Genomic DNA, 115,343 nt, shown 5'->3' on the forward strand with positions numbered 1-115,343 from the left:
TCAACTTTAAAGATGTTTTAATTGCTGATGATGCACCATGGGACCCTGTTTCGTTGATCGCGCGATTTAAAAATCCTACCGTGGTAATAATCGCTCAAATATTTATGATCATTGCGACCTTAAGTACTAATATTGCCGCAAATGTCATAGCGCCTTCAAATGCATTTTCCAATCTATGGCCTAAAAAGATTAGTTTTAGAACAGGTGGGATCATAACAGGCATCATAGGCATCCTAATTATGCCTTGGTGGTTACTAAATCAAATTTCAGGGTTCTTAATATTTGTGAGTGGCCTCCTAGGGCCTGTTTTAGGAATTATGATTGCAGATTACTTTTTTATCCGTAATAAGAATATGCAACTAGCAGAACTCTATAAAGAGGAAGGTATTTATTCTTATAGAAAAACTGGTTTTAATAAAGCTGCAATGACTGCATTGTTTGTAGGTGTTTTTTCAGCTTTAATTGGTTATTGGGTACCAGCATTAAATTTCTTATATTCATTGTCGTGGTTTACAGGATTCATAATATCCTTTGTTTTGTATTTACTCTTAATGAAGAAAGCATAATATGTCTATACTTATAAAAAATGGTCATGTTGTTACGGCCTCAGAAAATTATAACGCTGACGTCTATATTGAAGGCGAAAAGATCATTGCTATTGGTCAAAATCTTACTTATAAAGCCAATAAGGTTATAGATGCTACAGATAAATTAGTATTTCCTGGTGGAATAGATCCTCATGTGCATCTAGATATGCCTTTTATGGGAACCTACTCAAGTGATGATTATGAAACAGGCACACGTGCTGCACTGCATGGAGGAACGACCATGGTTATTGATTTTATTTTGCAAACCCAAGGTGATACATTATACAATGCCTTAAAGACCTGGCAAAAAAAATCAGAAGGAAAAGCCATAGGTGATTATTCCTATCATATGGCTGTAACAGATTTTAATAATGATGTAGCTAAGGAAGTAGTACAGATGATTGAAAAAGAAGGTATTATTTCCTTTAAAACTTTTATGGCCTATAAAGGAGCTTTAATGATTGATGATGGACAAATGGTGCAGCTAATGAAAGTGGTTAAAAAACATGGCGGACTAGTTACCGTTCATGCCACAAATGGTGATATGATAGATTCATTAATTGCTAAAAATAGAGCTCTTGGTAACTTATCTCCACTATATCATTACCTATCGCAACCCGAAGTTACTGAAGCTGAAGCATCTGCTAGATTTACGGATATGTTACACTATACCGATTGCCCGGGATACATCGTGCACATGACTTGCGAAGGTGCTTTAAATGCAGTTCGAACAGCTACCAAGCGTAATCAAAAGGTCTTTGTAGAAACCTGTACTCAATATTTAATGTTGGATACTTCTTTATATGAAAAAGACTTTGAGGGTGCTAAATGGGTAATGAGCCCACCTCTACGTGAAAAGAAAGATCAAGAAGCACTTTGGTCGGGTATCAATCAAGGATTGGTACAAGTTGTCGGTACCGATCATTGTCCTTTTATGTGGGAGCAAAAAAAGATGGGTAAAGATGACTTTTCCAAGATTCCTAATGGGCATCCTGCTATTGAACATCGAATGGAATTGTTATATTCAGAAGGAGTTCATAAGGGAAAAATATCATTGACAAAGTATGTTGAAGTAGCTTGTACCAATGCTGCCAAAATATTTGGTATGTATCCAAGGAAAGGAACTATAGCCATTGGAAGCGATGCCGATATTGTAATTTTTGATCCTAAAAAAGAACATACCATTTCTGTGGAAACCCATCATATGAATTGTGACTATTCAGCTTATGAAGGACAACATGTAGTTGGTAAAACAGAAACTGTAATCCTCAGGGGAGAAGTTGCCGTAGAAAACGATAAGTGTTTATTAAAAGCAGGTCATGGGCAATTTATTTCAAGAGGAAAAACTTCAAAGACAGTTATCTAATTTAGAATTATGAATTTAGAGTTAAAAAAGAATTCGGTTAAATCTAAAAGCATTATTGCTGATAAGTCTTATCAATTTGCTCTATTCATTATTTCAATTTATAAAGAACTAAAAGCTCAAAATGAATTTCTTCTTTCAAAGCAAATTCTTAGCTCAGGAACTTCTATTGGGGCCAATGTAAACGAAGCTATTTCAGCAGAATCTAAGAAAGATTTTGTTCATAAATTAGGAATTTCCTTAAAGGAAGCTAGAGAAACCAAATATTGGTTGAACTTATTGAAAGATAGCGATTACATTAATCAAGAAGTGTTTAATAAATCAAATAAAGATTGTGAAGAATTGATAAAAATTTTAAGCAGTATTATTCTTACGACTAAACAACGTTACCTAAACAATTCTTAATTCAAGACTATTAACTCATAACTCAACAACATGCCAAGAAAAGTAAAATCAGGATTGATACAAATGAGCTTGCCTATGACAGAAGGTGAGGGAACCATCCAAGAAATTATGGATGCCATGTATAATAAGCATATTCCTTATATAGAAAATGCGGGTAAGCAAGGTGTTCAAATTTTATGTTTACAAGAGATTTTCAACACACCTTATTTCTGTCCTGGTCAAGATAGAAAGTGGTATGCTTCTGCAGAAGCTGTGCCTGGGCCAACTATAGAAAAAATGCAAGCCTATGCCAAAAAATATGATATGGTAATTGTTGTTCCTATCTATGAAAAAGAACAACCTGGTGTTTTGTACAATACTGCTGCTGTAATTGATGCTGATGGTAAATACTTGGGAAAGTATCGTAAAAATCATATTCCTCACACCACTGGTTTTTGGGAAAAATTCTTCTTTAAACCGGGAAACCTTGGGTATCCTGTTTTTCAAACTAAATATGCCAAGGTAGGTGTGTATATCTGTTATGACCGACATTTCCCTGATGGTGCAAGGGCATTGGGTTTAAATGGGGCTGAGATTGTGTATAATCCGTCTGCAACAGTAGCCGGATTGAGTGAATACCTCTGGAAATTAGAGCAACCCGCGCATGCCGCTGCCAACGGCTATTTTATGGGCTGTATCAATCGTGTAGGTGAAGAAAAACCATGGGATCTAGGTAAGTTTTATGGGCAATCATATTTTGTAGACCCCAGAGGGCAAATATTTGCAGAAGCATCACGCGAGGATGATGAATTATTAATTGCTGAATTTGACCTTGACCTTATAGAAGAAGTACGTTCTACATGGCAATTTTTTAGAGATAGAAGGCCTGAGACTTATGGAAAGTTGACGGAGTTATAAATTATTAATTGTGAGTTATGAATTATATCGATCGAAAAACTTTAAACTCATAGCTCTACACTCATAATTCTTATAAATGGCTGAATATAAAAGACCAACTACACAAGAGGAGTTTGACAAAAATTTCAAGCAGAAAAAACCTTTAATGAATGATACCGAAGCGTATTATGAAAGTTCCAGATGTCTATTTTGTTATGATGCTCCTTGCATACAAGCATGCCCAACACATATAGATATTCCATTATTTATTAAACAAATACACACAGATAATATTACTGGAGCTGCCAAAACAATTTTTGATGCCAACTGGCTTGGTAATGCCTGCGGAGTAGTATGCCCCACAGGTGTTTTATGTGAAGGTGCCTGTGTATATAATCATCAAGATGTACCCCCCATTCAAATTGGTCGCTTACAAAATTATGCCACTAATAAAACTATTGATGCCAACAAAAACCTCTTTAAAGTTGGAGCATCAAATGGAAAAAAAATAGCTGTTATAGGGGCGGGTCCGGCTGGAATTGCTTGTGCTTGCGAAGCCAGAACATTAGGATTTGAAGTCGATATTTTTGAAGCTAAAGAAAAGCCTTCTGGACTAACAGTCTATGGTATTGCTCCTTACAAAATAACCAATGAAGAAGTTTTAAAAGAAATTGACTATTTACAAGAGCAACTCCAGTTTAATATTCATTATGAATCGCCTATTTCCTCTAAAGAGCGGTTAGTACAATTAGAAAATGAGTACGATGCCATTTTTTTGGGAGTTGGATTAGGAAAAACTCGAGAATTAAAATTAAAGGGGGAAGATAAACAAGGGGTTGTAGGAGCTGTAGAATTTATTGAAGAACTGCGAATGAAGCATCATCGTATTTCTATACCAGATAAAGTAGTTGTGATCGGTGGTGGGAATACCGCTATGGATGCTGCTTCAGAATCTGCCCGTATGGGTGCCAGAAAAACGGTATTAGTATATCGTAATACGAAAGAAAGAATGGGTGCTTATGGTTTTGAATATGACCTAGCCATTAGCTCTGGTGTAGACAGTATTTTTAATGCAACACCCATTGAAATTATAGGCAACAATCAAGTAGAAGGTGTAAAGTTTCTAAAAACAGAGTCTGTAGATGGTGAGCTAAAAACCATAGAAGGTAGTGAATTCATCATAGCCTGTGATCTGGTTATTAAAGCAACTGGCCAAGCTAAACAAGGAATGTTTTATGAGCTTATTGAAAATCTAAATATTGACTCAAAAACAAGAATTGAAGTGAATGAGTACTTTCAAACATCGAATGCAAAATACTTCGCCGGCGGAGACGCCATTAATGGAGGTGCAGAAGTTGTAAATGCAGCGTATGATGGTAAAATGGCAGCCCAAGGAATGTATAAATTCTTAATTAAGAATTAAAAATGTAGAGCTATGAGTTAAATTAATTCAAAAAATCACTCATAATTCATAATTAAAAACTCATAATTAGAATAAAATGATAGACTTATCTATAAATTTTGCAGGAATAAAAGCTCCTAATCCATTTTGGCTGGCATCCGCACCACCAACGAATTCAGGCTATCAAATTATGAAAGCTTTTGATGCAGGTTGGGGTGGTGCCGTATGGAAAACATTAGGTGTTCCTGTGGTTAATGTGTCCAGCCGCTATGGTTCTGTAAACTACCGTAATACACGTATGATGGGTTTTAACAATATAGAATTGATTACAGATCGCCCATTAGAAGATAATCTTCGAGAAATTGAGGAGGTCAAAAAGTATTTTCCTGACCATGCAATTATTGCATCGTTGATGGTAGAAAGTAAAGCTGAATGGCAACAGATCATAAAAGATGTAGAAAATGCAGGAGCTGACGGTATCGAATTAAACTTTGGATGCCCTCATGGTATGTGTGAGCGCGGTATGGGTTCCGCAGTTGGTCAAGAGCCAGAGGTTTTAGAGACTATTGTTAGTTGGGTAATGGAAGCAGCCAATATTCCCGTAATTACTAAATTAACCCCCAATATTTCTGAAATCACCGACCCTGGTTTGGCCGCCTTAAGAGGTGGCACCGATGCCATTTCACTCATCAATACCATAAAAAGTATCGTTGGTATTGATTTAGAAACTTACGCACCTCTACCTATAGTTGATGGAAAGGGTACCAATGGTGGCTATTGTGGCCCGGCAGTAAAACCCATTGCCATGCACATGATTCGCGAATTGGCCCAGCATCCTCAAATTTCTAATACTCCTATTTCGGGCATAGGCGGTGTAGAAACCTGGCGAGATGTAGTTGAATTCATTTTATTAGGAGCCACTTCGGTACAAGTATGTACTGCCGTTATGCACTACGGTTTCGGAATCGTCCGTGAAATGGAAGCAGGCCTACGTCAGTTTATGGAGGAAAAAGGCTATACATCTATTTATGATTTCGCTGGTAAAGCGCTACCTAATGTGACCGAATGGAAACATCTTAATTTAAAGCATAAAGTAGTTGCTGAAATTAATCAAGATAAATGTGTAGGTTGTGAATTGTGCTATATTGCTTGTGATGATGGTGCACATCAAGCCATAGCCTTATCTGGCAATCCTGAAAAAAGAATACCAAGTATCATTGAAGAAAATTGCGTAGGTTGTAATTTATGTTCTTTGGTTTGCCCGGTTGAAGATTGTATTACCATGGTTAAAAAGGATGATGGAACCGAACATGTAACTTGGGATGAGCGTACTCAAAATGATGATATTCCTGTAACGTTTAATGATGACAGAGCGGGTGGTAAGCATCATTATGTTCCAAAACCAACAGATGCATTAAAATAAAATTAACTACCCTCTTATAAAGTCATCATCCTGAAAACTAGGGTTAGGATACAAATAAAAACCTTGCCCTACTTTTTTACCAAGTTTACCTTGGTCAACATATTGCTTTAATAAACCAGCAAAACGTTTACTTTTTTCATCCTTTTGATTGTTTGTAATATGCCATGCGGTGTCTAAGCCTACTTCATCTAAAATACCAAAAGGACCCATGGGCATTTTGAAATTGCCCATCCATGAACGATCTACATCTTCAATACTTGCCACATCATAAGTAACCAAAGCACCCGCCGCTCCAATTAGAGCCATCAACATGGCATTAAAAATGTATCCAGGTGATTCCCGTTTAATAATTACAGGGGTTTGTTGAATGCTTTTTCCAAATTCTTCCAAAAGCGAAATGATCCATTCTTCTGTTTGAGGGTTAGGCATAATGTCCACTACATTGGCATAAAAAACATCATGAAAATGTAAGGCGCAAAATAGATTTGGCCTTCCTGTTTCCTGGGCAAAAAACGATGGAATTAAATAGGAGGTGTTTGTAGTAAAAACAGTATCTGATGCACATAATTCTCCAAACTGAGCCCAAACCTTTTTCTTGAGCTCTAAATCTTCTGTTACAGATTCGCTTACCAGATCAGCATCTTTGGCAGCCATCACTGCATCTGTTGTAAACTTCTGATTTAGTAAAGCTCTATTCGCTGCATCCTGAGTAATCTTTTCCGCTTTTACTAATCCTTTAAGAATTTCGCCCTGAATCCTTTTGGCTTGCTCAAAAGCTTCTTCCTTGATATCATAAATAACAACCTTATAATCATTCAAAGCACAAGCTAAGCCTATTCTAAGTCCTAATGTGCCGCTTCCTAAAATCAGAATGTTTTGAATGTCTTTAAGTGTTTTCATATTCTTGTTCTGTATTGTCATTCCGCACTTGATGCGGAATCCAGATATATTGAAAATGGATTCATGCCTACGCAGGAATGACAACTATTAATAAAAGTTGTTTATACGATTAAACTTCACTGCATTCATAGCATTACCACCACAAGCTTTAACTAAATGAATGAGCATACCAAAACGCTCATCTTTAGTATACCCTTTTTTGTAGCGTGCATAGATCTGCTGAGCAATTACTCCCAATTTGAAACTTCCAAAAACATAATAGAATAGCACATCTTCAATTTCAATACCTGTTAATTCTGCATATTTTTCTACTACACCCTGACGTGTTAAATTGCCCTCCAACCAAGTAAGGTTATATGCTTGTAAAGCAGGATGATCTTTTGCTTCTACCCAATATGCCAGAGACGTACCTAGATCCATTAAAGGATCGCCTACAGTTGCCATTTCCCAATCCAACACAGCTTTGATTGTTAATGAATTTTGATCTAAAACCAGATTATCATACTTATAATCATTATGAATGAATGCCGTTTGACTTTGACTAGGTATATTGCTTTGCATCCATTCAGCAGCCATATTCATGAACTTGATCTCATCTGTTTCTGCTTTGAAGTAGCGCTTGATCCAACCTTCAACCTGACGCTGAACGTAGCCTTCTGGCTTTCCTAAAGAAATTAAATTTGAATCTTCTAATTCAAGGCTATGTAATTTCGCTAAATTTTCAATGGTTTGATTTGATAATTGGTTAAAATGCTCTTTGCCAAATTCTAATCCTTTCGGGATTTTGTTTCTAAGGATAACCCCTTTAACGCGTTCCATAATATAAAACGATGACCCAATAATCGATTCGTCATCACAGTACACTAAAGGTTTTGGAATTTTATCATATACGGGCTCTAGCAAACTTAATACCTTATACTCCCTACCCATATCATGCGCCGACTTGATATTGGCACCAAAAGGAGGTTTGCGAAGTACAAATTCATCAGTATCATTAGAAAGCAAATAGGTAAGGTTTGAAAACCCACCTGGAAACTGCTTAACTTCTTTAACCTCAGAAAATCCATCTATTTCACCCCTCAGGAAGTTATTCAATTTTTGAATATTTAATTCCTCTCCTTTTCGAACCTTAACGGCACTATCAATAGGTTTAGCCATGAATTATTTAGTGTTTAGCCCGTAGTTTTTTAGAATTTGTCTTGCCAAGGTAGATTTATGCACCTCATCTGGACCATCATAAATTCTTGCTCCACGTTCATGGCGATACCAAAACGAAAGAATGGTGTCATCTGTAATTCCTAAGGCCCCATGTACTTGAATGGCCTTATCCAAGACATTCATCAACACATTAGCAACATAAAATTTTATAGTAGATATTTCTAATCTAGCAGCTTTTGTACCTACCTCATCAATTTTTTGTGCCGTATGTAAGACCATATATCTTGAAGCATTAATCTCTGCACGGCATTCCGCAATCCAGTTCTGAATGGTTTGTTTCTTGCCTAACATAGTACCGTTTCCTAAATCTCTAGTGGCTGCTCTTGAACACATTAAATCAAAGGCACGTTCACAAATACCTATCCATCGCATACAATGATGTATTCTTCCTGGTCCTAAACGTTGTTGCGCCAATAAAAATCCGTCACCTTCATTACCAATCAAATTTTCAGTGGATACTCTACAATCTTTATACTCTAATTCCGCATGACTAAAATAAGTATCATTGGCTTCTCCCATGATAGAAATATTTCGCTTTAAGCGAAACCCCTTCGTATCTGTCGGCACTACGATCATACTTGCCCGTTGATACCTATTTTCCGCATTAGGGTTGGTATTCGCCATTACAATAGCAAAAGATGCTCCATCTGCAGAAGTAGTAAACCATTTTGTGCCATTAATGATATACTGATCTCCTTTTTTGACCGCTGTTGTACCCATATTTACAGGGTTCGATCCAGCAAACTCAGGTTCCGTCATTGAGAAACAACTTCTGATTTCACCCTTAAGTAATGGTTCTAAGTATGTTTTTTTAATGTGCTCAGAAGCATACCCAAGCATCAATTCTTGATTACCGATATCGGGTGCATTACAATTAAAACAGTAATGCCCATATGGCGATTGCCCCAATAATTCACTAATTTGACCAAACTCAACCAAGTTAAAACCGAGCCCACCATGATGCTCTGATAAATGTGGATTCCAAAGTCCTCTTTCTTTTACCAAGGTTCTTACTTTAGCTAACTCTGGCTCAACCTTACTAAAAGGTAATTGTAAATATTCCTTTTCTAAAGGAAACAAATTCTCTTCTAAAATGGTTTTTACTTTTGGTAGAAATTTTTCAAGTTTTTCAGAAGAAAATATGTTCATAAGTTGATGATCAATGGTTATAAAGCAAATATAACGAAAACATGATGTACATTTTCTGAAGTTATGTTACTGCTAGTTTTCTGATCATTGTTGCTAATACTTTAGGGAAGAATCGTTTGACATATACAGATAGTTTTTCTAGAAATCCACCTATTACAACCTCTTGCTTTTTGTGCTTGATTGCTTTGAGCATCTTTTTAGCAAAGTAAACTGGAGGCAAGCCTGCCTCCGTTTTTTTATCCATACTTTTTTGTGGAGACCCATCTGAAGTTAAAGCATTCATTGAAATTTCAGTTTTTACATAACCGGGACAAATTAGGGTAACTTGAATGTTGTCTTTATAGATTTCGGCTCGAAGACTATCAAAAAATCCATGTAATGCATGTTTAGATGCCGCATATGAAGATCTAAGTGGCGTACCTAACTTACCTACAACTGAAGTTACAACAACAAGATGTCCTTGCTTTCTGGCAGTAAAATAGGGCAGTAAAGCCTTGGACAATGCTACTGTACCAAAATAATTTGTTTTGAAAATTCGTTCGTCAATCATCATTCCGGTATCTATAGCTAATGATCTCTGGCTAATGCCTCCGTTATTAATAAGTATATCAACATTCCCAAAAAGGGAAAGTGCTTCCTGAACAAGTTTGTCTAAGCTCTGATAATTATTAAGATCTATTTGTAACACCTTTACCTTATCTGGATGCTTGCACAGCATACGCACTTGTTCTAATTTCTCGGTATTTCTTGAAGATATGATGACCTTAGCACCTTGTTCAGACAATTCAAGAGCGGTAGCCTTTCCAATACCTGATGATGCACCTGTTAACCAAACTACCTTATCTTGAAAGCTCATAAAAATCTGTTTTTAACAAATGTACAGCAATAGATTTAAAACAGTATTTTTGGTTCAGTTTTTGCAAATCCCCTACTATGATCAAGAGAATATTATTTGTTTGTCTATTTTTTTCTTACGTAAGCTTTGCGCAGCATACTGTAAAAGGCACTATGCAACCTATACAAGATTATGAATGGGTGGTCCTCTATCAACTAGTGGGATCACAGCAAAATTATATTGCAAATACTTCTATTGAAAATGGTCAGTTTTCATTGGCCATTCCTGAAGGAAAGGAACCAGGTATGTATCGTTTGGCGTACGATATTAAAAATCAATTGTATCTAGATTTTATTTATGACAATGAGGATGTTGAGGTAACCTTTCATCCAAAGTATCCAGATCAATTGGTAAAATATGAGCAGTCAGAAAACAATATACTTTATCAGGATTATTTAAGAAAAACCATGACGTCTCAACGTCAACTTGATTCTTTGCAACTCGATTATTTTAATCCAGAAAAAAACGGACTCATAGCTATGCTTTATCAAAAAAAGTATGACGATATCAAGACCTATCAAACTTATTATGAACGATTGTCACAGGGTAAATTGGCATCTGAATTTATTAAAGCCAGTGCCAGATACAATCCTGAGAAACCGATAAAAGATCCTCTGGATTATCTTAATACTACGAAAGAGCACTTTTTTAATCAGATTGACTTCAACAATAAAACATTATTGAACTCAACATTTATTCATGACAGGGTTAATGATTACATATTTTACCTAAATACATCAGATGATTCTGAGAAGTTGATTGAGCTCAGAAAAAATGCAATTACAGATGTCATTACTAAAATTGGGGATAATCATCTGCTTTCAAAAGATATTCAGGAGGGCTTGTTATATGCATTTGGTAAGCAGGAAAATATAGGACTTACCAATTACGTACTTGAAAGTTATAATAAACTTCCCAAAGAATTACAAGACACTAATTTTGTTAATGATATTAAAGGACAATTAAGAACATCTATTGGCAATAAAGCACCTAATATAATTTGGGAGAACAACGATCTCTATAAGTTAACAGGCAGTGACAACTATATCCTTGTCTTTTGGAGTTCTACCTGCTCACATTGCTTAGAAGAGATGCCAGAGTTGTATGCCTATTTGAAGGATAATTCGAAGATAAAAGTTGTGGCATTAGGTTTAGAAGAAGCAATAAGTAAAACAGGATGGGAACAAGAAATCGCTAAATACTCGAATTTTACTCATGTTTACGGAGCTAATAAATGGCAAAATGAGTATGTACAATTATATGGAGTTAGTGCTACACCAAGCTTTTTTATTTTGGACAGTAACAAGAAAATTATTGCGAAGCCCGAGGATGTAAATGAGTTAAAAGCTTTTTTAGACAATTAAAAATCTAGGCCATTTTTTTCTTAGTTATGGACCGCCATTCTTGATACTCGCCTAATATTTTTAGCTGACTAACTCTATTTTCAAGTTTTAATAAGGCTTTACAATATTCATGGTAGTCATCAAAAGTAAAGTCGATAAAAAATCCATAATTCCATGGTTCATCTTTTAATGGCAATGACTGTATTTTAGACAAATTTAATTTGTGGTTGGCACACTCAGCTAAGATATCTGCTAAATTACCTGTTTCATTATGTGTGACAAATTTTAGCGAAGCCTTGTTGTTTAGGTGGTCATGGTCTCCAAACTGGCGTTTATTGGTTAAAATAAAAAAGCGTGTCATATTAAGCTCATCATCTTGAACAGATTCTTGGAGAATATTAAGTTCATATATTTCCGCTGCTTTAATACTTGCCAATGCAGCTACGTTCTTTAATTTTTTTTCACTAATCTCCTTAGCTACTGAAGCAGTATCTTTTTCTTCAATAATTCTAAGTTGTGGGTGGTGCCTAAAAAAGCTTTTGCAGTGTTGAATGGCAATTGGATGTGACCAGACTTCTTGAATATCTTCTACTTTTTGGCCTTTTAGTGCCATAAAATTATGTACCATGGGTAAATAAAACTCGCCACTGATATTAAGATCATATTTGTCAATTAATGCGTAGTTAGAAAGTATCGCTCCAGTGCTAGAATTTTCAATAGCTATAACAGCGGCATCAGCCATTTGTTCACGAAACGAAGTTGGTACCTCCTTAAAGGACATACACTCTATTAAATCTATAGTATTACCAAAATATGAGGTGGCAACCTCATGGTGAAAGGAACCTTGAATTCCTTGAATAGCAATTGTCATGTTAGGTACAAAAGGAGTTTAGTCAGTATTATTCTTGTTTAGCACTTGTATAACGATAACAAAATAGATTTATTCTATTAAAAAATGTTAAAGTTTAAAAGTGATAAAAAGCATCCTCAATATGCTCTAGACTAAAAACATTTTTTTCCTTTACAATGGCAATGATATCAAAACGAACCTCTACATCTAAATCTTTAGAAGTTATATATTCATCAATTGCAGAAACAAGCAATTTGATTTTTTTGGGTTTTACAAAATCCTGCGGATTTCCAAAGTCTACAGAAGAGCGTGTTTTCACCTCAACCACGGCTAAAATATTCCCTTTTTGGGCAATAATATCTACTTCCGCTTTTTGATAACGCCAGTTCTTATCTAGTATAGTATAACCCTTTTTTTGAAGATGTTCTAATGCTAATTGCTCTCCTTTTTTACCTAATTCATTATGTTGGGCCATTAAAAAAGGTGGTTAACTTTTGAAAGAACTCAAGTTTACGTTCAAATTATTTTGAGAGTTTTTAGACTGACTTTTAGGTGTCTTTTTTTGTTCTGTTTTAGGCGTATTGGCTGCCATTTTTGTTTTCTTTTTCTTATAACCTTCACCAAATTTAATGCTAGCTTTTTTGCCTTTTACCTTTAAAGAAATCTCCCTTCCCATAATCAGCGTTCTATTGTCAGTAATATGACCCGCTGGAAAATTAAATGCCACCGGAAAATCATAATCGGCTACGGCATCTAATACAATTTGCTCTATAGCCTTACCAAATTCTGTATCATTTTCACGTACATTAGTAATACCTCCTACTATTAAACCGTAGCAATTTTCAAAATAACCATTACGTTTTAAATTTTGAAGCATCCTATCAATATGATAAGCATATTCACCCAAATCTTCAATAAATAAGATCTTACCATCCGTCTTTATAGATGATTTTGAACCAAGTAAACTATATAAAATAGATAAATTTCCACCCACAAGCTGACCTTTGGCTTCACCATCTTTATTAAAACCTGATTTGTAGGTTTTGTACTCCAATTTTTCACCAAAGAGCGCTTTCTTCAATGATTTTATGGCCTTTTTTTGCTCATCATTTTCAGGATTCAGTGTAGATGGCATCATGGCATGGATAGACTCCTTACCCATATTGTGAATCTCATTATGTAATACTGTAATATCAGAAAAACCTATGATCCATTTTGGGTTTTTTCTGAAATGAGAAAAACTCAGTTTATCAACCATTCTAACGGTACCGTAGCCACCACGTGCGCACCAAATGGCCTTTACACTCTTATCATCTAAAGCTTCCTGAAAATCTAAAGCGCGTTGCGCATCAGTTCCCGCAAAATGATTATTCTTTTTAAATAAACTTTTACCAATCTTTACATGTAAATCCCAACTCTCTAAAAGTTTAACGGCATTGTTCAATATGTCTTTATCCTTAACAATCCCAGCCGGGGCCACAATCATTACGGTATCTCCTTTCTTTAGATAAGAGGCATGCATAAGGGGTGAATTAATATAGTTAGCTCTTTTCTTTTGAGAAAAGCCTAACATTGATATTGTCACAAAAATAACAATGAATACAGATATTTTTACGTTTGGCCGTGTCATTGTTGATCATTTTATAAAAATAATAGTTCTCTAATAACGCTTTTTTCCTTTAAAAAGTATTGTATCACATAGTATAAGCACATTTCAGGGTCTTTTTCTTACTTTTGCGCTTACAAATTTTCACGATGAATTCTCCTAAAAGATACACAATAACTGCTGCATTACCATACACTAATGGACCTATTCATATTGGGCATTTGGCAGGAGTTTATGTGCCAGCTGATATTTATGCTCGTTATTTAAGATTGACCGGAAAAGATGTGATTTACATCTGTGGAAGTGATGAGCATGGTGTAGCTATACCAATGCGCGCCAAAAAGGAAGGCGTATCACCAAAAGAGATCATTGATAAATACCACACCATTATAAAGAAATCATTTAAAGAGTTTGGAATTTCATTTGATAATTACTCGCGTACATCCGCAAAGGTTCATCATGAAACTGCTGCTGAGTTTTTTGAAAAAATGTATGAAAATGGTCAATTTATTGAAGAGGTAACAGAACAACTATATGATGCTGAAGCTGATCAGTTTTTAGCTGATCGTTTTGTTGTGGGTACCTGCCCTAATTGCGGGTTTGAAGAAAGTTATGGCGATCAGTGTGAAAATTGTGGCACTAGCCATAATGCAACTGACTTGATCAATCCCAAATCGGCTATTACGGGAAATGTCCCAACTTTAAAACAAACAAAGCACTGGTTCTTACCCTTAGATCAGTATGAAGGTTTTTTAAAAGAATGGATACTAAAAGAGCACAAAAATGACTGGAAACCTAATGTATATGGTCAATGTAAGTCTTGGATAGATGATGGATTAAAACCAAGAGCGGTAACCCGTGATCTTGATTGGGGAATTCCCGTTCCAGTGGAAGGTGGTGAAGGTAAAGTCTTATATGTATGGTTTGATGCTCCTATAGGCTACATATCTTCTACCAAAGAATGGGCAGAACGTGAAGGTAAAGATTGGGAGCCTTATTGGAAAGATAAAGACACAAAACTTCTTCATTTTATTGGTAAGGATAATATTGTATTTCACTGTATTATCTTCCCTAGTATGCTCAAAGCAGACGGCAGTTATGTCTTACCAAACAATGTGCCTGCGAATGAGTTTTTGAATCTTGAAGGGAATAAACTATCCACTTCAAAAAATTGGGCCGTTTGGTTACATGAGTATTTAGAAGAATTTCCAGATAAGCAAGACGTATTAAGATATGTTTTGACGGCCAATGCACCTGAAACTAAAGATAATGATTTTACATGGAAGGACTTTCAAGCTAGAAATAACAATGAGTTAGTAGCCATTTTTGGAAATTTTATCAATCGAGTTGTGGTGTTAACTAATAAATATTATGGTGGGGAAGTACCACCTGCTGGTACATATTCTAAAGTGGATGAAGAGACATTAAGTCAGCTAAGAAAATATCCTGAAACCATAGCTACTTCTCTTGAACGTTATCGCTTTAGAGAAGCTTTGAATGAGTTGATGAATCTGGCCCGTTTAGGTAATAAATATCTTGCTGACGAAGAACCATGGAAAATTATTAAAGAAGATGAGGATCGTGTAAAAACAATCATGAATGTGGCTTTGCAAATAGCCACAGGGTTAGCAATTTTATGTGAGCCCTTTTTACCTTTTACATCTCAAAAACTAAAATCTATTCTCAATGTCACCCTGAGCGGAGTCGAAGGGTCTCTTTCTTGGAATGCCGTTTCAGAAAATAAGTCGTTAATTAGTGCTGGTCATCAAATTGGAAAAGCTGAATTGTTATTTTCAAAAATAGAGGATGCTGACATTCAAAAACAACTTGACAAATTAGAAGCATCAAAAAAAGCAAATGAACAGGCCAATGCATCGGTTGAGCCTCAAAAAGACACTATTGAATTTGATGATTTTACGAAGTTAGATATTCGTATAGGTACAATTTTAGAAGCCCAAAAAGTTCCTAAAACCAAAAAACTACTACAATTAAAAGTAGACGTGGGTATTGATATTCGCACTATTGTTTCCGGTATTGCAGAATCTTTTTCTCCAGATGAGATTATCGGACAACAGGTGACGGTATTATGCAACTTAGCACCAAGAAAAATTAGAGGAGTTGAGAGTCAAGGTATGATCTTAATGACAGATACTTTGGATGGAAAGTTAGCCTTTGTTGAGCCAGAAAGAGAAGTTGCCAATGGGCAACCAATTAGCTAAGTATGATTTCTTTCATTTCCAACAATACTTCTATATCTCAAAAATCAATTCAAAACACTATTGAATTGTTACATCAAGATTGCACCATCCCATTTATTGCGCGATACAGAAAAGAAAAAACGGGTAATCTAGATGAAGTACAAATAGGTGAAATTGTAAAACTCAAGGAGCAATTTGAGGCCTTAGAAAAAAGAAAAGATGCTATTCTAAAGTCACTTGAAGAACAAGATATTTTAACCAGTGAGTTAAAGCAAAAAGTAAACCTTTGCAAAAACCTTACTGATCTTGAAGACCTGTATTTACCCTATAAAAAAAAGCGAAAAACAAAAGCTGAAACCGCTAGAAATAATGGCTTGGAGCCTCTGGCAAAAATTATCATGGCTCAAAACGCGTATGACATTGAGCCTATTGCCTATAAATATGTAAAGGGTAGTATTTCATCCGTTGAAGAAGCGATGCAAGGCACTCGTTATATTATTGCAGAATGGATTAATGAACGAACGGATATTCGAAATAATATTCGATATCAGTTAGAGCGTTTTGCAAACATTTCCACTAAAGTAGTAAAAACAAAATCAGAAGATGAAAAGGCCGCAAAGTTTAAAGACTATTTTGACTGGAATGAGGATTTGTCTAGAATTCCTTCGCATAGATTACTAGCTATTCTAAGAGCTGAAAATGAAGGGTATATTAGAGTTAAAATAGAAATTGATCATGAACTTGCATTGCAAAAAATTGAGGATAGAATCATCCGCTCTAACAATGCATGTGCCCATCAAATTAAGGTTGCTATTTTAGATGCCTACAAAAGGTTGCTATTTCCTGCATTATCAAACGAAGCTTTGATGAATGCTAAAGAAAAAGCTGATGACTCTGCCATCAAAGTTTTTGCTAAAAATTTAAAACAGTTATTACTTGGTGCTCCATTAGGCGAAAAACGTATCCTAGCCATTGATCCTGGGTTTAGAACAGGTTGTAAAGTGGTCTGTTTAGATGCTCAAGGTAATCTGTTGCACAATGAAACCATTTATCCACATCCGCCACAAAACGATCAAAAAGGAGCGATTAAAAAAATTAGCTCTTTAGCTGATGCCTATAAGATTGAGGCGATTGCAATTGGAAACGGAACAGCTTCTAGAGAAACAGAAAAATTGATCAGAAGAATTCAATTTAAAAACAATTTAGAGGTTTTTGTGGTTAGCGAAGCCGGTGCTTCTATCTATTCTGCTTCTAAAATTGCTCGTGAAGAATTTCCAAATTATGATGTAACTGTTCGTGGAGCAGTTTCTATTGGTAGACGTTTAGCCGATCCTTTGGCAGAGCTAGTTAAAATTGATGCTAAATCTATAGGAGTTGGTCAATATCAACACGATGTAGATCAAACCAAACTAAAGAAATCATTAGATACTGTTGTTGAGAATTGCGTAAACACAATTGGAGTAAATATTAATACCGCCAGTCAATCTTTACTCAGTTATGTTTCTGGTATTGGTACCAAATTGGCCGAAAATATTGTTAATTACCGGACTGAAAATGGTGCTTTTTCTTCAAGAAAAGAAATTCAAAAAGTTCCCAGATTAGGGGGTAAAGCCTTTGAACAGTCAGCGGGATTTTTGCGTATAAAAAATGCTAAAAACCCATTGGACGACTCAGCAGTTCATCCTGAAAGCTACTCAATTGTTACTAAAATGGCGAAAGATGTCAACATGGAAGTTTTAGATTTAATTGGTAATAAAGCCATCTTACAAAAAATAAAACCTAGTGATTACGTTACAGACACTTTTGGGTTACCCACATTAACAGATATATTAAAAGAGCTGGAAAAACCTGGTTTAGACCCAAGAGAAAAAGCCAAAGTTTTTACATTTGATCAGAACATTAAAAACATTCATGATCTTAAAGAGGGACAACTACTACCAGGCATTGTAAATAATATTACAAATTTTGGTTGTTTTGTTGATATTGGTATTAAAGAAAGTGGTTTGATACATGTTTCTAACCTTAGTAATACTTTTGTAAAAGACGTTACAGAACATGTAACCCTACATCAACAAGTGATTGTAAAAGTACTTCAAATAGACATTACTCGAAAGCGAATTCAGCTAAAGCTTCATAAATAAAAAACAGAAGAATATAAGGAAAAGATAAAATCTTACTTGGTAATGCCTATGGCATTGGAAGTATTTCTACAACTTTTCCATAAACATTTTTAGTCCATCCGTTAATTCTACCATGATTGTTACCAATCAATAAGCCTCTTTTAAGATTCTTACCCTTTACAAGTTGGGTAAAGCAGTTTCCACGAACCTTACAAAAAACAATATCTCCTATTTCGCAATCTTCCCAACTAATGGGTTCAAGCTTAACTGGTTGTTTCGATCTTAAAATTGGCAACATAGAATTACCCGGTTCTTTTGAAATAATGGTCTTACCATTTTTCAATTTTTGAATTTTCCAATTCATAATTAAAGTTTTATAAGTTATGTAGCACACTATTGAACTACATATCCCATAAAATCAATAAGAACCTTTTCAATGAACTAGTGCAAAGATGCAATTATTTTTTTAAGTATTGAGAATTCTATACTTATGTCATGATATGTACATGCAAAACAAAAAAGTCTCCAATGCCGAACTGTACGGGAGGAGACTTTTATTTAGAACATTAGTCTATATACTAATGGTTGATTTTGGTTCAAAAGTACAACAGAAATCTATAGTAAATCTAAAGAAATCAAGCTTTTATAAAAAATTATTGTCTTTAGAAATTCTTTAGATTTTTAAATCACCTTGCATTTAAATATTTATTGATATGAAGAAAATTCTAATAGCCATTTTAGGAATAACGCTACTTTCTTGTGGTACTTCAAAAATGGTACAACAATCAAAAAAGGTCATTAAGGGTGAATGGGTTTTAACCAACATTTCCTATGGTGAATCTGGTGCATTCAATGTTAAACTACTGAAGGATGCCTCAAAAGAATGCTTTGAAGGTAGCTCTTGGCAGTTTATCCCGAATAATAATTCAGGAACCTATGTTATCAATGACAATGGGTGTAATACAGGTACTCGTAATTTTATTTTTACTATTGAAGATGTTGATGGGTCAACAGGATATCAAGGGTTTATACTAAAACCTGTAAATGCTAAGAAGAAATCAAAAACCAATGAAGGGTTTCGCTTACAATTAATCCAACTTTCTGATACAACTATGCAATGGCAACAAACCGTTTCTGTTGATGGAAAACCTTTTAAGATCACTATGAATTTTTCTAAAAAATAAAGACCATGAATACATATATTAAAAAGACATTCAGTTTAATATTAGCCTTATTAATTATGGTAAGCTTAATTAATTGTAAGGCTATTCAAAATGCCAACAATTCTCAAAAAGGCGCAGTGATAGGCGCTGCTGGTGGCGCGGTCATTGGAGCCATTTTAGGTAATAATATTGGTAAAGGTGGCAATGGAGAATTGGGTGCTGTCATTGGAGGTGTTGTAGGTGGGGCTACAGGTGCAATCATTGGAAGAAAAATGGATAAACAGGCACAAAAAATAGAAAATGAAGTTCCAGGTGCTGAAGTAGAACGTATAGATGAAGCCATTGTAGTGACTTTTGATGAAAATAAAGGTGGTGGTATTTATTTTGATACCAATAAATACAATATAAATACTGCATCACGACAAACATTAAATAAGCTGGCAGGTGTTTTTAAGGAATATCCTGATACAAAGATCTTAGTTGTAGGGCATACTGATAGTACCGGTGATGATACCTATAATATGACATTATCTAAGAACAGGGCCAATTCGGTAAATAGTTACTTTAGAAATACGAATGGTATTAGTAGTAACCGTTTAAATGTTAATTGGTTTGGAGAAAGCAAGCCTATGGCTGATAACAGTACTGCTTCTGGTAGAGCAAAAAACAGACGTGTAAATATTGTTATTCTAGCAAATGACAAAATGAAAGCAGAAGCTAAAAAAGAAGCTGGTAGTTAAAGTTGATTTAAAAAGGGGATATTGAAGAGCAGCCATTGGTTGCTCTTTCTTTTTTTAAAGAGTTTTTATTTGCTAATTTCACATGATGATCCCAGAACATATACAAAATAGAAAAGGCGCAAGAAGTTTAAAAGATTTAGATCCCGAAGTAATCGAGTATTTAAATACTGGAGAAATCCAGACAGCTAACTTAATGGAATGGCTAGCAACAGATCAATTAATTCTATTAAAACATGTTTTGAAAGATTTCAAAAAAGATGATTGGTATGATGACTTTGAAGCTCCGGTTTTAGCTCAAAAAAAAAGATCCGCAAATAATGATGTAAAGGTCATTGGGCAAACTTTTGGCATATTAACTAAAGAAAAATTAATTTACGATCAGTTAAAAAAACATACATCAGATGTGGTGCGTAGTTGGGCATGCTGGGCAGAAAGTTTACATCATGATAATACTATTTCACTCATAAATACAATGAAAATTTATGCTGCTGATGCTCATTTTGGAGTTAGAGAAGTTGTAATATTCGCCAGCAAAGAACGTATGAGTGAAGATTTAAATACTTCTGTAAGATTATTAACTGAATGGACCAAAAGTAGTGATGAAAATATTCGTCGTTTTGCTGTTGAAGCACTACGACCCGTTGGTGTATGGGTAAAAAAGATTGCCAAATTTCAAGAAAATCCTGAAAAGGGATTGCAATTGATTGAACCTCTGAAATCTGATCCTTCAAAGTATGTTCGTGACTCAGTTGGTAACTGGCTCAATGACGCCAGTAAATCTCAACCTGATTGGGTTATCTCTATATGCAAAAAATGGGAGAAAGTATCTCCCACTAAAGAAACAGCGTATATTATTAAAAAAGCCTTGAGAACAATCAACAAGAAAAAATAATCTTAAGCTGAATTTCTACTGGCATTGATGTTTCCAAATAAAGATCTGGTAACTATCTTTTCATAGATTTCAAGTTCTTTCTTATCAATATTTTCTTCTTTATTTAGCTCTTGTATTTTCTTCAATGCGTACTGCTGTATTGTTAGTAAAGGTAATACAATGGACTCTCTCATATCGATAGATGCCTTTCCTGCTGGCTCTTCTTCCATGAGTTTTTTATAACCTGTTAGTTTTAAAACTAAGCGTTTGCTCAACACAAACTCATCATAAACAAGCTTCCAAAAATATCCAAACTCCTCATCTTCAGACATATATTTAGTTAAGTCAAAAAATGACTTTGCCATGGCCATCATACTATTTCCAATTAATGTTCTAAAAAAACTGGAGTTTTTGTAAAGCTGCTTTACCTTTCTAAATTCTCCTTTATCTTCATAGTATTTTAAAGCCGTTCCCACACCAAAAAATCCTGGAACATTCTGCTTTAATTGACTCCAACTTCCTACGAAAGGAATGGCACGCAGGTCAGAAAATACCAATTCTGATGAACTACCTCGCTTGGATGGGCGACTACCAATGTTGGTTTTAGCATAATACTTTAAAGTACTCATACGCTCTAAATATGGCAAAAATTTAGAGTGGCTTTTAAAGTCTGTATACGCTTCATAACTAATTTTTGCCAGTTTATTCATTGTACCTTTATCGGCTCTTGAAAGTTTAGTATTATTAGCATTCAAGCGGTTTAAAATACCCGAACTAATCAATTGTTCCATATTATACTGTGAAGATTCCGGTGTGCCAAAATTAGAACTAATGGTTTGCCCTTGTATAGTCAATTGCACTTCTTTATCTTCTATTGTTGGCCCTAATGAAGCATAAAAATTATGTGTTTTACCTCCTCCTCTTGCCGGAGGACCACCACGACCATCAAAAAATACAACTGCTATCTTATACTTGCGCGATACTTTTGTCAAGGCCTCTTTTGCTTTAAATATAGCCCAATTGGCCATTAAATACCCGCCGTCTTTAGTACCATCACTAAAACCTAACATGATGGTCTGTTTATTACCTCTTTGTTCAAGATGCTTTCTATATTGAGAAGTTTTATACAAGGTTTCCATAACCTCTGGTGCATTCTCTAAATCAGGAACGGTTTCAAATAAGGGTACAATATCTACCGTTAAATTATCTTGAAATGCAGTCAACTTTAACATAGCATATAGTTGCATGACATTTACAGCAGTCTGGTTATTACTAATAATGTAACGGTTGCATGCTAATTCTCCATTGGTCTCCTGAATACTTTTTAAGGCTTGCATAGTTTTTAAGGTACGTACGGTAAACTCATCCTTAAACCAATCAATATTTAGCTCACCTTTGACCTTTGCTAAGGTTTTTACCTGCTGTTTAGGAGTCTGTTCATTAAAATTTTTGGGTAATATTTCAGGAGCCTTTTTATGCACTACCTTTACTACATCTTGAAAAACCTCATTATGCTTTCTACTGTCCTGACGGATATCTAAACTAGCAAAATGAAAACCGAATAATCTCGTTTTATTAATTAGTGAGGTAACTTTATTTACATAGAGTGATTGGTGCTCTTCAACTAAAAGTTTCCTAATGGTCTCTAGCTCCTCTATCATTTCTTCTAAAGTTATTTGATACTTACTACTCTTATCTAATAATGTATTTAATCGATGATTTAAATCTACAACGCGTTCTCTAATACCTTTAAAAGTTAAGCGCCTTCTTAGGTATTTAATATCTTTAATATATTTTTTGATAATTGACTCTTTGAGTTTCTTGGCAACATTTAGTGTAATTTCTGGAGTCACAAACGGATTTCCGTCGCGATCACCTCCTGGCCAAAATCCAATATTAATAATAGAATTATTAATTGTTTTATTATCATAAATGTTTTGCTGTACGTAGTCATAAATGCTACCAAAAGAGTGATAAAAAACATTTTTAAGATACCATATTAAATTAACAGCTTCATCGTAAGGTGAGGGTTTTTTCTTCTTAAAAAAAGGTGTTTTACCAAGCTGAGCTAGTAAATCATTAATCTTCAATAGGTCATCATTTTTGATGGCTTCGGTAAGATCTGTAATAATACCTAATACTGCACCTGGGTAAAACTGTGTTGGATGGGCTGTCAATACAATGCGAACCTTAAACTCATTTAAATACTTGATAAGGTCTGGCAATTTATTCTCGGAAACCGCATTTTCTTTTAAATGTCTTAAAGTACCAATACCATCCATATTATTAACTATAGGAAAGGCCGCATCTTCAATAGCATCAAATAATACCACTTGTCTCTCTATATATTTAATAAAACGAAACAGCAAATTTATTTGACTCTCAGGCGAACGTCTTGCTTGATACTTTTTGAAAAAGGATTTTACAATTGCTGAAGCGTCTTCACCATTTTCATAACCTTTTTTACAGGTTTCATGAAAAAGAGGTAATAATACTCCTGTTTTAGTAACAGCATAAAATGGCAATGTCATAAAAATACCATTATAAATCTGGTACTTGGCCATGACATTTTGGTTAAATCTTGTAAGCTTGGGTTGTGTAGACATAAATTAAGCCTTTTCTTAATTTGTAAAATTAAGAAAGCTCCTTCAAAACCTTTGATTCATAATGTAGTTTCATGAATTTTTCCCAATATGATAAAAACATGGCAAAAAATTGTGGTTTTATTAAATCAGTACTAGTTATACGGTTGCTTTTTATCAACTTTTGATCTTATAGACATCAAATCGCTTTGAAATCACATCTTTTTTCAGGGATTTTGATGTATAATAAAAAGAAAAGAGCACCTTTTAGGTGCTCAAAACTTTCTCTCTTGCACAGCGCAATTTGCTATACATTGAATTCTTAAAACGTTATTATAGTTAAAATAGTATACTTTATTTTTTACCAAGCATTAGTAATTCATTGCAAACAACTTCAGTTATGTATTTTTTATCGCCATTTTTATCTTCATAGCTTCTAGAGGTTAATTTACCTTCTATAGCTATTTCATTACCTTTAACTAGATACTTTTCAATAATTTCTGCTGTTTTGTTCCATGCAACTACATTATGCCATTGTGTATCAGTTACTTTTTCACCTTTTGCATTACGATATGAGTCATTTGTTGCAACAGAGAATTTTGCCAATTTCTTACCAGAATCTAAGGTGATGATCTCGGGGTTGTTTCCTAAATTTCCAATCAACTGTACTTTGTTTCTTAGTGTGTTCATAATTTTAATGTTTAACAGTTAAGTTTATCCTGAATTTGATTCAGGGCCTATCAGATATCATTCGTTCAATCCAACTGGGCAAATATCTACTAGCAACAAAATTAATATCGGTTGTTAAACGTTTACTTTCGATTGTAAATGAATGTAAACGAATAATTTATATATTTACAGGGAATTATTCTTAATGTATATGGATAGAAAATGCTTAGAATGTGGAGAGAAAGTAGTGGGACGAATTGATAAAAAATTCTGCTCAGATTACTGTCGTAATTCGTATAATAATAAGGTCAATAAAGAAAGTAAAAACCTAATTAGAAACATTAATAACCGCTTGCGTAAAAACTATAAAGTACTATCAGAATTGAATACTACAGGTAAAACAAAAGTCACTCGAAACAGACTCTATGATCGCGGATTTGACTTTCGGCTATTCACTTCAATTTACACCACAAAAAAAGGTCATACCTATTATTATGTGTATGACCAAGGATATCTTGCATTAGAAAATGAGTATTATCTACTCATTAAAAGAGACTAACCTATTTGCGCCAATTGTCTCCTCGCTGCTCCATAGCAGCAATTAAAATATCTTTTTGACTTATCTGTCCAACCAATTTGCCATTTTCAACAATTGGAAAACGTCTTCTTTTTGATTTTAAAAATTTTTCTGCTGCTTCAAAAACATCCAAATCACCACTAATCGTTTCTACATCTTTGGCCATATGTCTTGCAACTGTGCTTTCATTATCTATTGGCATATTATAATAACGACTTTCAGAAATTTGCTTGATACAATCTCCCTCAGAAATAATACCTAACAATTCATTTCGTTCATTCACAACAGGCGCTCCTGAAATTCTATTACTGATTAACGCCTGCATCACCTCAGCTACTGGCTGATCTGGTCTAAACGTAATCAGCTTTTTTGTCATATAATCAGAAACCTTCGCTGGTTGAAATTCATCTTTCTTGGGTTGGCTTCTTTTACCCATAAAACTTTTTATTGCCATAACAGTAGAGTTTTTATCCTTTAAATATAGTCATAATTTTTTATAAGTTTTATATCGCTTTATTATTATAACATCAAGAATGGCAAAATCATTCAAAAATAAGTATAGAAACTTTATATTTGATTTTCCTTAAAAAAAGCTAATCATGAATACAATAGACGACTTTAATTTTGAAAATAAGAAAGCCTTAATGCGTGTTGATTTTAATGTACCGTTAGATGAAAATTTTAATGTTACAGACACTACACGAATCACCTCGGCAAAACCTACCATTTTAAAAGTACTTGAAGATGGTGGTAGTTGTATATTAATGTCGCATTTAGGAAGACCAAAAGGAGTAAGTCCTGAATTTTCATTGAGTCATATTGTTGATACCGTAAGTAATATTATTGGTGTACAGGTAAAATTTGTAGATGATTGCGTAGGGGCTACAGTGGAAGAAGAAGCTGCTAATTTAGAAGCTGGTGAGGTATTGCTATTAGAAAATTTGCGTTTTCACAACGAAGAAAAAGCAGGTGATGTCAATTTCGCGGAACAACTTTCAAAGCTAGGAGATATCTATGTAAATGATGCTTTTGGAACGGCGCATCGTGCTCACGCCTCCACAACAATTGTAGCTCAGTTTTTTGACGGAAAAAAATGCTTTGGATATTTACTGGCAAAAGAAATTGAAAGTATTAATAAAGTTTTTAGTGATAGCAAAAAACCTGTAACCGCTGTTTTAGGAGGTGCCAAAGTATCATCTAAAATCACCGTTATTGAAAATATTCTTGATAAAATTGATCATCTGATTATTGGTGGTGGTATGAGCTTTACCTTTATTAAAGCTCAAGGCGGGAGTATTGGTGATTCTATTTGCGAAGACGATAAACAAGAACTGGCTTTGGAAATTTTGAAACAGGCTAAACAAAAGGGTGTCAAAGTACATCTACCTGTTGATGTGATAGCCGCTGATGCCTTTGACAATGATGCAAACACCCAGGTGATTGATATTAAAAATATCCCCGACGGATGGCAAGGATTGGATGCCGGGCCAAAATCAAATGTTGGCTTCTCTTATGTAATTGCACAGTCAAAAACTATTTTATGGAATGGCCCTGTTGGTGTATTTGAACTCCCTTCTTTTTCAAAAGGAACCATAGAATTAGGGAACGCCATTTCAGATGCTACTGCTGATGGTGCTTTTTCATTAGTTGGTGGTGGTGATTCTGTAGCTGCCGTTAAGCAATTCAGATTTCAAGATAAAGTAAGTTATGTATCTACCGGTGGCGGTGCCATGTTAGAAATGTTAGAGGGTAAAACCCTTCCGGGGATTGAAGCTATATTGAAGTAATATTTCTTGAAATATAGAAAAGGAAATATTAACGACCTAGAACAATGCAAAGAACTTGGTTTATTGGCTTACTCCGAATATTCTTCTATTCTTGACGATGAAAATTGGAAAAAGTTAGATCAAATTCTTAATGATAGTAAAAATGTAGAAAGCCTTATTACCATAGGTACTGCTTTTGTTTGTGAAATTGACACTAAAATTGTAGGTGTAATTTATTTTTTTTCAAATGGAAATCCCACAGATTTATATACAAGCAATGTTTGTTATATTCGTTCATTAGCAGTTAACCCAAAATTTAGAGGATTAGGTATTGGAAAAAAATTAACGGAGTTGTGTATTAAACTTGCTATAAAAACAGATGAAAAAATTATTGCGCTACATACATCTGAATTCATGCCTGTAGCCAGAATTATGTATGAAAAAATGGGGTTTAAAAAGCAAAAGGAAGTACAAAGACTTGGAAAAAAATATTGGATTTTTACTAAAAATTTAAACTAAATGAAATATACAAACTTACCAACTACAGATATAAAAGTTAGTAAAATATGCCTTGGTACCATGACCTGGGGCAATCAGAATACAGAAGCTGATGGCCATGCGCAAATGGATTATGCATTAGACCAAGGCGTTAACTTTTTTGACACGGCTGAATTATATTCTGTACCAGCTACACCAGAAACTTATGGTGCTACTGAAGAAATTATTGGCTCATGGTTTAAGAAAACAGGAAATCGTGATAAGGTAATTTTGGCTAGTAAAATTGCAGGAGGAGGTGATTATACAAAACACATTCGTTCAGGCCGCTTAAGCAGAGCAAATATTACTGCAGCTTTAGAAGGTAGTTTACAACGTCTGCAAACTGATTATATAGATTTATATCAATTGCATTGGCCTGATCGTGGTGTCAATTGTTTTGGAGTACGTGATTATCCATATCAGACTTCCACTAAAGATGCAGAAAATCACCTTGAGATTTTAGAGACATTGCAAGATTTCATAAAGCAGGGTAAAATTAGGCATGTTGGCCTCTCTAATGAAACGCCTTGGGGAACTATGCAATATTTACAAACCGCAAAAGAACATAATTTGCCAAGAATGGTGACCATTCAAAATTCGTATTCTTTAATTCATCGTTCTTATGAATATGGAATGTCTGAAGTTTCTTTGAGAGAAGATATAGGTCTATTAGCCTACTCGCCTTTAGCGCAAGGTGTGCTTTCAGGTAAATATTTAAATGGAGGACAACCTGAAGGTGCTCGGGGAACATTGTTCCCAAGGTTTATTGCTCGCTATAGAAATGAGAGTTCAGATACTGCGGTTAGTAAATATTTACAAATAGCACAAAAACATAATATTACATTATCGCAATTATCCTTAGCCTATATCAATCAATTGCCTTTTGTGACCAGTAATATTATAGGAGCTACTAAAATGGATCAGTTAAAGGAAAATATAAATAGTATTAACGTTGAATTATCTAAGGATGTTTTAGCAGAAATTGAAGCTGTACATTCATTAATACCAAATCCTGCACCCTAATTTAGAACCAAAACAACAAGATCATTGTCATTCTGAATGAGTAAAACGAAATAAAGAATCTTTTTTAACATGTATGAGGTTCTTCGTTCTACTCAGAACGACAAAAATTCACTTTTTAGAGTATTTTATTTCTTTAAACTTTTAATACCCCAACTTTTCTCTGACTCTCGACAAAACCTCATTAGCTACTTTTCGGGCTTTTTCTGCACCTATAACTAAAGCTTCATCAATTTCATTTAGGTTATTCATGTAGTGAAGGTACAATTCACGTTCTTTGGCGAACTTTTCAATCAGTAATTCAAAGAATGCTTGTTTAGCGTGACCATAACCGTAATTACCACCCAAGTAATTGGCTCGCATTTCAGCAACCTGCTCTTCATTAGCCACCAATTTATACAAAGCAAATAAATTACAGGTATCTGGATTCTTAGGTGCTTCTAGTGGGGTACTATCCGTTTGAATCTTCATGATCTGTTTCCGCAACTTTTTATCATCTAAGAATAAATTGATGTCATTATTTCGCGATTTACTCATTTTTTCACCATCTATACCAGGTACCAACATTGTGTTTTCTCTAACTTTAGCCTGAGGTGGAACTAAAATAGTACCCACTTGATGGTTAATTCTATTAGCCACGTCTCGAGACATTTCTAGATGTTGTAACTGATCTTTACCTACAGGTACGAATTCAGCATCGTACAATAAGATATCAGCCGCCATTAACATTGGATAGGTAAACAATCCTGCATTTACATCTTCTAATCGGTCAGCTTTGTCCTTAAAACTATGCGCTAAGGTCAATCGTTGATATGGGAAAAAGCAACTTAAATACCAAGACAATTCCGTTACTTCAGGAATATCACTTTGGCGATAAAAGACAGTTTTTTCAATATCTAAACCAAATGCCAACCAAGTGGCTGCAGTACTGTACGTGTTTTCCTTTATTGTTTTGCCATCTTTAATTTGGGTAAGTGTATGCATATCAGCAATAAACAGAAACGATTCGTTAGAAGGATCGTTTGCCATTTCAATTGCCGGTATAATTGCTCCTAATAAATTCCCTAAATGCGGTGTTCCAGTACTTTGTACACCTGTAAGTATTCGTGCCATAACAAAATTTTCGTCATTCCGATCCCAATAACTATTGAGAGAAGGAATCTTTTGATCAGATTGCCGCTCCGCCTTTGGCGGATCGCAATGACGTTTTCGGTCGCAAAAATAGGGATTGTTATTTGAATATTATTATTGTTACTTTTGATCGCTGTGGAGTTTTTCAAAAACATTTTTAGAATTTTTTGGCGTGCCTGGTTCTATGGGTGGGTATTTTTTTCCATTCTTTTCGTACTGCCTTTATTGATTTTTGTGATTTATGATGAAAAATACTACAAGACCTTTTTTAAAATAGCCATTGCTTGGGGAAAGACTATCGTTTTTGTAATGGGTTTTAAGCCAGTGGTTCAATATAAACAGGAAATCTTACCAGATAAGAGTTATATGTTTATTGCTAACCATGCATCACTTATTGATGTAATGCTCATGCTATCGGTTATGAAAAATCCGGCAGTATTTGTTGGAAAAAAAGAAGTTGAGAAAATTCCTGTTTTTGGTTATGTAGCCAAAAAAACCAGTATTTTGGTGGATAGAGGTAATGCAGAAAGTAGAAAAGAGGTATACATAAGTGCTCAGGAAAAATTAAAATTGGGCCTGAGTATTGCCATTTTTCCAGAGGGGTTGGTACCCGAAGAAAGTGTGACTTTGGCTCCTTTTAAAAATGGCGCTTTCAGAATGGCCATTGAACATCAAATTCCGATTGTTCCTATGACATTTTACGATGTGAAAAAGCGATTTTCATGGACATTCTTTAGTGGTTGGCCTGGAAAATTACGTGTAAAAGTTCATCCTTTTATAAAAACTGAAGGATTAACTTTAGATGATATGGAACCTCTCAAGAAAAAGGCATATAATTTAATATATAATGAGTTGATCAATGACCTAGAGAAAGAATCATGCAAGACAAGCACCTAACATACTATACAAAGACAGAAGAAAATCTAAACGTTATTACGCATGCGCTAGGTTTGATTTTGAGTATAGCTGCCTTAGTTTTATTGATAGTGCATGCCAGTACCTACGGTACTGCAAGGCATATAGTTAGTTTTACCATTTTTGGTGTGAGTCTCATACTTATGTATTCAGCTTCTACATTCTACCACTATGTGCAAAACCCAAAATACCGTAAAAAACTTAATATTCTAGATCATGCAGCTATTTATGTATTGATTGCTGGAACCTATACACCGTTTACTTTAGTCACATTAAAAGGTTGGCTAGGGTGGACCATCTTCGGTATCACTTGGGGCATAGCATTAATCGGTATCTTCTTTAAGCTCTTTTATACAGGAAGATTCGATAAAATCTCAACCATTGCATATGTTGCCATGGGTTGGATTATCATTTTTGCCATTAAACCTTTAATAGAAAATCTTCCTTTGAATGGACTTTATTGGTTAATGGCAGGAGGTATCTTTTACACCGTTGGAGCCATTTTGTATAGCATTGAAAAAATAAAGTACAATCATGCTATTTTTCATGTCTTTGTCTTACTAGGTAGCTTTTCACATTTTATGGCCGTGTATTTTTATATATTAAAACACTAAACCGACTCCTTTTGATGCAATAATCGTGTTAATTTTATAGAAAGATCTAACAAAATAATCTTAGCATTTCCATTTCTTTCTATGTGATAAATGGCATCGTTTAATTCATTGCTTATTTCTAAAATATTGCCGCTATGCACAAATGGTGCAAACTTTTCTAAATTAAAATTTGCGGTTGTTGGTTCTAGAAATACCAACTGATCAGCTTGATAATTTTTTAACATGGACTGTCTGAAAAATTGAAGACAATACTGTAAAAAATTCTTTTGAACTTCACGCCCTGTTCTAGCTATTGTATCGCTCCAACCTACAAGATCATTTATAACAGAGGCATTGCCTTTAGCCCTAAATGCAGTTCTCACCCAAGTAATAAACCATTGTTCAAACTGCTCTTCATTATTTTCATTATGCGCAAGTTGTAGAGCCTTATTCCAATTACCATCAGCCTGATGTGCTATCTTAATAGCATCATTTTCGATAACATGTTGTAATTTCAACAACCCACTTTTGATCTCATTTTCACTTAGCGGAAATAATTTTACTACCTGGCATCGTGATTGAATGGTTTCTAGAATTTGATCCTCATTTTCAGTAATTAAAAGTAGTATCGTTTTTTCGGGTGGCTCTTCAATAAGTTTCAATAGTTTATTGGATGCAGCGATATTCATTTTTTCAGCCATCCAAATCAGCATGACCTTGAAGTTTCCTTCATAAGCTTTTAAAGATAGTTTCTTAACAATGTTTTCAGCTTCATCAACACCAATTTGACCTTGTTTATTTTCTATACCTAGCTGTTGATACCAATCAAACAAATCCCCATAAGGATTATTAGCAATAAAATCACGCCATTCACTAAGAAACAGATCACTAATAGGATGCTTTTTTACATTGGCATTGGCTGCCACCGGAAATACAAAATGCATATCAGGGTGCGTGAGTTTTTCAAATTTTAAATTACACGCCTGATTGCCTGTAATATTCTCACCATCTGAATTCTCACATAAAATATACTGAGCATATGCTATAGCTAAAGGTAAAGCCCCACTACCTTTAGGTGCAACAAACAATTGTGCATGCGGTATCCTTTGATTTTCAACCGAAATTACTAATTGCTTCTTGGCTCTTCCTTGTCCAATGATATCTGTAAACAGCATGCCACAAATATACAGTGCTTAATTCTTTATTAGAGGAAAAGTTTTAGAACTATTTGCTGCTTTAGAAGTGATTTTTAAAAAATAAACACCTTTAGCCATTAAATTTGGAGTAATCTCAGAAGACAGATAATCTTGACTAAAAATCTCTTGACCCAAATTATTATAAATGGAAATTTTAAAGTCATGTTCATTTAGATAAACTCCAGAAATTTTAAATGAACCAGAAAAAGGATTTGGACTAATAACTAAGTTTTCTATTTGTTCTTCCTCAACACCAAGTGAAGTAATAACCTGAAAAGTTTTGCTTTCGGTTTGACCTTGATATGAAACTTCAAAACGCCAAGTCCCTAAATCTGACAAATTATCAAACCACCAATACCAATATGATGATGAATAGGTATCTGTAAAATTCAATGTCCAATCAGTAAATAATGTTCCATTGGGTCTGTATAGTTTATAGGAAGCTGTTGTTCCTGATAACTGATCTCTAAAATAAGAGGCTACATACACTCTTTGAGTTGGTAAAAATTGATCTGCAAGATTTAACGTTTCTGTTTGAGGGCAATTATCAAACTTAAAGTCAGGATCATCATTATGCGTGAGCAATGCATTAATATAAGGTTTATAATATGATTTTTGATCTGCCCACCATGTAGTTGAATTCTTGTTATTACAAGACCCTACATAGGGATCAATTAAACTACCGCTACTGTCATATACTTCAAAATGTAAATGTGGGCCTGTTGAATTACCCGAACTACCTATAACACCAAGGTATTCACCTGCTGACACTGTTGATCCTATACCTTTTGAAGTAACACTTCCATTTTTTAAATGCCCATACCAAGCAATACTTCCATCAGAATGTCTTATGTACACCGCATTCCAAATATTACTATTAAAATCACAACTCCTATCAAAATTACCATCAAATTTATTAATTATAACTCCAGGAGCTGCAGCTACTACCTCAGCCATGTCATTATCCATTTGATACCAAGAAAAAGGCCAGGTATAAATATCCGTACCTTGATGGTTATACCCAGATTGAGTATCATAAGTTCTACTACCGCAATTGTAATCTAATAAGAGGTCTGGTGAATTAGTATTGTGATCTACATAAAACGATATTCCCCAGACATCAAAAAAATCAGTACTAGAAGACTTTTGCACTGGCCAATCGAATTGTTGTATTATGCTACTTTTAACCTTAGGTATTTTACCTTTACTTACAAGCATTGCAATATTATTGTTCAATTGTTTATGAATACTTTTCCTTTGCTCTTCAGTAATACAAGGCAGATTATCCGAATTGAATTTAAATTCACCTCCATTAAAATTAAGATTATTTTGAGCAGAAATCAAACAACCTGAAATCAATAAAAGAAATGAAAAAAGATTTCTCAAAACAGAAGAAAGTTTAGATAGCTTATCAAATATAAGGAATTTTGAGCTTCACCTTAAATTGATAAAATGGTTTAGCAATAATAATTATCTTTACAGGTTGAAACGATTTATGAATTTAAAACCGAGTCTAAACTTGGTTTCAAAATAAAACATATATGAGCTGTAATAGTTGCTCAACAGATGCGAATGACATCCCTAAAGGCTGTAAAAGTAATGGTAGTTGTGGTACGGGGAGTTGTGATAAGTTAACTGTTTTTGATTGGCTTTCTAACATGACCTTGCCATCTGGTCAATCAAAGTTTGACATTATGGAAGTGCGCTTTAAAAATGGGCGAAAACACTTCTATAAAAACACCAAGAATCTTCCTGTTCATCTTGGTGATCTAGTAGCTGTAGAGACATCACCAGGACATGATATTGGCACTGTTTCTCTTACAGGTGAATTGGTAAAAGTACAGATGCGGAAGAAAGGTGTTGCACAGAAAGATGAGATCAAACAAATTTATCGAAAGGCTTCTCAAAGAGATATAGATGTCTGGAAAACTTCTCGCGAAAAAGAACAAGAAGTACAGCGTAAGTCGCGACTTATTATTAATCGCCTTGGTCTAAAAATGAAATTATCTGATGTTGAATTTCAAGGTGATGGTAACAAAGCCACATTTTATTATACAGCAGATGACCGTGTTGATTTTAGGCAATTGATAAAAGAATTAGCTTCTACTTTTAGAATTCGTATTGAAATGAAACAAGTAGGCTTACGCCAAGAAGCAGCCAGACTTGGGGGTGTAGGATCCTGCGGTCGTGAACTTTGTTGCTCAACATGGTTAACTGATTTCAGGTCTGTTAATACTTCATCAGCCAGGTACCAACAATTATCATTGAATCCTCAAAAGCTTGCAGGGCAATGTGGTAAATTAAAATGTTGTTTAAACTACGAGTTAGATTCCTATATGGATGCTTTAAAAGATTTCCCGGATTCAGATATATGGCTGCATACCGAAAAAGGCATTGGTGTTTTTCAGAAAATGGACATTTTTAAAGGGTTGATGTGGTATGCTTATAAAGATAGTCCCGTTCAATGGCATCAATTAAATGTAGAACAGGTAAATGAAATTGTATCTTTAAATAAACAGAAAAAGAAAGTTGCAAGTCTTGAAGAGTTTGCATTTGAACAAGATCAATCAAAAAAGAAAGATTTGATTTTTAGTGACGTAGTTGGTCAAGACAGTCTAACACGGTTTGATAAAAAGACGAAAAGAAAAAAAAGAAATAGAAATAAACGAAAAAAACCTCGTAAGAATGCGTAACATTCTAGTGTTAATCTTGTCTTTTTTTGCGGTTGCATGTTCAAATAATGCTGTGTTTGATCAGTACAAAACTATTGAAAACGGTAAATGGCATAAAGACAGTATTGTAAGTTTTCAATTTAGTCATGCAGATACATTGTCTCGTAATAATTTGTACATTAATTTACGTAACAATAATGACTATCAATACAGCAACTTATTTTTAATTGTAGATATTAATTTTCCTAACAATACGAGTGTTAAAGATACGTTGGAATATGAAATGACTAACCAAGAGGGAAAATTTTTAGGATCAGGACTGACTGATTTAAAAGAGAATAAACTAGAATATAAAACCAACGTTATTTTTCCAATATCAGGTGATTACAATATCAATATACAACAAGCCATGCGTAAAAGTGGTGCTGTAGATGGTATTGAACAGTTAAAAGGAATAACTGATGTAGGTTTTAGCATAGAAAAAATGACCAATAATGACTAAAAAAACAGAAGAACAAAAAACTACTTTTAAAACATACACCAAATGGATATGGCGCCTTTTTTTTGGAGGGGTTTTAGCTTTTTGCCTAATGTTTCTACTAGCATCTTTCGGAGTTTTTGGTAAACTGCCTTCGTTTGAAGAATTAGAGAACCCTAAAAGCAATCTAGCAACAGAAGTAATTTCAAGTGATGGGAAAACCATTGGCACCTATGCTGTTGAAAATAGAACTCCTGTTGGATATAAAGAATTACCAAAAAATTTAGTAGATGCACTTATTGCCACTGAGGATATTAGATTCCAGAAACATTCTGGCATAGATTTTAAGGGGACTGCACGCGCAATTATCAACATGGGTAAAGATGGTGGTGCAAGTACCATAACCCAACAATTAGCCAAGATGTTGTTTACCGAAAGACCTTCCGCAAGTATTATTCAAAGAGTACTCCAAAAAGCCAAAGAATGGGTAATCGCCACTAAATTAGAACGGCAATATACTAAGGAGGAAATCATTGCAATGTATTTTAATAAGTACGACTTCTTAAATCAAGCTGTAGGTATTCGTTCCGCTTCAAGAATTTATTTTAGCAAAGAGCCTAAAGACCTCAATCAGGAAGAGTCAGCGGTATTGGTAGGTATGTTGAAGAATTCTTCACTCTATAATCCATTACGGAGAAAAGAAATGGTTAAAAATAGACGCGATGTTGTTTTGGCACAAATGGCCAAATATGAGTTTATAAGTCAAAAAGAAAAAGATTCGCTTCAAAGCTTACCGTTGACTTTGGATTATTCACCTGAAGATACCAGTTTTGGGATGGCCACCTACTTTAGAGAATATTTACGAGGGTTCCTAAAAGATTGGGTTAAGGAGAATCCAAAACCTAATGGAGAGGAATACGATATCTATAGAGATGGACTAAAAATTTATGTTACTATAGATTCACGTATGCAGAAATATGCAGAAGAGGCTATGGAAGAACATATGTCAAACCTGCAACGCGTGTTCTTTAAAAGTCAGAAAAACAATAATACAGCTCCTTTTTATGATCTCGATAAAAAAGATGTAGAACGAATTATGAATGGCACCATGAAACGATCGAATCGTTGGAAGCGCATGAAAAAACAAGGTAAGTCTGATAAAGAAATTCGTGCTTCTTTTGATGAGAAAACTGAAATGCGAATTTTTTCCTGGAAAGGTGAAATAGACACAATTATGACTCCTCGTGATTCTATCTTATATTACAAACACTTTTTACGATCAGGTATCATGTCTACCGAAACGCAAACCGGTCATGTAAAAGCTTGGGTAGGAGGTATTAATCATAAACATTTTCAGTATGACCAGGTAAAGCAAGGATCTCGTCAGGTAGGCTCAACATTTAAGCCTTTTGTGTATGCTACAGCTATTAATCAATTACGTCTATCTCCATGTCATGAATTAAATAATACACCCTATACCATTCCTGAAGGTAAGTATGGACTTCCTGAGTCTTGGACCCCAGGAAATTCTGATGAGAAATATGGCGGTACCAAAACCTTAAAAAATGCATTGGCTAATTCTACCAATGTTATTACTGCTCAACTTATTGATATGGCTACTCCTAAAAACGTAGTGCGTTTGGCTAAGAAATTAGGAGTTGTTAATGAGGTTCCCGAAGTACCTTCAATTGCATTAGGTAGTGTTGACCTTACGCTCTATGAAATGGTTGGAGCTTACAACACCTTTGCTAATAAAGGTATGTATGTAGAACCTATTATGGTATTACGAATAGAAGATAAAAATGGTACGCCTTTAAGCGAATTTTCACCAAAGACTAACGAGGTTTTAAATGAAGAAGCCGCTTATACAGTAATTAATTTGTTAGAGGGTGTAACTCAAGCTGGTTCTGGTATTAGATTGCGTACCTCTTGGGCTAAATATCCTGATAGTATTGTATCTGGTTATCCTTATAAATTTGAAAATCCAATTGCTGGAAAAACAGGCACAACACAAAATCAGTCAGACGGTTGGTTTATGGGGTTAGTACCAGATTTAACAACAGGTGTTTGGGTAGGTGCTGAAGATAGAGCGGCTCATTTTCCTGATTTAGCACGAGGGCAGGGAGCCTCTATGGCATTACCTATTTGGGCATTGTACATGAAAAAATGTTATGCTGATAAAGAATTAAATATTAGTGAAGGTGCTTTTGAAAAACCATCAGATCTTTCTATTGAGCTAGATTGTAATAAATACAAGAATCCTGAAAATGGTGAAGATACTTCAGATGAAGTAGAAGAAGTGCCAGAATTTTAAACTTGAAGTTATGATCAATAAAGTTGTAAAAAATACTGAACAAGCTTTGCAAGGTGTACAATCTGGTATGACGTTTATGTTGGGAGGGTTTGGCTTATGTGGTATTCCTGAAAATAGCATTGCAGAATTAGTGCGATTAGGAATCAATAACCTAACTTGTATTTCAAATAATGCCGGCATTGATAATTTTGGTCTTGGATTGTTGCTTCAACAGCGGCAAATAAAAAAAATGATCTCATCGTATGTTGGCGAAAATGATGAATTTGAACGGCAAATGCTAAGTGGTGAGCTTGAGGTAGATCTTATCCCTCAAGGTACGTTAGCCGAACGTTGTAGAGCGACTGGTGCTGGTATTCCAGCTTTTTATACACCTGCTGGCTATGGTACTGAAGTGGCAGAAGGTAAAGAAACGCGCGAGTTTAATGGTAAAATGTACGTGCTAGAACACGCTTTTAAACCTGACTTTGCTTTTGTAAAAGCATGGAAAGGTGACACAGCAGGTAATTTAATCTATAAAGGAACTGCAAGAAATTTTAACCCTATGATGGCGATGGCTGGCAAAATTACGGTGGCAGAAGTAGAAGAGTTGGTTCCTGCAGGTAAATTAGACCCCAATCAAATTCATACACCAGGAATTTTTGTGCAGCGTATTTTTCAAGGTCAACATTATGAAAAACGCATAGAAAACAGAACCATCACTCCAAAAAATTAACAGCATGAGTCTAGACAAGGTTGGAATAGCAAAAAGAATCGCTCAAGAATTACAAAATGGCTGGTATGTAAATTTAGGTATTGGTATCCCTACATTGGTGGCTAATTATGTGCCAAAAGGAATTCAAGTTGAATTTCAAAGTGAGAATGGTTTGCTAGGAATGGGGCCTTTTCCTTATGAAGAAGAAGTTGATGCTGACCTTATTAACGCTGGTAAGCAAACAGTAACTGTTTTAGATGGTGGTTCTATTTTCAATTCAGCAACTAGTTTTGCTATGATTCGTGGCCAGCATGTACAATTGACTGTTTTAGGTGCTATGGAAGTGGCACAAAATGGAGACATTGCCAACTGGAAAATTCCTGGAAGAATGGTTAAAGGTATGGGAGGAGCAATGGATTTAGTTGCTTCCGCAGAAAATATCATTGTCGCTATGATGCACACTAACAAACGAGGAGAATCGAAACTGCTTAAAAAATGTTCGTTGCCATTAACTGGTGTTGGATGTGTAACAAGAATTGTAACAAATTTAGCCGTTTTAGAAGTAAAAGAGAATGCTTTTCACTTGCTAGAAAGAGCTCCTGGAGTTTCAGTTGAAGAGATAAAAAATGCTACCGAAGGAACACTTATTGTTGAAGATGAAATTCCTGAAATGACTATTTAAATGAACATAATTTCTTACAACGTTAACGGAATTCGAGCAGCTTTAAAAAAAGGATTTATAGATTGGTTAAAAGCAACAAATCCAGATCTGATCTGTATTCAGGAAACCAAAGCGCACAAAGAACAATTAGACTTAAGCGTTTTTGAAAATGCCGGGTACGAGCATCACTATTGGTTTTCAGCTCAAAAAAAGGGATATAGTAGTGTGGCCATCTTGTCAAAGATAAAACCAAATCATGTAGAATATGGAACGGGTATAGAATCAATGGATTTTGAAGGTAGAAATCTTAGATTAGATTTCGATAATGTATCAGTTATGAGCTTGTACTTGCCTTCAGGTACGAACGATGCCAGATTGAATTTTAAGCTCAATTATATGGCTGAATTTCAAGAATACATCAATCAATTAAAGCAAGAGATTCCCAATCTTATTATTTGTGGCGATTATAATATTTGTCATGAAGAAATTGATATTCACAACCCAAAAATGAAAGGCGTTTCAGGTTTTTTACCTGTAGAGCGAGAGTGGATTGGCAAGTTTATTGATAGTGGATTTATAGACACGTTTAGATATTTTGTAAAAGATCCTCATCATTACACTTGGTGGAGTTATCGGGCAAATGCCAGAGCAAATAACAAAGGCTGGCGCATTGACTATTGTATGGCAACGGAATCATTGAAAAATCGATTAAAAAGAGCATATATTTTACCAGAAGCCAAACATTCAGACCACTGCCCAATTGGTGTTGAAATAAGCCCATCCTAAATCCTTCCCAAAGGGAAGGACTTTAAATTGTTAGTAGTATAAAACTATTTATACTTATTGTCATTCCTGTATAGGCAGGAATATAGAAATAAATCATTTTATCATGAAAAAAATTCTTTCTATTGTAGTACTTACCAGCCTACTAACTTCCTGTGTTTCAAAAAAAATATATACTGAACTCGAGGATAAATACAATCGTTTACGAGATAATAACTCTGAGTTATTTGGTGAAAATCAAGACCTTATTGATACCAAAAAAGAATTAGAGGCAAGTAGGATTCAGCTACAATCTGAAGTTGACAAACTGAACTCCGACAAAGAAAAGCTAAATGATGAAGTCGTTCGTTTAGAAGATCGAAAAACAAAGCTCGAAAAAGAATATGATGAGCTATCCCAGATGAGTAGTCAGCAACTTTCTGAAAAAGAAAAACAAAATAGAGAACTCCTATTGCAACTTCAAGAAAAAGAAGCGCAGTTAGCTAAGGAGGGTGCAAGACTTAGTGAATTACAAGGTGATTTAGATGCACGTTCTAAGCGTGTTGATGAATTAGAAGGCCTAATAGCCGCCAAGGAAGCAAAAATGCAACGATTAAAAGAAGCTGTTTCATCAGCATTAAGTGCATTTGAAGGAAAAGGACTTACCGTAGAACGTAAAAACGGTAAAGTATATGTTTCTATGGAAAATAAATTATTGTTTAGTTCTGGCAGTTGGGCTGTAGGCAGTCAGGGGCGCTCAGCAGTAGTTAATTTGGCCAGCGTATTAAAACAAAATTCTGATATTGATGTTTTGATAGAAGGACATACTGATAATGTACCTTATGGCGGAAAAGGTGCTGTTCAAGATAATTGGGATTTGTCTACCAAACGAGCTACTGCTGTTGCACGTATTTTAACAGCTAATAATGTTTCACCTGAACAGATTACCGCTGCAGGACGCAGCAAATTTTTACCGGTTGCAAGCAATAATTCTGTTTCCGGTAAAGCCAAAAACAGACGCATTGAAATTATACTCGCCCCTAATTTAGATGCTATTAATGATTTGTTGAATGAGTAGTTTCTAAGAAGTTTTATTCGCCAGTTGTCCACACGCAGCATCAATATCTTTACCTCTGCTTCTGCGTACATTCACAACTATTCCGTTATTTTCTAGTGTTTTGATATACATATCAATCGCTTCTGGTGATGCTTGCTGAAACTCACCATCATCTATAGCATTATACTCAATCAGATTTACCTTACACAGTACTTTTTTGCAATAGCTTACCAAGGCATCAACATCTTTTTGGGTATCATTAATGCCCTTCCAAACCACATATTCAAAAGTGATTATTTTCTTTGTTTTCAAATACCAATATTGTAAGGACTCTAAAAGCTCCGCTAGATTACTCTTTTCGTTGATCGGCATCATTTTAGATCGCACTTCATCTATAGCTGAGTGTAAAGAAACCGCTAGATTAAATTTAACGTCATCATCCGCCATTTTCTTGATCATTTTCGGAATACCCACGGTGGAAAGCGTGATACGCTTTGGCGACATTCCTAAACCTTCATCAGATGTAATCTTGTCAATAGATTCTAATACGTTTTTATAATTTAAGAGCGGTTCACCCATACCCATAAAAACAATATTTGACAATTTGTGATTGTGGTAAAATCTACTTTGTTTATCAATAGCTACAACTTGATCATAGATCTCATCAGGATTCAGATTACGCATCCGCTTTAAGCGAGCTGTTGCACAAAAATTACAATCTAAGCTACACCCTACTTGGCTTGATACACAGGCAGTTGTTCTGGTCTCAGTTGGTATCAAAACAGATTCAACAATCAATCCATCATGTAGTTTAATGGCATTTTTTATAGTGCCATCATTTGAACGTTGCATTTGATTAACTTCTATATGATTGATCACAAAATGTTCTTCTAGCATAGCACGAGTTTCCTTAGAGATATTGGTCATATCATCAAAAGAATGTGTTGCCTTATTCCATAACCACTCATATACTTGATTCCCGCGAAAGGCCTTATCACCGTTTTTTACAAAAAAATCACGGAGCTCATTTTTTGTCAATGCACGTATGTCTTTCTTTTTTATCATTTTTAGCAAAAATAAAAATTCCCGCCTCCCGATAGTCATTAGGAGCAGGAATTTAATCTCTTATATTAATAAGCAATTACTTGTTTAATATAATTTTCTTTACCAATCTTCTCTGCGTATCAATCTCTGTAAATCTTATGAAGTAAACATTTGAAGGAAGATCCGAAAGATTAACTGATTCATTGTTAACAGCACCTGTTTTCAATCTTTGACCTAACGTATTAAAAATTTCGTAACTCATATCTGTTACTAATCCTGTATTTTTAACTTGAACAATACCATCTGTAGGGTTTGGAAATACAGAAATATTAGCCTCTAAAATTTCGTCATTATTTGACAAGGTGTTTTCGATAGTATTTATTGTTGTAGGGTTCCCTCCAACAGGGTCAAGCCAATGACTTAATTGAGTGGCATTTGTTCCTCCTCCATTCCAAGCGGTAGAAAACCTTCCATAAAAATCAGACTGGTTGTTATCATTTGTACCATTACAAAGAGCAGAGCCTCCAAACAATTGACCAATAATCCTTCCGTCTTGATTAAATAATGCTGATCCTGATGAACCGCCCTCAGTGACACCTATCTCCCATCCATTACCTGCAGCTGTAACGTGCCAAGTCTGCGATGTTTGATTACCAATTGTAATAGTAGCTTGTGTTATTCCTGAATCATCTCTGCAGACCTTCATAATATCTCCATCTGGATGATGAATACCTACAACAAAATCAGGTATATTAGTGGTTCTATCCCACCCTGCAAAGGTCACATCCCAATCCTCTGGAATAGAATTATTAATCTCAACTAACATCATATCACCTAAAGCATTTCTTGCCCTTAAAGTTGTGCCACTAATAGTTTGATTCTCCGTAGCATCGCTACTGTTCATCTCACCCCCACAGATAGGGTTCGGACTTATCCAATTAAAGCGTAATGCATAGGTAGCAGGATCGGTTCCATCAAAACAATGATTTGCTGATAAAAAATAAGGTGTTTTATCTTGTGACGTATTATTAACCAAAGTTCCTGTGCATATAAAAGCTCTACTAGCATTCGTAGGATCAGGCATTAGCATAAATGCAACAGCTTTCTTCAAAAGATTTTTTTGAGCTTCAAAATCATTTCCAATAGGACAGTCAACATCATGATTACAATCACCAGAGCTATTTAATGCTTTTTGCACATTAGGAAGATATCCTTTTTGATATTTATGCCCTATTCTGTATCCATGTATAATTGAAGATAAATTTAATTTTCCTTGCCCTCTAACCTCTTTTGGCTCATAATATTCTACCCACAATTTATCTCCCATTACAAACCATGTTCCAAGTACTTCTTTCTTATTGTTTTGGGTATGGGTATATGCTCCAAGTAAGTCTGTTCTACTATCGTTATATAAATATATTTTTCCTCCTATTGGTAGATAGAATTTATCAAAAATAACACTTAAGTGTACTGCATCTTTTGAACTAAATAAAATACGCCAAATCCGATCTCCATTGGGTAGCTCAGTCCAAATACCACTATTATTTAAACCATAATCTACATCATGCACAACTCCCACTTGTAAACGTTTAGATTGAAATTCCTTTTCTCTTTTAACATCTTCATTTCTAATTTCCTGAATATTAATATTAGGTAATGAGATTGCTTCAAGAAATGATTTCTGTCCTAATAAATCCCAACTAACGGGTTTTCCTTCATTTGTTACCTGTCCAAATGAAAATATATAGAGAAAAGAGAAAAATATGAGTAATTTTTTCTTCATTGAAAAAAGCTTTAATGACGTAAAGATAAATCTTTTAAAACAAAAAAGCATTTATCGACTTCCAGACAAATGCTTTTTAACATATTATTTTAATATCTTACCAACTACAAAATCAACATAGCATCACCATATGAATAGAAGTTATATTTTTCCTTAATAGCTTCTGCATAAGCCTCCTTTAAAAAGTCATGTCCTGCAAAAGCAGCAGTCATCATCATTAAGGTAGATTGCGGGGTATGAAAGTTGGTGATCATAGCATTTGCTATACCAAAGTCATACGGTGGAAAAATGAACTTATGAGTCCATCCTTTAAAAGGATTTAAACGATTATCCGAAGACATAGAACTTTCCATAGTTCTCATTACAGTAGTACCCACAGCACAAACCCGCTTCTTATTATCTAAAGCATTATTTACGGCTTTGGCAGCGTTTTCAGGTATGTGAATTTCTTCCGAATCCATTTTGTGCTTTGATAAGTCTTCAACTTCTACAGGTTGAAACGTACCTAAACCAACATGCAAGGTAACTTCTGCTAAATCTACTCCTTTAATCTCTAAACGCTTCAATAAATGTTTAGAAAAATGCAACCCAGCGGTAGGTGCTGCTACTGCTCCTTCATGTTTGGCGTAAATGGTCTGGTAACGTTCTGCGTCTGATGGTTCTACCTCTCTTTTTATATATTTAGGAAGAGGTGTTTCGCCTAGCTCCTTTAATTTCTTTCTAAAATCTTCGTAGCTACCGTCAAAAAGAAAGCGAAGTGTGCGTCCTCTAGAAGTTGTATTATCTATTACTTCAGCAACTAAATCGTCATTTTCTCCAAAAAACAATTTATTTCCGATTCTAATTTTTCGAGCTGGATCAACCAAAACATCCCACAAGCGACTCTCCTTGTTCAATTCACGTAATAAGAAAACTTCAATTCGCGCACCTGTTTTTTCTTTATTACCATACAATCTTGCTGGAAAAACTTTGGTATTATTAAACACCATGATATCTCCTTCGTCAAAATAATTTATTAAATCCTTAAATTGTTTGTGCTCAATTGTCTGATCTTTTCTGTTCAACACCATTAAGCGAGCTTCATCTCTCTGTTCAGAAGGATATTCTGCTAGCAAGTCATTTGGTAAGTCAAACTTAAAATGTGATAATTTCATGTGTGGATATTTATTCTTCTTAAAATGAGCGCAAATATACTATTTCAATACAGGCGTTGTCAAGTGTTTTATCTATATATTTTCATTTTATGCACAGTTTTATAAATTTGGGTTCAAAAGGTAATATGTATCTTTGCCAAAATTTAAAATTTAATGACTTCAAAAGTCACTCCCTATAAAGATTCTGATCTAAGTAAAAAGGAACAAGTTGAGCAGATGTTTGATAAAGTTTCTTCAAATTATGACTTTTTGAATCGTATCCTAACTTTTGGAATTGACCTACGATGGCGAAAGAAAATTGTCAATATTATTGCCAAAGAAAAACCGAAACAAATTCTTGATATTGCCACAGGAACTGGGGATTTTGCCATTATGATGGCTAAACTGAATCCGGAGAAAATTATTGGTTTAGATCTTTCTCAAGGTATGCTAGATATTGGAGTTAAGAAAATTCAGCAGAAAGGGTTACAGCAAAAAATAGAAATGGTACAAGGTGATTCAGAAAATTTACCTTTTGACAATGACTCTTTTGATGCCATTACTGTAGGTTTTGGTGTTAGAAATTTTGAAAATTTAGATAAAGGATTGAGTGAAATTAATAGAGTTTTAAAGCCAAATGGTATTTTAGCTATTTTAGAAACGTCGCAGCCTGAAAAGTTTCCAATGAAACAATTGTATAAAATATATTCAAAATACATAATACCAACTATTGGAAAATTATTCTCAAAAGACAAGAAGGCGTACTCATATTTACCAGAATCAGCTGCCTATTTTCCATTTGGTGAAAATTTCAACAATATTTTACTAAAAAATGGGTTTAATACTGCAACTAACAAACCTCTGACTTTTGGTGTAGCTTCTATGTATATAGCTAAAAAATAATTTATGAAAAAAATCATCAGTTTAGGGTTATTACTATCTCTTTCTTTTCATCTTTTTGCACAAAAAGATAGAATTATTCATCTTGAAAATTTTGACAAAAAAAAATTGCATTTTGGGTATTATCTTGGTCTTAATAAAAAAGGGTTTAAGATAAGGTATAATGATGAAGATCCTCTTGTTACTTCAACAGTTGAAGATTATATAATAGTAGATGAGTCAATAGGTTTTAATATAGGTTTAGTTATTGATTACAAGCTGCATGAAAATATTAATTTGCGCTTTGAACCCGGTTTATCAAGCAATACTAAAGAGCTTACTTTCAGTGATAGAGTGGTTGCAGACAATATTAGAGAGGTGCCTGGTACTTACTTAAGACTTCCACTTTTATTAAAACTAAGTACTAATAGGTTAGATAATGTAAGGCCTTATATAATTGGTGGTTTTTCATACGATTATAATTTTTCTAGTAATGAAAATAATGCGGATGATAATTTAAGTGGTGAATTTAGAATGAAAACAAGTAACTTTATGTATGAAGTAGGGCTTGGTGTTGATATTTATCTTTACTGGTTTAAATTTTCTCCATCTATTAGAGGTATATTTGCTATCAACAATGAAATAGTTCCAGATGATATAGCTGGAAGTCCTTATACTGGACCCATAGATTATTTTGGTACCCGTGGGGTTTTCATCAATTTTACTTTTGAATAATTTAGAATCTTTTAAATTCACTCAATAAAATAGCAGTAGCAGTGGCGGCATTTAAACTCTCTGTGACCTGAATTTCACCGAATCTAGGAATGGTGATTCTATGTGACATAAGATTTATAACTTCTTTTGAAATACCGTGTGACTCGCTACCTATAACAAGAATTGCCTCTTTCGGAAACTTTTGCTCATAAACCGACAAACCATCAAGTAGAGCCCCATAAATAGGTAATGAAGCGTTTTTAAAGTATTGCTCGAGATCAGCATATGAAATTGCCACTCTTGCTAAAGATCCCATTGTTGATTGAACTACTTTAGCATTATAACAATCTACGGTTTCATTAGAACAAATTAATTGTTCAACACCAAACCAATCGCATAAGCGGATAATTGTCCCCAAATTTCCCGGATCTTTTATATTATCAAGTGCAACTATTAGTCCTTTGTTTATAGGTTCTCTTTGTTCAGGAATTTTAAATAATCCAATTACTTTATTTGGTGATTTAAGATTGCTAATTTTCATTAATTCATTCTCTGATATAATTTGGCAATTACAATTCCCTATTTTGGGATTGAAGTCCTCAGTACAAAACAATTGTTGGCAAATAAAATTTGAAACTAAAAGTTCATTTACAACTTTGATACCCTCAGCAACAAAGAGGCCATGCATATTTCGGTACTTTTTTTGCTGTAGACTACTTATTAATTTTATTTGACCTTTGCTTAGCATTCAAATAGTATTACTTTTGAAATAAAGTGAAATCTTTTGCGAATAATTACTTTTGTCTAATTTTTTGGTGTTAAAGACTGCCGTATTGCCACAATCAATCACGAAAATACTATTATTTACCCTAATAATTATATTGATATTTTCATGTGATATTACAAAAAGGGTAGCTGATGGCGAACATCTACTGGAAAAAAATACCATTGTAGTTAATGACAAAAAAACTTCAAACCCTGAATTATATACGTATTTAAGTCAAAAACCTAATCAAAAGGTTTTGGGGTTTCCATTCTCTTTACACCTGTACAATCTTGGTAATCCGGATACTTTAGGCATTGCTTGGCCAAAAAATAAACCAAAATTTAATGATTGGTTGGTCAAAAAACTATCACAGAAACAAGTAGATGCACTTGCTAGAACTTCTAAAGGGCTCAATAAATGGTTTTTAAAAAATGGAAACTCCCCTGTTATTTCTGATTCCTTAAAAATTAAAAAGTCGGCTAAAAACCTTGAAAACTATTACTTCAACAATGGTTTTTGGGATGCTCAGGTAAATTATAAAGAGCAAAAGAAGGAAAATAAACGTATTGAAGTTGAATATAATGTGATTACTCAAGATCCTTATTTTCTTGATACTATTTTTACAGATATAAAATCGCCTATATTAGATTCTATTTATAGACTACAAAGTAGTAGTTCTTTTGTAAAGGCCGAAGATCAGTTTAAAGTAGAAAATTTTGAAAAGGAAGAGGAACGCCTTGTCAGTTTATTTCGAAACTCTGGTATCTATCACTTCGGAAAAGGTATTATTGAATATGACATTGATACCACTAATATGGAATCTCACAAACAAAATGTCTTACTCAAAATTCCCGATAGAGTTGTTGATAATGATAGCATTTATACTGAGCCTTTTAAAATTCAAAAAGTTAAAAAAATCAATGTCTTTACCGACTTCTCTTTTAATACTAAAGATGAACCACAAAAAGATTCTACCTCTTACAATGGGATTAATTTTTATTCCATAGATAAACTAGAATACAATCCAAAATACCTTTCAAATGCTATTATCATTCAGCCAGATAGTATTTATAGAGAATCTGAAAGAGATTTTACACGACAATATTTACGAGAACTACAAAACTTTAGGCCTGCAGTTGATATTAAATATATTGAAAACGAAGATGAGTCTCTAACAGCTAATATTTATCTCACTCCGCTAAAAAAGTACTCTTTAGGGTGGGATGCTGAATTCACCACTTCCAATATAAAGCCTTTTGGTATTTTAGGGAAAGTCTCTTTTTTAAACAGAAATGTCTTTAAGGGTGCAGAAATCTTAGAACTCTCATTGCAAGGTTCATTTTTAAACACCACCTTAGATGCAAATAATAACTCTGACTTCTTTAATGCTTGGGAAATAGGAGGGGGAGCTTCTTTAAAAATACCAAGAATACTGTTCCCAATAAAAATGGACAGAGTTATTCCTAAATATATGACACCTAAAACAAATATAAGTTTGAGTTTAGGTATACAGAATAATATAGGATTAGATAGACAAAATATAACAGGAGGAATAGATTATTCCTGGAAAAGTAATCCAAAAACCAATCATAAGTTTGAACTCCTAAACCTTCAATATATACGGAATACAAATGTTGATAATTATTTTAATGTTTATAGGTCTGAAGCAAATAGATTAAATGACATTTCATCTGGTGAAGGGTTTAATAATATTCTACCAATAGAATCGAATCAAGAAACTGTTATAATTAATAATATAGAAAGAATTGTGCCTAGAAATTATTTAGATTATGTAAATAGAATCACATCTCCTGACAATCCTTTTTCAATTTCAAACCCAGAAGAATTTCAAATCGTTGATAATGTTAGGCAACAACGTGATATCCTAGTAGAGGATGTCCTAGTACCTGTAATTTCATACACATATAATTATAATAATAGAGAAAACTTTAAAGACAATAGTTTCTCTACTTTTACTGGAAGAATTATATCATCAGGGTCACTTACTACTGCCTTTATTAGAAATACGAATGAAGACAATAAAAAAGAATTATTTGGTCTACCTGTTGCTCAGTACTTAAAAACAGAATTTGAGTATAAAAAATACTGGAGCATCAATACAAATTCCTCTCTAGTATTCAGAAATTTTATTGGCTTCGCTATACCCTATGGTAATTCAGATGATATTCCTTTTAGTAGGAGTTATCGTGCCGGTGGCTCCAATGATATAAGAGCATGGCGAACGTTTGATCTTGGCTTGGGTTCAGATTTGAGTACCCTAGAATTTAATGTGGGTAGCCTAAAACTTACCACAAATCTTGAATATCGTTTTAAGTTAATAAATAGTCTTAATGGCGCCTTATTTATTGATGCAGGTAACATCTGGGATATTACGAACTCACCTTTATTCTCTTCTGAAGCTAAGTTTAATGACTTGAGCTCCTTAAAAGGTATAGCGGTAGGTTCTGGGTTTGGAACCAGATATGATTTTGGCTTTTTAATATTACGATTAGATGCAGGTTTTAAAACTTATGAACCCTATCTTGAAGGTAGTAGATGGTTTCAGAATTATAATTTTAAAAATTATCAGCTTAACATAGGTATAAATTACCCTTTTTAAGAGTTCCGGTTCTTTTAATTTACTATATCGATTTCGTTTTTAGGTTTGTCTTTAAGAACATATCTATCCAAAAATGATTACTTTTATATTTCCATTTTTAACTTTTAAAAACACCATTAATGAGTCACAATATCAAACCTGGAGTTGCTACCGGACGCGAAGTTCAAGCAATTTTTGACCTAGCTAAGGAAAAAGCATTTGCATTACCTGCAGTAAACGTGGTAGGATCAAATAGTATAAACGGAGTTCTTGAAACTGCTCGTGATTTAAACGCACCTGTTATTGTTCAATTTTCAAATGGCGGTGCCCAGTTTAATGCCGGCAAAGGACTTTCTAATGAAAATCAAAAAGCCGCTATTGCTGGATCTATAGCAGGTGCCAAACACGTACAATTATTATCACAAGCTTATGGCGTTCCTATCATTTTACATACTGATCATTGTGCGAAAAAATTACTCCCTTGGATAGATGGGTTATTAGATGCCAGTGAGCAACATTTTAAAGAAACAGGAAAGTCACTTTATAGTTCGCACATGATAGATTTATCTGAGGAACCTTTGGAAGAAAATATTGAGATCTGTAAGCGCTATCTGGAACGTATGAGCAAAATGGGAATGACTTTAGAGATAGAATTAGGCATTACAGGAGGTGAAGAAGATGGCGTTGACAATACGGATGTTGATGATTCAAAATTATATACGCAACCTGAAGAAGTAGCTTATGCTTATGAAGAATTAAGTAAAGTAAGTGATCAATTTACTGTGGCTGCTGCTTTTGGAAATGTGCATGGAGTTTACAAACCTGGTAATGTAAAACTAACTCCAAAGATTCTAAAAAATTCGCAGGAATACGTTTCTAATAAATATGGAGTTCCTCATAATCATATTGATTTTGTTTTCCATGGTGGATCTGGTTCTACGGTTGAAGAAATTCGTGAAGCAATAGGCTATGGTGTTATTAAAATGAACATTGATACTGATATGCAGTATGCCTTTATGAGTGGTATTAGAGATTATATGAAGGATAAGACTGGGTATTTACAAACTCAAATAGGTAATCCTGATGGAGATGATCAACCAAATAAAAAATACTACGACCCTAGAAAATGGTTGCGTGAAGGAGAAATAACATTTAGAGAACGTTTAAAGAAAGCATTTGAAGATTTAAATAATATTAATACGCTGTAGTTCTGCTATTGTTATTACTTGAAAAGCTGGTGTTTTTTTTACTAACTTGCTTGCCCAAATAACTAAAATCTTATGTCAGCCTGGTTTAGACGAAAAGATAAGGGGATACAAACCCCAACTGAAGAAAAAAAAGATGTACCCAAAGGCTTATGGTACAAAACGCCTAGTGGTAAAATTGTAGATACAGAAGAACTTAAAGAGAACTTCTATGTAAGCCCTGAAGATGGATATCATGTTAGAATTGGCAGCAATGAATATTTTGAAATATTGTTTGATGACAATAAATATGAGGAGCTAGATGCTGATATCACTTCAAAAGACCCTTTGAAATTTGTAGATACGAAGAAGTATCCTGATAGAATTAAAGAAGCCCAACAAAAAACCAAACTTAAAGACGCCGTGCGCACCGCCATAGGAAAATCTTTAGGGAAAGACCTAGTTGTAGCTGCCATGGATTTTAACTTTATTGGTGGTTCAATGGGAAGTGTGGTTGGTGAAAAAATCGCCCGTGCTGCTGATTATGCGCTAAAAAAGAAAATTCCCTTTATGATCATTTCAAAGTCAGGGGGGGCACGTATGATGGAGGCTGCTTTGTCATTAATGCAATTAGCAAAAACATCTGCTAAATTAGCACAACTCTCAGAAGCCAAAGTTCCATATATTTCTTTATGTACTGACCCTACTACAGGGGGGACAACAGCTTCTTTTGCTATGTTAGGTGATATCAATATCAGTGAACCTGGTGCCTTGATCGGTTTTGCAGGACCTAGGGTGGTAAGAGACACAACAGGTAAGGAACTACCAGAAGGCTTTCAGCGCGCTGAATTTGTGTTAGAACATGGATTTCTAGATAAAATTATTGAACGAAAAGATCTCAAAAAACAAGTAAATATGTATATTGATCTTGTTCAAAATAATCCTTTAAGAGCATAATAAAAAAAGCCTTGATTTCTCAAGGCTTTTTTTATTATGCTCTATTTTATTAAGGTACTCTCACCAATCTTGGGTGGTACTTACTTAAGTGTATTTCTCTGACTGTATCTCCTATTGTTAGCGTTGCTAAATCATCACATTCTCCATCTCCGTAATCTAGAATGCCCGTGATTTCATTTTTAGAAACTTCTGCTGTTCCGCTCACAATAAATCTACATGCTAACTCTCTTCGTAATGGTTCTATAATAGTACCTGAATATGTTGTACCTGCTCTATTCATAAAAGTCCAGTTACCAGTTATTAAAAATACATTATCTCCCCATACTCCTGATCCATAACCCTCAATCCATTCTCTAACTCTAGTACCTGCTGAAGTAGCATATGTTTCATCAGGCCAAGTTAACTTTAAATCTGCTGTTAGCGTAGCTTGAGGGTTTCCATTTTCATTTAAACGCTCTCTTAGCACTGACCCAGTACCTTCTAAATGTTTGTTATTGTAATAAAAATCTTCAAAAGAATAAGAAATTGTTCTTGTTGCTGCTTGAGGATCCTTTTCATATTCCATGATTATTTTCCCACTTGCGACATCCCCATTTCTAAGTTCACATCCTTCTCCAAAATCAATAGTAACTGTTTTCATATTCTGAACTAAAACTATTGTTATGGTTACACAGTCAGGTAAATATCTATTTGAACCAAAGCTCTTTGCTGCATTTGGGTACTCCTCATTATAGTACACATCTTCAACTATAGACCCAACCCCATCAGAAACATAATCTATTTCTGATGATGTTTCTAAACTTTTTACATCAACTGCTTCTGAAGAAGTTCCCGTGTCAATAGTGTCGTCCTGACAACTAGTTAGCATTAAACCAAGAAATGCTATCACCAATAAACCGAATTTGAATTGTTTTTTCATTGTATCTATTTTTTAATTTTGATTCTAAGACATCCTAAATCAAAAAAGGTTTAAAACTTCATTTTAGAAATGAGATTATATACAGTTTGTAATTCACACCAAAGTATTGTCAATCAAAATAATAGTTCTATATTTGCGCCTTGAATCCGAAAATAGGATTCTGTACATAAAAATCATTTAAATAATATTGGCATGTATTTAACAACAGAAAAGAAAGAAGAGATTTTCAGTAAGTACGGAAAATCAGAAAAAGACACTGGTTCTACAGAAGGGCAAATAGCACTATTTACTTTTAGAATCAATCACTTAACAGGGCACTTAAAAAACAATCGTAAAGATTTTAATACGGAGAGGTCTCTAGTAAAGTTAGTAGGTAAGCGTAGAAGTTTACTAGATTATCTTAAGAGAAAAGATATTGAAAAATATCGTGCTCTGATTAAAGAACTAAACATTAGAAAGTAAAAAAGTGAGGCTCCGTGCCTCATTTTTTGTTTTTATAACTCTTGTAAGAGTATAAATTACATCACATAAAGAAGCTAATTAAAGTTTTTCATTGGTCACACAACAACTACCACACAACACAACCAATGTTTAATTAGAATAAAAAAAATATGATTCCAAAAGCTTTTAGAGAGGTTATTTCCCTCTCAGATGGAAGAGAAATTTCCATCGAAACAGGAAAATTAGCCAAACAAGCGCATGGTAGCGTTGTAGTGCAATCAGGAAAATGTATGTTATTATGTACAGTTGTTTCCAATTACAAACAAGCAGATGTTGATTTTTTACCACTAACGGTAGATTACCGAGAAAAATTTGCTGCGGCTGGGCGTTATCCGGGAGGTTTCTTTAAAAGAGAAGCCAGACCAAGTGATGGAGAGGTACTAACCATGCGTTTAGTAGACAGGGTACTTCGTCCATTATTTCCTAAAGACTATCATGCTGAAACGCAGGTGATGATTCAGTTAATGTCTCATGATGAAGATGTAATGCCAGATGCAATGGCAGGTTTAGCTGCTTCTGCTGCTATTCAATTGTCAGATTTTCCATTTGAATGTCCAATTTCTGAAGCTAGAGTTGGTCGTGTTAATGGAGAGTTCATTATCAACCCAACAAGAGCTCAATTGCTAGAATCTGATATAGACATGATGATTGGTGCTTCTGCTGATTCTGTGATGATGGTTGAAGGTGAAATGGATGAGATTTCTGAAGAGGAAATGACAGAAGCTATCAAATTTGCTCATGAAGCCATTAAAGAACAATGTGCTGCTCAAGTAAGATTAGCTGAAGCTGTAGGTAAAAAAGAAGTTCGCGAATACGAACCAGAAAGAGAAGATGAAGAGCTTGCAAAGAAAATTTATGATATGGCATATGATAAAGTATATGCCGTTGCTAAAGCGGGATCAGCTAAGCATGAAAGAAGTACAGCGTTTTCTGAAATAAAAGAAGAAATTAAAGCTACTTTTTCTGAAGAAGAATTAGAAGATGTTGGAGACTTAATCTCTAAGTATTATTACAAAGCTGAAAAAGCCGCTGTTCGTGACTTAACACTTAATGAAGGTTTACGTTTAGATGGTCGCAAAACTGATGAGATCAGACCAATATGGTGTGAAGTAGACTATTTACCCTCTACACATGGTTCGTCTATCTTTACTCGTGGTGAAACGCAAGCTTTAGCTACAGTAACTTTAGGAACATCTAGAGAAGCAAACCAAATTGATATGCCGTCTTTTGAAGGCGAAGAGCGTTTCTATTTACATTATAACTTCCCGCCTTTTTCAACGGGTGAAGCTAGACCAATTCGTGGAACATCTCGTCGTGAAGTTGGGCATGGTAATTTAGCACAACGTGCATTAAAAGGTATGGTTCCTGAAGATTGTCCTTATACTGTAAGGGTAGTTTCTGAAGTATTAGAATCTAATGGTTCGTCATCAATGGCAACAGTGTGTTCTGGTACTATGGCCTTAATGGACGCTGGTGTTCAATTAAAAAAGCCAGTTTCTGGAATTGCTATGGGATTAATTTCTGATGCTGATTCTGGAAAATATGCCGTATTATCTGATATTTTAGGTGATGAAGATCATTTAGGTGATATGGATTTTAAAGTTACAGGTACTGCTGATGGTATTACTGCATGTCAGATGGATATTAAAGTAAAAGGGTTATCATATGAGATTTTAGTGAATGCATTAAAACAAGCTCGTGATGGTCGTTTACATATATTAGAGAAATTGACTGATACTATTGCTACTCCAAATGCAGATGTTAAAGGTCATGCTCCAAAAATGGTTACACGTAGAATTCCTAATGAATTTATTGGTGCTTTAATTGGACCCGGTGGAAAAGTAATTCAAGAATTACAAAAGGAAACCAATACAACTATTGTTATTAATGAAGATCCTGTTACTGAAGAAGGAATTGTTGAAATTTTAGGTGTAGGTTCTGAGGGGATAGATGCCGTGCAAGCAAAAATAGATTCACTATTATTTAAGCCAGAAAGAGGAAGTGTTTATGAGGTAAAAGTCATAAAAGTGTTAGATTTTGGTGCTGTGGTAGAATATGTTGATGCCCCAGGAAATGAAGTTTTACTACATGTTAGCGAATTAGCTTGGGAACGCACTAACAATGTAACAGATGTTGTTAATTTAGGTGATGTACTAGATGTGAAATATTTTGGTATAGACCCTAAAACACGAAAAGAGAAAGTTTCTCGTAAAGCAATTTTGCCTAAACCTGAAGGTTGGCAACCAAGACCTCCAAGAGATAATAATCGTAGTGGTCGTGATAATCGTAATAGAGACAATCGTCGTGACGATAGGAAGCCAAAAGAAGAAAAACAAGATTAGTTTATTTAGTAAAAAAGTAAAAATCGAATAAATCAAAAGCCCTCCAAGATGGAGGGCTTTTTTTATTGATAAATGCAATCTATATAATAAACCCCTTTATTTATAGAAAACCTGACTGATTTATCAATACCAGGAGCTCTGTCAAACTCCCGTATATGTATACTCTTGCTATATAAACTTCAATTCTATTCCCAAATAAACAAACTTCTCAACAAGAATATTTTACTTATCATACACCTGTATAATTTTATCGTTTACTTCTTTTATAGGGTAGATAAATTTTCCATCTTCATTTTTTAATACCAAATAAATATTGTCAATGGCATCAATAACTCCTACAACATCTTCAATCTTTATCTTCTGCCCCACTTCTAAATTTTTTCTTGAATAAAACCCAAATAATAATCGTTGTACAATCTCTCTTGAACCTAATCCAAAAGCAACTGTAAATGCTAATAAAAAGGCTCCAAAAATGATGGTAAGATTATTGGTGATAATTTGTGTATCTATCTCAGCATGGTTTAACGCTGTAATGCCTATTATAATAGTAATTGCATAAAAAACGATATTCCCAATAACATTTCCACCTGTTAGATCTAACGCTTTAAATGTAGCACTGATTCCATTCTTTACAATATTGGCCAGTAAAACTCCTATTAAGAAAATAGCAATAGCCGAAATCAGTTTTGGTAAGTAAGCGATTACGGCGCTCACTCCATCAGATACTATTTGTAAATTTAATATCTCTGCTGCGGAAATGATCAAAAACAAAATGATGATCCATTTTACAGTTTTCACCGCAATATCAGTAACACTAAAATCAACATTTCTAAAAAGGTCAACCTCTTTAAACTTATCACCCAATTTATCGGCATTAGCGGCCTTAAGTGCCTTTTTTAAGATTGCTGATACAATTTTTATCACCAACCATCCTATAATAATGAGTACTACTACTGCAAATATTTTTGGCATGGCAGCAACAATACTTTGCCAGATATCTTTAAAAAATGAAAAGTCTAATTGATCCATTTTAATTTTGAGATTTATGAGTTGTTAGTTTTGTTGTCTTTAATATGTAGGAGATTCTCAATAGCCTCTGGATATTTCACCATCATCAAATCAGCAGCGTCAATAGCAAATTTTATGAACGATATATCGCTCATTACTTTACCTTTTAACTTCTGTGGAAGTTCCTCCTGATGTAATATGTCTTTAAAAGGATTTTCCATTGATTATAACTTATTATACACTTCTAATACTCTTTCCTTCGCTCTTTTGAGCCTCATCTTTACTGCGCTTTCACCAATCCCTAAAGCATCTTTAATTTCTTTAACCGACAATTCATCCTGATATTTCATCAAAAGAATTATGTTGTCTTTAACATCAATAATAGATAGTGCCTTTTTTAGTTTATTTGACTTTAGCTGTAGTATTTCATGATCTGAAATCTCATCAACAACCGAAGCATTTTTTTCAACAATCAAATCATCTACCTGTTCTTTGTTTTTGTATGTATTTCTTTGAATAAAGTTCACACAAAAATTATAGGTAAATGAATACAACCATGTTGAAAATTTAGATTTTCCTTGAAATGATTTTAGTTTAACAAACAATTTAATAAAAATGTCATGTGTCAAATCTTCAGCTTCAACTTTATCTTTTGCAAAACCTAAACATTTATTGTAAACCTTTGGCGCATATCTATCGTATAGCTCAGCAAACAGCAAGCTATCTTTAGTTTTCACTATTTCATTAATCAACTCTTCATCAGTGAGTTGACCAAGGTCGACAGATGGTTTCAATGTAATTTTTAAAGGTTTTCTATTGTTTTGACACAATAAATTCTAGAAAGTCACTTTATATAAAAATATTTTTTTGTAACATTTTTTGAATATCTATCGTATATATAATTACATGACAAAAAATAAGGTTTAAATAAACGTGAATATATGAGACAACTTAAAATTACTAAACAAGTTACTAACAGAGAGACCGCTTCGTTAGATAAGTATTTGCAAGAAATAGGTAAAGTAGACCTTATCACGGCCGATCAAGAAGTTGAATTAGCTCAACGTATCAAGGCAGGTGATCAGGTTGCTTTAGAAAAACTAACAAAAGCAAACTTAAGATTCGTAGTTTCTGTGGCTAAGCAATATCAAAACCAGGGATTAACATTACCTGATTTGATTAATGAAGGTAACTTGGGGTTAATTAAAGCGGCAAAGCGTTTTGATGAAACCCGTGGTTTTAAATTTATATCGTATGCAGTTTGGTGGATTCGCCAGTCTATCTTACAAGCATTAGCTGAGCAATCACGTATTGTTCGTTTACCCTTGAATAAGATTGGATCTATTAATAAGATCAATAAAACCTTTGCTCGTTTAGAGCAGGAAAATGAAAGACCTCCTTCAGCAGAAGAGATTGCTAAGGAATTAGATATGACCGTAAATGACGTAAAAGAGTCTATGAAGAACTCTGGTCGTCATGTGTCTATGGACGCTCCTTTAATTGAAGGTGAAGATTCTAACCTTTACGATGTATTGCGTTCTGGTGAATCACCAAATCCTGATAAGAAATTATTACACGAATCACTAAAGGTTGAAATTGAACGTGCTCTAGAAACCTTAACACCTAGAGAAGCAGACGTGGTTATGTTATATTTTGGCTTAGGAGATCAACATCCTATGACATTAGAAGAAATTGGCGAAACTTTTGATTTAACACGTGAGCGTGTACGTCAAATCAAGGAAAAAGCCATTAGAAGATTAAAGCATACATCAAGAAGTAAAATTTTACGAACATATTTAGGCTAATACCTAAAGGTTTTATAATTTTATCATATGAGTAGTCAGAGAACTATTCGTTTTTTGATTAATGAATTGAAAACGCCCCTACTAGGGCGTTTTCTTTTTAAGCCATTGGCTCTATTGTTTTAGTATATTTGCGCAACATAATAACACATATTTTATAATGTCACACTTAGTTGCTCCCTCAATACTTGCTGCAGATTTTGCTAACCTTCAACGTGATGTTGAAATGGTTAATAATAGTGAAGCTGATTGGTTTCATATTGATATAATGGATGGTGTTTTTGTGCCAAATATTTCTTTTGGAATGCCCGTAATTTCGGCCATTAAAAAGTATGCTCAAAAACCTATGGATGTGCATTTAATGATTGTTGACCCAGACAGGTATATTCAAGATTTCAAAAAAGTAGGAGCAGATATTTTGACAGTACATCATGAGGCTTGTACTCATTTACATAGAACTGTTCAAGCAATTAAAGCAGAAGGCATGCAAGCAGGTGTGGCCTTAAATCCGCATACACCTATTGCAGTTTTAGAAGATATTATTCGTGACATAGATATGGTGTGCTTGATGGGTGTAAATCCTGGATTTGGAGGGCAGTCTTTTATTGAAAACACCTACAAGAAAATTATTCAATTAAGAGATTTGATTGATAAATCAGGCTCTTCTGCTAAAATTGAAATTGATGGTGGTGTAAATGCTAACAATGCGGATAAATTACTTACGGCTGGAGCTGATGTGTTGGTTGCCGGAAGTTTTGTGTTTAAGAGTGAAAATCCGACAAGGACAATAGCCGATCTCAAAGCTATTTAATGAGAATTTTACTTTTTTTTCCCCTTTTGCTTATATCCTGTTCTAATTCAACAAGTGAATGTGATAAGCATTCTAAACCTTACTTTTATGTTGAAGGAAAATTGAAAGGTGAAAATATTACTATCAGAAAAGTATTTGACGAAATTAAAACAAAAGAAAATAATATCTCACCTGAAAATGGTTTCATTACATTAAGACTTCATCTAGATGAAAAAAATACTATTTGTAAAAAAGAGGTTTTTCAGATAGATGAAAACTATCAACCTACTCAATTTAATAATGGAGTATTAGTTGAAAAAATTAAGGACTTATCAGAAAATTTAAAGGATTGGGAACGTGAGTTAGACTACAACATGTTTTATCTGATTCGATTTAAAATAGAAGACGGGAAAATTGAAGAAGTTTTTTAAAATATTTGGAATTATCATTTCAATCTTGCTTTCATTAATTCTTTGTCTTTATATGTATTCAATTTATAATAATCAAAAGAGGAAGAAAGAATTCGAAAACTTAAAAGAGCGTGTTGAAAATTTCACCTCTATAAATAGTAATGACTATTATACTTATTCCATTGATATTAATAAATCAGGAGATTTCAATAGAGGATTTAAATACCTAAACAAAGCTATAGAACTAGAACCTGATCTTCATCTTGGGTATAGAGGTTGGATACGATTGAGAAAATTAAGAGATTACGATAAAGCATTAGAAGATTTTAATAAACTTGATGCTCTTACTCCCAATTTTATGGACGCTCCGTGGGGGGAGGATATCAATTTTTTGAGGGGAGAATGCTACTTCGGTAAAAAAAACTATGAAAAAGCCATTCGCTTTTTTGATGAATCCATAAAAAATTTGGGGGAAGATTTAGTTGATGTACAGACTTATGTTTATCTTGGAATTTGTTATTCCAAATTAGATCAACAACAAAAGGCGATAGAAGTTTTAAGGAAAGGTCTGACCCAATCGCAATATACTTGCGAAGCTCATTTTAACCTAGCTGATATATATTTCAAATTAGATAGTATTAACTTAGCTAAAGAACATATTGTTTTTTCTGAAAGATACTTCGACTATAAGCGTGAAGATTTTTACAATGAATTCCTAAATGAAATATATATTCAGGAAATAACTGAATTAAAAGAAAAGATTAACCAAGAATTCTAATAACCTTCCTCAAGCAATACCTATGTGTTCAAATTAAAATGTCCCCTTGAGGGGACGGAAAACACCGCTTTCAGGGGTGTTCAACTATTTTGTATTTTCAATAACTCATCAACTTTATCTTGAATAACCAATAACACACTAAACATATTATTTAAAATATCTTCATTAGAAACTCTTATGAATATTATTCCATATTCTTCGAGTTTTCCTTGTCTATTAGCATCATAAAAATAACTAAAATCATGACTTTTACCGTCAATTTCAATTACTAGTCCTATTTCGTGGCAATAAAAATCAACAATATAGTCCAGCATTGGTACCTGTCGATGAAATTGGACTCCTAAGGCCCTTTGCTTAATTCTCTGCCAAAGTAAAACTTCTGGCAGCGCACTATTTTTTCTTAGCTGACGAGCTAATAGTTTTAATTTTGGGTTATATGGAATTATTTTGTTTTTCATCTTACACCCCTATAGTCCCCTCAAGGGGACAATTTCAAAGTTTTATATCCTTCAAATTCAACTGCAAGGTTGTTCTCCCATTCCAAACATTTTCCTCAACAGTAAATACACAATCAAAGGGTTGTTTGTTTTTTATCTTCTCACAGTAATGCCCCATATTAAATCCTATCGCATCAAAAGCAAGCTTTCCATCTGTAATTTTCAATTTTAAATGGCTTTCATCTGAACCCACGGGTCTGCAATAACCAGTATCCGACACATTTTTGATGGCAAAAACAGGCTTCATGTTTTTCGGACCAAAAGGAGCTAATTGTTTTAAAATTCTATAAAACTTTGGTGTAATTTCGGCTAAATCCATTTCAGCATCAATTTTAACTTCAGGAGTTCTTAACTCATCTGGTAAGGTTTGTTTCACCACTTGTTCAAACTTCATTTTGAAAACTTCATAATTTTCTGGTAATAGTGTTAATCCGGCAGCATATTTGTGACCACCAAATTGCTCTATGGTATCAGAACAGGCTTCCAAGGCATTGTACACATCAAAACCTGAAACTGAACGTGCAGAAGCTGCTAATTTTTCTCCATTCTTTGTAAAAACTAACGTAGGCCTATAATATCGTTCTATCAATCGAGAAGCTATAATACCAATCACTCCTTTATGCCAATCTTCCTGATATACTACCGTGGTGTAGTGGTTTTGTTCATTATTCTCTTCTATTTGCAATAAAGCTTCTTTGGTAATTTGTTCATCCAAACTTTTTCTATGCGTATTGTACTGTTCAATTTCGGCGGCAAAACCCAAAGCCATATCTAAATCATCTGATGTCAGTAGCTGCACTGCATGATTACCATGTTTTATGCGTCCAGCAGCATTGATGCGCGGCGCAATAATAAACACCACATCTGTAATGGTTAGTGAGTCCTTCTTTAGTTGGTCGATAATAGCTTTAATTCCCAATCTGGGATTGGTATTAATCTGTTCCAATCCAAAGTAGGTCAGAATCCTGTTTTCTCCTGTTATAGGAACAATATCTGCAGCTATGGCAGTAGCCACCAAATCTAAATATTCTAGTAAATCATCTATTGTTTGTCCTTTTCTGGATGCCAGTGCTTGCACCAGCTTAAAACCCACTCCGCAACCACATAATTCATCATAAGGGTAGTCGCAATCATTTCGCTTAGGGTCTAACACAGCTATCGCTTCTGGTAGTTGATCACCGGGACGATGATGATCACAAATGATAAAATCAATGCCTTTATCTTTTGCATATCTCACTTTATCAATGGCCTTCACTCCACAATCCAAAGCAATGATCAACGAAAAACCGTTGTCTTCTGCAAAATCTATCCCTTGATAGGACACCCCATATCCCTCAGCATACCTGTCTGGGATATATGTTGCTACATTTTGATATTCTTCTTTTAAATACGATGATACTAAGGATACAGCTGTGGTTCCATCTACATCATAATCACCAAAAACCAAAATATTCTCTTCCTTTTCAATAGCGCGCTCAATACGCTCAACAGCATTTTGCATATCTTTCATCATAAAAGGATCATGCAAATCAGTCAATGATGGACGGAAGAATGTTTTAGCTTCATCAAAGGTTTCAATACCTCTTTGAACCAATAAAGAAGCTAAGGTCGTATCAATGGATAGTGCTTGTGAAAGTTTATTGATTTTTTCTTGAGGTGGTTGTTCTTTGAGTGTCCATCGCATAGCAAGTCAGTCTTTGGCTACACAAAGCTAACCAAAATCATTTGATGGTTTAATTGGTGGTATCTTTCTTTTTCTTTTTAAAAATACCTTGTAAGAGGTCTTTTGCCGTCTCCTTAACTTGATCTTCGGGTTTCGTGGTGACCGAGTCAGACTTCACACTATCTTTTGATCTGTTGAGCAACTTGTCTAAAGCCGAATTCACTTCTTCTTTACCTTTATTCAACAATTTATCCTTTTCATTATTGGCAATTTGCTTGCCCAAGCTACTAATAGCTGCTTTCAAATCTGTAGATATACTAGGGCTCTTAAATGCGCCTTTTAGTATTGCAGTAATGGGTACTTTAATCGTATTTTGCTCATCAGTACTTAATTGTGCTATTAGTTGCTCGGCTTCTTTGCCTAGATATTTTGCAGGCACATTAAAAATAGCATCGTAGTCCATAGAAAGGTCAAAACCATGACTTCCCGCTACAGCAATTTCTATATCCTCATATTTCAAAGTAAATGGTTTTATGGCTACCTTTCCATCTTTAAATGTTAATGCCGTTTTTATGCCATTTAAGTTTAATTTTTGAGCATCAAAAAAACTAAGATTGGCTCCTAGCTTCTGAAGTAATGGAGACCTCTTAGCGTTTAAAGTTGATGATAATAACTGAGCAATCATATCTCCGCTTACAGAAGAAAGAACGGGAGTGAAATCATTCGATAGATCCCCAGAAAGAGCTATTTCTGTATTGATTTTTCCTTTTAATGTATTGGCAATAGGCGCCAATGATTGAAATAACTCCAATGAAGAAAATGATTGCGCTATGTCAAAATTATTGACATCTAAATTCATTTGAAATTGAGGTATTTCGGTTTTTGATGAGACCGCACCTTCAAAACCGAGCTTACCACCAAAAATTTCTGACTTCATGTTCTTTAACTCGGCTTGTTGATCTTTGATCAACAATGTACCTGAAACATTTTTCATGGTAATATTATCATACTGAACATTTCCTGCAGTAGCATTGATCGTACAATCCAAAAATGATGGAATTTCCAGTTTCTCTTCAATGTTCGACTCCGTATTTTTTTCATTATCACTCTCCGAGGTCATAAAATCATTCACAACAAAATTGGAAGATTGTAGATCAAAATTTCCTTTAATATTTTCTTTATTAAATAAGAAACCTAATAAATTTTGGATACTACCATTTGCTTTCAAATCAGTTTTCCCAATCAATGCATCAAAATTCGATATCGTTACTGTTTGTGGATTAAAGGTCAATTGAGTGTTGTTTATTGTAAACTGATTTTTAAATCCTCCAGAAGCATATTCAAAACTTGAAATTGTAGCTGATCCTGATGTTTTGGTATTCTCATAACGTTTCTTTTCAATGGAGTTCATATCAAAAGCTGATGTAATATCTGCTTTTACTATTCCTTTTAAGTTTTTTACATTTTCTGCTGGATAAATTTGTTCAAGTTTACTTAAGTCTATGGTTCCTTTTACATTTCCATTTACCTGAATGTTATCCGTAATGTTCTTGATCAATGCGTTTGCATTGAATTCTTCATTATCTATCTTAAAATTCAATTGTTCAATACTGATGTATGAATCCTTTGTCAGACCTGTTTCATTCACAATACGCGTATTGATATGAATATTCTGTAAAGCCTTGGGTAAGTCAGGATACTTAAAAGAAGCATTATCTGAATTTATATTAATGTTGAATTTAGGAATATGTGTATTATCAATAATTCCATTTAATCGCCCATTCAAGTCAAAATTTCCAGTTGTAGTTACATTTTCAATGCTTTTGGAATATTGTTGCGGGATTATGGCCAGAAAATTCTTAAAATCTGAACTCGGTGTATTAAATTTAATATCCAGTTCTTGGTTATTTTCATTCACTTTTACAAACCCATCAAAAACCAATGGTAATTCATTCACCTTGGCTTGATTTTCAAGGAAACTATAGGTACTGTCCTTAAAATCCAATTGTATATCAGCATCCAGTGTCAATGTATGATCTTTCAAGTAGGCAATACTATCATACATGAGCGTAGCAACCGCATTCGATTTGGTTTTAAGCACCGACTGATCTGCTGAAAAATTTCCTTCTCCTGAATGATTTAAATTTTTAACTAAAAAGGATAATTTACTGGAAGCATCTTCATAAGAAATGCTAGAATTTGAAATGAAATAGCTTTTTAAATCAAAAGAAAAGGGTTCTGATGAATTTGAAGGCTCCTGTTGGTCTTTTTGCTTTGCAATATTGTAATTAGCATTGCCTTCGGCATCAATCTTTATTCGTAAATCAGCATTATCAACAATAAAACTAGTTATATCAATGGGTGTTGATGTATCATTAAAAAGATTTTTAAAAGGCATGCTAAGTTTAACATTTCCAGCTTTGATCAAGGTATCACCTTGAAAAGAGTCTTTGTTTGCAATATAAAATTCATCCAGTTTTAAAGATATATTCGGAAAGTTCCGCAACAAACTAAGATCTGCTTCTTGAAAATCAAGAGTAGCATTGATATTATCATTAGCAGTCTTCTTTACCAATTCTATGACCTTACCCTCAAAAATCATAGGTGCAATCAAAATCACTAGTAAAAAAACTCCTAATACAATTCCAAGAATTTTCAATCCTTTTTTCATCTTCTTTATTCTTTTAATCTAAAAGTAATCTTGCTTTCTAAAGTAAAGTTAAAGCTGAATATTGTTATTTGTACGCCAGTCAAATTTACTGATTCAGAACCTCAAAAAGTTGTACTTTTGCGTTAAATTTTTACTAATGAATATTGCTTCCATTCCGCATATAAAATATATTGATTCAGGTAATTTTTTCCTCCTGGCAGGGCCCTGTGCCATTGAAGGTGAAGATATGGCTATGCGTATTGCTGAACGTGTTATTTCTATTACTGACACTTTGAAAATTCCTTATGTATTTAAAGGAAGTTTTAAAAAAGCAAATCGTTCACGTGTAGATAGTTTTACTGGAATTGGCGATGAAAAAGCTTTAAAGATACTAAAGAAAGTACGAGATACTTTTCAAGTACCAACCGTTACTGATATTCATGAAGTTTCTGATGCGGCAAAAGCTGCCGAATATGTAGATGTATTGCAGATTCCTGCTTTTTTGGTTCGCCAAACTAACTTAGTTGTAGCAGCTGCCAAAACAGGAAAGGTGGTAAACTTAAAAAAAGGGCAGTTTATGAGTGCAGAAAGTATGCAACATGCTGTTAAAAAAGTAATGGATTCTGGTAATGAGAAAGTCATGATCACTGATAGAGGTACTATGTTTGGCTATCAAGATATGATTGTAGATTTTCGTGGTATCCCAACAATGAAGCAATATGCAACTACGGTATTAGATGTTACACATTCGCTTCAACAACCTAATCAAACTTCTGGTGTTACTGGTGGACGTCCTGATATGATAGAAACTATAGCTCGTGCCGGAATTGTAACTGGTGCTGATGGTTTATTTATAGAAACACATTTTGACCCTGCCAATGCAAAAAGTGATGGTGCTAATATGCTACATCTTGACCATCTTGAAAAATTGCTGTCTAATCTAGTTGCCATTAGAAAAGTTGTTAATACACTTTAATTTTTGGTACTATTTGTGCTGGTTAAAATGACATGAAGAAACTACTCACTTTCATTTTTATAGGATTTTTTCACCTAGGACTCTTTTCTCAAAACTTTGAAGTAGTTGATGAAAAGGTAAAACAATATCCTAAAAAAATCACTTCTGCGGAAGCGCTGGCAAATCAGATACAAGAGGATTTTGATGACGATAAAGAAAAAGTACGCGCTATTTATACCTGGCTTACCCATAATATTGCATATGATATGCCTCGCTATCTAAGTGGAGATACTAAGATCAATTTTAGTTATACAGATCAGGAAGACTACCGTCGTAAACTAGCTGCAGTAAACGAGCATTCTGTAAACAGCACTCTAGAAACCAATAAAGCAGTTTGCGAAGGCTATTCAAGAACCTTTAAAAAAGTTTCGGAATTGCTGGGTATTCCATGTTTATTTATAGGTGGTTATTCTAAAGCAGGGGTCTCTGATATTGGCACGAGTCCGCAGCAGGAAGATCATGCATGGAATGCCGTACGCATTGACGGAAAATGGCACTTAATAGACGTTACCTGGGGTTCTGGCTATAATCAAGGCAAGCAATGGAAGCAGCGCTTTGATGATTATTTTTTCTTTACCAATCCTGAAGAATTTGCTTTAACACATTTACCCGCTGAAGCCGGATTTACGTTTACCAATAAAAATATTTCCAAAAGAGATTTTTTTGATAGCCCTGTAATTAATAAGCCTTTTTTTAAGCACAAATTACAACTAATTTCACCCAGTAAGGGTATTATTTCATCCACGCCAGATACTACAATAGATTTCAAATTGAAAAATGTTTCGGAAGGATTGACTTTTCACTATGCTTATTTAGGCACCCAATACCCTAACGAAATTATTCCAAACTGTGTTGAGGGTAGCTGTACTTTTACTATCCCTGCGCCCGCCGTAAAGAATACAACATTATTTATTATTGTAAATAAAGAAACTGCTTTACAGTTTAAAGTAAACTTACAGTAGGTTACTATTTCCAAAAACCTTTATGATTTACTTTACTGGCTTCTTGAAGTACCAATTGAAAAATTGTATCATCAACTTCCTTCAGAGTTTTATAGCGAAAAGATTTAACAACCTTTCTACCATCTGATACCAAAAAGTCGTTATATTTAGTTAAATGAGCCGACGCCCAAAAACCAACCTCAACGAATCCTTTTTTCTTTGGTACATTAAAATAACAAAACGGATTTCCTTCTAGATAATAATAAGGTACTCTCCATTTATATTTTAATTCAATTTCTGGTAACGTGGCTTCAACCAAAACTTGTAAATGCAACAAAATAGACTTATAAGGTTCTTGCTGGTCTAAAATATATGTTTCTGCAGGATTCACTCTATCAAAAATAAAAAATACTTGTTAGCTAATTAATTTTTAATAACTTTGTATTTCAAAGTACTTTTATCATGAATGAAAAAGATTATTTAAAAGACATTTCCGAAATTAAAGATTTAATGAATAAATCTTCGCGTTTTATCTCTTTAAGCGGTCTTTCAGGGATTTTGGCGGGAATTTATGCGTTGCTTGGCGCAGCAATTGCTTATTGGTTGGTAGAAAATTCAGGCAGAGAATATCTCATCTTAGACGGAAAAGTTTTTAGATTCGTCATGCTAGATCTTTTTATCATTGCTGCCCTTAGTATTTTGACTGCCATCTTTTTAACTACAAGAAAAGCTAAGAAGAATAATGAGAAAATATGGGATGCTTCCTCTAAAAGATTAATATTTAATTTCTTAATTCCGCTGATTACAGGTGGTATTTATATCCTCATTATTTTAGGACAACAGAAATATGGTCAAACAGCAGCTCTAATGCTAATATTTTACGGATTGGCATTGGTAAATGCATCAAAATATAGCTTGGGTGATATTCGATATTTAGGCTATATTGAAATCGTATTAGGTCTGATTTGTGCACTATTGCCCGGCTATGGTTTTTGGCTATGGGTGCTAGGTTTTGGTGTACTTCATATAGTATATGGTATTATCATGTACTATAAATATGATAGAAAGTAAATGGGTTTAATTGACAACATCAATAAGGTCTTTGATCATAGAATAAGGTTAGGCATCATGTCAATACTTATGGTGAACGAGTACGCCGAATTCAATCGGTTAAAAGAATTGTTAGACGTTACTGATGGCAATTTAGCAAGTCATATAAAGGCCTTAGAAAAAGTTGAATATATACTGATTGAAAAACAATTTATCGGTAAAAAACCTAACACAAGATATATGGTAACTAAACTAGGAAAAAAGGAATTTCAAAAGCACATCAACGCTCTTGAAAAATTAATTAAAAACTAAATTTTTTTATTTATTTACTTTGAAAAACAAAGTACTTTAAAATTATAAACATGGAAACGAATCAAAAACAAAACACAAACAAATTCGGAAACTGGATAAAAACTTCTATTACCGCTAGACTTATTATGGTTGGTATTCTTACGTTACTTTTACTTATACCCCTATCTCTTATAGAAAGTTTAATACAAGAACGCTCCTTTAGACAAAAAGAAGTTGTAAATGAAATAAATGACAAATGGGGAAATGAAGTGCTTATTTATGGGCCAATTTTACAAATACCATATATTACCTATCAAGAAAAAACAGTAACAAATGCAGATACTCAAAAGGTATTAAAAGAAACTATTGAGCAAACCAATTATGCCTATTTTTTTCCTGAAACCCTACAAATAAACTCAGAAGTAAATCCTGAAAAAAAGAGTTATGGCATCTATGAAACCGCAGTTTATCAGAGTGAGATGGATATTTTGGGTAATTTTATAAAACCCGATTTTAGTGAATTAGAAATAAAGGAAAATCAAATAAAATGGGAAAAAGCAAAACTAATCTTAAAAACTTCTAACCTAAAAGGGGTAAATGAAGAAGTATCTATAAACTTTATAGATGACACCTACTCTTTTACATCAAGATATGGCGGTGCCAAAAGTCAAAGGTTAGATGAAGTAGTGTTGCATAAATTAGAGAGTAAATTTTTGAATAAAAAAGATATTTCTAAAGAAGAAAACTTGAATTTTAATTTAACACTCAATATAAATGGAAGCAAGCAAATCCGATTTATTCCTATTGGAAAAGAAACAAAAGCTGAGATGACGTCTAATTGGAAAACAGCCAACTTCTTTGGTGAGTTCTTACCTTTTAATAATGATAAAATTACCAAAGATGGGTTTCATGCCAAATGGAAAGTACTCGATATAAATAGACCTTTTGCTCAGCAACATTATAGCTATTTGCCTGACTTAAAAGAATTTGCCTTTGGCGTTAATTTTATGATTCCCGTAGATCAATACTTAAAGAGCGAACGTTCTGCCAAATATGGTATCCTAGTTATATCGCTTACGTTTTTGATCTTCTTTTTGATTCAGACCATGAGCAAAATTAATATTCACCCTTTTCAATATTTAATGATTGGATTGGCTTTAACAATGTTCTATACTTTATTAGTTTCTATTTCAGAACATAGTAATTTTCTACGGGCCTATTTAGTTGCCAGTATTTCAGTAATTGTTCTTATAACATTGTACTCAAAATCAATTTTAAAAACACTAAAGTTTACCTCTTTTATTGGTATTTCTCTAATAGTCTTGTACTCGTTTATCTACACAATTATTCAGTTAGAAAGTTATGCATTACTTGTAGGAAGTGTTGGGTTGTTTTTAATATTGGCTTCAGTCATGTATTTCTCAAGAAAAATTGACTGGAGTAATTAAACTTGATTATGAAAAATCATTTATCAAACAAAATCTTACTCAAAATGAAAGAGAAGAAATTAATTAAAATATTGGTATTATTCTCATTATACTGTCTTATGCTATTGAGCTTCAGAATTTGGTTAACTTATTCAACCAAATACATATTTCTAATTTGGAATCTTTTTTTAGCTTATATACCATTTTTTATTAGTCTATTTCTGAGGCAAAGTAAGTTGAATAAATGGCTAATAAGTATTTTACTATTGACATGGTTGTTTTTTCTACCGAATGCACCTTACATTATTACCGATATTTTTCATTTAAAAGGTGCGTCTTCAATGCCACAATGGTTTGATTTGCTGCTGGTATTTTCTTTTGCTAGCAATGGTATCTTTCTCTTTTACAGTTCTCTTTTAAGTATTCATCATTTGTTATTGAAACACTTTTCAAAAGTTACTAGTGATTTTATAATGACTATTTTTATTTTTTTAACGGGTTTTGGAATTTACTTAGGGCGTTTTCTCCGATGGAACAGTTGGGATATAGTAGCACATCCCAAACATTTAACAATGGATATCATAGATAGGTTTATAAATCCCATGGGGCATCCTAAAACATGGGGTTTTACCATTGGGTTTAGCGTCTTACTTTTGCTAGGGTTTGAGTTTGTAAAGGTTCTATTTTCCGGAAGTAATGAAAAAGAATATATAATAGATGAATTTTAACTATAAGAGCTTTTTAATTTTTTGTGCTCTTTTTATTTTGGAGGTCATAATAGCAAAGTTTGTTACGCAGCCTTTTGTAAGGTATTGGTTTGGTGATTTTCTAATTGTAATCATGATCTATTATTTCTTAAAAAGTTTTATCAAAACAAAGAGCTTATATTTAGCTATTGCAGTACTCTTTTTTTCACTTACAATTGAGTTCTTACAATTAACCCATCTTTTAGATATACTAAATTTAAGACATCATAAAATTGCGAATCTAATTTTTGGAAACACTTTCAGTATTTCTGATCTTCTGGCCTATGCATTAGGTATTACAGCAGTGCTACTTGTTGAGAAAAAGTAGATAAACAAAAAAGCAACATGATTTTTCATGTTGCTTTTTAATCATTTGAAGTGTTGGCAATCAACCAGGCATTTCATAAAAAAATTGCTCATGACAAATCTTGCCATTATTATCAACTTCATAAACACACACCTCACTCATTTGTTGACGCCCTCTGTCTTTAAAGGTAACATCCATATCCATGGTACAAGAAAAATGATTTCCTGCCACTATAGGTTCTGATACCTCTGCGTTATGAAATTCTTGAACATTTTCCATCCATTGTTCACTTTTTGCAAAAACTTCTTTGATTCCGGAAGTAACTTCATTTGGCCATCCCGGCATTTCTCTGCTAACAATGTTATCTGCATAAAGTTCTTCCATTGCTTGTCCAAAATTTCCTTGACGGCACATTTGTACTAGTTTGTTTGCAACTTGTTGTGTAGACATAGTATTTAGTTTAAGGTTATTAGTTTTCTAAAATTACTAAAAATGTATACCAAAAAAGAAATTGCTCTTGAAATTAACAAAAAATTAATTCGTTGTTCTAAGTTTTCGCACAAGCTCTTCAAGCCCATTTAACTTTAACTCGTATACCAAACCTAACATCATGCCGATTTTTCCTTTCGGAAATCCTTTTCTGTGATACCAAACAATGTAATGTTCAGGAAGATCAATTAAGAGTCTGCCTTTATATTTTCCATAAGGCATTTTGGTATTGGCAAGTGCCAGTAGAAATTCTCTATCCTGCTCCATTATTCCTTACCGTCAACATAATCTTGTAGATAACTATAACGCTCTGTCAATTTACCATTCTTAGTCATTCTGGCGCGTTCTAAAATGCCATCTTTATCACCATTGAAAAAAGCCGGAATGACATAACGTCCAAACTGTTCTCCAAAACCCTCCGACGCATCTCGTGGCAGCTCACAGGGTAAATTATCAACTGCCATCACTGCAATAGTATCTTCATTTTTAAAATCAGCTTCCTTTTCAGACAAGGGGTCATAACCATATATAGGATCAGCTATTGTTGAGGATCGAATTGTTGAAGCCACAGGTCCATCAATATCACAACTAATATCAGCAACTACTTTAATGTTAAAATAAGGTGATTTAGCATCCTCTCTAGTAAACAAATAGGGAGCTCCGTCTCCATAAAAGTGTCCGGCAATATAAAGACTAGAGATTCTTGCAAAGCGCATAAAATCACTTTTGTATTCTGTTGGATTGTTAAAAAAATCAAACATATCAATGACAGTGCCATCCTTGCGCTTGTTATAATCTAGCACATCTAACTGCACATAAACAGGTTCATTAAATACTTGATTGAGATAATCGTCAACAGTAACTTCCTGAATATTCATTCCATCTAACATTTCCTTTGCGCCATTACTTACTCGCCCTTTACCTGTTAAAACAATTTTTATATTAGGAAGTTCAATTTTATTTAATTCAGCAATCAGCTCTTGTTGATCTTTCAGCGTTTCCGCTTTTGGCAACGTATAGAGATCAAACTTCAGGCCATACGTTCTAAATCCGTTATAGGCTCCAACAATACCTGCATAACGACCAAATGCAACCAATCTCACACCATTTTCTTTAGTAATAACCTCGTGATCGTAGAGTTCAATATTTTTAGCTAATATGGCTTGTAATAACTTTCGGTTGTACGGTTGCTTTTTGATAGTATGGCTAAAGAAAAAATATTTTTTGCTTGGCACCAACGATTCAATAGGCACTTCTTTTACCCCGAGCATAACATCACAATCAGATACATTTTCTGTCACTTCTAAGCCTAATTTGATATAATCATCATCTGCAAAAGCACGAATAGCTGATGACTCAACTTTAATCGTTAGATCGTTGTATTTTTCGCTTAATTTTTTAGCTGCTCCGGGTGTAAAAACGACACGACGATCTGGCGGATTTTTACGTTCTCTGATAAGGGCGATTTTCATTTAAAAGGTCTTTATATGACGAAAATGACTTCAAAATGGCATTTTATGCCAAATGGTATGAAATTTGCCGCAAGGTATTATGAATAATAGGATTTAGCAAGCGGGTATTATAGAAAAAAAATATACATTTGCCATCCTGCTCTTTGAAAATTTGGGGACGACTGGTTTTGACAGCAAGATCAATTGAACTGTAAGCATGTCGAGCAATGAAATAGTACTCGTAAAAGTCAATTTCAAACAATTAAACGGCGAGAATAACTACGCTTTAGCTGCTTAATAATCTGAATTATAGTAGGATTCAAGCCCCGGCACACAAGGTGTGCAAGCTAAATGTCTCTTGAAAGCCCTGGTTTATGGCGTTCAGCATAGAGGCATCGTAAAAGTAAACCTAGAATTACTAATGCTTCGATGGTAATTCGAAACTTAAGAAGTTAAGTTAAAAGTGGGCGGTTTTCGGTCAGCTTTTAATCGAAAAATAAACGATAACTAAACATGTAGAAAGCGCTTTGGTTGCTTGTTTGGACGAGGGTTCGAGTCCCTCCGTCTCCACTTTTATTCAATTAAATACTTGCTTACCTCTTATTTAATTGTACCTTTGTTTTATAGCAAGAATTCTATTCTTGAAAAATCATAAAGTATTCAGTTTTAATTTTTAGTATCCGTTTCATCTACCAGATACTCCTTATCCAAAAAGATTCTTACTGTTTTTAAAATTTTATAGTCTTTCATATTTACATGAAGTTGTATGCGCTTTTTGTAAAGGAATATTGCTCGCAGTAATTAAATAAAACTTGAACTTAAATAATACTATATGATTAAAATTACAGTAAAAGAAGGCGAAAATATTGATAGAGCTTTGAAGCGTTATAAACGAAAGTTTAGAAATATAAAAGTCTTACAAGAATTAAGAGAACGTAAACAGTTTACCAAAAAATCGGTTAAAAAAAGAGAACTCCTAAAAAAAGCACAATATAAGGAGCAATATATGCGTGATAAAGAGCAATAGAACTGTTTTATCTCACTGTACTTTGAATCATTATCTTTCCTAAAAAATCTCTATATTGCATCGCTGACGGCATTTCAAGCTATTTTCAGCAATAATTTATGGCAAAAAAGATACTAAAAGACATTTTAGATGATGCTTTAGACAGTTCTGTGGAACAGATTTCTGCTCAGGATGCTACCTTTTTGTATGCAGAGTCGCCTACTAGCACTATGCATATTGGGTCATTAACTATTATTGAAGGTTCGCTGAATTTTAAGGATTTTAAAGCGATTTTGGCTTCTAAGCTGCATTTAATGCCTAAGTTTAGAAAGCGCCTCTTAAATGTTCCTTTAAATCTTGATTATCCATATTGGGTAGATGACCCCAATTTTGATATTGATCTTCATCTTGATCGTATAAAACTACCTGACCCTGCCAACTGGAAAACACTTCGTGAAACTACTGCTTCTATATTTAGTACCTCTTTAGATTTAAGACGTCCATTGTGGTCGGTTAGCTTTATAGAGGGTTTAGATGAAATTTCACAAATACCAAAAGGGTCTGTTGCAATTGTCACCAAGATACACCATGTCATGGTTGATGGTGCTTCTGGTGTAGGTATTATGGGTTTATTGTTTGATAAAGAAAAAGAGGATAGAAGAAAATCTATACCTCCTCCAAAACCATTTGAGCCTGATCCGCTACCAGATGATTTGAGTTTGTTGTTAAAAAGCTCCTCAAAATTTATTAAAGATCCGTTAAAAGCTCCTAAGGCGTTAAGCGAAACGGCTTTTGCATTAATCAAAGGTAATGCTGCAAAAAAATTAAAGGGAAAAAAAGCATTTAATAAACGTTCTTTTAAAGTACCCCGAAGTATTTTTAATAAAAATGTATCTCCCAGAAGGACTTGGGGAACTGCCATACTTTCTTTTGAAAGAATAAATACCTTACGGAAAATTATGGGGGTAAGTATCAATGACCTCATTCTTGCCATGTGTGCAGGTGGGGTAAGAAGATACTTGCTTGAAATTGAAAAATTGCCATCACAATCACTGGTTGCTAACGTACCTATTTCCATTCGCTCTGAAGGGCAGAAAAAAATGGGAAACAAGATTTCTAATATGCTCATCCCTATTGCTACACATATTAGTGATCCCATTAAACGATTGGAGTATATTCAAGAACATACCGAAATTGGTAAAAGCCGTCATAAAACTGTTGGCGCTAAAAGCTTGATGCAGATGGCAGAAAGTGTACCCTTTGGGCTTGCTAACTTAGCTGTACAACTATACGGTAGATATGACATTAAAGAACTGATGCGTCCACCGTTTAATTTGACCATCACCAATGTTCCAGGACCTCCTGGCATGCTCTATTTGCGTGGACATAATGTAGTAACAACTTTTGGCTTAACCCCTGTTTTAGATGGATTTGGCCTTATCATAGCTGCCTTTAGCTATAATGGGCAGGTCACTATAACAACTACTTCTGATGCTAATACTATGCCAGATGCTGATAAATTTTCTCGCTATATTAGAGAGTCTGCTAATGAACTGGAAGCTCTTATTTTAAAAAGAAGAAGTAAAAAAGCTACACCCGAGAAACCTGAATTTAAAAGTGCCTCCTTTTTCAATACATTAAGAAAGTATTTAAAGGAAAATCAAAAATTTACCAAGAAGTATAAAGGTTTGTACAAATTTCATATTATTCAGGACAATAATGAGGGATTTTGGCAGTTAGATTTAACAACTAAAGAAGGCTCTGTAAGAAAAGTTAAGAGCTCTAAAGCCAAAATTTCATTACAGATTTCTGATAACAATCTCTATAATTTATACAAAGGCAATTTGCTTTTACATGAATTGAAAATTCAAGAGAGGTTAAAACTTCAAGGCACTGAAAAGCAGAAAACGATGTTTTTGGAATTGATCTCCGCGTTTTTAGCCAATTAACGAATGAATTATACTACAAATACCTACAAGACCGCTGATGGTGAATCCATTTTTTACTATAAATGGAAAGCCAATTCTTCTATCTCTTTTAAAGGCACCGTTCAAATAGCTCACGGTGTAGGAGAACATGCTGGGCGTTACCAATCTATTGCAGAATTATTACAACTAGAAGGCTATGAAGTCTATGCCAATGATCATAGAGTACACGGTCAATCTGTAAAATCTGATGAACTTAGAGGTTTTTATGATGGACAAAACTATTTTAATGATGCTGTAGAAGATATGCGTGAGTTGTCATTGCTCATAAAAAAAGAGCATCCAAACTATAAGATTATCTTATTTGGGCATAGCATGGGCTCTTTACTCAGTAGAAAATATGTCACCAAATACGGTGATGATCTTCAAGCGCTCATACTTTCTGGTACTGCAAGTTTTATGAAAGGACTAGGCAATTTTGGGTTGGCAAGCACGAAAATTGTGAGCACCTTTAGAGGAAGGTCAAAACGAAATGATATGCTTAAGAATTTGTTCTTTTCTGAGTTTAATAAAAAATTTAAACCCAATCGCACTAAAGTTGACTGGATCAGCAGCGATGAAAGTCAAGTAGATCTTTTTGAAGCAGATCCTTACAGAATTGAGGATTTTTCTTTGAGCATTATCATGGATATTTTAAAAGGAAGTAAAGAAATTAATCGCCAAGAAACTTTTAACGCAACCCCAAAAAACCTTCCTATTTTTATTTTTTCAGGAGATAAAGATCCTGTGGGTGAAATGGGCAAGGGCTTTAAACGCGTTGTAAAACAATATCAAAAGGCGGGTATTGAAGACCTCACAGCTAAATTATATGAAGGCGGTAGGCATGAGATGCTTAATGAAACTAATAAATCAGAAGTAGAACAAGAAATTATACAATGGCTCAACCAGCGTGTTGTAGTCTTACATTAATTGAATGGAAAACAATAAAACCCTATACAAGTCATTTACACGTTTGGCCATTCACTCAGCCATGAAAACCGGAGTGGAGCTTGAAGATGCAAGAGAGTTTATTTATACCAGTTTTAAGCATCACCCTTATGCTAAACAGATCAAAAAAAATGCTTCAAAGGTTGACTATGATAAATATCAAGATTTAGAGCCTTTATTAGCAGATAGCGTGGTTGTCTGCGAAGATTTTGGACCAGATCGAGACTATCTTACCCTTGTACTTATTTTAGAAAAAGTTACCTCAGAAAAAATGCGTACTCGTAAGGTGAAGGATGATAAAGTGAAAATTGTTGAGTTTGTAGTGAAGCGTTTTAGAAACGAAATTGAACGTATTAATAAAAAAATTGATGCTCCGCCTGCATATAACACCATTCTTGAAACCAGAGCTTTGTTAGAATGGTCATCCATTTTTTACCTCTATCCGTTTATACCAAAACGTAAAAAAGGAGAAGGTAAACCAGTACTACTCATGCCTCCATATCTAGGTAATGATTTTTCAACACGCTTTGTAAGAAAGTATTTGAAGTCGCTTGGTTTTAAAAGTTACAAATGGGATTTAGGTGTTAATATGATCAACTCAAAGTACCTCCCAAAATTAGCAGAGCGCTTAGACGAAATTTATGAAAAACACCAAGAAAAAGTAAGTCTTGTTGGCTGGAGTGGCGGAGGTATGTTGGCTAAGATTATCGCGAATAGACATCCAGAAAAAGTAGCGCAACTTATTACAATTGGCTCACCTGTTTGGGGTGTGAATAATATGAACACACCCTTACTTAGAATGTTGGAGTTTTTACGAGGAAAAACATTACGTGATCGCAATGAGAAATTCCTAAAGGAATTAGAACAAATTCCTGAGGTTCCTATTACCTGTATTTACACAAAAACAGATGGTTTATTACCTTGGAAGCATTGTATGGAAGCTGAAACTCTACGTGCTGATATCAAAAATATAGAGGTATTTGGTAGCCATATAGGTATGGGTGCCAATGCTTCCATTCTCTTAACAGTAGCTCATGCTCTAGGTGAGAATTTACATCTTGAACCTTTTGAAAGTAAGTTTGCCCTTAAGATTGAAAACCTGTTTTTCCCACAATTCTGGAAACGTGATAGGTCAGATATTATTAGAGATATCCTTTTTTAATTGTAACTTCATGGTCTGATGGAACAGGTGATTAATCATACAAAATTTCAAGAGCAGCTTAAAAAAATAGCCAAAGAACAGAAAAGAGAACTTGAAAGTGTTCAAAAAGAGGCTGCCGGATATATAAAAGAGCTCTACTCACATCAACACCCGCTGGCCAATATGGTGGCAGGAAAGGGGTTTCAATATATGATATCAAAAGCATATAGTGATAAAATTGATATTGACCCAACAGACATTAAGGGTCTGATGAAGCTGATGCGACGAAACTCTGTGGCTTTTATCCTCACTCATAAAACCTACTTAGATACCGTTGTTTTAATAAATACTTTGGCTCGCTACGGAATGCCAATACCTCATGCCTTTGCAGGGATCAATCTGGCCATGCCAGGGGTTAAACAATTAGGTAAGAATTCAGGATTGATTTTTTTACGAAGAAGCTTTAAAGAAAATGTTATTTATAAAACCTCTTTAAGACATTATATTTCAACGCTTATTGATAATGGAGATCATTTAACATGGAATATAGAAGGTACTAGATCACGAACAGGCAAAATAGTATATCCGCAGATGGGTATTCTAAAATACATCATGGAAGCCGAACAAGAGAGTTCCAGAAATATTAAGTACGTGCCTGTTTCTATTGTATATGATCTTATTCCTGATGTGAAGGAGATGACTGAAGAAGGAAAAGGAAAAGAGAAAAAAAGAGAAAATCTTGAAACCTTTGTCAATTACATAAAAAAATTGGGGCATCAATATGGTAGAGCTTCTATTCGTTTTGGTGCTCCGGTAGATTCAAGTGTGCATGGCAATGCCATCATTCCAGACATGGAAGAAGATAGTTATGCAAACAAAAATACCTTACCTCGGTTTGCCTTTGAGTTGATTCATAAAGCGAACAGAATTACTCCTGTTACAACCGTTTCATTGGTATGTAATGTACTTCTCAATAATTTTGCTTTAACCCGCAAAGAAATTGAGTTCAATGTATTGAAGTTGATGAACTACATTGGTCAACGTAAGGAGGATGTGCTTATTGACAGAGGTAATAATATTAATGTAACAGTTCAAAATGCATTAAATCTCTTATTAAGTGCGCGCATAATTCAAAAAAGCAAGGCAGGCTCTATTATGCAGTATAGCCTAGCTCCTACAGAGTATCTTTCCGCTACTTACTATGCAAATATGGCCTCTGGACATTTATACCATAGAGCATTTATAGAAATGGCTTTAGTCAAAATTAAGAATGAAAATTCTGAGCATAGAATTGTCCATTTCTGGGAGGAGATCATGCGCTTAAGAGATTTATTTAAATTTGAATTTTTCTATACCAATAAACCTCAATTTAGCAGTGAAATTGAAGCTGAATTGGCTTTATTTGATGAAAATTGGCGCGCTATTTTAGCAGATCCTGAAGGTGATGTTTCAGCACTTTTGGCAAAGCAGGAACTATTTGTATCTAAGGCTTTATTACTCATTTATATTGAAGCGAATAAAGTAGTTTGTCACACCTTAAAAAGTTGGGATTTAGAAGACGAGTTTATAGATAAAGAATTTATAGAGCTTTGCCTCTTCAAAGGCAAAGAGTTACACTGGCAAACACGCATTAGTCGTCTAGATAGTGTTTCTAAACCTTTTTTGGTAAGTGCCTTACGCTTTGCGAAAAACCAAGGATTAACTCCTATAGAAAGGAAAGTCAACTATAAGAAAATTAACCTACTTATAGAACTATTAAATGATCTTACTTCTAGGTTGAATTTCTTACAGCAATTTGAGACCACTTTTGATAGAAAGAAATATATTAAACAGCATGATAAAGCTCCTAAAATAGTTCCTGGCACAGAAGACATTCATGATGTTTCAAAACAAGAAGAAGGACCTCATATTGCTGCTTTCTTTGACCTTGATAGAACTTTGATTAATGACTTTTCTGCCAAAAAGTTCTTACAATCACGCTTGTTAAGTGGTAAAACTACTGCTAAAGAATTGCTTTCTCAATTAGCTACAGTATTGGTGTATGCATCTGGCAATAGAGATTTTGAAATTCTTACTAAAGTGTCAGCACTAGGTGTCAAGGGAGTTAAAGAGACCGAATTCAAAGAGTTAGGTAAAGAAGTTTATGAACGATTTTTAGCCAATACAATTTATCCTGAATCAAGAGAACTGATTCAATCACATCTAGAAAAAGGGCATCAGGTTGTTATTATTTCAGCAGCTACATCATATCAAATTAAACCTATTGCTGACGAACTTGGAATTAAGGACTTTTACTGTACAGAAATGGAGGTAAAACGTGGGCGTTTTACCGGTACCATACAAGAAATGTGTTGGGGAGAGGGTAAAGCAGTTGCTGCTAGGAAATTTTCAAAAAAGAACGCTGTAGACCTTTCAAAAAGTTACTTTTATACAGACAGTTTTGATGATTATCCTTTGCTCGAAATAGTGGGTAATCCAAGAGCTACAAATCCTGATAACCGATTATCACAGGTGGCTTTTGAAAATGACTGGCCTATCTTACGTTTTGATCATACTGAAGATAAGCCTTTTATAAATGGCTTTAGAACTTTCATGGCAGCTGCTAGTGTATATCCAGCAGCTTTAAAAGGCTTTGCTACAGGTGCAATGACATTATCAAGACAAGAAGCGGCCAATGCTACCTTTAGTACTTTGGGTGATATGGGTACTAAGTTGGCAGGACTCGATATCGCCATACGAGGAAAACGAAATCTAATAGATTTTAGGCCTGCTGTATTTTGTTTTAACCATCAAAGTACCGCAGACTTCTTTATTATGATGAAGTTACTGCGCAAAGATTTTACGGGTATTGCCAAAAAAGAACTTGAATACTCACCTATAGGTCCTATTTTTAAAGCTTTAGGAGCTATTTATATAGATAGATCAAATAAGGCGAAAGCTATTGAAGCTATGAAGCCGGCAGTTGAAGCTCTTAAAAATGGTATCTCCATAGCTATAGCCCCTGAAGGCACTAGAAGCAGGAGTAAAAAATTAGGCCCATTTAAAAAAGGTGCTTTCCACTTAGCTTTAAAAGCAGGGGTGCCAATTATTCCAGTAGTGATCAAGAATGCATATTTAGCTATGCCAAAGGGTAGTAACTTTTTTAAACCAACACACATTGAAGTCGTGGTTTTAGATCCTGTGGATACCTCTGAATGGAAGGTTAGAAAAATTGATCAATATGTTGAAGAGGTACGCGATTTATTTTTAAAGGAATTAGAACATTAATATAATTACAAATGAAACTTAAGGTTGGAATACTAGGAGGTGGCTCTTGGGGAACTACAGTAGCGTCTATTGTTGCAAAAAATGCTGAAGCTATCATGTGGGCTAGAAACCCTCAAACCGTAAAAGAAATTAATGAATCTCATACCAATAGCAAATACTTACCAAATGCCCTTTTAACCAAATCATTAAAGGCTTCTAATTCTATTGAAGAGACGGTAAAAGATGCCGATTTAGTAGTGATGGGTATTCCATCACAAAGTTTTAGAAAAGTTTTGCAGGAGGCAAAACCGCATATACGAGCCTGGGTTCCTATTGTAAACCTTGCCAAAGGGCTGGAAATGGGTACTAAAAAACGCATGACTGAAATTATCGAAGAGGAATTACCAGGGCATCCGGCAGGTGTTTTAACAGGGCCTAATTTGGCGAAAGAAATTCATTTTGGAAAAGCAGCAGCAGCAGTTATAGCTATGGTAGATGATACTATAGCCAAAAGACTACAACCCGTTTTTAGCTCTGGGTTATTTAGAGTTTACACTAATAGTGATGTAATAGGCTGCGAACTTGGTGGGGCTTTAAAAAATATTATGGCTATTGCATCCGGCATGGGTGATGGAGCCAATGCTGGAGACAATACCCGAGCAGCAGTAATTACAAGAGGGCTTTCAGAATTAACACGCTTAGGCGTAGCTATGGGAGGTAAACGAAGCACATTTGCTGGTTTAGCAGGTATGGGGGATTTAGTAGCCACTTGTTCGAGTGCTAAGAGTAGAAACCATCATGTAGGATTTCAGTTAGGGCAAGGAAAAAGTTTAGAGCAGATCATAGAAGAAATGAATGAGGTAGCAGAAGGGGTAAAAACTGCAAAAGTGGTCTTGGAATTGGCAAAAGATTATGATGTAGAAATGCCTATTTCTACAGAAGTTTATAAAGTTCTTTATGAAGGTAATACTGTTAATGATGCCTTCAGAGGTCTACTTAAAATTGAGGTAGGTTCAGAAAAGGAACCCGGATAAAAATAATAAGATCATGGCTAAGAAATCAGATCAAACAGCATCATTCATGGTACGTTTTAATCAACGCATTTATGAAGAAGATGGTGAATCTAATGTACAATGGCGTGGAAAAATTTCACATGTTCAAGGTGGTGGTGAACAAAACTTTACTGATTTTAATGATGCTTTGGTTTTTATGCAACAAAAGCTGGCTGAATTAACCAATGAGGCCACTAAAGATCATCCGGAAGAGCATCGTGAAGGTATTTTGGAAAAAAGCCTTTCTATGTGGAAGACAATGAAAGAAGTAGGACCAAAAGTTTTAATGGAGACTATTAAGGATCCTAAAAAGCAGATTACACACATACAGGATCAGATTCAAGACCAAATTAGCAATTTAGGCGAAGAGATTAGTGAAAAAGTACAAATAGACCAATGGCGAAATGCTTCAAGATCCGACTTCAAAAAAATGAACAAATCTGTTGGTCAACTGACTGATCAAATAAAAAAACTCCATAAAAAAATAGATGCCTTAAGTAAAAAGTAATTCGTTACATGTCTCAGGCTGAAGAAACACTGAATGAATTAAAGGCATTTCAAAAAAATGCTGGCATTCGCATACAAACTTTAGGGCAATTTAATGCCTGGAGGCAAGGCGAAAAAATTTCATCAAAGCAGTGGGGACGTGATAAAACATTACAGCTCTTACAATATTTAGTATCAAACAGGCAAAAGAATGCACTCCATAAAGAAAAGATCATGGATCATCTTTGGGAAGATTGGGATGATCGAGATTTTAAAGTTGCTATGCATGGTATTAATAAAGCGCTTGAGCCTGATAGACCTTCCAGAACTGAACCCACTTATATTATTCGGCAAGGAGTAAGTTATCAATTGAATCTTGAAAAAGTGTGGATAGACGTAGAAGCACTTGAGAAATATATTATTATTGGTAACGAAGCTGTTAATTCTAACACCATATTAGCTAGAGAAGCTTATAAAGAAGCTATAAACTTATACAAAGGTAATTTCCTTCCTAATCGAATATATGAAGATTGGTCTTCAGAAGAACGTGAAAAAACTCAATTACTAATCTTGGGTGCTTATATTACATTAGCAGAAATTATCTTAGAAGAAAATCCTATAGAAAGTATTCGTTTAGCACAAAACGCACTAACCATTGATCCTACTTGGGAAGATGCCTATCGTATACAAATGGAAGCTTACCTCAACAAAGGTAACAGACCCCAGGCCATTAAAGCGTATCAAAAGTGCGTAAAGGTTCTTGATGAAGAATATGGCATAGATCCACTTCCAGAAACCAAAAAACTTATTAAAGAAATAGAAGAAATAAGCTAAAATTTAGTACTTCTATTTTTTGCAACTCATTTGTAACTCCCTCATTGTATGTTTGCCCCAGATTTTGAAATTAAACAATATTATTAATATAAAAAAAGAGTTAAAAATGGCAACAAAGAATAAAAAAACAGTTACTGCAACATTAAACAAAACTGTAGATACAGTAAAGAATGTAGCAGTTAAGACAAATGATTTTGCTTTAAAATCTACTGAAGATGTTGTTACTGAAATGATCAATGCCGCTGGTAAATGGCAAAATGTAACAAACAAAGCTGTAAAAGGTGGTTTAAAATTAGCTGCTACTCAGCAAGATATCGTTTTTGATGCTTTAGAAACTGCTAAAGGTCACATCATGAAAGGATTCAACAGATCTAAAGTATTATTTAGCAAAAACTAGTTAAGTTGGTTTAAGGTTAGTTGAGCCGTGGTTTTTAGGAAATCGCGGCTTTTTTTATGCTAAGTAACTAACTATCAAGATTGCAACTCATTTGTAACTCGCCGTTTGTACTTTTGTACCATAAAATTTAAATAAACACATAAATCATATAATCATGACAGCAAAAAAATCAAAGAAAACGAAAAAATTAGATCAAGCGAAAGCTATTGTTAAGAAAATTAATAACGATTTAATTGATGCATCATTCAACGCTATTGAAACTACTGTTAAAACAGGAGAAAAATGGCAAAAGTTAACTGCGAAGTTAATTAAGAAAGCAGAACCTTTAAGTAAACAACAAATTAACATGGTTGCTGAAACTGCTGAAACTATTAAAGGACAGTTAGAAACAAGTACCGAACGCTTAAAAGCTTTAGTAGGTTATGATCCTAAAATGGTTGAAAAAGCTAAGAAAATGGTTACTGACAATCCTTTAGCTCAAAAAGCAGAAGATACTGCAGAAAAGATTAAAAAAGAGGTTTCCAAAAATCCTTTAGTTAAGAAAGCAGAAAAAATGACTGCTAAGCTTAGAAAAGAATTGTCTGAAACTATTGAAGATGCTAAAGAAAAAGTTGAGGATGTTGTAGAAGACGTAAAAGAAAAGGTAGAAGATTTAGTAGAAGATGTTCAAGAAAAAGTTGAGAAAACAGTAGCTCCTAAAGCAAAAAAAACTACTAAGAAAACTGCTGCTAAAAAAGTAAGTGTGAAAAATGACTTGAAAGCTATTAAAGGTATCGGTCCAAAAATGGAAACTGTATTGAATAAAGCTGGAATTGAGTCATACTTAGAACTTTCTAAAGCAACATTAAAAAACCTTGAAGGAATTATTACTGCTGCTGAAATGAATCCAAAGATGTACAACATTAAAGATTGGAGAATTCAAGCTAAAGAAGCTGCTAAGAAATAATTTTAATACAATTTTAAAATAAGAATCATGAGCAAGAAGAAAAATATAAAAGTAACAGATAGAATTATCACTACTATAGATAAAACAAAAGAAGTTACATTCAAAGCAAATGACTTCGCAGTAAATACTACTGAAGAAATAGTTAATGAGTCAATAACCATCGCTGAACAATGGCAAAAAGTTGCTACAAAAGCTATCAAAGCCGGATTTAAGTTGGCTGCAAATCAACAAGAATTAGTATTTGATGCTTTAGTATCTTTAAAAGGGCAATATGCCTACGGAAGAAAGAAGTTAACAAAACTTTTTGCATAGTATATTTGAATTAATGAAGTCAAAGAAAAACCCGACCATTTTGGTCGGGTTTTTTTGTTTTTAATAAAAATGAAGTCATAAATTTTCATAAATGCAGCCGAGTTAAATGCATCTCTAAATCTTTATCCTTTAAGATGTTATTATTATTTCTATCTTAACATCTTTATACAAACTAACCATACCCATGAAAAAATCTTTATTTGTTGCTTTTGTAGTATCACTCGGTGGGTTTTTATTTGGATTTGACGCAGGTATTATTTCAGGTGTCATGTCTTACGCCGGACCAGAATTTGATTTAAATGATGCTCAAACAGGATGGGCTGTAAGTTCTCCTTCTTTTGCAGCCATGATTTCAATGTTGTTTGCTGGAAGATTAAGCGATAAAATAGGTAGAAAGAAAATATTAATTGCTGTAGCTTTTTTTTACGCCCTATCGGCAATTTTGTCTGCATACGCCATCTCTTTTGAAATGCTATACATTGCAAGAATGATAGGCGGTTTTGCCTTTGGTGCAGCTTTAATATTAGCCCCAACTTATATTGCCGAAATATCTATTGCGGAAACACGTGGGCAATTAGTTTCAATTCAGCAATTGAATATCGTTCTTGGTTTTTTTGCTGCTTTTTTAAGTAATTATTATTTCAATAAAGTATTTAGCTCAGGTACAAGTGATTTTTTAACAGATGCAAACGTATGGCGATGGATGTTAGGAGTTGAATTTCTACCCGCAGTACTATATTTTATTTTGATGTTTTTTGTGCCTAAAAGTCCTCGTTGGTTGTATATGCATGGTAAAAATAAAGAGGCTAATGCTATTCTTGAAAGTATGTATGGACCTATAAAAGGCAAAGAAGAAGCTTCTACCATAGTAGAAAGTCTTTCCAAAGATAAGGAAGATGAACCGGCTAAAGTAGCTATACTTGACCTCTTCAAACCGGCATTGCGTTTTGTAATTGTTCTTGGGCTAGTTATTGGTGTTTTACAACAAATTACCGGAATAAATGCAGTCTATTTTTATGCTACCTCTATATTTAAACAAACTGGTATAGGTACCGATGCCGCTTTTTCATCAGGGGTACTTCTAAGCTTTACAACTGTAATTTTTACTATAATTGCCATCTTTACTATTGACAAAATCGGAAGACGGCCTTTAATGTTATTTGGTATGGCTGGCATAGCAATAAGTTTGTTATTGTGCGCCTATGGGTTTAAAAATGCTACTTATAAATTAACTGCGGAAAAAATAGAAGCTTTTTCATTTAATGAAAAATCAAATCTCTTAGCTATTACCGATAAAACTTTTGATAATGATCTTGATTTTAAAAACAGTATGAAATCTACATTAGGATCGCAAGTTTATGCTAAAAATGAAGGAGAAATTCTTGAAGCTGCAACTTCTATGAATGCAATGTTAGTGTTAATTGGTATTCTTGGATTCATTGCGAGTTTTGCCTTTTCTTTGGGACCCGTGATGTGGGTGATGTTATCTGAACTTTTCCCTAATATGTATAGAGGCTTGGCTATTGGATTCATTGGTTTTGTAAACTCGTTTGTAAGCTGGGTTATACAGCAAATTTTTCCATGGGAGCTCTCAAATTTTGGAAATGCCTTAACCTTTTTCATCTTTGGTTCTATTGCACTATTAGGATTCTTTATTTTACTTAAAATATTGCCTGAAACAAAAGGAAAGTCTTTGGAACAAATTGAAATAGATTTGGTAAATAATTAAATAAATGTTATTTATCAATCAACATAGGTCTTATCAAAATGGGCGAGCACTCAATGAAATCCGTTTTTTTATCTAATGGCAAGGGAGTTGAATTAGAAATACTGAATTATGGGGCAACTATTAAGAGCTTAAATGTTCTAAATAAGAAAGGAGCAAAGACAAATGTAGTAGTTGGGTTGAAAGAGCCTGAAAATTACATCCAAGAATCTTACTTAAAGCACAACTTATTTATAGGGTCTTCTATAGGAAGATATGCTGGTAGGATATCTGGAGGTAAGTTTGTAATAAATAAAATAGAATATCCCCTTTTTAATTTAGAAGGAGTTCATTTACATGGAGGTAAGGAAGGGTTTGGTAATAAATTTTGGAATATAGAAAAAGTAAAAAAAGGTAAAAATCCTTACGCGACTTTATCATATGTAAGCAAGCATTTAGAAGAAGGGTATCCTGGTAATTTAAAAGTTTGGGTTCAATATAAACTGGATCATCAAAACAGGCTTAGCATTACTTATAAAGCCAAGACAGATAGCCCAACTTTTGTCAACCTGACCAACCATGCCTATTTTAACTTAAACGGTTATGGCACAATTATAAATCATCATTTAAAAATTAACAGTAATTCTTATCTCGAAGTAGATTCTAAATTGATCCCAACAGGAAAAATAATTAAATCTAAAAACACTAGATTTGACTTCAATAAAAAGTCAATTATTGGTAGAGATGATTTCATTGGATTTGATGATACGTTCATTTTAGATCAGAACAAAAAGAAAGCAGCTATTCTTTTTTCAGAAGAAAGCGGTATTCAAATGAGTATTTCTACCAAACAACCTACAATGGTTGTTTTTACAACTCCAAAATTTACAGCATTACCGCTGTCATCAAAATATTCAGCTTTTCCTTCAATTTGTTTTGAAGCTCAAAATTTTTCTGATGCTCCCAATAATGAATATTTTCCATCGGCACTATTACTTCCGGAAGAAACGTATAAGAATAAAACAACGTTTAAATTTGATCTAATCTATTAAAGGTTATTTTCTTGTAGAAAAAAAGACTAAATATTAATTTTAATTAATACAGAGTCTTAAATATTTAAAGCAACCTTTTTGCTTTACACCTTAATTGAACAACCTATAGCTCTTGTATTTGTAGTTTCAACCTCTTTGCCAGCTTTTAAAGCATCAACAGCATTCTCAACATATTTGACATTTACAGCACTTGGTCTTCTAGAACTGTCATCAATAGCACCTATATACTTTACACGTAAGCCTTCTTTCTCTTTATTTAAGATGTAAACATGTGGGGTTTTTGAAGCTCCAAACTTAGGATACACCTTTTGACCTTCATCAAATAAATAAGGAAACTCAAATCCTTTCTCCTTAGCACGCACCTTCATAAGTTCAAAACTATCTCCGGGTTGAACAGCAGGGTTGTTGGGATTGATGGCAATTACAGGATATGAATCTTTATATTTAGTATGCAAGTCATTAATTCTATCTTCATTCGCCACAGAATAAGGACAGGTATTACAGGTAAAAATAACAATGAATCCTTTGGCATCTTTATAATCTGCCATAGAAACCATTTTACCATCAACATTTCTTAAAGAAAAGTCTTTAGCAATGTCGCCTACCTTATAACCATCACCAACCGGTTTTTCTTTTTCCACAAATGAAAAAGCCAAAAATGCAATTACTAAAATTGCTACTGATATAAATGCCGTTTTTTTCATACTATTTAGAGTTTAATAAATTTTTGTACTTCGTTAAATAATTCTTCTTTAGTAAAAGACTTTTCATAAAAAGCCCTTTTATTTTTATTAAAAATAAGTGTAGCCGGTAAAGCACCGGACCACGTACTATCTATTTTAGGTATCCAAGTATTCTCATTTGGGTCATCCAGTAGAATCACTTCAGGTTGTAAGTTCTTCTTTTTTATAAATGGAATAAGATGACTTTCTTTCTTTTCAGGAAAATCCAAGCTCACTAATAGCACTTTTAACTTATCATCTTTTACTTTAGCATGTAACTCTTGAAAATAAGGCAATTCCTTAATACATGGTGCACACCAGGTTGCCCAGAAATTCACAACATAAGTAGAATCGTTATTAGTCTGTAAAATTGGTTCTAATGCGCGGTAATCTAAAGATGGAATCATTAGTTTCTTTGCATCCTCAACCACTTTAGTTTCTCGTTTTTCACAAGAAAAAATTAGGATGAATGCACTAAATATAATTGCAGCATTACGCATAATAATGACAAAAATAGAGAATCGCAGCGCTGTTTCATCTTAAAATAGTAATTTTAGAAAAACTTTAACTCTAAATAAATACTTCTAAATGCGCTAAAATAATACGCGTCTATCTGCGTTATAGATGTAAATCTCCCTTTAAAAAATAGAATTTATGAAGAAAATAATTACGCTACTTTTATTATGCCCTTTTGTATTACTTGCTCAAACGGAGGAAGTCACAAAATCTGTTGATACACTCAAAACTACTACAGAAGAGGTAGTCAAAAAATCAGTTGAATCTGCACAAGTCGATGAAAAGAAAGAACAAGCTGTTATAACAAAACCTGTTTGTATTTCTGGTAATTGTGAGAATGGATCAGGCACAATGAACTACGCAACAGGTACGTATGTTGGTGATTGGAAAAATAATTTAAGACATGGCACCGGAACTTATAAATGGAAAAATGGAGATGTATATGTTGGTACTTGGGAAAATGATAAACGTCATGGCCAAGGAAAATACACTTGGAATGATGGATCAAAATACAAAGGAAACTATAGCCATGGCATAAGAAGTGGTTATGGCATTTACTACTATACCAATGGCAATATTTATGAAGGTACCTGGGAAAACAACTTAAAACATGGTATTGCCAACTTTTACTATAAAGAAAGTGTGAATTTAGGCGGTAAGTATTTTAACAATAAATACGTGAGCGGTACCGGAATTTCTCAAGAATCATATAGGTACAAACCTGAATAAATTTTTTTGTAAGGATTTTTTGAAAAGATAGACTAAAGGCTAGATTCAATTGAATTGAATCTTCTTTTTCATAGCAATTTCCCATTCTCTATTGGCAAAATAAAGAATGGGTTTTTTATTTTAAGCATTTAAGGCTTGCTTTAAATCATCCAAAAGATCATCTATATCTTCAATTCCAACACTTAATCGTATAAGTGAATCAGAAATACCTATCTTTTCTCTCTCTTTCTCAGGGATGGAGGCGTGCGTCATAGTTACCGGGTGATTTGCCAAACTTTCTACACCTCCTAAGGATTCTGCAAGGGTAAATACTTTGAGATTTTCTAATACCTTAAAAGCTGCCGCTTCACTTTCATCTTTTAATTTAAAGGAGACCATTCCTCCAAAATCTTTCATTTGCTTTTTTGCAATTTCATAATTCTTATCGGATGGCAAGCCTGGATAAAAAACTTCAGCCACTTTGGAATGGGTTTCAAGGTATTTGGCAATAGCCATTCCGTTTTCACAATGGCGTTGTACTCTAATATGCAAGGTTTTTATACCTCGTAATGCTAAAAAGCTGTCCTGAGGTCCAGCAATAGCTCCCCCAGCAAATTGAATGAAATGGATCTTCTCTGCTAGTCCTTCATCTTTCACCATCAAAGCACCCATGACCAAATCTGAATGCCCTCCTAAATATTTAGTAGCTGAATGCATCACAATATCAGCACCTAAATCTAATGGTAATTGTAAATAAGGTGTTGCAAACGTATTGTCAACTGCCACTAAAATAGATTCATTCTTTGCCTTTGTAAGCTTACTTATTGCCTCTATATCGGCAATTTTCATCAACGGATTCGTAGGTGTTTCTATCCAAATCAACTTAGTATTCTCATTGATCAACTCATCTACTAAAGTAGGATCTTCCATATTCACAAAATGGAATTTTAAACCGTATTTTTCAAACATACGAGTGAACATTCTGTAAGTTCCTCCATACAAGTCATCACCTGCAATGACCTCATCACCTGGATTTAGCATTTTTAGTACACAGTCGATCGCTGCTAAACCAGAGGCAAAGGCAAAACCATGGGTGCCATTTTCTATAGCAGCAAAATTCTTTTCTAAAGCCGTTCTGGTAGGGTTTGCTGCTCTTGAATATTCATAACCTTTATGCTTACCCGGGCTACTTTGTTCATATGTTGATGTTTGATAAATAGGCGGCATAACCGCCCCAGTTGAAGGATCTGATTGTTGACCGCCATGTATTGTTTTTGTATTGAATTTCATGTGTTGAATATTTCAGTTGTTTGTCTTAATTTTTTGAATAAACTTACACTATACTACTTTGCGAAGTGCCAAAATAGAGCCCAAGTGAATGCCTTCATGAAAATTATTGAACTTGATAGCATCTTCAAGCGTTTTTAACTCAACATTTGCACTGGTCATATAGGCCTCATAATTCTCAAAAATTCTCTTCTTATAATCATTCATTGTTATTTCAATAAGGTCAACGAATAATCGTTTAATCTCGTCAAGTTCATTTTGAGTTATATCTCTTTCTGGTTTCGTTCCTTTACGATATAAGCTAACCATTTCATCACTTACATTCATTGATAGACCTGAGTGTGCATAATATAAGAGCTGTTGTGTGACCGCTAAATGAGCAACATTCCAAACAATATTATTTTTAAATCCGTTTGGAATCCTGTTAAGCTGCTCTAAGCTCATCCTTTCAATGATCTTAAGTATCAACTTTCTGTTTTGCAAAAGAATGTCAAACTCTTTTTCCATGGCGTATAAATTTGATGTAAAAGTATCGTTTTTTAAGCTGAAAACAAGTTATTTTTATCCAGCAAAAAAGTCATCATGAAAAAAGCATATTATTTAAAAACCTGCGATACCTGTAAGCGAATATTAAAACAGATTCCACTTGAAGGAATAGAATTACAAGATATCAAAACACAAGCTATAACTGTACAACAATTAGAAGAAATGCATGCCCTCGCTGGAAGTTATGAAGCACTTTTTAGTAGGCGGTCTAAAAAATATGCCGTCATGGATTTAAAAAACCAAACACTAACAGAGAAAGATTACAAACAGCTTATTTTAGAGGAATATACTTTTCTAAAACGTCCGGTAATCATTATAGATGATAGTATTTTTATTGGAAACTCTAAGAAGAATGTTGAAGAATTAGTCAATTTTCTTAATTAGAGTTTTTGTTGAGCCAAGTTTTCACTCGCAATTCGGCATTTTCTTGAATGTCTTTCCAGAATAAGTTTACATCGCCCACATGATAGTTTTTCTTAAATAATATAAATATTCTTAAAGGAAATCTTGGTAAAGTTGTCCATAGCATACCATCTATAACTTCTACTTTTAAGGCTTTATTGTAAATTTTGTTATTTCTATATAAAAAACCCTTATGTGTTTTCCGCTCGCTTGTTTTTGAAGTATCCCAAGTTATAGGATTAGAAACAGTTTTTCCTTTATACCATCTTTCATACCTGTCTGGTAATTTATTCTTTTTGTAAGTATTCCAAGAAACAAAACCTCCTACTTCATCTGGTCTTGTCATAGGTTTTATGGTTTTATATTCATCCTTTTTTATGCCTGTACCAATAATATATGCAGCTACTAGCTGGTTTTGCAAAGGCTTATTGTCAAAAAAATCTTTTAGCAACATACTACAATGGGTAGAACCTTGACTATGACTTGCGATAATAATAGGTCTTCCTTGATTGAATTTTTTTAAGTACTGTTCAAATGCTGCTTTGATATCAGTATATGCTAACATTAAAGCTTCTTTACCACCTTCTTCCAAATGTGTATATGATCGTAAGTGGGCTTGTCTGTAGTACGGCACATAGATTTTCCCTGAGGTAGCCCAGGCTGAAGCTTGATAATGTACTGCCGTATTTAACACCCTTTTATTTTGAACAATATCAGAAACAGATACATTCCAGCGTTTGTCTTTTTTATCTGAGATTAATGTAGGGTATACATAGAAAACATCTGCTTCTAATTCCTCAATATTTGAGGGAGCAACCTTCTTTAGTTGATCAGTATATTTTGATGGAAGAACTGCCCAATGATCTTCATTGAGATAATTAGGCTTTGATGGGGCTAGGCCCGCTGAAAAAGGTGTTGTAACATATGTAGACTTGCAACTTACAACTATTGCAATTATAAAAAATAAACACCTTGTTTTTAAGCTGATCAAAAGTCTTTGAAGCATTACTTTTTACTATATAACATAGGGTTTATTTTTATGCGAATCTTCGCTCTATTAAGGCCATGAAACGTTCTTCATACGGCTCTTTACCATCCCAGTTATATTCTGGTTTAATAGTGTTTTGAATGAATGCTTTAGCTTCTTCTTCTGTTTTTAATGTATTTAACTGAGATAAAACCCTGTTAAAATCGGCTTGATTATAATTAAAAAGATTGTTTACAAAAGCAATTCGGTCATTTAAGCCTACCTGTATGGTTCCTTTAAATAATTTATCATTGAGCGTTTTTTTCTCTTTTGAATCATCGTCATCTTCAAACAATGTAGCAGTCTTATCGGCAGAAATGGCATCTCTAAACTCCTCCTTAGAGCTTATTTGATTTTCCTTAAGGCTTTGTATATCAATTTTAACGGAGTCAAACTTAGGTTCAAAAATGGTCTTATCTTCTTTTGTGTTTACCTCTTTCTTGATTTGTTCTTGAAAACTTTCTTGTGGCTCTTGTTCAGTTTCATTCTCAACGGGTTCAGGCTGTTTGTTTTCTGGTGCTTCTTTTTTAATATTGGCGACTACTTTGTCAATCTTCTTTAAGATCTCATCCTTAGAAACATCAGTATTAGGTGTAGTCTCTAAATACTCATCTACAAAGGCAAGTAACGCTAGTTTCTCATATACCTCATGCGCTTTATCACGCAAAGCAATAACTTCATCTCTATTTTTCATTTGCAAGATTTTATGAGCCAAACTCACTAATTCTGCTTCTAACTTTTTGTGCATAAATTGATTGGTTTAAAACTAAAAGGTATACTATTTTTAATAAATTTGTGTCCAGCTTAAAAAGGACACTCTTTACTAACTTTCAACGCCGAAAATTACAAAATGTTTCTTGAAAATACAGTAAATCACTCAGAACAATTTGGATGGATTGAAGTAATTTGCGGCTCTATGTTTTCCGGCAAAACAGAAGAATTGATACGCAGACTCAAACGCGCTCAATTTGCCAAGCAAAAGGTAGAAATTTTTAAACCTGCAGTTGACATTCGTTATGATGAAGAAAAAGTAATTTCTCATGACGCAAATGAAATACGTTCTACCCCAGTTCCTGCAGCTGCTAATATTAGAATTTTAGCGAATGATGTTGATGTGGTGGGTATAGATGAAGCTCAGTTCTTTGATGATGAAATTGTGTCAGTTTGTAATGATTTAGCAAATAGAGGGGTGCGCGTTATTGTTGCCGGTTTAGATATGGACTTTAAAGGAAACCCTTTTGGACCGATGCCGGCTCTTATGGCTACTGCGGAATATGTAACGAAAGTACATGCCGTATGTACCAAAACTGGAAACTTAGCGCATTTTAGCCATAGAAAAGTAAAAAATGATGATGTCGTTTTTTTGGGCGAAACAGAGGAGTATGAACCTCTAAGTAGAGCTGCTTACTACAAAATACAATTGCAAGAGAAACTAGAAAAAATTGAGGTAAAAGATGCTAAACAGGTAACTCCACGAAAAAAAAGCTCTTAGCATGCCTCAATCAAAGGAAACTGTCTTAGAAATAGACCTTCAAGCACTTACGCATAATTTTGAATATCTAAAGTCAAAGTTAAAGTCCTCCACACAATTTTTAGCTGTAGTCAAAGCTTTTGGTTATGGTTCAGATGCTATTGTAATTGCAAAGCATTTAGAAAATCAGGTAGATTATTTTGCGGTTGCTTATACCAGCGAGGGTGTTGCTTTACGCGATGCCGGAATCAAAACCCCTATTTTGGTTTTGCATCCTCAACCTATAAACTTTAAAACCATTATTGAACGCTGCTTAGAGCCTAATTTATACAATACCAGGGTATTAAAAGCTTTTATTGATGTTGCTTCAAATGAAGTTCAAGCAGGTTATCCTGTACATATTAAGTTCAACACAGGGTTGAATCGTCTGGGTTTCTGCGAAAATGATGTAGATTATATAACAGATAAGTTAAAAGCTACATCTTCTATTAAAGTAAAATCTATCTTCTCTCATTTGGCGGCTAGTGAAGATTTAAATGAAAAAGAATTTACATTAGGACAAATTAGTACTTTCAAAAAAATAGCTGGTGAACTTGGGCAAAAAGTAGGTTATAAACCTATGCTACACCAATTAAATACATCAGGTATTTTAAACTATGCAGAGGAAGCTCAATTTGATATGGTGAGGGCAGGTATTGGATTGTATGGATTCGCCAATGATGAAAAAGAAACAACCGAACTGAAAAATGTCTTTAGTTTGAAGTCAGTCATTTCTCAAATACATGTGATTGAAAAAGGAGAGTCCGTTGGGTACAATCGTTCCTTCAAAGCACCAGATTTTATGAAAACAGCTACCATTCCTATAGGTCATGCTGATGGTATTCATAGAGCTTTTGGCAATGAAAAAGGGTTTGTGACCATCAAAGGCAAAAGAGCACCCATTATTGGTAATGTATGTATGGATATGATCATGGTGAACCTTACAGATATTGATTGTAATGAAGGTGATGAAGTCATTATTTTTGACAATCAAACAACAATTAATCAGCTGGAAACCAGTATCAATACGATTTCTTATGAGCTATTGACAGCAATTTCTCAACGTGTAAAAAGAATCGTTAAATAAATGTTAATTTCCCTATATTTGCCGCAATTAATCACTTAAAACTAAACAATTATGTTAAAAGAATTTAGAGATTTCATCATGACAGGCAATGTAATAGACTTTGCTGTAGCCGTAATTATGGCGGGGGCTATTGGTGCTGTTATTAATGGTTTTGTTGCTGATATTATAATGCCTGTTATAGGTGAGTTTACTGGTGGCGTAAATTTTGCTGATAGAGTTTTAGAATTGTCTCCAGCTAAAGGAGTTGAAGGTGAAGAGGGCTATAAACCAGCTAATGTTATTAAATGGGGTAATTGGTTGAATACAATTATTAGTTTAATTACTGTTGGTCTTGTTATGTTTTTAATTGTTAAGGCATACAACAAAACAAGAAAGCCTGAAGAAGAAGCTCCAGCTGGACCTTCTGAAATTGATTTATTAACTGAAATCAGAGATTCTTTGAAAAAGTAATTTTCAATTTTATAAAAATCAAAACCCGAACAAATTGTTCGGGTTTTTTTATTTTTAAATGTAACCTTTTAAAAAATACTTGGTATTTAATATAGACACTAACCAAAAATGACTGCAGTTTGAATCAATTTACTGATGAAGAATTAATGCAACAAGTAGCTCAGGGTAATTTAGATCAATTAACAGAGCTGTTTGACAGATACCATATTCGTATCTATAACTTCTTTAATAAAATGATTCATAATAAAATGGTAAGTGAGGATCTAACACAAGATGTTTTTGTAAAAATTATGAAATACAGAACATCATATAAGAATGGTCATTTTGCATCCTGGATTTACACTGTTGCAAGAAATATTTTTTCAAGTTACTATCAAAAACTGGTTAAAGAGCGCTCAAATGTGGTTGATGATGATAAGATTATTTCTAATGAAATATTGATCACTGAGAATAATCAAGAAGAATTGGATCATTTACAAAAGGCTTTATTAAAGTTGAATGTATCAGATAGGGAATTGATCATAATGCACCGGTTTCAGGAAATAAAATATGAGCAAATAGCTGAAATTTTAGGAAGTAATGAAAATGCCGTGAAGGTAAAAACCCATAGGGCACTGAAAAAATTAAAAGAAATTTATTTTAAAATATTGGTACATTGATTATGGAATGTCTAAAAGTACAAGAACAACTTATTGAATATATAGAAGATACTTTATCAAAAAAGGATAAAGAAGCTATTGAAAAACATCTACAATCATCTTGCGAAAGTTGTCAAAAAGAATTGGAAAAGACCAGAGAATTCTTGAAAGCTCTTTCTTCAAATATTCAACAAAATCCTTCAGATCAACTTACGAGCAATTTTGAACAAGCTTTGGCTAAAGAAAAAGAGCTGCGAGAGACTAAAGTGGTGCCTTTAAACTCAATAAAGAATTTCCAATTCTTTTTAAAAGTTGCCGCAGGTATTGCTTTACTGGTTAGTGCATTCCTTTTAGGAAAACATGGGCAGTCTCCTGGTGATCAAAATATTGTATCAAATGAAAAAAAGCTAAAATCTGAAAATGAAAAACAGTTATTAGCTTTATTAGAAAATAATTCAGCAAGTAAGCGAATTCAGGCTTTAAATTATTCAGAAAATTTTGAATCAACTGATACCCGAATTATACAAGCTTTTATCAATCGATTGTTTTTTGACAAAAACACCAATGTACGTTTAACTGCCGTAGAAGCTTTGGCGAAATTTGCTTCGCTAGAAATGGTAAAATCTGCCTTCATAAAATCTCTGGAGACGGAACAAGACCCTGGCGTACAAATAGAATTAATTCACATACTTGCAACCATTCAAGAAAAACGCGCGCTTGAACTGATGAAAAGGCTCTTAAATAAAGAGCAAACACCCATTTATGTAAAACAAGAATTGCAGTATAATATTCAAAACTTACTGTAAAAAAATAGAAATCATGAAAAAAATAACACTCATATTAGTATTTATAAGTTCAATTATTTATGCACAACAAAAGGAATACAAACATTCTTTAAGTAACATTAAAAAAGTACACATTGAAACAGAAGCATCTTTAAAGGTTGTTGCTTCTAATAGTTCTGAATTGACTTTAAAAGATCGCAACCCTTGTAAAATTGGTGATTGCCATGAACACCATAAAACACATAATACCAAAGCTGATGGACTGACACCTATTTTTCCTGGTGGAAAAGATAATACTAATGGTTACGGTTTTTCAGTTGAAGAAAAAGATGGAGTACTGACCATTATAGATTTAAAATCAAGTTTTCAACGAAAAGGAGTTCTTTTAATGCTTCCTAAGAACATGAACTTTTTTGCTGATGGTGGCAATCTTGGGTCTATTGAAGTAGAAGGTTTCACTTCTGATGTTGAGGCCGATACAAACGTTGGTGCGATTAATATGAAAGATGTAGCTGGACCTATCACAGCACATACCAGCGTTGGACATATCAATATTGATTTTACTACAGTAAATCAATCTTCACCTATTACAGTAAGTTCATCGGTAGGTGAAATTGATGTAAGCATTCCTAAAAATACGAAGGCAAGTCTAGAACTAAAAACTCAAGGTACTGTTTATACAAACTTTGATTTTCAAGCACCTCCCAAAAACGGATTAAAAAATATTAGTGGTATAAAAAGTATTAAGAGTGACCTTAATAATGGTGGTGTAAAAATTACCTTGAGATCATCTATGGGTAATATATACCTTAGAAAAAAATAATAAACAAAAAAATTCTTTTTAACTTAAAACATTCAAAATGAAAAGATTACTTATTTTCATAGGGTTACTATTGACTTTTGGCACCCTATCAGCTCAAAAAACAATAAATGAAAGTTATCAAACTGCTGGAATTGAAGAAATTTATATGCACTTACAGTTTGCTAAATCTGTTGAATTAAGAAATTCACTAAATAATGAAGTAAAAGTACAGGTGAAAGTAAATATGAATGATAATACTGAGAATGATAAATTCGACTTAGAGCAAGAAAAAATTGGATCGACTTTAAAAATTAAATCAGATTATGGTGATTTTTTTGAAAAAAAGAATTGGAATAAAAAAGATTGTCAAGATTGTACAAGTTACATCAATTGTAGACAAGCTATTATAGATTATGTTGTATACATCCCTAAAAATGTAAAACTTCGTTTAAAAAGCATTACAGCTAACGTCAATACTCAAAATTATCTCGGAGTATTAGAGCTAGACCTTATAAGCGGTAATATTGATATAAAAAAGCACTCTAAAAAAATGGATTTAAAAACTATTAGTGGAGATATAGATATTGTGGTTACTGACGCCGAATTTAAGGCAGAAACTTTAACAGGTATGGTCTATTCTGATTTAGAAATAGATTTCAAAAATCAAAACAAGCATACGGGTAGTAAAATTTTAGGAAAAGTAAAAAATGGTAATGCAATGTTAGCATTAAAAACAATAAGTGGCGATATATTCTTAAGGAAAATATAGCGATATCAAACTGAGCTTGTCTAAGATTTAATCTCAGACAGGCTCACGTGTTTAAACTTACACTCTTACCACTACATATCCTCTTCTGGTCTTCTTATAATACTTGCCATTCCAGGTATAATAACGTTTCCCTTTTACAACTACTACTTTATGATATCTTGGTGCTTTTTTAACAACTACTGTATGCGTATGTGCCGGTCTTGTGTGTACTACACATGAATTTCCCAACAATAACATAGCACAACCAAATAAGATAATAACAAACTTTTTCATTTTTTTTGATTTTTTAGATTTGGTACTAAGACCCCAGAAAATTAAAAAGGTTTAAAAAAGTGAAAAATTATTTTCCTTTTTGAAGTCGCTTTTGAGTATATACCTCTGCTATGGTGCGGTTTTCAGTCTTTCTCTCTAAAAGTATTAGTTCATCACCAACAGCTACATTACCTGTTTCTAAAACCTTGAAATAAATGCCACTTTTAGTAGAGTGCCAAAAGTTTTTTACAATTTTTTGAGTATTGAATCGTACCCCAAGCTTCATACAAGGTTGACGCGGTTTTGTCACTTCAATTTTAGTCTCTCCTAATTGATAAACTGAGCCAATATGAATTTGGGTCTCATCAAAATCAGACATGGTAATATTCTCACCAAACATACCATACTTCCAATCTTGTTCTGGATATAATTCTTTCCAATATTCATAATGTTGCTCTCCATAGATATAAACAGCCTGATCAATACCACCATGATACTTTCTGTTAACTACATTATCATCTCGAACATCTTCCTTATCTAAAAAAATAGGTCCAGGAACTGGCGATTTAAAAATACCTGTTTCAATCATCTTTTTGCGCCATTGTACTTTTCTTCTTTCCCCTAAATTGACCGATATCACTTTCATAAAGCCCATTTTTTAAGTTGGTCTGCTATCTTTCTGTCATTTGAAAGTCGGGGTACTTTATTTTGACCTCCTAACTTTCCTACAGACTTCATATAGTTTTGAAATCCACCCTTTTGTATCTTGGTAATAACTAACGGGCGTAAAATATTGCCATCTATTAGGTCAAAATAATAAGAGTTTTGCCTCTGCATGGACTGATCCATGATACTAATAAAGTTATCTATCTCTTCTGGTTCTTTTTCAAACTCTATAAACCATTCATGATATGGTAATCCACTCTCTGGATTGGTTTGTGGTGCAACCGTAAATTCGTTTACTGAAATGTCTTTGCCTTCAGAAGCTTCTTTTAATGCCTGTTCTACCTCCTTAGCAATAACATGTTCTCCAAAAGCAGAAATGAAATGTTTTATACGCCCGGAAACAATAATTCTATGTGGATTTAGCGAAGTAAATTCAACAGTGTCTCCAATATTGTAACCCCATAATCCTGCATTAGTAGAAACAATGAGTACATAATTTACGCCTAACTCTACATCTGCGATTGTTACGCGTTTAGGACTATCCTCAAAAAATTCATCAGATTTAATAAATTCATAAAATATACCATTATTCAGTAACAAAAGCATGCCTTTCTCATTCTGCTTATCTTGAAAGGCGAAAAAACCTTCAGAAGCTGGGAATAACTCTATAGAATCTACTTTCTTGCCAATAAGTTGCTCAAATTTATTTCTATAGGGTTCATAATTAACACCTCCATAGACAAACAAATTGAAATTAGGAAAGATATCTGCTATTGATTTGCCTGTTTTGTTTATTAGCTTTTCAAAATACATTTGTACCCAAGAAGGGATACCGCTAATCAATGTCATGTCCTCCTGAAGCGTTTCCTCTACTATGGCATCAACTTTGGTTTCCCAATCGTCTATGCAATTAGTCTCCCAACTAGGCATTCTATTTCTTTGCAGATAACCCGGCACATAATGCGCTACAATACCAGAAAGTCTTCCTGTTTTAATCCCATTTTTTTCATCAATAATAGGGCTTCCTTGTAAGAAGATCATTTTACCATTCACAAAATCGGCATTACCTGTTTCGGCTATGTACATTAATAATGCGTTTCTAGCTGCTTTGATATGAAATGGCATCGACTCCTTGGTAAGTGGAATATACTTTGCTCCAGATGTAGTTCCTGAAGTCTTTGCAAAATATAGTGGTTTTCCTTTCCATAGTACATCACTTTTACCATCCAGAATCATCTCTACATAACCTTTTAACCCTTCATAATCCCTTACTGGAACATTATTCACAAAATCCTCGTGACTTCGAATTTTTGAAAACTGATGGTCTTTACCAAACTTCGTGTGTTTTGCTTGCCTGATAAGCTTTTTGAAGATTTTTTCCTGAGTTTTTACTGGATTTGAAGCCCATTTGTAGATGCGTTTCCTAATTCGCCTGGCATAGGGTTTAGCAAGGATGGATTTGATCTTCATATACTATTCAAAGTCTATAAAATTCAACGGATTTACCGGATAGCCATCATTCCACAATTCAAAATGTAAATGCGGACCAGTAGTTAACGTACCGGTAGAACCTGCACTGGCAATTACTTCACCTGCTTTTACCAGATCTCCTTGTTCTTTATGCAATACTTCATTGTGCTTATATACTGTAATGAAGTTCTTAGGGTGTTCTAAAATGATCACAAAGCCAGTATCAGCAGTAAAGCCTGTGAAAATTACTGTACCATCTGCTGCTGCTTTTACAGGCGTATTTTTTTCTACCGCTATATCAATAGCATAGTGCCTCTTTTGCGGATTATAGGTGTCAGTGATCTGCCCTTTTATAGGTGTAAAAAATACAATATCGGCTTTTTTAGTGGCTGCTTCAAATACGCTATAACGATCCTGACGTTCTACATCGATTCTAAACAATGAATCAGTTTCTGAGGGTTTTAAATCCGCATCTTCAATTCGCATCTGTTCTATAATAGAGTCTTTATTTACAGAAACATCTTTAACCTTACCTGTCAGTACTTCACGAATATTATTGATATAAACATCATTTATCGTCAATTCTTGCTCTAAAGAGTCAACTTTATATACCAAATCTGATGCTTGCTTTTTTAATTTAGAAGATGAGTAGCCAGGGATGTATTCACGTAGAGGAGTAAAAGCAATTAACATAGTGGTAAGCCCTATTAATAAAATAGTTAAAATACCACCAAACACAAAGACATTTAAACGGTTGAGTTTGAATGAAAAACGCTCTTCAAAGGTGTCTTCATTCAATACTACCAACCTATACTTATAGGTGAGTTTTTCTTTAAATTTGCTCTGTTCCTTCTTTTTTGCCATACATGCTTAATCGCAAATATAATGTAAACTTAAAGAAGTAAAACTCTTTACTTTTTTACTTTTTATAAAAATTCATTTCATCAAGATATTGCCAGACATTGTAGGGTAGTAAAGGGCGAATATCTCTTTTTTTGGCAATGGATTTACGTATAAAAGTAGAAGAAATTTCCATAATAGGGGCGTCAACTTTATGTATTTTAGGATGATCATCAAACTGTGTGGTTTTAACTCGATCCTCATATACTCTAGGATATAAATAAATATCATAATATTCAAGAATCTCTTCATAGTTTTTCCATTTGTGGAAAGTAGGTAAATTATCCTCTCCCATAATCAAATTAAAGTGATAATCTGGGTGTTTCTCTGAAATATGTATCAATGTATTAATAGTATAATTGGGTTGAGGTAGCTTAAACTCAATATTCGAAGCTTTTAGCTTTGGGTAATCTTCAACAGCTATTTGCACCAACTGATAACGGTGATGATCATCTAATAACGAAGCCTTCTTTTTAAAAGGATTGTGTGGCGTTACCACCAACCAAACTTCATCTAAGTCAGAAAATTCAACTAAATGATTGGCAATAGCTAGATGACCTATATGAATAGGGTTAAAAGTACCAAAATAAAGTCCGATGTTCTTCATTACTAGACCTTACAATTCTGCTCTGGGCGACATATAATTTTACTAACGTTCTTTTTCTTCTTTCTCATCAGTAACACCAATAAAATTCGCCACAAGATTTTCTGCTTCCTCTAAAGCTACGTTAAGGTCATAATTTTTAATAATCTTATCAAATTGTGGGGCTGTAGCCATCTCAACAGAAGCTTTGGCAATACGCATATTGATCTTATCTTCACTCTCAGTTTTTCGTTTTTTTAAACGTATTTTCAGTTCATCTACACTAGGCGGTTTTACAAAAACTGCTAATGTTTCTTCAGGGAATTTCTTTTTGATGCGTAAGCCTCCAACCACATCTATATCAAAAATAACATGCTTACCCATGGCCCAGATACGTTCTACTTCCGTTTTTAAAGTGCCATAAAAATTATCTCTATAGACCTCTTCCCACTCTAAAAACTCATCATTTTTAATCTTATCTTTAAACTCTCTGGTAGATAAAAAATAATAATCTTTTTCATCAACTTCCTTTCCTCTTTTTTTTCGTGATGTAGCCGAAATAGAAAACTCTAAATCTAAGTGATTTAAGCCCAATAAATGTCTTACGATTGTGGTCTTTCCTGAGCCAGATGGAGCCGAAAAAACGATTAGTTTTCCTTTCTTTTTATTTGACTTTTCTATTGATTTCATTAAAATAGCCTAAAATACTATTTAGTGTTAAAATTAATTAATTATTTTTTTTAATACTTTGATTATTAGATTTTTAAATGTAAAAACAAACTAATTAGTTTGTTTTTCACTTTGCTTTTCTTTCAAAAGAACCTATAAAACATTCAACAATTGCTCTTTTATTTTCTCTAATTCGTCTTTCATTTGAACTACTACCTTTTGCATAGGAGCATAATTAGATTTAGATCCTGTAGTATTGATCTCCCTACCTATCTCTTGAGAGATAAATGCCAATTTTTTGCCATTAGAGTCAGCACTATTTAGTTCCTGCAAGAAATATTCTAAATGATTTTTTAAACGCACTTTTTCTTCTGTAATATCCAGTTTTTCTAAATAATAAATTAGTTCCTGCTCAAACCGGTTCTGATCTATTTCAGACTTAAGGTCTTCTATAGATTTTTGCAAACGCGCTCTCATGTAATCCATTCTATCTTTATCAATTTCTAAAACTTGAGCCGAAAGTGCCTGAATATTTTTAATGCGTTTTTCAAAATCTTGCTCTAAAGATTTTCCTTCATCTTTGCGATAGTCCATAATTTCCGCTAAAGCTTCTTGAATTCCTTTTTCAATAGCCTTCCATTCTTGATCATCTAATTCTTCTCTTTCTGTCTTCAAAGCATCTGGAAGTCGCATCGCTATTTCTAAAGTACTTTCTGTGGAGGTTTCTGCAATATCTCTAAGCTGATCAATATAATTATTGACTATTTGTTTATTAATTGTGGTTGTAGTTTGTTCACTAGTTACCTCAACATAGATAGAAAACTCTATTTTACCCCGAACCAATTTATTCGATAATCCTTTTCTGATAAACAACTCTTTTTCTTTATATACAGCAGGTATTCTAACATTGAGATCAAGATTTTTACTGTTAAGTGATTTGATTTCAACTGTAACTTTTTTTCTCGGTAATTGAATAATGCACTTACCGTAACCGGTCATAGATTGTATCATAGAGGTAGTTAAAAATTAGGCTAATTTAATCAAATTATCCCTTACAAGTCACTTAACTTTTTTGCGTCTGTTTTATGAGGTTTTGTATTGCTTTTTGTTACTAAATACACGCCTATAAATACCAACAATGCTGCAATAATTTTTACTGTATTCAAAACATCAGACTTCATCAATAGGGCATATAATGAGGCAATTAAAGGTTGCAAATAAATAAATGCACTTAATGTAGTAGGCTTTAATGTTGTTAAAGCAAAAAGATTTAACAGATAAGCCAAAAAAGTAGTGCAAAACACAACAAAACCTATATTAAAATAGATATTATTAGGAATACTCTGCCACTCCACCTCCTGTAACTCTGAAAAGCCAAAAGGAATGACCATAATAAGTCCGAATAAGTACAACCACTTTATCAAGCTAATTGCTTTATACTTAGTTGTTAACTTTTTTACGATGATTAGATACAATCCATAAGAAGTGGCGTTTACAAAAATTAAAGCATTACCTAAAATAGGTCGATCCCCTGCCGCAACACTTTTACCATAAGCAATTAATAAAACTGCGCCTGTTAAACCGATTAAAATACCCAAAACCTTTATAGAAGTAATACGCTCTTTTAAAATAATGCCAGAAAGTATTAATACCAAGATTGGTGTAGTTACCATAATAACCGAAGCACTAATTGGACTTGTCATGCTTAACCCCTTAAAAAAAGCCAACATATTCATACAAACACCGAAAAGTGCCGCAAGTGCTATCCTACCTAAATCCTGTTTTTCAATTTGCTGACTTTTTACAAAAAGACCAATCAGCCAAAATAAAATAGTTGCACCCAATACTCTAATTAAAATAAAACCATACGGCTTAACATAAGTAGGCATTACTTCCTTAGCAATTACGTAATTCATGCCATAAATAATGGCTACAACAAACGCTGCGATAAGTGCTATGTTTTTTTTTGACACTTGACTTGATATTCTTTAAAACAAAACTGCCTGAAAGATTATTTCAGGCAATTTCAAATGATTTTTATTGTATGTTACCGGCTAAACAGTACTGATACTGCTATTTAGCTTCTGCATAACGTCTTTCAACCTCATTCCAGTTAATTACATTAAAAAATGCTTGAATATAATCAGGACGGCGGTTTTGATAGTTCAAGTAATATGCATGTTCCCAAACATCAATTCCTAAAATAGGTTGGCCTCCACAACCTACACCCGGCATTAGTGGATTATCTTGATTTGGTGTTGAGCATATTTCTACTTTCCCTCCTTTATGAACACACAACCACGCCCATCCCGAGCCAAATTGTGTAGCCGCTGCGGCTGCAAATTTTTCCTTGAACGCATCAACAGAACCATAAGCAGATTCAATGGCATCTTTTAATTCACCTGAAAGATATCCTTTTCCTTCAGGGTTCATTACAGACCAGAACAATCCGTGGTTGTAAAAACCACCACCATTATTTCTAACAGCTTTATTATCCATGTTAAGATTAGTTAATATATTCTCAATAGACTTTCCATCAAGGTCAGTACCTTCAATGGCTGCATTTAATTTATTAGTATAGCCCGCATGATGCTTAGAATAATGTATTTCCATTGTTCTTGCATCAATATTTGGTTCTAAAGCATCATATTCGTAGCCCAATTTTGGTAATTCAAAAGCCATGATTTTGTATGTTTTTATAGATTAAACTTCGTTTTTCTTCCTTTGTTGATTGAAAGGAGACCAAAGATAAAAACTTTAAAGTGAAAAGTCTAAGGGTATGGATAGAATGTTTTTATCAGGATATAATGAAGTACTATCAAGCTTTAACTCTAATTTTTTCGAATTCTTTAACCACAGCATTATGTGTAACAAGGTTCTTTCTAAAATGCTCAATGAGTTGTTGTTTCTCTTGCTCATTTGCGCCTAATTGATTTAAGATATTCTGCAAATGCATTTTCATGTGTCCTTCTTGAATGCCGGTTGTAATCAATGCGCGTAATGCAGCAAAATTTTGAGCGAGTCCAGCTGCGGCCGTTATTTGCATCAATTCTTTGGCTGTTGGATTCTGTAACATTTGTAATGACAACTTGGCTAATGGGTGTAAGGCTGTCAATCCTCCAACTGTTCCTAATGCCAATGGAATTTCTATCCAAAATCTAAAAATATCATCATTAATAGAGCAATGTGTTAAACTTCTATAGTGTCCATCCTTAGATGCATAAGCATGTGCTCCAGCCTCTACTGCTCTAAAATCATTACCGGTAGCCATTACAACAGCATCAATGCCATTCATAACACCTTTATTATGTGTAACTGCTCTGTAGGGCTCTATATGTGCAATCTGAACTGCCTGGTAAAACTTTTGAGCAAATACATGGGCATTTTCTCCTAATTCTTCAATTGGGCATCTTACTTCAGCCCTCACTAGACACTGTGGAATATAATTTGACAGAATGCTCATTACGATTTCAATTCCATCTTTTCTAAACGTTTTGGCAATAGCCTCTAGACAAGAATTAATAAAATTGGCTCCCATACTATCTCTGGTCTCAAAAGTGACAAACAATTGATAATATTTGTCAAGCTCAACTGTTTTATCCTTTAATTCAATATCTAAAATACCTCCTCCGCGTTTGCGCATATTTTTGGTTATAGCATCGGTGGCATCTAACAAACGAGGTTTGATTTCCTTAAAATAGTTAAGTAAATCTTCAACGCTCCCAGAGTGCATAAAATGTACTTGCCCTGTTTTTTTGGTCGAAAGCACTTCGGTTTTAAACCCTCCTCTGGTACTCCAGAATTTAGCAACCAACGAGGCCGCTGCAACCACAGAACTCTCCTCTACCGCCATAGGTACAGCATACACAGTATCATTAATAATGAAGTTAGGAGCAACTCCATATGGTAAATAAAAGTTTGATATTGTATTTTCTATAAACTCATCATGCAATTGCTGTAACTCCCTATTTGTATTCCAGTATTTCTTAAGCGTAGCTTCAGCTTCTTCTACTTCGTCAAAAAAATTGGCTGTTAACCAGTTAATTTTTTCCTCTTTAGAAAGCTTTGAAAATCCGGTAATGGTTTTGGTCATGTTGCTGTTTGTTTAAAGCGTATCAAAGATACTAATTATTCAAACCGAAGAATTCTAAAATGCGAATCCTCTCTATTTTATGCCGTATTTGGAGTGATTTTTGATGAAATTTCCGTAAACTTGGCAAACTTTTTCACATTTCATAATTTAGATAATGAAAAAACTTCTCTTTCTATTTCTAATTTTTTCAGCAATACTTACTGCACAAAAAAAAGATATCACCTTAGAAGATATATGGTCAAAAGGTACTTTTAGAGCCGAACGTTTGAATGCTTTTCATTCAATGGATAAAGGTGATTTTTACACCATTCTAAATTTTAGTAGAGAAGACAAAAGCACCAGTTTAGATAAATATGATTATAAAACGCTTGAGAAAATTGAAACTATTGTTAATAGTAAAGATTTAGAAGAAATTCCGTATTTCGAAAGCTATGAATTCAATAAAGGTGAAACTAAGCTATTATTAGGTACAGATTCTGAGCAGATTTATCGTCACTCTTCGCGAGGCACTTATTATGTATATGATTTAAGTACAAAAAAACTTCAACTAGTTTCTAAACACAAAATTCAAGAACCTATATTTTCTCCAGATGGAAGCAAAGTTGCTTTTGTTTACAATAACAATATTTATTCTAAAGATCTGGCTAGTGATATTACCGTTCAAGTAACCATAGATGGTAAGATGAATGAAATTATTAATGGAATTGCCGATTGGGTTTATGAAGAAGAATTTGCGTTTGTAAGAGCCTTTCAGTGGAATGGAAATTCTGATAAAATAGCTTATTTACGTTTTGATGAGCGTCAAGTTCCTGAATTCTCAATGGATATTTATGGGCAAGCCCTGTATCCCACACAACAAGTATTCAAATATCCTAAAGCAGGTGAGAAAAATGCTGTGGTTACTTTGCATATGTATAATTTAAAAGACAAAACTAATAAGCAAGTTGTTTTTGAAGGTGTTTCACAGTATTACATACCAAGGATTCAATGGACAAATAAGTCAAATACCTTATCTGTGATCACTTTAAATCGTCATCAAAATGACCTGAATTTATTATTTGTAGATGGAAATACACTGAAACCAACTTTGATTCTTAACGAAAAAGATGCTGCTTATGTAGACATTACTGATGATCTCACTTTTTTAAAAGATAATAGTTTTATTTGGACAAGTGAAAAAGATAGTTTTAACCATATCTTTCATTACGATGCTTCCGGAAAATTAAAAAATAAGATTACTGATGGTAATTGGGAGGTTACTAGTTATTACGGCTATGATCCTAGTTCTAAAAGAATTTTTTATCAATCTACTGAAGGAGGCTCAATCAATCGTAATGTTTTTTCAATAAAGTTAAATGGAAAAGATAAAAAATTATTAAGCTCAAATAGCGGAACAAACAGTGCTGCCTTTAGCAATAGTTTTAACTATTTTGTAAATACGTTCTCTAGCGCAAACACACCTTATATCTACACGTTAAATGATGCTAAATCTGGTAAGCAACTCAAGGAAATAATAAATAATAAAACACTATCTGAAAAGCTTAATGAATTCAATACTTCTAAAAAAGAATTCTTTACACTAAAAACCAAAAATGGTGATCTTAATGCGTGGATGATAAAACCTACTAACTTTGATCCTAATAAAGAATATCCATTATTCATGTATCAATACTCTGGCCCAGGATCTCAACAGGTTGCAAATCGATGGGGTGGTGGTAATGATTATTGGTATGAAATGTTAGCTGAAAAAGGATATATTATAGCTTGTGTTGATGGAAGGGGAACTGGTTATAGAGGTCGCAATTTTAAAAAAGTAACCTATAAAGAATTAGGAAAATACGAAACCGAAGACCAAATAGAAGCCGCCAAGGAATTAGGAAAGTTACCTTTTATAGATAAAGACAGAATAGGTATTTGGGGTTGGAGCTACGGTGGTTATATGTCTTCTTTAGCAATTACCAAAGGTGCTGATATTTTTAAAATGGCCATAGCGGTAGCACCAGTAACATCTTGGCGTTTTTATGACACCGTGTATACTGAACGCTATATGCAAACACCTCAAGAAAATGCAAGCGGCTATGATGATAATTCGCCAATTAATCATATAGATAAATTAAAAGGTGCATATTTACTTATACATGGTACCGGAGATGATAACGTACATGTACAGAACACTTCTAGAATGATTAATGCTCTAGTAGAGGCTAATAAACAATTTGATCTTTTTGTATATCCTGATAGAGCGCATGGCATTTATAAAGGAAAAAATACGCGCTTACACTTGTATAAAAAGATGACTGATTTTATAGACGAGCATTTAGGTGGTGCAGCTAATGACATTTCTACTGAACAAAAAATGAAAAATTAATAAAACCCCAATATTTTATGTCTACAATTACAAAACAACCACATGAAAGAGAACTTTTTGGGCATCCAGTAGGTTTATATGTGTTATTTTTTACTGAAATGTGGGAACGCTTTTCTTATTACGGTATGAGAGCGCTTCTTGTTCTCTATCTAACTTCAAAAACCACAGATCTAAATCCAGGCGCTGGTTGGACCCAAGGTGAAGCTCTATCGCTTTATGGTTGGTATACTGCTTTAGTTTATATTATGTCAATTCCAGGTGGAATTTTAGCGGATAAGTTTCTAGGGCAAAAAAAATCAGTAATTCTCGGTGCTATTCTTCTTGTAATAGGTCATAGCGTTCTTGCCATTGAGCAAATGTGGGCTTTTTATACGGGGCTTATTTTCATTATTCTTGGTGTTGGTTGTTTAAAACCTAATATCTCTACTATGGTGGGGGGACTTTACAAAAAGGGCGATGTTAGAAGAGATAAAGGGTTTACCATTTTTTATATCGGTATTAATATTGGAGCCTTTTTATCCGGACTGATAGTAGGATATGTTGGTGAAGTACATGGTTGGCATTATGGCTTTGGATTAGCAGGAATACTAATGGTTTTTGGTTTAATTCAATTTTTAGCTGGTCAAAAATACCTTGTTCATGTAGGAAATTACTTAGGTAAATCAGATAACGTAGAAGATCAGGAAGCATATAAAAGACCACTTACTAAAATTGAAAAAGATAGGGTCATTGTTCTGCTCATTTCTTTTTTACTCATAATTGCTTTTTTCTCGGCGTTTGAGCAAGCTGGTGGTTTGATGAACATTTACGCAAAAGAAAAAACAACCAGGATGTTAATGGGATGGGAAGTTCCAGCTACTTGGTTCCAATCTTTAAATTCATTTTTCATTATAACTTTAGGGGTTAGTGTCGCTGGATTCTGGGCCAAAAGACAATTAAAAGGCAAGGAAGCGTCTTCTTTATTTAAGATGATCATTGGTTTGGGAATTACTGGTATAGGCTTTTTATTTATGTCTGCGGCCGCAAACCAATATGACACTACCGGAAGCTCGATGATGATTTGGTTAGTTATGGCTTATTTATTCCATACAGTTGGTGAGTTATGCTTGTCGCCTGTTTCATTATCTTTTGTAACCAAGTTAGCTCCTGCGAAATATGCCTCAATTATGATGGGGGTTTATTTTGCAACAACAGGATTGGGAAATAAAGCTGCCGGACTGCTAGGAGAGTCCTCTTCTATATTTGGAGAATTTAAAGTATTTACCGGTATTGCCATTTTCTGTATAATATTTGCCCTTTTAGTATTTGTTTTCTTTAAAAAACTAAAAGCCCTTACCCATGGTGCTGAGGACAATGAAACTGACTTAAGCACAAAAGAAGCTGAAGGCTTTGAACTAGGAGACAATTAGAATCATAAAATATAACCAAGCCTTACCCTTTTGAGTAGGGCTTTCTTTTTTAACTCAAATAACTTTTATGAATACCGATATAGAAAATTTATTTAAAGACAAAGTCTTGGGTCATCCAGCTGGCCTATTTATAGTTTTTTTTACTGAAATGTGGGAGCGTTTTTCATTTTATGGAATGCGCATTTTATTAGTATTATTTCTTACAGCACCTTTTGTAAGTGATAACCCAGGTTGGGAGTGGCCCAGAGAGCATGCTTTGGCTTTAATAGGCACATATGCTTCATTACTTTATCTTACTCCTATAGTAGGTGGATGGATCGCCGATAAAATTACCGGATATCGTTTAGCCGTTGTTATTGGGTGTTTGATTATGACCTTAGGGCACGGTGCTATGGCATTAGAAACGCAATTCGGATTTTATGCAGGTTTAGCATTATTGGTTATAGGAACGGGGTTCTTTAAGCCCAATATTGCATCAATTATATCAGAAATGTATAAAGGCAAAGAAGAAAAGAAGGATGGTGCTTATACTATTTTCTATATGGGCGTTAATGCAGGTGCTTTTTTTGGTATGATGTTATGTGGTTATCTAGCAGAAAACTTTGGTTGGTCTTATGGATTTGGTTTAGCTGGCATTTTTATGCTAATCGGGATGCTTCAATTTTGGTTGGCTGGCCCACTATTTGGAAGTATTGGCGCTAAACCTAGTAAAAAATACGAAGTTGAACTTCCACAAAATATTAATGAAGAAGCTCCAGCTGAGCAACAAGATGCTACGACTAATGAAAAATTAAATCCGTTTACAACGTTTGACAAGTTATTAATTGCTCTTTCTTCAATTGGTGGGTTAATTTATCTATTTAATGACCCTTTAGAAAAAATAGGTGGTAAAAGTTTAGTGCCTTTTGAATTGTTCGGATTGAGCGGATCAAATGCTATAGTACTAGGAGCGTTAATTTTGTTTTTGATCTTATTAGTAACTCGAATTTCCCGATATATACCAATTGTAAGAGATCGTATTATTGCGGTTTCTATTTTTGGTGTATTCACTGTATTTTTCTTTGCTTTTTTTGAACAATCATTAGGATCAATGACGCTATTTGCTAGAGATTACACAAATCGTGAATTAGTTGGTTCCTCCGGTATGATTTTTAAGATTGTAGATGCTATTTTAACAATAGGGCCATTGGCAATTATCACATGGGTATTGTATTTATTGTTTAGCAAAACATATTCTAAAATTGGGCTTTCAAACATTGTGTTATCCATTGCTTTCGTTGGTATTTGGGCATTGGTTTTGTATAGAGTTTATGACAAGTTTTCTGCTGATGCTGCTGAGATTGATGCAACCTGGTTTGGCATCCTGAATTCATTTTTTATCATAACACTTGCGCCTTTATTTTCGCGTTGGTGGGAAAGTAAATACAACCCTAGCGCAGCCATGAAATACGGACTAGGATTGATATTACTCGGCTTAGGCTTTGCCTTTTTATCCTATGGAAGCTCAGACATTCCTCAAGGAGCAAAAACAGCATCTGTAAGTATGATCTTTTTAATAGTAGCATATTTGCTGCATACTATGGGGGAATTATGCTTATCGCCTGTTGGGCTGTCTTATTTAAGCAAATTAGTACCTGCAAGAATGATTGGGTTTATGTTTGGTGTTTGGTATTTGGCAATTGCCGTTGGGCAAAAAGCTGCGGGAACCATGGGAGGCATGATTGATAAAATATCAGAACAATATTCAATGGGTACTTTCTTCTTGATCTTTACATTAATTCCTATTGGTGTTGGAATTATTTCAATTCTACTGAATCCTGTTCTAAAAAAATTAATGCACGGAGTTCGATAAGTATACGAAATACTACTACAGTACGTTTTTTATAAAGATTCCTGCTCTAGCGGGAATTCTTTTGTAATTTAGGCACATTATTTGCGTCTGTTGTAGAAGATAAAAGAGATTTGATGAAAAGAATATTATTGTTATTTATTGCCATTGGATTGTCCGCATTAGGATTTGCGCAAAAAGGAAAAATCAATTGGATGACAGTTGAAGAAGCTTTGGCTGCTCAAGAGAAGGAGCCTCGTAAGATTATGGTTGACATGTATACCAATTGGTGTGGACCTTGTAAAATGCTAGATAGGCATACTTTTCAAAATAAAGATGTTGCAGATTATGTGAATGAAAATTACTATGCCGTAAAGTTTAATGCTGAAGGTGATGGTGACATTAAATTCAAGAATAAAACATTTTCTAATCCTAATTTTGATGCTTCTAGAAGAGGGCGTAATAGCCAGCATGAATTAGCTTCTTATTTTGGCGTTTCCGCCTACCCTACTGTCTTATTTTTAGATGAAAATGCTGATCTATTGACTCCTATTAGAGGCTTCTACAAGCCCAAGCAATTAGAGATCTACCTTAAAATATTTGCTTCAAATGATTACAAAGCGGTCACAACCAAGGAGCAATGGACCGATTATCAAAAGAATTTTAAATCAGAGTTTAAATAACACCTACCTGATAGTACCTATATTTATCAGGACGCTATCAATAACAATTGTCCCCTTGAGAGGACTTTAGGGATGTAAAAATCATGAGATCAAATTTATACTTACTGTTGACAAATCAGAATTAGGAAAGCGGTAATAATGATCTTGATCAATTTTTAATCCAGCCTGCTTAACGGCTTTGTTAAAAGTTTCTACCTCTACAATGTATTGATCAGAAAAACCATGTGTAACATCATAAGCATTACAAGGTGTTTTGCCCAAATTCATACTAACTATTTTAGGGTCTATAGTGTGCAGTTCAATAACCAACAATCCATGTTTCTCAATATAGGGTTTCCATTTTAAGAGATGCTCTACTAAACTTTGCTCAACATCTGAGTTGTGTAATAATTTTCCTCTGTGAGCATATGCGCCTGTTGAACTTGATGTTACTTTACTTTTTTGTTTTGGAGTATTAAATGGTCTATTATGATCTAAGAAAGAGCGTATGTTCAACAAGTCTGATAGTTCTACGCCATACAATTTTCTTAATTTTTCATCAATCTCAGCTGGATTACCTATATCTCCCCAAACAACCTCTGCCCAAACATCCGCTTTTTTTAAATTTCTCTGTGTACTTAACAATGCTTCCTTGTTATAATCAGCGCCAATCAAAATCAATTTGTTTTGATCAAGATCATTCCTTCTTGATGTCTGATTCCAAATAAGATTAAACATATGTTCTAACAAAGCACCGTTACCACAACCTACATCAATTATTCCCTTTGGTTGTTCGTCTAAAGGACGATTAAAAATGTCTAATAGAACTTTATCTATCTTTTTAAAATAAGAGTTGTGAGAGCCTCCACTACCCCAAACATTAATTGTTCTAAAAACATGTTGCTCATTGTTCTCTTCATCACGTTCAAAATATTTTTGAAAATCACCATAGAGATACTCATGAACATTTGCCATTATAGGCATGTATGAAGTAGTTACACCATAAGCATAACTCTTCTCAAATAAAAACTGTCCTTTTTTGGTGAATTTTCCATCTTTTATAAGATTCAAATTCTCTAAAAACAGTTTTAAATTTCTATTAGAGCTTATGACCTCATTAACATCCAAGTCACTATAATCACAATTAAAATTGAGATACACCAATACAGGTAATAACAAAACACCTTCTAAATGAATTAAAACTTCATCTTGATAGTAAGGATCATTAGTGTTTTCTTG

General features: G+C 34.0%; 115 protein-coding genes and 1 other RNA gene (2 of these 116 cut by a window edge). 70 read left to right on the top strand and 46 right to left on the bottom strand.

Annotated features, from left to right (window positions below; translation table 11 throughout):
• The 6 genes from AC1EU5_RS00255 to preA all read left to right on the top strand — a co-directional run.
• On the top strand, positions 1-566 hold the 3' end of the coding sequence (locus AC1EU5_RS00255) for an NCS1 family nucleobase:cation symporter-1 (protein ID WP_480190332.1). The gene continues 1,111 nt to the left of window position 1, outside the view; 566 of the gene's 1,677 nt are visible here — the last part of the coding sequence; its start codon lies off the left edge, out of view; it ends in the stop codon at positions 564-566.
• A gap of 1 nt (position 567) precedes the next feature.
• Complete coding sequence (gene hydA / locus AC1EU5_RS00260) at positions 568-1,953, top strand: dihydropyrimidinase (protein WP_480190333.1); 1,386 nt, start codon at positions 568-570, stop codon at positions 1,951-1,953.
• 9 nt (positions 1,954-1,962) lie between these two features.
• On the top strand, positions 1,963-2,355 hold the full coding sequence (locus AC1EU5_RS00265; RefSeq protein ID WP_480190334.1) for a four helix bundle protein: 393 nt from the start codon (positions 1,963-1,965) through the stop codon (positions 2,353-2,355).
• 30 nt (positions 2,356-2,385) lie between these two features.
• Positions 2,386-3,252 (top strand): nitrilase-related carbon-nitrogen hydrolase, encoded by an 867-nt coding sequence (locus tag AC1EU5_RS00270; RefSeq protein ID WP_480190335.1) that lies wholly within the window; start codon positions 2,386-2,388, stop codon positions 3,250-3,252.
• Between the two features lie 76 nt (positions 3,253-3,328).
• Complete coding sequence (locus AC1EU5_RS00275) at positions 3,329-4,654, top strand: FAD-dependent oxidoreductase (protein ID WP_480190336.1); 1,326 nt, start codon at positions 3,329-3,331, stop codon at positions 4,652-4,654.
• A 76-nt stretch (positions 4,655-4,730) separates the two neighbouring features.
• Positions 4,731-6,056: an NAD-dependent dihydropyrimidine dehydrogenase subunit PreA gene (preA, locus tag AC1EU5_RS00280; RefSeq protein ID WP_480190337.1), complete on the top strand. Its 1,326-nt coding sequence runs from the start codon at positions 4,731-4,733 to the stop codon at positions 6,054-6,056.
• Positions 6,057-6,062: 6 nt separating this feature from the next.
• On the opposite strand, the gene AC1EU5_RS00285 is transcribed toward preA, so the two are convergent.
• From AC1EU5_RS00285 to AC1EU5_RS00300, 4 genes are all read right to left on the bottom strand, one after another.
• Entirely contained in the window at positions 6,063-6,956 is an 894-nt protein-coding gene (locus AC1EU5_RS00285) for a 3-hydroxyacyl-CoA dehydrogenase (RefSeq protein WP_480190338.1), read from the bottom strand.
• Positions 6,957-7,043: 87 nt separating this feature from the next.
• Complete coding sequence (locus tag AC1EU5_RS00290) at positions 7,044-8,114, bottom strand: phosphotransferase family protein (protein ID WP_480190339.1); 1,071 nt, start codon at positions 8,112-8,114, stop codon at positions 7,044-7,046.
• 3 nt (positions 8,115-8,117) lie between these two features.
• Positions 8,118-9,323, bottom strand: coding sequence for an acyl-CoA dehydrogenase family protein (locus AC1EU5_RS00295; protein ID WP_480190340.1), 1,206 nt, complete (start codon positions 9,321-9,323; stop codon positions 8,118-8,120).
• Positions 9,324-9,384: 61 nt separating this feature from the next.
• Entirely contained in the window at positions 9,385-10,179 is a 795-nt protein-coding gene (locus AC1EU5_RS00300; protein WP_480190341.1) for an SDR family oxidoreductase, read from the bottom strand.
• A gap of 77 nt (positions 10,180-10,256) precedes the next feature.
• Here AC1EU5_RS00300 and AC1EU5_RS00305 point away from each other — a divergent pair, with 77 nt between their 5' ends.
• Complete coding sequence (locus AC1EU5_RS00305; RefSeq protein WP_480190342.1) at positions 10,257-11,582, top strand: thioredoxin-like domain-containing protein; 1,326 nt, start codon at positions 10,257-10,259, stop codon at positions 11,580-11,582.
• Between the two features lie 4 nt (positions 11,583-11,586).
• Here AC1EU5_RS00305 and AC1EU5_RS00310 read toward each other — a convergent pair whose 3' ends face one another.
• From AC1EU5_RS00310 to AC1EU5_RS00320, 3 genes are all read right to left on the bottom strand, one after another.
• Positions 11,587-12,432, bottom strand: a complete 846-nt coding sequence (locus AC1EU5_RS00310) for a prephenate dehydratase (RefSeq protein WP_480190343.1) — start codon at positions 12,430-12,432, stop codon at positions 11,587-11,589.
• A gap of 94 nt (positions 12,433-12,526) precedes the next feature.
• Complete coding sequence (locus tag AC1EU5_RS00315) at positions 12,527-12,886, bottom strand: YraN family protein (protein WP_480190344.1); 360 nt, start codon at positions 12,884-12,886, stop codon at positions 12,527-12,529.
• Between the two features lie 12 nt (positions 12,887-12,898).
• Positions 12,899-14,041 carry a S66 peptidase family protein gene (locus AC1EU5_RS00320; protein WP_480190345.1) on the bottom strand — a complete coding sequence of 381 codons (1,143 nt, stop codon included), beginning with the start codon at positions 14,039-14,041 and terminating at the stop codon, positions 12,899-12,901.
• Between the two features lie 125 nt (positions 14,042-14,166).
• Between AC1EU5_RS00320 and metG the strand changes: the two genes are divergently transcribed.
• Both metG and AC1EU5_RS00330 read left to right on the top strand, forming a co-directional pair.
• Positions 14,167-16,236, top strand: coding sequence for a methionine--tRNA ligase (metG, locus tag AC1EU5_RS00325; protein ID WP_480190346.1), 2,070 nt, complete (start codon positions 14,167-14,169; stop codon positions 16,234-16,236).
• Positions 16,237-16,238: 2 nt separating this feature from the next.
• On the top strand, positions 16,239-18,356 hold the full coding sequence (locus AC1EU5_RS00330) for a Tex family protein (protein WP_480190347.1): 2,118 nt from the start codon (positions 16,239-16,241) through the stop codon (positions 18,354-18,356).
• Positions 18,357-18,402: 46 nt separating this feature from the next.
• Here the strand turns inward: AC1EU5_RS00330 and AC1EU5_RS00335 are convergent, their stop codons facing one another.
• A complete protein-coding gene (locus AC1EU5_RS00335; RefSeq protein ID WP_480190348.1) occupies positions 18,403-18,699 on the bottom strand; it encodes a S24 family peptidase in 297 nt (98 codons plus the stop codon).
• Positions 18,700-19,048: 349 nt separating this feature from the next.
• Here AC1EU5_RS00335 and AC1EU5_RS00340 point away from each other — a divergent pair, with 349 nt between their 5' ends.
• The 3 genes from AC1EU5_RS00340 to AC1EU5_RS00350 all read left to right on the top strand — a co-directional run bounded on the left by AC1EU5_RS00340 (position 19,049) and on the right by AC1EU5_RS00350 (position 21,130).
• Complete coding sequence (locus AC1EU5_RS00340) at positions 19,049-19,519, top strand: lipocalin family protein (RefSeq protein WP_480190349.1); 471 nt, start codon at positions 19,049-19,051, stop codon at positions 19,517-19,519.
• Between the two features lie 5 nt (positions 19,520-19,524).
• Positions 19,525-20,238 (top strand): YiaD family glycine zipper/OmpA-like lipoprotein, encoded by a 714-nt coding sequence (locus AC1EU5_RS00345; protein WP_480190350.1) that lies wholly within the window; start codon positions 19,525-19,527, stop codon positions 20,236-20,238.
• Positions 20,239-20,320: 82 nt separating this feature from the next.
• Positions 20,321-21,130 carry a DNA alkylation repair protein gene (locus tag AC1EU5_RS00350; RefSeq protein ID WP_480190351.1) on the top strand — a complete coding sequence of 270 codons (810 nt, stop codon included), beginning with the start codon at positions 20,321-20,323 and terminating at the stop codon, positions 21,128-21,130.
• A gap of 2 nt (positions 21,131-21,132) precedes the next feature.
• Here AC1EU5_RS00350 and AC1EU5_RS00355 read toward each other — a convergent pair whose 3' ends face one another.
• Together AC1EU5_RS00355 and AC1EU5_RS00360 are read right to left on the bottom strand one after the other, a co-directional pair.
• Positions 21,133-23,715 (bottom strand): phosphoenolpyruvate carboxylase, encoded by a 2,583-nt coding sequence (locus tag AC1EU5_RS00355; protein ID WP_480190352.1) that lies wholly within the window; start codon positions 23,713-23,715, stop codon positions 21,133-21,135.
• A gap of 330 nt (positions 23,716-24,045) precedes the next feature.
• Positions 24,046-24,381: a single-stranded DNA-binding protein gene (locus AC1EU5_RS00360; RefSeq protein ID WP_480190353.1), complete on the bottom strand. Its 336-nt coding sequence runs from the start codon at positions 24,379-24,381 to the stop codon at positions 24,046-24,048.
• A gap of 190 nt (positions 24,382-24,571) precedes the next feature.
• On the opposite strand from AC1EU5_RS00360, the gene AC1EU5_RS00365 reads away from it, so the two are divergent.
• Positions 24,572-24,919 (top strand): hypothetical protein, encoded by a 348-nt coding sequence (locus AC1EU5_RS00365; protein ID WP_480190354.1) that lies wholly within the window; start codon positions 24,572-24,574, stop codon positions 24,917-24,919.
• Position 24,920: 1 nt separating this feature from the next.
• Here the strand turns inward: AC1EU5_RS00365 and AC1EU5_RS00370 are convergent, their stop codons facing one another.
• Positions 24,921-25,391: a CBS domain-containing protein gene (locus AC1EU5_RS00370; RefSeq protein WP_480190355.1), complete on the bottom strand. Its 471-nt coding sequence runs from the start codon at positions 25,389-25,391 to the stop codon at positions 24,921-24,923.
• 145 nt (positions 25,392-25,536) lie between these two features.
• On the opposite strand from AC1EU5_RS00370, the gene AC1EU5_RS00375 reads away from it, so the two are divergent.
• The 3 genes from AC1EU5_RS00375 to AC1EU5_RS00385 are packed head-to-tail and all read left to right on the top strand — an operon-like array spanning position 25,537 to position 28,263.
• Positions 25,537-26,724, top strand: a complete 1,188-nt coding sequence (locus tag AC1EU5_RS00375; protein WP_480190356.1) for a phosphoglycerate kinase — start codon at positions 25,537-25,539, stop codon at positions 26,722-26,724.
• Positions 26,725-26,730: 6 nt separating this feature from the next.
• Positions 26,731-27,222 (top strand): GNAT family N-acetyltransferase, encoded by a 492-nt coding sequence (locus tag AC1EU5_RS00380; protein ID WP_480190357.1) that lies wholly within the window; start codon positions 26,731-26,733, stop codon positions 27,220-27,222.
• A complete protein-coding gene (locus tag AC1EU5_RS00385) occupies positions 27,223-28,263 on the top strand; it encodes an NADP(H)-dependent aldo-keto reductase (RefSeq protein WP_480190358.1) in 1,041 nt (346 codons plus the stop codon). It abuts the gene before it with no gap.
• Positions 28,264-28,404: 141 nt separating this feature from the next.
• On the opposite strand, the gene trpS is transcribed toward AC1EU5_RS00385, so the two are convergent.
• Complete coding sequence (gene trpS, locus AC1EU5_RS00390; RefSeq protein ID WP_480190359.1) at positions 28,405-29,373, bottom strand: tryptophan--tRNA ligase; 969 nt, start codon at positions 29,371-29,373, stop codon at positions 28,405-28,407.
• 252 nt (positions 29,374-29,625) lie between these two features.
• On the opposite strand from trpS, the gene AC1EU5_RS00395 reads away from it, so the two are divergent.
• Positions 29,626-30,288, top strand: coding sequence for a lysophospholipid acyltransferase family protein (locus AC1EU5_RS00395; RefSeq protein WP_480191077.1), 663 nt, complete (start codon positions 29,626-29,628; stop codon positions 30,286-30,288).
• The gene (gene trhA / locus AC1EU5_RS00400; RefSeq protein WP_480190360.1) at positions 30,270-30,920 is read left to right on the top strand and encodes a PAQR family membrane homeostasis protein TrhA; all 651 of its coding nucleotides are present in this window, start codon (positions 30,270-30,272) and stop codon (positions 30,918-30,920) included. The genes AC1EU5_RS00395 and trhA overlap by 19 nt, the downstream gene beginning before the upstream one ends.
• Here the strand turns inward: trhA and AC1EU5_RS00405 are convergent.
• Complete coding sequence (locus tag AC1EU5_RS00405; RefSeq protein WP_480190361.1) at positions 30,917-32,074, bottom strand: DNA polymerase III subunit; 1,158 nt, start codon at positions 32,072-32,074, stop codon at positions 30,917-30,919. The two genes, trhA and AC1EU5_RS00405, sit on opposite strands and share 4 nt — an antisense overlap.
• A gap of 18 nt (positions 32,075-32,092) precedes the next feature.
• Positions 32,093-33,481: a peptidoglycan DD-metalloendopeptidase family protein gene (locus tag AC1EU5_RS00410; RefSeq protein ID WP_480190362.1), complete on the bottom strand. Its 1,389-nt coding sequence runs from the start codon at positions 33,479-33,481 to the stop codon at positions 32,093-32,095.
• 155 nt (positions 33,482-33,636) lie between these two features.
• On the opposite strand from AC1EU5_RS00410, the gene AC1EU5_RS00415 reads away from it, so the two are divergent.
• The 7 genes from AC1EU5_RS00415 (at position 33,637) to AC1EU5_RS00445 (ending at position 40,751) form a co-directional block, all read left to right on the top strand.
• Entirely contained in the window at positions 33,637-34,788 is a 1,152-nt protein-coding gene (locus tag AC1EU5_RS00415) for a PSP1 domain-containing protein (protein WP_480190363.1), read from the top strand.
• Entirely contained in the window at positions 34,781-35,269 is a 489-nt protein-coding gene (locus tag AC1EU5_RS00420; RefSeq protein WP_480190364.1) for a gliding motility lipoprotein GldH, read from the top strand. Before AC1EU5_RS00415 ends, AC1EU5_RS00420 begins: the two co-directional genes overlap by 8 nt.
• Positions 35,262-37,559 (top strand): transglycosylase domain-containing protein, encoded by a 2,298-nt coding sequence (locus AC1EU5_RS00425; protein ID WP_480190365.1) that lies wholly within the window; start codon positions 35,262-35,264, stop codon positions 37,557-37,559. The genes AC1EU5_RS00420 and AC1EU5_RS00425 overlap by 8 nt, the downstream gene beginning before the upstream one ends.
• A 10-nt stretch (positions 37,560-37,569) precedes the next feature.
• Positions 37,570-38,271 (top strand): CoA transferase subunit A, encoded by a 702-nt coding sequence (locus tag AC1EU5_RS00430; RefSeq protein WP_480190366.1) that lies wholly within the window; start codon positions 37,570-37,572, stop codon positions 38,269-38,271.
• Positions 38,272-38,275: 4 nt separating this feature from the next.
• A complete protein-coding gene (locus AC1EU5_RS00435; protein ID WP_480190367.1) occupies positions 38,276-38,932 on the top strand; it encodes a 3-oxoacid CoA-transferase subunit B in 657 nt (218 codons plus the stop codon).
• On the top strand, positions 38,933-39,697 hold the full coding sequence (locus tag AC1EU5_RS00440; RefSeq protein ID WP_480190368.1) for an exodeoxyribonuclease III: 765 nt from the start codon (positions 38,933-38,935) through the stop codon (positions 39,695-39,697).
• A gap of 103 nt (positions 39,698-39,800) precedes the next feature.
• On the top strand, positions 39,801-40,751 hold the full coding sequence (locus tag AC1EU5_RS00445) for an OmpA/MotB family protein (protein ID WP_480190369.1): 951 nt from the start codon (positions 39,801-39,803) through the stop codon (positions 40,749-40,751).
• Between the two features lie 3 nt (positions 40,752-40,754).
• On the opposite strand, the gene rlmN is transcribed toward AC1EU5_RS00445, so the two are convergent.
• From rlmN to queA, 3 genes are all read right to left on the bottom strand, one after another.
• Positions 40,755-41,795 (bottom strand): dual-specificity RNA methyltransferase RlmN, encoded by a 1,041-nt coding sequence (gene rlmN, locus AC1EU5_RS00450; RefSeq protein WP_480190370.1) that lies wholly within the window; start codon positions 41,793-41,795, stop codon positions 40,755-40,757.
• A 76-nt stretch (positions 41,796-41,871) separates the two neighbouring features.
• Positions 41,872-43,557, bottom strand: a complete 1,686-nt coding sequence (locus tag AC1EU5_RS00455; RefSeq protein ID WP_480190371.1) for a T9SS type A sorting domain-containing protein — start codon at positions 43,555-43,557, stop codon at positions 41,872-41,874.
• Between the two features lie 104 nt (positions 43,558-43,661).
• On the bottom strand, positions 43,662-44,711 hold the full coding sequence (gene queA / locus AC1EU5_RS00460) for a tRNA preQ1(34) S-adenosylmethionine ribosyltransferase-isomerase QueA (RefSeq protein ID WP_480190372.1): 1,050 nt from the start codon (positions 44,709-44,711) through the stop codon (positions 43,662-43,664).
• 153 nt (positions 44,712-44,864) lie between these two features.
• Between queA and ubiE the strand changes: the two genes are divergently transcribed.
• Positions 44,865-45,593, top strand: coding sequence for a bifunctional demethylmenaquinone methyltransferase/2-methoxy-6-polyprenyl-1,4-benzoquinol methylase UbiE (gene ubiE / locus AC1EU5_RS00465; protein ID WP_480190373.1), 729 nt, complete (start codon positions 44,865-44,867; stop codon positions 45,591-45,593).
• Positions 45,594-45,596: 3 nt separating this feature from the next.
• Positions 45,597-46,304, top strand: a complete 708-nt coding sequence (porT, locus tag AC1EU5_RS00470) for a type IX secretion/gliding motility protein PorT/SprT (RefSeq protein WP_480190374.1) — start codon at positions 45,597-45,599, stop codon at positions 46,302-46,304.
• A 1-nt stretch (position 46,305) separates the two neighbouring features.
• Here porT and AC1EU5_RS00475 read toward each other — a convergent pair whose 3' ends face one another.
• Complete coding sequence (locus tag AC1EU5_RS00475) at positions 46,306-47,031, bottom strand: TrmH family RNA methyltransferase (protein WP_480190375.1); 726 nt, start codon at positions 47,029-47,031, stop codon at positions 46,306-46,308.
• 67 nt (positions 47,032-47,098) lie between these two features.
• Here AC1EU5_RS00475 and tamL point away from each other — a divergent pair, with 67 nt between their 5' ends.
• The 3 genes from tamL (at position 47,099) to accD (ending at position 51,789) form a co-directional block, all read left to right on the top strand.
• Positions 47,099-49,669, top strand: a complete 2,571-nt coding sequence (gene tamL, locus AC1EU5_RS00480; RefSeq protein ID WP_480191078.1) for a translocation and assembly module lipoprotein TamL — start codon at positions 47,099-47,101, stop codon at positions 49,667-49,669.
• Between the two features lie 119 nt (positions 49,670-49,788).
• Positions 49,789-50,856 (top strand): class II fructose-bisphosphate aldolase, encoded by a 1,068-nt coding sequence (gene fbaA / locus AC1EU5_RS00485; RefSeq protein ID WP_480190376.1) that lies wholly within the window; start codon positions 49,789-49,791, stop codon positions 50,854-50,856.
• Between the two features lie 72 nt (positions 50,857-50,928).
• Positions 50,929-51,789: an acetyl-CoA carboxylase, carboxyltransferase subunit beta gene (gene accD, locus AC1EU5_RS00490; RefSeq protein WP_480190377.1), complete on the top strand. Its 861-nt coding sequence runs from the start codon at positions 50,929-50,931 to the stop codon at positions 51,787-51,789.
• Positions 51,790-51,838: 49 nt separating this feature from the next.
• Here accD and AC1EU5_RS00495 read toward each other — a convergent pair whose 3' ends face one another.
• Complete coding sequence (locus tag AC1EU5_RS00495) at positions 51,839-52,708, bottom strand: hypothetical protein (protein ID WP_480190378.1); 870 nt, start codon at positions 52,706-52,708, stop codon at positions 51,839-51,841.
• Positions 52,709-52,900: 192 nt separating this feature from the next.
• Here AC1EU5_RS00495 and rpsO point away from each other — a divergent pair, with 192 nt between their 5' ends.
• Both rpsO and AC1EU5_RS00505 read left to right on the top strand, forming a co-directional pair.
• Positions 52,901-53,170, top strand: a complete 270-nt coding sequence (gene rpsO, locus AC1EU5_RS00500; RefSeq protein ID WP_480190379.1) for a 30S ribosomal protein S15 — start codon at positions 52,901-52,903, stop codon at positions 53,168-53,170.
• A gap of 149 nt (positions 53,171-53,319) precedes the next feature.
• Positions 53,320-55,551 carry a polyribonucleotide nucleotidyltransferase gene (locus AC1EU5_RS00505; protein ID WP_480190380.1) on the top strand — a complete coding sequence of 744 codons (2,232 nt, stop codon included), beginning with the start codon at positions 53,320-53,322 and terminating at the stop codon, positions 55,549-55,551.
• A 222-nt stretch (positions 55,552-55,773) separates the two neighbouring features.
• Here the strand turns inward: AC1EU5_RS00505 and AC1EU5_RS00510 are convergent, their stop codons facing one another.
• From AC1EU5_RS00510 to AC1EU5_RS00520, 3 genes are read right to left on the bottom strand one after another with little or no spacing between them, the layout of a single operon-like run.
• Positions 55,774-56,580, bottom strand: coding sequence for a mechanosensitive ion channel family protein (locus AC1EU5_RS00510; protein WP_480190381.1), 807 nt, complete (start codon positions 56,578-56,580; stop codon positions 55,774-55,776).
• A 14-nt stretch (positions 56,581-56,594) separates the two neighbouring features.
• The gene (locus AC1EU5_RS00515) at positions 56,595-56,780 is read right to left on the bottom strand and encodes a hypothetical protein (protein ID WP_480190382.1); all 186 of its coding nucleotides are present in this window, start codon (positions 56,778-56,780) and stop codon (positions 56,595-56,597) included.
• A 3-nt stretch (positions 56,781-56,783) separates the two neighbouring features.
• Positions 56,784-57,353 carry an RNA polymerase sigma factor gene (locus AC1EU5_RS00520; protein WP_480190383.1) on the bottom strand — a complete coding sequence of 190 codons (570 nt, stop codon included), beginning with the start codon at positions 57,351-57,353 and terminating at the stop codon, positions 56,784-56,786.
• Positions 57,354-57,500: 147 nt separating this feature from the next.
• Between AC1EU5_RS00520 and AC1EU5_RS00525 the strand changes: the two genes are divergently transcribed.
• The 4 genes from AC1EU5_RS00525 (at position 57,501) to AC1EU5_RS00540 (ending at position 60,339) form a co-directional block, all read left to right on the top strand.
• Positions 57,501-58,364, top strand: a complete 864-nt coding sequence (locus tag AC1EU5_RS00525) for a sigma-70 family RNA polymerase sigma factor (protein ID WP_480190384.1) — start codon at positions 57,501-57,503, stop codon at positions 58,362-58,364.
• A gap of 157 nt (positions 58,365-58,521) precedes the next feature.
• On the top strand, positions 58,522-59,172 hold the full coding sequence (gene rpe, locus AC1EU5_RS00530) for a ribulose-phosphate 3-epimerase (RefSeq protein ID WP_480190385.1): 651 nt from the start codon (positions 58,522-58,524) through the stop codon (positions 59,170-59,172).
• The gene (locus AC1EU5_RS00535) at positions 59,172-59,582 is read left to right on the top strand and encodes a hypothetical protein (protein WP_480190386.1); all 411 of its coding nucleotides are present in this window, start codon (positions 59,172-59,174) and stop codon (positions 59,580-59,582) included. The genes rpe and AC1EU5_RS00535 overlap by 1 nt, the downstream gene beginning before the upstream one ends.
• A gap of 52 nt (positions 59,583-59,634) precedes the next feature.
• On the top strand, positions 59,635-60,339 hold the full coding sequence (locus AC1EU5_RS00540; RefSeq protein WP_480190387.1) for a tetratricopeptide repeat protein: 705 nt from the start codon (positions 59,635-59,637) through the stop codon (positions 60,337-60,339).
• An 80-nt stretch (positions 60,340-60,419) separates the two neighbouring features.
• Here the strand turns inward: AC1EU5_RS00540 and AC1EU5_RS00545 are convergent, their stop codons facing one another.
• The 3 genes from AC1EU5_RS00545 to AC1EU5_RS00555 are packed head-to-tail and all read right to left on the bottom strand — an operon-like array spanning position 60,420 to position 65,170.
• Entirely contained in the window at positions 60,420-60,797 is a 378-nt protein-coding gene (locus AC1EU5_RS00545) for an endonuclease domain-containing protein (protein WP_480190388.1), read from the bottom strand.
• A 34-nt stretch (positions 60,798-60,831) separates the two neighbouring features.
• On the bottom strand, positions 60,832-62,520 hold the full coding sequence (gene recJ, locus AC1EU5_RS00550) for a single-stranded-DNA-specific exonuclease RecJ (protein ID WP_480190389.1): 1,689 nt from the start codon (positions 62,518-62,520) through the stop codon (positions 60,832-60,834).
• 49 nt (positions 62,521-62,569) lie between these two features.
• A complete protein-coding gene (locus AC1EU5_RS00555) occupies positions 62,570-65,170 on the bottom strand; it encodes an AsmA family protein (protein WP_480190390.1) in 2,601 nt (866 codons plus the stop codon).
• Between the two features lie 136 nt (positions 65,171-65,306).
• Between AC1EU5_RS00555 and kdsA the strand changes: the two genes are divergently transcribed.
• Positions 65,307-66,125, top strand: coding sequence for a 3-deoxy-8-phosphooctulonate synthase (gene kdsA / locus AC1EU5_RS00560; protein ID WP_480190391.1), 819 nt, complete (start codon positions 65,307-65,309; stop codon positions 66,123-66,125).
• A gap of 32 nt (positions 66,126-66,157) precedes the next feature.
• On the top strand, positions 66,158-67,126 hold the full coding sequence (locus tag AC1EU5_RS00565; protein WP_480190392.1) for a transglutaminase domain-containing protein: 969 nt from the start codon (positions 66,158-66,160) through the stop codon (positions 67,124-67,126).
• 4 nt (positions 67,127-67,130) lie between these two features.
• Here the strand turns inward: AC1EU5_RS00565 and AC1EU5_RS00570 are convergent, their stop codons facing one another.
• Positions 67,131-67,496, bottom strand: coding sequence for a DUF1801 domain-containing protein (locus tag AC1EU5_RS00570; RefSeq protein ID WP_480190393.1), 366 nt, complete (start codon positions 67,494-67,496; stop codon positions 67,131-67,133).
• Positions 67,497-67,567: 71 nt separating this feature from the next.
• Between AC1EU5_RS00570 and AC1EU5_RS00575 the strand changes: the two genes are divergently transcribed.
• The 5 genes from AC1EU5_RS00575 to AC1EU5_RS00595 all read left to right on the top strand — a co-directional run bounded on the left by AC1EU5_RS00575 (position 67,568) and on the right by AC1EU5_RS00595 (position 70,947).
• Positions 67,568-68,176: a hypothetical protein gene (locus tag AC1EU5_RS00575; protein ID WP_480190394.1), complete on the top strand. Its 609-nt coding sequence runs from the start codon at positions 67,568-67,570 to the stop codon at positions 68,174-68,176.
• Positions 68,177-68,467 carry a winged helix-turn-helix domain-containing protein gene (locus tag AC1EU5_RS00580; RefSeq protein ID WP_480190395.1) on the top strand — a complete coding sequence of 97 codons (291 nt, stop codon included), beginning with the start codon at positions 68,177-68,179 and terminating at the stop codon, positions 68,465-68,467. It begins immediately after the preceding gene.
• A 50-nt stretch (positions 68,468-68,517) separates the two neighbouring features.
• A complete protein-coding gene (gene creD / locus AC1EU5_RS00585; protein ID WP_480190396.1) occupies positions 68,518-69,894 on the top strand; it encodes a cell envelope integrity protein CreD in 1,377 nt (458 codons plus the stop codon).
• A gap of 98 nt (positions 69,895-69,992) precedes the next feature.
• On the top strand, positions 69,993-70,601 hold the full coding sequence (locus tag AC1EU5_RS00590; protein ID WP_480191079.1) for a DUF1361 domain-containing protein: 609 nt from the start codon (positions 69,993-69,995) through the stop codon (positions 70,599-70,601).
• Positions 70,591-70,947, top strand: a complete 357-nt coding sequence (locus tag AC1EU5_RS00595) for a ribosomal maturation YjgA family protein (RefSeq protein ID WP_480190397.1) — start codon at positions 70,591-70,593, stop codon at positions 70,945-70,947. Before AC1EU5_RS00590 ends, AC1EU5_RS00595 begins: the two co-directional genes overlap by 11 nt.
• 60 nt (positions 70,948-71,007) lie before the next feature.
• Here AC1EU5_RS00595 and AC1EU5_RS00600 read toward each other — a convergent pair whose 3' ends face one another.
• From AC1EU5_RS00600 to AC1EU5_RS00610, 3 genes are all read right to left on the bottom strand, one after another.
• Positions 71,008-71,376 (bottom strand): SnoaL-like domain-containing protein, encoded by a 369-nt coding sequence (locus AC1EU5_RS00600; RefSeq protein WP_480190398.1) that lies wholly within the window; start codon positions 71,374-71,376, stop codon positions 71,008-71,010.
• Positions 71,377-71,460: 84 nt separating this feature from the next.
• Positions 71,461-71,682 (bottom strand): DUF3820 family protein, encoded by a 222-nt coding sequence (locus tag AC1EU5_RS00605; protein ID WP_480190399.1) that lies wholly within the window; start codon positions 71,680-71,682, stop codon positions 71,461-71,463.
• Positions 71,682-72,887 (bottom strand): NAD(P)-dependent oxidoreductase, encoded by a 1,206-nt coding sequence (locus AC1EU5_RS00610; protein WP_480190400.1) that lies wholly within the window; start codon positions 72,885-72,887, stop codon positions 71,682-71,684. The genes AC1EU5_RS00605 and AC1EU5_RS00610 overlap by 1 nt, the downstream gene beginning before the upstream one ends.
• Before the next feature lie 153 nt (positions 72,888-73,040).
• Here AC1EU5_RS00610 and ssrA point away from each other — a divergent pair.
• The 14 genes from ssrA (at position 73,041) to AC1EU5_RS00680 (ending at position 87,955) form a co-directional block, all read left to right on the top strand.
• Positions 73,041-73,439: a transfer-messenger RNA gene (ssrA, locus tag AC1EU5_RS00615) on the top strand.
• A gap of 259 nt (positions 73,440-73,698) precedes the next feature.
• Positions 73,699-73,893: a 30S ribosomal protein S21 gene (gene rpsU, locus AC1EU5_RS00620; protein ID WP_480190401.1), complete on the top strand. Its 195-nt coding sequence runs from the start codon at positions 73,699-73,701 to the stop codon at positions 73,891-73,893.
• 98 nt (positions 73,894-73,991) lie between these two features.
• Positions 73,992-75,821 (top strand): wax ester/triacylglycerol synthase family O-acyltransferase, encoded by a 1,830-nt coding sequence (locus AC1EU5_RS00625; RefSeq protein WP_480190402.1) that lies wholly within the window; start codon positions 73,992-73,994, stop codon positions 75,819-75,821.
• Positions 75,822-75,824: 3 nt separating this feature from the next.
• Positions 75,825-76,766 (top strand): alpha/beta hydrolase, encoded by a 942-nt coding sequence (locus AC1EU5_RS00630; RefSeq protein WP_480190403.1) that lies wholly within the window; start codon positions 75,825-75,827, stop codon positions 76,764-76,766.
• Positions 76,767-76,770: 4 nt separating this feature from the next.
• Complete coding sequence (locus tag AC1EU5_RS00635; RefSeq protein ID WP_480190404.1) at positions 76,771-77,946, top strand: PGAP1-like alpha/beta domain-containing protein; 1,176 nt, start codon at positions 76,771-76,773, stop codon at positions 77,944-77,946.
• Between the two features lie 18 nt (positions 77,947-77,964).
• Positions 77,965-81,192, top strand: a complete 3,228-nt coding sequence (locus AC1EU5_RS00640) for an HAD-IB family hydrolase (RefSeq protein WP_480190405.1) — start codon at positions 77,965-77,967, stop codon at positions 81,190-81,192.
• A gap of 11 nt (positions 81,193-81,203) precedes the next feature.
• A complete protein-coding gene (locus tag AC1EU5_RS00645) occupies positions 81,204-82,205 on the top strand; it encodes an NAD(P)H-dependent glycerol-3-phosphate dehydrogenase (protein ID WP_480190406.1) in 1,002 nt (333 codons plus the stop codon).
• Between the two features lie 13 nt (positions 82,206-82,218).
• Positions 82,219-82,731 (top strand): hypothetical protein, encoded by a 513-nt coding sequence (locus AC1EU5_RS00650; RefSeq protein ID WP_480190407.1) that lies wholly within the window; start codon positions 82,219-82,221, stop codon positions 82,729-82,731.
• Between the two features lie 8 nt (positions 82,732-82,739).
• A complete protein-coding gene (locus tag AC1EU5_RS00655; protein ID WP_480190408.1) occupies positions 82,740-83,543 on the top strand; it encodes an AfsR/SARP family transcriptional regulator in 804 nt (267 codons plus the stop codon).
• 106 nt (positions 83,544-83,649) lie between these two features.
• Positions 83,650-83,940: a hypothetical protein gene (locus AC1EU5_RS00660; RefSeq protein ID WP_480190409.1), complete on the top strand. Its 291-nt coding sequence runs from the start codon at positions 83,650-83,652 to the stop codon at positions 83,938-83,940.
• Between the two features lie 154 nt (positions 83,941-84,094).
• Positions 84,095-84,886, top strand: coding sequence for a hypothetical protein (locus tag AC1EU5_RS00665; RefSeq protein WP_480190410.1), 792 nt, complete (start codon positions 84,095-84,097; stop codon positions 84,884-84,886).
• Positions 84,887-84,913: 27 nt separating this feature from the next.
• Positions 84,914-85,198, top strand: coding sequence for a hypothetical protein (locus tag AC1EU5_RS00670; protein WP_480190411.1), 285 nt, complete (start codon positions 84,914-84,916; stop codon positions 85,196-85,198).
• Between the two features lie 184 nt (positions 85,199-85,382).
• Complete coding sequence (locus tag AC1EU5_RS00675) at positions 85,383-86,927, top strand: sugar porter family MFS transporter (RefSeq protein ID WP_480190412.1); 1,545 nt, start codon at positions 85,383-85,385, stop codon at positions 86,925-86,927.
• A 53-nt stretch (positions 86,928-86,980) separates the two neighbouring features.
• A complete protein-coding gene (locus tag AC1EU5_RS00680; protein WP_480190413.1) occupies positions 86,981-87,955 on the top strand; it encodes an aldose epimerase family protein in 975 nt (324 codons plus the stop codon).
• An 83-nt stretch (positions 87,956-88,038) separates the two neighbouring features.
• On the opposite strand, the gene AC1EU5_RS00685 is transcribed toward AC1EU5_RS00680, so the two are convergent.
• Positions 88,039-88,659, bottom strand: coding sequence for a thioredoxin family protein (locus AC1EU5_RS00685; RefSeq protein WP_480190414.1), 621 nt, complete (start codon positions 88,657-88,659; stop codon positions 88,039-88,041).
• Positions 88,660-88,664: 5 nt separating this feature from the next.
• The gene (locus AC1EU5_RS00690) at positions 88,665-89,177 is read right to left on the bottom strand and encodes a TlpA disulfide reductase family protein (RefSeq protein WP_480190415.1); all 513 of its coding nucleotides are present in this window, start codon (positions 89,175-89,177) and stop codon (positions 88,665-88,667) included.
• A gap of 154 nt (positions 89,178-89,331) precedes the next feature.
• On the opposite strand from AC1EU5_RS00690, the gene AC1EU5_RS00695 reads away from it, so the two are divergent.
• The gene (locus AC1EU5_RS00695) at positions 89,332-89,922 is read left to right on the top strand and encodes an MORN repeat-containing protein (protein ID WP_480190416.1); all 591 of its coding nucleotides are present in this window, start codon (positions 89,332-89,334) and stop codon (positions 89,920-89,922) included.
• Positions 89,923-90,042: 120 nt separating this feature from the next.
• On the opposite strand, the gene AC1EU5_RS00700 is transcribed toward AC1EU5_RS00695, so the two are convergent.
• Positions 90,043-91,191 (bottom strand): cystathionine gamma-synthase, encoded by a 1,149-nt coding sequence (locus tag AC1EU5_RS00700; protein ID WP_480190417.1) that lies wholly within the window; start codon positions 91,189-91,191, stop codon positions 90,043-90,045.
• Positions 91,192-91,239: 48 nt separating this feature from the next.
• Entirely contained in the window at positions 91,240-91,695 is a 456-nt protein-coding gene (locus tag AC1EU5_RS00705; protein ID WP_480190418.1) for a DinB family protein, read from the bottom strand.
• A gap of 75 nt (positions 91,696-91,770) precedes the next feature.
• Between AC1EU5_RS00705 and AC1EU5_RS00710 the strand changes: the two genes are divergently transcribed.
• Positions 91,771-92,118: an arsenate reductase family protein gene (locus AC1EU5_RS00710; protein ID WP_480190419.1), complete on the top strand. Its 348-nt coding sequence runs from the start codon at positions 91,771-91,773 to the stop codon at positions 92,116-92,118.
• Here AC1EU5_RS00710 and AC1EU5_RS00715 read toward each other — a convergent pair.
• Positions 92,111-93,142 (bottom strand): DUF3089 domain-containing protein, encoded by a 1,032-nt coding sequence (locus tag AC1EU5_RS00715; RefSeq protein ID WP_480190420.1) that lies wholly within the window; start codon positions 93,140-93,142, stop codon positions 92,111-92,113. The two genes, AC1EU5_RS00710 and AC1EU5_RS00715, sit on opposite strands and share 8 nt — an antisense overlap.
• Positions 93,143-93,173: 31 nt before the next feature.
• On the bottom strand, positions 93,174-93,911 hold the full coding sequence (locus AC1EU5_RS00720) for a hypothetical protein (protein ID WP_480190421.1): 738 nt from the start codon (positions 93,909-93,911) through the stop codon (positions 93,174-93,176).
• Positions 93,912-94,013: 102 nt separating this feature from the next.
• On the opposite strand from AC1EU5_RS00720, the gene AC1EU5_RS00725 reads away from it, so the two are divergent.
• The 7 genes from AC1EU5_RS00725 to AC1EU5_RS00755 all read left to right on the top strand — a co-directional run bounded on the left by AC1EU5_RS00725 (position 94,014) and on the right by AC1EU5_RS00755 (position 99,204).
• Positions 94,014-94,655 (top strand): thymidine kinase, encoded by a 642-nt coding sequence (locus tag AC1EU5_RS00725; protein WP_480190422.1) that lies wholly within the window; start codon positions 94,014-94,016, stop codon positions 94,653-94,655.
• 1 nt (position 94,656) lies between these two features.
• Positions 94,657-95,760, top strand: a complete 1,104-nt coding sequence (alr, locus tag AC1EU5_RS00730) for an alanine racemase (protein WP_480190423.1) — start codon at positions 94,657-94,659, stop codon at positions 95,758-95,760.
• Positions 95,761-95,811: 51 nt separating this feature from the next.
• The gene (gene mscL, locus AC1EU5_RS00735; protein ID WP_480190424.1) at positions 95,812-96,210 is read left to right on the top strand and encodes a large conductance mechanosensitive channel protein MscL; all 399 of its coding nucleotides are present in this window, start codon (positions 95,812-95,814) and stop codon (positions 96,208-96,210) included.
• A 119-nt stretch (positions 96,211-96,329) separates the two neighbouring features.
• Entirely contained in the window at positions 96,330-96,869 is a 540-nt protein-coding gene (locus AC1EU5_RS00740; RefSeq protein WP_480190425.1) for an RNA polymerase sigma factor, read from the top strand.
• Positions 96,870-96,871: 2 nt separating this feature from the next.
• Complete coding sequence (locus tag AC1EU5_RS00745) at positions 96,872-97,654, top strand: HEAT repeat domain-containing protein (RefSeq protein WP_480190426.1); 783 nt, start codon at positions 96,872-96,874, stop codon at positions 97,652-97,654.
• A 13-nt stretch (positions 97,655-97,667) separates the two neighbouring features.
• A complete protein-coding gene (locus AC1EU5_RS00750) occupies positions 97,668-98,456 on the top strand; it encodes a DUF4097 family beta strand repeat-containing protein (RefSeq protein ID WP_480190427.1) in 789 nt (262 codons plus the stop codon).
• Between the two features lie 37 nt (positions 98,457-98,493).
• On the top strand, positions 98,494-99,204 hold the full coding sequence (locus AC1EU5_RS00755; RefSeq protein WP_480190428.1) for a DUF4097 family beta strand repeat-containing protein: 711 nt from the start codon (positions 98,494-98,496) through the stop codon (positions 99,202-99,204).
• Between the two features lie 57 nt (positions 99,205-99,261).
• Here AC1EU5_RS00755 and AC1EU5_RS00760 read toward each other — a convergent pair whose 3' ends face one another.
• From AC1EU5_RS00760 to AC1EU5_RS00805, 10 genes are all read right to left on the bottom strand, one after another.
• Positions 99,262-99,477, bottom strand: coding sequence for a DUF6515 family protein (locus AC1EU5_RS00760; RefSeq protein ID WP_480190429.1), 216 nt, complete (start codon positions 99,475-99,477; stop codon positions 99,262-99,264).
• A 67-nt stretch (positions 99,478-99,544) separates the two neighbouring features.
• Positions 99,545-100,102, bottom strand: a complete 558-nt coding sequence (locus tag AC1EU5_RS00765) for an MOSC domain-containing protein (protein ID WP_480190430.1) — start codon at positions 100,100-100,102, stop codon at positions 99,545-99,547.
• The gene (locus tag AC1EU5_RS00770) at positions 100,099-101,592 is read right to left on the bottom strand and encodes a GH3 auxin-responsive promoter family protein (RefSeq protein WP_480190431.1); all 1,494 of its coding nucleotides are present in this window, start codon (positions 101,590-101,592) and stop codon (positions 100,099-100,101) included. The genes AC1EU5_RS00765 and AC1EU5_RS00770 overlap by 4 nt, the downstream gene beginning before the upstream one ends.
• Positions 101,593-101,595: 3 nt before the next feature.
• Entirely contained in the window at positions 101,596-102,456 is an 861-nt protein-coding gene (locus AC1EU5_RS00775) for a M23 family metallopeptidase (protein ID WP_480190432.1), read from the bottom strand.
• A 55-nt stretch (positions 102,457-102,511) separates the two neighbouring features.
• Positions 102,512-103,099 (bottom strand): nicotinate (nicotinamide) nucleotide adenylyltransferase, encoded by a 588-nt coding sequence (gene nadD, locus AC1EU5_RS00780; RefSeq protein WP_480190433.1) that lies wholly within the window; start codon positions 103,097-103,099, stop codon positions 102,512-102,514.
• Between the two features lie 42 nt (positions 103,100-103,141).
• A complete protein-coding gene (gmk, locus tag AC1EU5_RS00785) occupies positions 103,142-103,765 on the bottom strand; it encodes a guanylate kinase (protein WP_480190434.1) in 624 nt (207 codons plus the stop codon).
• 132 nt (positions 103,766-103,897) lie between these two features.
• Positions 103,898-104,755 (bottom strand): YicC/YloC family endoribonuclease, encoded by an 858-nt coding sequence (locus AC1EU5_RS00790; protein ID WP_480190435.1) that lies wholly within the window; start codon positions 104,753-104,755, stop codon positions 103,898-103,900.
• Positions 104,756-104,796: 41 nt separating this feature from the next.
• Positions 104,797-105,717: a DMT family transporter gene (locus AC1EU5_RS00795; RefSeq protein WP_480190436.1), complete on the bottom strand. Its 921-nt coding sequence runs from the start codon at positions 105,715-105,717 to the stop codon at positions 104,797-104,799.
• Between the two features lie 100 nt (positions 105,718-105,817).
• Positions 105,818-106,426 carry a superoxide dismutase gene (locus AC1EU5_RS00800; RefSeq protein WP_480190437.1) on the bottom strand — a complete coding sequence of 203 codons (609 nt, stop codon included), beginning with the start codon at positions 106,424-106,426 and terminating at the stop codon, positions 105,818-105,820.
• Between the two features lie 136 nt (positions 106,427-106,562).
• Positions 106,563-107,837: a hydroxymethylglutaryl-CoA reductase, degradative gene (locus AC1EU5_RS00805; RefSeq protein WP_480190438.1), complete on the bottom strand. Its 1,275-nt coding sequence runs from the start codon at positions 107,835-107,837 to the stop codon at positions 106,563-106,565.
• A 154-nt stretch (positions 107,838-107,991) separates the two neighbouring features.
• Between AC1EU5_RS00805 and AC1EU5_RS00810 the strand changes: the two genes are divergently transcribed.
• The 4 genes from AC1EU5_RS00810 to AC1EU5_RS00825 all read left to right on the top strand — a co-directional run bounded on the left by AC1EU5_RS00810 (position 107,992) and on the right by AC1EU5_RS00825 (position 114,125).
• The gene (locus tag AC1EU5_RS00810) at positions 107,992-110,205 is read left to right on the top strand and encodes a S9 family peptidase (RefSeq protein ID WP_480190439.1); all 2,214 of its coding nucleotides are present in this window, start codon (positions 107,992-107,994) and stop codon (positions 110,203-110,205) included.
• Between the two features lie 17 nt (positions 110,206-110,222).
• Complete coding sequence (locus tag AC1EU5_RS00815) at positions 110,223-111,614, top strand: peptide MFS transporter (protein WP_480190440.1); 1,392 nt, start codon at positions 110,223-110,225, stop codon at positions 111,612-111,614.
• A gap of 67 nt (positions 111,615-111,681) precedes the next feature.
• Positions 111,682-113,466, top strand: a complete 1,785-nt coding sequence (locus AC1EU5_RS00820) for a peptide MFS transporter (RefSeq protein WP_480190441.1) — start codon at positions 111,682-111,684, stop codon at positions 113,464-113,466.
• Between the two features lie 113 nt (positions 113,467-113,579).
• A complete protein-coding gene (locus AC1EU5_RS00825) occupies positions 113,580-114,125 on the top strand; it encodes a thioredoxin family protein (protein WP_480190442.1) in 546 nt (181 codons plus the stop codon).
• 81 nt (positions 114,126-114,206) lie between these two features.
• Here the strand turns inward: AC1EU5_RS00825 and AC1EU5_RS00830 are convergent, their stop codons facing one another.
• Positions 114,207-115,343 carry the 3' portion of a class I SAM-dependent methyltransferase gene (locus tag AC1EU5_RS00830; RefSeq protein ID WP_480190443.1) on the bottom strand. It continues 429 nt past the right edge of the window, so only the last 1,137 of its 1,566 coding nucleotides appear in the window; its start codon lies beyond the right edge, outside the window; it ends in the stop codon at positions 114,207-114,209.

It is taken from the genome of Maritimimonas sp. 2405UD52-3, from assembly GCF_056591715.1.

Excerpts from the sequence above, each read along its gene's own strand:
- AC1EU5_RS00345 (WP_480190350.1), top strand. The coding sequence starts at position 19,525 with ATGAATACATATATTAAAAAGACATTCAGTTTAATATTAGCCTTATTA.
- AC1EU5_RS00675 (WP_480190412.1), top strand. The coding sequence starts at position 85,383 with ATGAAAAAATCTTTATTTGTTGCTTTTGTAGTATCACTCGGTGGGTTT.
- AC1EU5_RS00595 (WP_480190397.1), top strand. The coding sequence starts at position 70,591 with ATGAATTTTAACTATAAGAGCTTTTTAATTTTTTGTGCTCTTTTTATT.
- fbaA (WP_480190376.1), top strand. The coding sequence starts at position 49,789 with ATGAGTCACAATATCAAACCTGGAGTTGCTACCGGACGCGAAGTTCAA.
- AC1EU5_RS00770 (WP_480190431.1), bottom strand. The coding sequence starts at position 101,592 with ATGAAGATCAAATCCATCCTTGCTAAACCCTATGCCAGGCGAATTAGG.
- AC1EU5_RS00655 (WP_480190408.1), top strand. The coding sequence starts at position 82,740 with ATGTCTCAGGCTGAAGAAACACTGAATGAATTAAAGGCATTTCAAAAA.
- AC1EU5_RS00430 (WP_480190366.1), top strand. The coding sequence starts at position 37,570 with ATGATCAATAAAGTTGTAAAAAATACTGAACAAGCTTTGCAAGGTGTA.
- AC1EU5_RS00275 (WP_480190336.1), top strand. The coding sequence starts at position 3,329 with ATGGCTGAATATAAAAGACCAACTACACAAGAGGAGTTTGACAAAAAT.
- trpS (WP_480190359.1), bottom strand. The coding sequence starts at position 29,373 with ATGGCACGAATACTTACAGGTGTACAAAGTACTGGAACACCGCATTTA.
- AC1EU5_RS00295 (WP_480190340.1), bottom strand. The coding sequence starts at position 9,323 with ATGAACATATTTTCTTCTGAAAAACTTGAAAAATTTCTACCAAAAGTA.
- AC1EU5_RS00640 (WP_480190405.1), top strand. The coding sequence starts at position 77,965 with ATGGAACAGGTGATTAATCATACAAAATTTCAAGAGCAGCTTAAAAAA.
- AC1EU5_RS00370 (WP_480190355.1), bottom strand. The coding sequence starts at position 25,391 with ATGGCAATAAAAAGTTTTATGGGTAAAAGAAGCCAACCCAAGAAAGAT.
- AC1EU5_RS00445 (WP_480190369.1), top strand. The coding sequence starts at position 39,801 with ATGAAAAAAATTCTTTCTATTGTAGTACTTACCAGCCTACTAACTTCC.
- AC1EU5_RS00565 (WP_480190392.1), top strand. The coding sequence starts at position 66,158 with ATGAAGAAACTACTCACTTTCATTTTTATAGGATTTTTTCACCTAGGA.
- AC1EU5_RS00630 (WP_480190403.1), top strand. The coding sequence starts at position 75,825 with ATGAATTATACTACAAATACCTACAAGACCGCTGATGGTGAATCCATT.
- AC1EU5_RS00425 (WP_480190365.1), top strand. The coding sequence starts at position 35,262 with ATGACTAAAAAAACAGAAGAACAAAAAACTACTTTTAAAACATACACC.
- AC1EU5_RS00825 (WP_480190442.1), top strand. The coding sequence starts at position 113,580 with ATGAAAAGAATATTATTGTTATTTATTGCCATTGGATTGTCCGCATTA.
- AC1EU5_RS00665 (WP_480190410.1), top strand. The coding sequence starts at position 84,095 with ATGACAGCAAAAAAATCAAAGAAAACGAAAAAATTAGATCAAGCGAAA.
- AC1EU5_RS00540 (WP_480190387.1), top strand. The coding sequence starts at position 59,635 with ATGTATTCAATTTATAATAATCAAAAGAGGAAGAAAGAATTCGAAAAC.
- AC1EU5_RS00660 (WP_480190409.1), top strand. The coding sequence starts at position 83,650 with ATGGCAACAAAGAATAAAAAAACAGTTACTGCAACATTAAACAAAACT.
- trhA (WP_480190360.1), top strand. The coding sequence starts at position 30,270 with ATGCAAGACAAGCACCTAACATACTATACAAAGACAGAAGAAAATCTA.
- AC1EU5_RS00750 (WP_480190427.1), top strand. The coding sequence starts at position 97,668 with ATGAAAAAAATAACACTCATATTAGTATTTATAAGTTCAATTATTTAT.
- AC1EU5_RS00760 (WP_480190429.1), bottom strand. The coding sequence starts at position 99,477 with ATGAAAAAGTTTGTTATTATCTTATTTGGTTGTGCTATGTTATTGTTG.
- AC1EU5_RS00360 (WP_480190353.1), bottom strand. The coding sequence starts at position 24,381 with ATGAACACACTAAGAAACAAAGTACAGTTGATTGGAAATTTAGGAAAC.
- AC1EU5_RS00270 (WP_480190335.1), top strand. The coding sequence starts at position 2,386 with ATGCCAAGAAAAGTAAAATCAGGATTGATACAAATGAGCTTGCCTATG.
- alr (WP_480190423.1), top strand. The coding sequence starts at position 94,657 with ATGCCTCAATCAAAGGAAACTGTCTTAGAAATAGACCTTCAAGCACTT.
- AC1EU5_RS00745 (WP_480190426.1), top strand. The coding sequence starts at position 96,872 with ATGGAATGTCTAAAAGTACAAGAACAACTTATTGAATATATAGAAGAT.
- AC1EU5_RS00625 (WP_480190402.1), top strand. The coding sequence starts at position 73,992 with ATGGCAAAAAAGATACTAAAAGACATTTTAGATGATGCTTTAGACAGT.
- hydA (WP_480190333.1), top strand. The coding sequence starts at position 568 with ATGTCTATACTTATAAAAAATGGTCATGTTGTTACGGCCTCAGAAAAT.
- AC1EU5_RS00285 (WP_480190338.1), bottom strand. The coding sequence starts at position 6,956 with ATGAAAACACTTAAAGACATTCAAAACATTCTGATTTTAGGAAGCGGC.
- rpe (WP_480190385.1), top strand. The coding sequence starts at position 58,522 with ATGTCACACTTAGTTGCTCCCTCAATACTTGCTGCAGATTTTGCTAAC.
- AC1EU5_RS00455 (WP_480190371.1), bottom strand. The coding sequence starts at position 43,557 with ATGAAGAAAAAATTACTCATATTTTTCTCTTTTCTCTATATATTTTCA.
- AC1EU5_RS00320 (WP_480190345.1), bottom strand. The coding sequence starts at position 14,041 with ATGACACGGCCAAACGTAAAAATATCTGTATTCATTGTTATTTTTGTG.
- AC1EU5_RS00605 (WP_480190399.1), bottom strand. The coding sequence starts at position 71,682 with ATGGAGCAGGATAGAGAATTTCTACTGGCACTTGCCAATACCAAAATG.
- AC1EU5_RS00755 (WP_480190428.1), top strand. The coding sequence starts at position 98,494 with ATGAAAAGATTACTTATTTTCATAGGGTTACTATTGACTTTTGGCACC.
- AC1EU5_RS00265 (WP_480190334.1), top strand. The coding sequence starts at position 1,963 with ATGAATTTAGAGTTAAAAAAGAATTCGGTTAAATCTAAAAGCATTATT.
- nadD (WP_480190433.1), bottom strand. The coding sequence starts at position 103,099 with ATGAAGAACATCGGACTTTATTTTGGTACTTTTAACCCTATTCATATA.
- rpsU (WP_480190401.1), top strand. The coding sequence starts at position 73,699 with ATGATTAAAATTACAGTAAAAGAAGGCGAAAATATTGATAGAGCTTTG.
- AC1EU5_RS00720 (WP_480190421.1), bottom strand. The coding sequence starts at position 93,911 with ATGCACAAAAAGTTAGAAGCAGAATTAGTGAGTTTGGCTCATAAAATC.
- AC1EU5_RS00800 (WP_480190437.1), bottom strand. The coding sequence starts at position 106,426 with ATGGCTTTTGAATTACCAAAATTGGGCTACGAATATGATGCTTTAGAA.
- AC1EU5_RS00415 (WP_480190363.1), top strand. The coding sequence starts at position 33,637 with ATGAGCTGTAATAGTTGCTCAACAGATGCGAATGACATCCCTAAAGGC.
- accD (WP_480190377.1), top strand. The coding sequence starts at position 50,929 with ATGTCAGCCTGGTTTAGACGAAAAGATAAGGGGATACAAACCCCAACT.
- AC1EU5_RS00790 (WP_480190435.1), bottom strand. The coding sequence starts at position 104,755 with ATGATACAATCTATGACCGGTTACGGTAAGTGCATTATTCAATTACCG.
- AC1EU5_RS00710 (WP_480190419.1), top strand. The coding sequence starts at position 91,771 with ATGAAAAAAGCATATTATTTAAAAACCTGCGATACCTGTAAGCGAATA.
- queA (WP_480190372.1), bottom strand. The coding sequence starts at position 44,711 with ATGAAATTATCACATTTTAAGTTTGACTTACCAAATGACTTGCTAGCA.
- AC1EU5_RS00535 (WP_480190386.1), top strand. The coding sequence starts at position 59,172 with ATGAGAATTTTACTTTTTTTTCCCCTTTTGCTTATATCCTGTTCTAAT.
- AC1EU5_RS00350 (WP_480190351.1), top strand. The coding sequence starts at position 20,321 with ATGATGATCCCAGAACATATACAAAATAGAAAAGGCGCAAGAAGTTTA.
- AC1EU5_RS00355 (WP_480190352.1), bottom strand. The coding sequence starts at position 23,715 with ATGTCTACACAACCCAAGCTTACAAGATTTAACCAAAATGTCATGGCC.
- recJ (WP_480190389.1), bottom strand. The coding sequence starts at position 62,520 with ATGCGATGGACACTCAAAGAACAACCACCTCAAGAAAAAATCAATAAA.
- creD (WP_480190396.1), top strand. The coding sequence starts at position 68,518 with ATGGAAACGAATCAAAAACAAAACACAAACAAATTCGGAAACTGGATA.
- AC1EU5_RS00680 (WP_480190413.1), top strand. The coding sequence starts at position 86,981 with ATGAAATCCGTTTTTTTATCTAATGGCAAGGGAGTTGAATTAGAAATA.
- AC1EU5_RS00435 (WP_480190367.1), top strand. The coding sequence starts at position 38,276 with ATGAGTCTAGACAAGGTTGGAATAGCAAAAAGAATCGCTCAAGAATTA.
- preA (WP_480190337.1), top strand. The coding sequence starts at position 4,731 with ATGATAGACTTATCTATAAATTTTGCAGGAATAAAAGCTCCTAATCCA.
- AC1EU5_RS00635 (WP_480190404.1), top strand. The coding sequence starts at position 76,771 with ATGGAAAACAATAAAACCCTATACAAGTCATTTACACGTTTGGCCATT.
- AC1EU5_RS00505 (WP_480190380.1), top strand. The coding sequence starts at position 53,320 with ATGATTCCAAAAGCTTTTAGAGAGGTTATTTCCCTCTCAGATGGAAGA.
- AC1EU5_RS00525 (WP_480190384.1), top strand. The coding sequence starts at position 57,501 with ATGAGACAACTTAAAATTACTAAACAAGTTACTAACAGAGAGACCGCT.
- AC1EU5_RS00580 (WP_480190395.1), top strand. The coding sequence starts at position 68,177 with ATGGGTTTAATTGACAACATCAATAAGGTCTTTGATCATAGAATAAGG.
- AC1EU5_RS00495 (WP_480190378.1), bottom strand. The coding sequence starts at position 52,708 with ATGAAAAAACAATTCAAATTCGGTTTATTGGTGATAGCATTTCTTGGT.
- AC1EU5_RS00645 (WP_480190406.1), top strand. The coding sequence starts at position 81,204 with ATGAAACTTAAGGTTGGAATACTAGGAGGTGGCTCTTGGGGAACTACA.
- AC1EU5_RS00695 (WP_480190416.1), top strand. The coding sequence starts at position 89,332 with ATGAAGAAAATAATTACGCTACTTTTATTATGCCCTTTTGTATTACTT.
- AC1EU5_RS00365 (WP_480190354.1), top strand. The coding sequence starts at position 24,572 with ATGGATAGAAAATGCTTAGAATGTGGAGAGAAAGTAGTGGGACGAATT.
- AC1EU5_RS00315 (WP_480190344.1), bottom strand. The coding sequence starts at position 12,886 with ATGGCCCAACATAATGAATTAGGTAAAAAAGGAGAGCAATTAGCATTA.
- AC1EU5_RS00815 (WP_480190440.1), top strand. The coding sequence starts at position 110,223 with ATGTCTACAATTACAAAACAACCACATGAAAGAGAACTTTTTGGGCAT.
- AC1EU5_RS00685 (WP_480190414.1), bottom strand. The coding sequence starts at position 88,659 with ATGAAAAAAACGGCATTTATATCAGTAGCAATTTTAGTAATTGCATTT.
- AC1EU5_RS00725 (WP_480190422.1), top strand. The coding sequence starts at position 94,014 with ATGTTTCTTGAAAATACAGTAAATCACTCAGAACAATTTGGATGGATT.
- AC1EU5_RS00600 (WP_480190398.1), bottom strand. The coding sequence starts at position 71,376 with ATGTCTACACAACAAGTTGCAAACAAACTAGTACAAATGTGCCGTCAA.
- AC1EU5_RS00805 (WP_480190438.1), bottom strand. The coding sequence starts at position 107,837 with ATGACCAAAACCATTACCGGATTTTCAAAGCTTTCTAAAGAGGAAAAA.
- kdsA (WP_480190391.1), top strand. The coding sequence starts at position 65,307 with ATGAATATTGCTTCCATTCCGCATATAAAATATATTGATTCAGGTAAT.
- AC1EU5_RS00405 (WP_480190361.1), bottom strand. The coding sequence starts at position 32,074 with ATGCTGTTTACAGATATCATTGGACAAGGAAGAGCCAAGAAGCAATTA.
- AC1EU5_RS00700 (WP_480190417.1), bottom strand. The coding sequence starts at position 91,191 with ATGAAATTCAATACAAAAACAATACATGGCGGTCAACAATCAGATCCT.
- AC1EU5_RS00305 (WP_480190342.1), top strand. The coding sequence starts at position 10,257 with ATGATCAAGAGAATATTATTTGTTTGTCTATTTTTTTCTTACGTAAGC.
- porT (WP_480190374.1), top strand. The coding sequence starts at position 45,597 with ATGAAAAAAATCATCAGTTTAGGGTTATTACTATCTCTTTCTTTTCAT.
- AC1EU5_RS00610 (WP_480190400.1), bottom strand. The coding sequence starts at position 72,887 with ATGAAAATCGCCCTTATCAGAGAACGTAAAAATCCGCCAGATCGTCGT.
- AC1EU5_RS00650 (WP_480190407.1), top strand. The coding sequence starts at position 82,219 with ATGGCTAAGAAATCAGATCAAACAGCATCATTCATGGTACGTTTTAAT.
- AC1EU5_RS00690 (WP_480190415.1), bottom strand. The coding sequence starts at position 89,177 with ATGCGTAATGCTGCAATTATATTTAGTGCATTCATCCTAATTTTTTCT.
- AC1EU5_RS00820 (WP_480190441.1), top strand. The coding sequence starts at position 111,682 with ATGAATACCGATATAGAAAATTTATTTAAAGACAAAGTCTTGGGTCAT.
- AC1EU5_RS00375 (WP_480190356.1), top strand. The coding sequence starts at position 25,537 with ATGAATACAATAGACGACTTTAATTTTGAAAATAAGAAAGCCTTAATG.
- AC1EU5_RS00290 (WP_480190339.1), bottom strand. The coding sequence starts at position 8,114 with ATGGCTAAACCTATTGATAGTGCCGTTAAGGTTCGAAAAGGAGAGGAA.
- gmk (WP_480190434.1), bottom strand. The coding sequence starts at position 103,765 with ATGAAATCAATAGAAAAGTCAAATAAAAAGAAAGGAAAACTAATCGTT.
- AC1EU5_RS00440 (WP_480190368.1), top strand. The coding sequence starts at position 38,933 with ATGAACATAATTTCTTACAACGTTAACGGAATTCGAGCAGCTTTAAAA.
- metG (WP_480190346.1), top strand. The coding sequence starts at position 14,167 with ATGAATTCTCCTAAAAGATACACAATAACTGCTGCATTACCATACACT.
- AC1EU5_RS00340 (WP_480190349.1), top strand. The coding sequence starts at position 19,049 with ATGAAGAAAATTCTAATAGCCATTTTAGGAATAACGCTACTTTCTTGT.
- AC1EU5_RS00475 (WP_480190375.1), bottom strand. The coding sequence starts at position 47,031 with ATGCTAAGCAAAGGTCAAATAAAATTAATAAGTAGTCTACAGCAAAAA.
- AC1EU5_RS00300 (WP_480190341.1), bottom strand. The coding sequence starts at position 10,179 with ATGAGCTTTCAAGATAAGGTAGTTTGGTTAACAGGTGCATCATCAGGT.
- ubiE (WP_480190373.1), top strand. The coding sequence starts at position 44,865 with ATGACTTCAAAAGTCACTCCCTATAAAGATTCTGATCTAAGTAAAAAG.
- AC1EU5_RS00590 (WP_480191079.1), top strand. The coding sequence starts at position 69,993 with ATGCTATTGAGCTTCAGAATTTGGTTAACTTATTCAACCAAATACATA.
- AC1EU5_RS00510 (WP_480190381.1), bottom strand. The coding sequence starts at position 56,580 with ATGGATCAATTAGACTTTTCATTTTTTAAAGATATCTGGCAAAGTATT.
- AC1EU5_RS00335 (WP_480190348.1), bottom strand. The coding sequence starts at position 18,699 with ATGAATTGGAAAATTCAAAAATTGAAAAATGGTAAGACCATTATTTCA.
- AC1EU5_RS00385 (WP_480190358.1), top strand. The coding sequence starts at position 27,223 with ATGAAATATACAAACTTACCAACTACAGATATAAAAGTTAGTAAAATA.
- AC1EU5_RS00330 (WP_480190347.1), top strand. The coding sequence starts at position 16,239 with ATGATTTCTTTCATTTCCAACAATACTTCTATATCTCAAAAATCAATT.
- AC1EU5_RS00810 (WP_480190439.1), top strand. The coding sequence starts at position 107,992 with ATGAAAAAACTTCTCTTTCTATTTCTAATTTTTTCAGCAATACTTACT.
- AC1EU5_RS00420 (WP_480190364.1), top strand. The coding sequence starts at position 34,781 with ATGCGTAACATTCTAGTGTTAATCTTGTCTTTTTTTGCGGTTGCATGT.
- rpsO (WP_480190379.1), top strand. The coding sequence starts at position 52,901 with ATGTATTTAACAACAGAAAAGAAAGAAGAGATTTTCAGTAAGTACGGA.
- AC1EU5_RS00775 (WP_480190432.1), bottom strand. The coding sequence starts at position 102,456 with ATGGCAAAAAAGAAGGAACAGAGCAAATTTAAAGAAAAACTCACCTAT.
- AC1EU5_RS00715 (WP_480190420.1), bottom strand. The coding sequence starts at position 93,142 with ATGCTTCAAAGACTTTTGATCAGCTTAAAAACAAGGTGTTTATTTTTT.
- AC1EU5_RS00515 (WP_480190382.1), bottom strand. The coding sequence starts at position 56,780 with ATGGAAAATCCTTTTAAAGACATATTACATCAGGAGGAACTTCCACAG.
- AC1EU5_RS00765 (WP_480190430.1), bottom strand. The coding sequence starts at position 100,102 with ATGAAAGTGATATCGGTCAATTTAGGGGAAAGAAGAAAAGTACAATGG.
- AC1EU5_RS00310 (WP_480190343.1), bottom strand. The coding sequence starts at position 12,432 with ATGACAATTGCTATTCAAGGAATTCAAGGTTCCTTTCACCATGAGGTT.
- AC1EU5_RS00705 (WP_480190418.1), bottom strand. The coding sequence starts at position 91,695 with ATGGAAAAAGAGTTTGACATTCTTTTGCAAAACAGAAAGTTGATACTT.
- AC1EU5_RS00545 (WP_480190388.1), bottom strand. The coding sequence starts at position 60,797 with ATGAAAAACAAAATAATTCCATATAACCCAAAATTAAAACTATTAGCT.
- AC1EU5_RS00670 (WP_480190411.1), top strand. The coding sequence starts at position 84,914 with ATGAGCAAGAAGAAAAATATAAAAGTAACAGATAGAATTATCACTACT.
- AC1EU5_RS00555 (WP_480190390.1), bottom strand. The coding sequence starts at position 65,170 with ATGAAAAAAGGATTGAAAATTCTTGGAATTGTATTAGGAGTTTTTTTA.
- rlmN (WP_480190370.1), bottom strand. The coding sequence starts at position 41,795 with ATGATAAAAAAGAAAGACATACGTGCATTGACAAAAAATGAGCTCCGT.
- AC1EU5_RS00575 (WP_480190394.1), top strand. The coding sequence starts at position 67,568 with ATGAATGAAAAAGATTATTTAAAAGACATTTCCGAAATTAAAGATTTA.
- mscL (WP_480190424.1), top strand. The coding sequence starts at position 95,812 with ATGTTAAAAGAATTTAGAGATTTCATCATGACAGGCAATGTAATAGAC.